A 113,794-nucleotide genomic window follows, 5' to 3' on the forward strand; every position below is an offset into this window, starting at 1 on the left:
GTCCGCGTTCTTCGCCTTCAATAAAGCGCTTCATTTGGGACCCTAGTGATGAGATACTTCCTCAACGTTTACCGGATCGGTTTCGTTTACATCGGCCTACGTTTTTACACAGCCTGGACCCGAAGCGGTCGTTAATTGGGACGGCGTCGAAGATCGCGTTAATACTCGTTATCAGTGTCGTGCTGTTGACGAACCCAAGGACTGCCCACGCTTTCGCGCCAAGCAATCCATCCTGGCGGAAGATCGGCGAGCTGGCTTACCGAGGAATCAAGATCGACTGCATGGCTTAGGCACACCATGAGAGGTTCGGATGGAGGATTCGAGCCATCAAGGAACTGCCATCCATGATCATCTTCATCATGAGAAACAAGAAGAATCGGTTGTCCATCCTGAACGATGGTGCGCGACATGAGTGTCGCGCAGTTTGGCGGTTGATCGAAATTCCACATACTTAACCGTTCGCGATAATTTTATGGGAGTCATCAAACGCCCGCTCTTGGCTGGCAGCAGACGTTCGTAAAGCGATCAGTCTACCCGAGTAATTGCTAGATAGGAAAGTTAGGCAGCTCTCTCGAAACGGATCCGACGTCCGCTTCCGACCAGCCTGGCGTCCTGGGCGCACGCGTATCCCGGATCGGACTTTGGTGCAAGGAAGGTATCGATGATGTACGTGATCCTGGCCTTGAGTTGTTCGCTGCCGCCATCTTGCATATCGTTGTGGCGCGCGCCGTCGATGCGCACCACGCAGGTACCGTAGCGCGCGCGCTCCTCCTCGTTCGGCAGGACACCGGGGTCCGCCGTGGTGTCGCTGGCGCGAATCGTGAGGACGCGGATACCTGGCGCGCGCGGCAATGCGACCCGTCGGCTGTCGAGGCTGATCAGGCCGGCGACGCGGTGCGCGTGGTCAGCCGCGAACTGCGCCGAATTGTCCCCGCCCAGCGAGTGCCCAACGAGGAGCAAGCGTTGCCAATCGAACTGCGGATACCGTTCTGCGGCTGCATCGATTACCGCCGAGAGCGCCTGCGACGCCACCCGGGCCATCCTCTGCACCTGCGGCGCTATCGGGGCTTCCCGGTCCAACTTTGCGCCGCCAGCACTGTCTTGCACGGCAACGACCAGGTAACCCATCGCGTTCAGGTGCCTGGTGACGAAAGCGTAGTCCGACCCCGAAAGTCCGTATCCCGGACTCACGATGGCGACCGGACATCGTTTCGCCTGCGTGCAGGCGGACAGACTGGCTGGCGGGTGGGTATCCACTGGCACTGCGGCCATTGCCATCGGCATGCTGAACAGCAAGGGTAACAGGGCAAGTCCGCGATGCATGAACTCCTTTACTCGCAGCGTGAAGGGCGCCATTGTCACGCTTTTTTTCGGACTACGATGGCGCCGACGACAATCAGGGCGCTACCGACGCTTAAAAAAGCCGGCTGGCGCATCATCCCTGCCACGATGAAAAATGTCGACCCGGAGGCGATCAGCAGGCAGCCTGCGAGTTTGTTACTGACCTGGATTTTCAAGCGCTTCCCCATTGATTGCAAATTATAAATATCGGCAGGCATTTCATCGCAGTTCTCCAGCATTGTCAAAACAATCTTTCAGCGCCTGGCTTGAGCAGGCAGCTAGTCCATTGACAGCAGAGAAATATACCAAGCGCCTGCGCGAACTGTACGACGGCAGATATATAATCGATAACAAATAGCGCGCGCACAGCCGGCGCCCCTTTGCATATCCCACCAATCACGGTCGACACACACAATGGATTCCCCTACCCTTTCGCAGGAAGCCGGGATGGCGCAACGCAGGCAGAGCGAAGCGCGTACCTATGCCAAGGTGACCGCGCGGCTGCTCCCCTTCCTGTTCATCTGTTACGTCGCGGCTTACCTCGACCGCGTCAACGTCGGCTTCGCCAAATTGCAGATGCTCAATGACCTGCAATTCAGCGAAACGGTCTACGGACTCGGCGCCGGTATTTTCTTCATCGGCTATTTCCTGTTCGAAATCCCCAGCAATATCATCCTGCACAAGGTCGGCGCGCGGGTTTGGATCGGCCGCATCATGATCACCTGGGCCATCCTGTCCGCCGCGACGGCCTTCGTCACCACGCCCACCATGTTCTACGTGGTGCGCTTTTTCCTGGGCGTGGCCGAGGCCGGCTTCTTCCCGGGCATCGTGCTGTATCTCACCTACTGGTTCCCGGCGCAGCGCCGCAGCCGCATGAATGCGTTGTTCATGATCGGTATTCCGTTTGCGGGCGTGATCGGTGGACCGCTGTCGGGCTGGATCCTGAACGCCATGGACGGCATGCAGGGCCTGGAGGGCTGGAAATGGCTGTTCCTGGTCGAAGCCGTTCCTTCGCTGATACTGGGTATCGTCACGATCCTCTACCTGCCGAACAGCATCCGCGCCGCGTCGTGGCTGAACCACGACGAGAAACGGCTGCTGGAAGAGAACATCGCGGCCGAGAACACCGGCAAGACGGACCACGCGTTCTCCGGTGTCTTCAAGAATCCACGGGTCTGGCTGATGGCGGCGATCTACTTCTGCTGCATGATGGGCCTGTATGGGGTCGGCTTCTACCTGCCGACGCTGATCAAGGCCGCAGGCGTCAAGGATGCGCTCGACGTCGGCATGCTGACCGCGATTCCCTATGGCTGCGCCGTCGTCGCCATGCTGGCGATCGCGAAAAGCGCGGACCGCACCCGCGAGCGCCGCTGGCATTTCACGGTCGCGAGCGCGCTTGGCGGCCTGGGCCTGCTGCTGGCCACGGTCTATGGCGACAACGTCGTACTGGCCATGGCCGCGCTGTCGCTCGGTACCGCCGGCCTGCTGGCGACCATGCCGGTGTTCTGGACCTATCCGAGCGCCATCCTCGGCGGCACCGCGGCGGCGGCCGGCATTGCCCTGATCAATTCGGTCGGCAACCTGGCCGGTTTCGTCAGCCCATCGATCATCGGCTGGATGAAGGACGTGACGCAAAGCACGAATGCAGGCATGTACGTCGTGTCGGCAGCCTTGCTGCTGGGCGCGGTGCTTGCCTTGTTGCAGCCGCGCAGCCTGGTCAATCGCTAGGCGCGGACGGGAGGCCGGGCGCACGTCCCGGCGGCGCGCCCGCAAGTTCCACCAGGGCGGCAGCCCCAGCGCTCCGAGGAAGCAGCAGCTCCACACAACGCGGGCTGCCGCTCGACATGGCCCACATCAGGGCTGTCCAGCCGTCTCCGTCCTGCGCCCTGGCATCGCTGACCGGCAGCAGCAATTCGACACAGGCCGGATGACCGAAGGAGGCCAGCATCAGGGCCGTTTCGCCGTCGCGGTCACTTGCCTTGGGGTCACTCAGCGGCAGCAACAGCCTGGCCAGGCTTTCGTCACCTTCGACACAGGCCAGCATCAGGGCCGTGCGTCCCCAGCAATCGGTCCTGCGCGCTGCAAGCGGATCACTGTTCAGGATTCGCTTCAGTTCACGCAGGTTCTTTCGTTCCACTGCCGTAAAAATGTCCACTTCGTCCGCCTTTGGCGCCAGCGCAGAGGCCGCCGCCCATTCCAGCATAGGCGAGGCGGCGCGACTTGCAAGGACGACGCAGCTTTTTTTGGTTCGATCCGGCGGCCTCGGAACAAAGCCCGACTGGTATCGGGTCTGCCTTTGCCGCTTACTGCGCGCCGCCCGGCGCGCGCCGCTTGAACAGCGCCTTGCCGTCGATCGTGCACACCGGCTCGCCGCGCTGGTTGGTGGCGACCCAGGTCGAGAACACCACGCCGCGGTCCGGCTTGGAGTTCGACGGTTTTACTTCCTTCGTCACGTAGCGTACCGAGAGCGTGTCGCCGGCGCGCACCGGTTGCAGCCAGCGCACGCCGTCCAGGCCGGGCGAGCCCATGCTGGCTTCCTCGCAGCCCATGCCGTCGAGGACGATGCGCATCATCATCGCGCAGGTATGCCAGCCGCTGGCGATGACGCCGCCGTAGATCGACTGGGCGGCGGCTTCCTTGTCGACGTGGAAGGGCTGCGGATCGAACTGGGTGGCAAAGGCGATGATCTCGTCTTCGGTCACGGTGCGCTGCCCGAGCTCGATTTCCTGGCCCGGCACGAAGTCGTCGAAATACCATTGCTTTCTCATGCGGCCGCCCCTTCCGTGAACCCCGGCTGGGCGATGAAGCGCGCCAGGTGGTGGTCGGCGTCGCCCAGGGTCAGTTCGATCGTCGCCAGGCGCTTGAAGTAGTGCGCGGCCGGCAGCTCGTCGGTCACGCCCATGCCGCCGTGCAGCTGCACGGCTTGCTGGCCGACGAAACGCGCGGCCTGGTTGATGCGGTACTTGGCGGCCGACACGGCGCGGCGGCGTTCGCCCGCATCGTCCGACGCGACTTTTACCGCCGCCAGCAGCGCCATCGAGCGCGCCTGCTCGAGGTGGATGTACATGTCGGCCATGCGGTGCTGCAGCGCCTGGAACTTGCCGATCGGGGCGCCGAACTGCTGGCGCGTCTTCAGGTAGTCCAGGGTCGCGGCAAAAATCGCTTCCATCGCGCCCAAGGCTTCGGCGCACAGCAGGCTGGCGCCGTAGTCGAGGGCGGCGTCGAGGATGCCGGCGCCGGCGCCTTCCGTGCCCAGCAGGCTGGCGCGCGGCGCCTGCACGTTCGTGAAGCGCACGTCGGCGGCGCGCTGGCCGTCGAGGGTGCGGTAGTCGGTGATCGTGACGCCGGCCGTATCGGCGGGCAGCACGAACAGCGCGATGCCGTCCTGGCCGCGCTGGGCGCCGCCGGTGCGTGCCGAGACGACCAGCATGCCGGCCTGGCCGCCGTGCAGCACGACCTTCTTTTCGCCGTTCAGGGTCCAGCCGTCGGCGTTCGCTTCGGCGCGGGTAGCGATGTCGAACATGTCGTGGCGCGACTGGCGCTCGCCGAGGGCGCAGGCCAGTTTCAGTTCGCCGCCGGCGACCCCTTCTAGCAAGTCGCCGCGCCCGCCGGCCAGGCGCAGGAATTCGGCGCCGAGCACGGTGGCGAAATACGGTTCGACGACCAGGCCGCGGCCCAGTTCCTGCATCACGACGAACATGTCGACGGCGTTGCCGTTGAAGCCGCCCGATTCTTCCGGTACTGGCAGCGCCGTCATGCCCAGTTCGGCGAGCGTGGCCCAGGCCGCGCTTGACGTACCCGTTGCGGAATGGATGATCGCGCGGCGCGCCTCGAAACCGTAATCCTTGTCGATCCAGCGCTTGAGCGCGTCCGCAAACTGGCGCTGCTCGGAATTGAAGTTGAAGTCCACGTGTTCGCTCCTTACAGGCCCAGGATCATCTGGGTGATGATGTTGCGTTGGATTTCGTTCGAGCCGCCATAGATGGAGGTCTTGCGATAGTTGAAGTAGTGCGACAGCAGCGGCGCGGCATCGTCGTCGTCGACCAGGCTGTGTTCGGACGCGCCTTCCAGGTACTCCGGATCGAAGGGCAGCGCCAGCGGCCCCACCGCTTCGACCATCAGCTCGGACAGCATCTGCTGGATGTCGGTACCGCGCACCTTCAGGACCGAGGCTTCCGGACCCGGGCCCTTGTCGGCGCGCGACAGCACGCGCAGCACCGTCGTCTCCAGCGCCATCAGTTCGATTTCCAGGCCGGCCAGTTTGGCGGCGAACAGCGGATCTTCGATCAGCGGCTTGCCGTGCTTGGTTTCGCGCGCGGCCAGCGTCTTCAGGAACGCCAGTTCGCGCTTGCTGCGGCCCACCGCCGCGATGCCGGTGCGCTCGTGGCCGAGCAGGTATTTGGCATAGGTCCAGCCGCGGTTTTCCTGGCCGACCAGGTTCGCCGCGGGCACGCGCACGTTGTCGAAGAAGACTTCGTTCACCTCGTGGTCTTCGTCGAGCATGATGATCGGGCGCACCGTGATGCCGGGGGTGTGCATGTCGATCAGCAGGAAGGAGATGCCCTCCTGCTTCCTCACGCCGGTGTCGGTGCGCACCAGGCAGAAGATCATGTCGGCGTGCTGGGCCAGCGTGGTCCAGGTCTTCTGGCCGTTGACGATGTACTCGTCGCCGTCCTTCACCGCCGTGGTTTTCAGCGAAGCGAGGTCGGAGCCGGCGCCCGGTTCCGAATAGCCCTGGCACCACCAGTCCTCGCAGGACAGGATGCGCGGCAGGTAATGGGCTTTTTGTTCGGGGCTGCCGAAGGCCATGATGACCGGGGCGACCATGTTGACGCCGAAGGGCATGATCTGCGGCGTGCCGGCGCGCGCGCATTCCTCGTCGAAGATGTGGCGCTGCACCGGCGTCCAGCCCGGACCGCCGAATTCGACCGGCCAGCCGGGGGCGACCCAGCCTTTGGCGGCCAGGATCTTGTGCCAGCGGACGCTGTCGTCCTTGGTCAGGCGCAGGTGGTGGCGCACCTTGTGCTGCAGGTCGGCGGGTAAGGCTTCAGTCAGGAAGGCGCGCACTTCGTCGCGAAATGCCAGGTCTTCATCCGTGTAGGTCAGGTCCATTCGGTCTCCTCGTTATCGTCGCGCCGGGTGAAAAAGCACGATCGTTCACAGAAGATTCTAACCGAAAAAATGGTGGGTTTTGCAAATAAAAATGTGGAGGCGTAGGGCGGGCATGCCCGCCTGTGGCGCATGCAAGTCGCCACCCTGCGCCGCGGCCACGGACGAAAAAAAAGCTCCCGAAGGAGCTTTTCTTGACCGTGCAAACCCTTACTCCGGCTTGCCGCTCGCCATGTACGGCATCGTGCGCGAGGCCATGCGCGTATCGGTTTTCAGCATGCCGGCTTCGTCGGCCAGGATGTGGGCGGCTTCCTGCAGCAGCACGTCCTTGGCATCCTTGGCCGCCTTTTCCGCGGCGATCTCGGCCGACAGCGCGCGCTCGTCGCCCTGCAAACCGTCGTCGCGCAGCGCATTGCGGGCGGCGACGACCGCCTTGGCCGGACGGGTCGGCTCGGGCACCTTGCTGCGTGCCTCCTTGCCGCCCGGCGCCGCCACCGGTTCGTCGACGCTGCCCTTGGCTGCCGCCAGGCGGGCTTCGCGCAGCTTGGCGCGGGCGTCCTGGGCGTCGCGCTCCTTGCGGCGCACGGCTTCGTTCAGCGAGATCGCGTTTTCCTTACGCAGCTTCATCACTTCGGCGATGTCTTCGCGCAAGTCCTGGAACTCCTTGTCCTTGGCGATGCGCGCCTCGTGGCGCTTCTGCAGCGGCGCCACCAGTTCCTTCAGGTCGCCGCTCGGGATATACGTCGCCGGCTTGATCGACACCCATGGCAAGGCGTTGTCGAACGAGGATTCGCCGAAGCTGTCCGGATCGGTGGTCACCGGCAGCTTGATGTCGGGCGTGACGCCGCGCAGCTGGGTGGTGCCGCCGTTGATGCGGAAAAACTGGGCGATCGTCATCTTCAGTTCGCCGTAGCGCACCTTGTCCGATTGCGAGAAGCGATCGAGGTCGATCAGGGTCTGGACCGTGCCCTTGCCGAAGCTCGGTTCGCCGATCACCAGGCCGCGGCCGTAATCCTGGATCGCGGCGGCGAAGATTTCCGACGCCGAGGCCGAACCGCGGTTGATCAGCACGCCCATCGGGCCGTCCCAGGCCAGGCCGGCCTGGGTGTCGCTCTCGACTTCGACGCGGCCTTCGGCCGTACGCTGCTGCACCACCGGACCCTTGTCGATGAACAGGCCCGTCAGTTCGACCGCTTCGGTCAGCGAACCGCCGCCGTTGTTGCGCAGGTCGATCAGGACGTTGTCGACTTTTTCCTTCTTCAGCTCGCCCAGGATACGGGCGACGTCGCGGGTGGCGCTCTTGAAGTCCTTGTCGCCCTTGCGGCGCGCTTCGAAGTCCTGGTAGAAGGTCGGCAGCGAGATGATGCCGATGCGGCGGTTCACGCCGCCTTCCTTGACCTGGATGATCGACTTCTTGGCGGCCTGCTCTTCCATGCTGATCTTCTTGCGCACCATCGACACGGTGACGTGCTTGGCGTCGACGCCGGCGTCGCCCGGGATCACGTCCAGGCGCACGGTCGACCCCTTCTCGCCGCGCACCAGCTGCACCACGTCGTCGATGCGCCAGCCGAGCACGTCGGTGAACGGACCGGTACCCTGGGCCACGCCGACGATGCGGTCGCCCACCTTCAGCTTGCCGGACTTGTCGGCCGGGCTGCCGGGCACGATTTCGCGGATCACCGTGTAGTCGTCGCGCGTCTGCAGCACGGCGCCGATGCCTTCGAGCGACAGGCGCATGGCGATGTCGAAGTTGTCGGCCGAACGCGGACCGAGGTAGTTGGTGTGCGGCTCGATCGCGGTGGCGTACGCGTTCATGAACATCTGGAACACGTCTTCGTTGTTCAGCTTCTTCATGCGCGAGACGTAGTTCTCGTAGCGCTTGTCGAGCGTCTCGCGGATGCCCTTCTCGTCCTTGCCGGCCAGTTTCAGGCGCAGCCAGTCGTTCTTGACGCGCTTCCTCCACAGGTCGCGCACTTCGTCCTCGGACTTTGCCCACGGGGCTTTTTCGCGGTCGAGCTGCAGCGTTTCGTCGACCGTGAAGTCGAGTTTCGTCTTGAGCAGGCTGCGCGCATAGTTCATGCGGTCGGCAAAGCGCTGCTGGTAGAGGTTGTAGATGGCGAAGGGTTGCGTTAAATCTTCGTTGTTGATGGCGTCGTCGAACTTCGTGCGCATCGGCGCGAAGCGGTCGAGGTCGGCCTGGGTGAAATACAGCTTTTCGCTGTCGAGCGTCTGGAAATAATTGTCGAAGATTTTTTCCGACATGGCATCGTCGAGCGGCGTCGCCTTGTAGTGGTAGCGCCCGAGCACGCGCGAGGCCCACAGCGCGGCTTGCGTCTGTGCGGCAACGGGTTTCATCTGAGTGGACGCGACTTTTTCTGGCTGTGCGGTGACCGCGTGCGTCGACAGGGCGCAGGCGGCGGCCAGGGCGACGATCAACATCTGCTTCTTCATTAGTCGTTCTCCGAACGTGAACTTGGGTATCGTACCGAACGCCGGATACCTATGGTATCGACAGCGTGCGAACTCATTCTACAGGAACGCGGGCCCGCGTCGAGTCGGCTCGCGTTGGGCGGACTGACAAGATTAAGGATGGCTTAAGCCGGCGTGGTCAGGCACGCACCAGCTGCAGCAGCCTCGGTAGCGCATCGTGCCAGAGGTACAGGCTGCCACCCACGGCCAGCACCACGACCCAGGGCCACGAACGCGCGGCAAGGCGCCAGTCGACCGGCGACGGCCAGAACGACAGGAATTGCGGCGCCAGCAATACGGCAAGCGCCAGGTCGAGCGGCGCGAAATGCCAGCCGGGGCTGGTGCGCCAGGCGGCCACCGTCAGCGGCAGCAGCAGGATCAGCAGTGGCGCCAGCGCCGCCGGCGCCGCGTTGTACCAGCGCAGGTTGGCAAAGGTGACCGAACCGAGTTCCCACACCTTGCCCTTACGGCGCGGAAACAGGCTGATGTTGGTCGGCTCGGCATTCGTCAGCAGCCCGACGCCGAAATGCGCCAGCTCGTGGCACAGGGTGCCGGGCGCGGTCAGCAGGAAAAAAGCGGGATGGCGGCCGGCCAGCATCCAGAACAGAAAGGCGACCGCCATCGACGGCACCAGGTAGAGCAGAATGTCGGCGCTGCCGCACAGGAAGCCCGGCAACACAGCCGTGCACGCGGGCAGTACGGTCATCGAAACGTTTTAGCGCGAGTAGAAACAGCGGCCGCAAGCCTGGCGATAGCTTTCGTTGCCGCCGATACTGACCTGCTCGCCCTCATGGATGCGCCGGCCGGCTTCGTCGACGCGGATGTTCATCGTCGCCTTCTTGCCGCAGGTGCAGATATTCTTGATTTCCTCGATATCGTCCGCCAGCGCCAGCAGGTAGGCCGAACCAGGGAACGGGTCGCCGCGGAAATCGCTGCGCAAGCCGTAGCAGATCACCGGCACGCCGCGCACCTGGGCCAGCTGGTGCAGTTGCTGCACCTGTTCCTTGGTGAGGAACTGCGCCTCGTCGACCAGCACGCAGGACACCTTCGGCGCCGCGGCCAGGAAGTTGGTGCCGGCGTCGAAGGTATCGACCTGGCGCTGCGGGCCGAGGCGCGAGGTGATCAGGCCGACGCCGTAGCGATTGTCGATCACGGCCGTGTAGAGCTTGACCTGCTGGCCCTGCTCTTCGTAGTTGTGCGCGACCTGCAGCAGCGCCGTGGATTTGCCGGCGTTCATCGCCGAATACCTGAAATAGAGTTTTGCCACTGCCCTGCCCGTGCGCCAAATGAGAATCGCGAAATTATAGCGTGCGCGCCGGCTGCCGCGCCAGCTCAGCCATTGGCTTTGGAGGGTACGATCCGCGCCGGATTGCCTACGACGGTCGCCCCGGCCGGCACGTCGCGCGTGACCACGCTGCCGGCGCCGACGATGGCGTCGTCGCCGATCGTCACTCCCGGCAGGATGATGGCGCCGCCGCCGATCCAGACATTGCTGCCGATGGTCACCGGAATGCCCGATTCCAGCCCGCTGCGCCGTACTTCCGGGTCGCGCGGGTGGTCGGCGGTGTAGATCTGCACGGCCGGGCCGATGCGGGTGTCGTCGCCGATGGTGACCGCGGCCGTGTCGAGGATGACGCAGTTGAAGTTCATGAAGACATTCGCGCCCAGGCGAATATTGAAACCATAGTCGCAATAGAACGGCGGGCGCAGCATCGCGTTGGCGCCCACTTCATGCAGGCGCTCGCCGAGCAAGTCGCGCCAGACATCGGCCGTTTCTCCCATCGCCGCGTTGTAGCGCGCCAGCCAGGCTGCGCAGGCTTCGAGTTCCACCTGCAGTTCGGGGCTGCTCGGGTGATACAGCTCGCCGGCCAGCATTTTTTCGCGTTCGCTCTTCATTGCTCGGTCTCTCTCTTATTGCCCCGGGTGATATTCGCGTTCCAGCTGCTTGCGAATGTCTTCCTTGTAGAACAGCACATCCTTGAATTCGCCGCGGCTGTACATCTCGGCCTGGTCGGCGAAATGCTTCGAGGCCGGGTTGCCGCTCTGGCCGCCGGCCAGGATGCTCTTCGCCCTGACCTTCGGCCCGAACTCGACGGCGGCCACGAAACTGTTGCCGCGGTCGCCGTAGATGCGTTTGGTCTTTTGCTTGGCCACCATGCCGAACGACGCCAGCGAGCCCCAGGTGGCCGAAGTGAACGCCACCGGCCAGCTCGGCTTGCTGTCGTCGTAGGCCTGATCGACGTCGCCGCTGATGCGCTGGAAGCGGTTGATCTCGCCCCATGGCGTTTTCCAGGTGCCGAAGTCGCGCGTCAGCCTGGCGCTGGCGCGGGTCAAGGCATCGAGGCGCTCGTCCGCAGTCAGGCGGGTGCTGATGAAGTCGACCGTCGGCATGTTGGCCGCCCGTGCGCGCGGCGCGTTGGCGGCCACCATGTCCTGGCCCCAGTAGACGGCCAACGCGGTCGGCACCGAGTTCGCTGCGAAACGCAAGTCCCAGGCGCGCAGGCTGGCCACCTGTTCGGCCAGCTGCGCCTTGCGCGCGTCGCCGGACGGCAGCGCATCGAAGTCCTTGGCCAGCTGCGGCACCAGCGGCTCGAAGGCCGTCAGATAGCTGTCGTAGGCGGCGGCGATCAGGCTGTCGAGCGTGAGCGCCTTAACATTCTTCAGTACGCGCTCGGCGTGGATGCCGCGCGCGTTTTCCGGCAGCGACCACATGTAGTCGGGATAGTCCTTGCGCCTGGGGCTGTTGGCGCCGGACGCGCTGAAGGGCCAGTTGTTCGTGTTCGAGATATAGCCGCTGGCCGGGTTATACAGCGTGATCGTGTCCTTGATATCGTGCAGGCCCTGCCATTCGGTGGCCGGGTTGCTGCCGTCGACCGGCTTGGACCAGTCGAAGCGCGTGTCGCGTTTCGGGATGAAATTCCCGTGGAAGTAGGCGATGTTGCCGTCGGCGTCCGCATACACGGTGTTGTTCGAGGAATTGGTGCGCAATTCCATCGCCCCGTAAAAGGCGGCGTAATTCTTCGCCTTGGTGCGCGAATACGACTGCGTCAGCGCCTTGACCGGCTCGTCCATCATTTTCACGGCGACCCACTTGCCGTTCTCGCTGCGCACGATCGGGCCGTGGTGGCTGAAGTACGCCGTTACGCTGCGGCTGCCCATGCCGCCGTCCGGCTTTTTGAAAGGCAGCGCGATCGGCACGGCGCGCAGCGCCCGCTCTTCCTTGCCGTATTTGTAGAAGAATTGTCCCTCGCGCTCGACCACCGTTTCCAGGTACTCGTCGATGACGTCGCCGCCGCCCGAGGTATGCATCCAGCCGGCGCGCTCGTTGAAGCCTTGGTAGATGAAGAACTGGCCCCAGGTCACCGCGCCATAGGCATTCAGGCCCTGTTCGCTGGCCATGTGGATTTCGGGGCGGAAGTAGAACGAGGTGTGCGGATTGATCAGCAGCAGCGGATGGCCCGAGGCGGACAGTTTCGGGGCGATCGCAAAGCCGTTCGAGCCACGCGGCTCTTCATCTTTGACATGACGGCGGTCGGCCAGCGTCGGTTTCAAGGCTTTGCCGTAAAACGCTTCCAGGTCTTTCAGCTCGATCGATTCGATGTCGCCGCCGATGCTGCCTTCGCTGAACGCCAGCGCCATCCACGGCTCGAAGCGGGTCAGGAGCTTCGGCTTCACTTCCGGATGCGTGTGCAGGTAAAAATTCAGGCCGTCGGCGAAGGCGACCATCAATTCCTGCAGCCAGGCCGGGCTGGCCGCATACTTGGCCTGCATGTCGGCGGGCTGGATGTACAGCTTCATGCGCAGGTCGCGCCAGACTTCCTTTTCTCCCTCGACTTCGGCCAGGCGCCCCATCGCGTTGATGTAATTGAGTTCGACCCGGTTGAAGTCGTCCTCGGCCTGGGCATACAGCATGCCGAAGACGGCGTCGGCATCGGTCTTGCCGAACACGTGCGGGATGCCCCATTTGTCGCGCATGATCGTGACCCGGGCGGCCGTGGTCTGCCAGCGCGCCAGTTCCGTGGCAGCCGGCGCGGTGCGCGCCGTTGCCATAACATTGGCCGGGGCGGCCTTCTGCCCGGCCAGCGCCGGATACGAGGCCGTGGCGACCACCATGCCGGCCAGGGCGATTGCTACGGAACGGGACGGGATCATGCGGAGTTCTCCATGTTGTTATCGTTATCGGTCCCGATCAACTCAGCCGGCGTTGGCGAGCTTCTGTTTCAGGATCTCGTTCTCGGTCAGCAGCGTCGCCATGCGGTCCTTCAGCGCGGCGATCTCGGCTTTCAGCGCCGCCTTTTCGTCGATCGGTTCGCCGTCCGGTCCGAGCTTCTTCGGCTTGGCGCCCGCCTTTTGCTCGCGCACCTGGCGCGCGGCCTGCTGCAGCTCCTTGCGGCCACCGGCAACGGCGGCGATCTGTTCCTCCTGCGGCAGCGAGGCGACGTTGGCGGCAGCGTTGATCGAGATGGTGCCCGAACGCACCGCTTCGACCAGCTGCGGCGTGGCCGCCTTCTGGATGCGTTCGATCTGGCTGATGGTATTGCTCGACACGCGCGCCGCCTTGGCGACTTCCTCGCGCGTGTTCCAGGGTGGCGGCGGACGCGGGTCCATGTCGTCCGGGTTCGGCGCAGGCGGCTCGTCGGCCATCTTCTGCGCCATGCGCGCGGTGACGATCTCTTTCTTCTTCAGGGCCAGCAGGCCGCGCTGGAAGTCGGACACGCTGCGCCGCGCCAGGTGGTTGTCGATCATCCACAGCATGACGTCTTCGATGGTCTCGAAGTTGTTGTTGTGGACGGTACGGAACGGGATGCCGTTGCGGCGGCAGATCTCGTAGCGGTTGTGGCCGTCGATGAGGACGTCGCGCCACAGCACGAGGGCGTCGCGGCAGCCCTCGGCCAGCAGGCTGCGCTCGAGCGCGGCGTATTCGATCTCGCTCAGCGGATCGACAAAGGCGCGCAGTTGGTCGTTAATGATGATATTCGTGGTCAATTCGGGTCCTTGTGCTTCTCGTTCAGGCACGGATCAGAGGCTGGGTTCGCTCCATTCGCGCCGGGGAGCATGCTACACCATTCGATGGCTGGACCATAGGCCCGGCCTTGGCCGCGGCGCCGACAATCTTGCAATTTTGACCCGCCCCTGCACGCCTGTGCTAGAATCCTGCCGCGCTGCCCCGATGGTGAAACTGGTAGACACCCGGGACTTAAAATCCCGTGCTCGCAAGGGCGTGCCGGTTCGATTCCGGCTCGGGGCACCACTGTTTATGCGGTTCTCGCAAAACGAAGCGCGATCCTGTAGTTCCGCAACATTGCCATAGTTCCGCAGAATTTTTCACGCCCCTAATTGCAGGCGTAGTAAATCCTTGACGCTATAATCCCCGTCTCCGTCGACGAGGAACGCGCCATGTCTCTGCTTGACCACCAGCTCGAATTGCTGTCGCCCGCCAAAACCGCCGAGATCGGCCGCGAGGCGATCCTGCATGGCGCTGACGCCGTCTATATCGGCGGTCCCGCCTTCGGCGCGCGCCACAACGCCAGCAATTCGCTGGAGGACATCGCCGCCCTGGCGCAGTTCGCGCACCGCTACCGCGCGCGCATCTTCGTCACCATGAACACGATCATGCACGACGCCGAGCTCGATCTCGCGCGCCGGCAGGTCTGGCAGCTGTACGAAGCCGGCGTCGATGCGCTGATCGTGCAGGACATGGGCCTGCTTGAACTCGACCTGCCGCCGATCCAGCTGCACGCCAGCACGCAGTGCGACATCCGCAGCGTCGAGAAAGCGAAGTTCCTAGGCGACGCCGGCTTTTCCCAGCTGGTGCTGGCGCGCGAGCTGACGATCGAGCAGATCCGCGCCATTCGCGCACAGGTCGACACGCCGCTCGAATACTTCATCCATGGCGCCTTGTGCGTGGCGTTTTCCGGGCAGTGCTACATCTCGCATGCGGACACCGGCCGCAGCGCCAACCGCGGCGACTGTTCGCAGGCTTGCCGGCTGCCCTACACGCTCACCGACGCCAAGGGCGGCGTCGTCGCCTACGACAAGCACCTGCTGTCGATGAAGGACAACGACCAGAGCCGCAACCTGGAAGCGCTGATCGACGCCGGCATCCGCTCGTTCAAGATCGAAGGCCGCTACAAGGACATGGGCTACGTGAAGAACATCACGGCCCACTACCGCCTGCTGCTCGACGAGATCCTGGAACGGCGCGCGGCGGGTCGTTCTGGATTTGTGCGTGCCGCCAGCGGGCATACGCAGATCTTCTTCACGCCTGACGTCGACAAGAACTTCAATCGCGGCCATACCGACTATTTCGCCCAGGGCCGCCAGGAAGACATCGGCGCCTTCGATTCGCCGAAATACCTGGGCGTGGAGATCGGCGCCATTACCAGGGTCGGCCTCGACCACGTCGAGATGATGCTTGATACGCCGCTGGCCAACGGCGACGGCTTGAACTACATGAACAAGCGCACCAGTGTCGGCATCGGCGTCAACACGGTGCAGAAGCTGGGCGAGAGCGACGAGGGCCAGCGCTGGCGCGTGTTTCCGAACGAGCCGATCAGCGCCTTGCCAGGCCTGAAGCCTGGCACCCGCGTGCACCGCAACCGCGACCACGGTTGGGAAGCGGCGCTGGCCAGGCGTTCGGCCGAGCGCAAGGTGGCGCTGCACCTGAGCCTGGCGGACATCGACGGCGGCCTGGCGCTCACCCTGCGCGACGAGGACGGCATCGAGACGGTGACGACCGCGCAGCTGGCGCTGCAAGCGGCGCACAACGCCGGGCAGGCCGACGCCGCGCTGCGCACCAGCCTGACCAAACTCGGCAACACGATGTTCGAAGCCGACGGCATCTCGCTGGCGCTGTCGCAGCCGTGGTTCGTACCGGCCGCCGCCATCAATCGCTTGCGGCGCGATGCCGTGGCGGCGCACGAGGCGGCGCGCCTGGCCGCCTGGGAACGGCCCGAACGCAAGGCGCCGCTCGAACCGCCCGCCGTCTATCCGGCCACCCAGTTGTCCTACCTTGCCAACGTCTACAACGACAAGGCGCGTGCCTTTTATCGCAAACACGGCGTCGGCCTGATCGACGCGGCCTATGAGGCGCACCAGGAGCCGGGCGAGGTGTCGCTGATGATCACCAAGCACTGCCTGCGCTTCTCGTTCAACCTGTGCCCGAAACAGGCCAAGGGCGTGCAGGGCGTGCAAGGCCAGGTGCGCGCCGAACCGATGACCTTGACCTCGGGCGAGGAAATCTACACGCTGCGCTTCGACTGCAAGCCGTGCGAGATGCACGTGGTCGGGGCCATGAAGCCCGGCATCCTGCGCTCGCCGCCGCCGTCGGCCGTGCCCTACAGCCCGCTCGCGTTTCATCGGCGGCGGCCCGCGTAAAAGGGCCGCGCACCGGGGCTGAGCAGACGACGTCTCCACGTCTTGCTGGCCGCTGGCACGAGCAGTTCCTGCACGATTTCGCGGCGCGCCTGGGCCGGACACCGGATGGCTGCCGCGGCGCCGAAAACGGTGCGCCTGGATCGCGCGCCGCACCAATATCGGGCGCGGGCGACACCGGCAGCCCGCTTCGCCCAAGCCCGGTGCGCACCATGCCCACCGCCTGTGCGCCGCGCCTGCAAACCGCATCTGCCTGGCCGTGGCACGGAACGTGCTGTGTCCAGGTCATGCGAGATGAACCGACCGCCCACACACGTTCCCCTGCCCGCTGGCTGGCCAGGCTGGAACTGGACATCGCCTTCGAGGGTGGCGCCAGCATCGTCGGGCGCAACCGCCACCAGGGTCCGCTGCGCGTGCAAAAGCCGCTCTACCCGGAAGGTGCGCAAACCGTCCACGCGATCGTGGTGCATCCGCCGGGCGGCATCCGCGCCGGCGACCGGCTCGAGATCGCCCTCGAGGTCGGGCCGGGGGCGCACGCATTCCTGACTTCTCCTGGCGCCACCAAGTGGTATCGCAGCGATGAGCGCCACGACGACGCCTGCCAATCGGTCACGCTGACGGCCGGCGCCGGCGCGGGGCTCGAATGGATGCCGCAGGAGACCATCTATTTCAACGGCGCGCACGCGCTGCAGCGCCACAGCGTGCACCTCGGCGCCGGGGCGCGCTATATCGGCTGCGAGGTGATGTGCTTCGGCCGCCAGGCCAGCGGCGAGCGTTTCGAACGTGGCCGGCTGCGCCTGCATTCCGAGATCTGGTGCACCGGCCAACTGCTGTGGTACGAACAGGCGCGCATCGACGCCGGTTCTGCAAGCCTCGATGGTCCGTTCGGGCTCGATGGCGCGACCGTGTGCGCCACCCTCACCGCCGTCGGGCCGCCCGTCCCCGCCGCCCTGCAGGCGCAGGTGCGCGCGCTCGACCCGGCGCTCGGCGCCAGCCAGGTCAAGTCGGTCTTCATTGCGCGCCTGCTGTGCGGCGACAGCGAACATGCGCGCGCCGTGATGACGCGCGCATGGCAACTGCTGCGGCCCCACCTGCTGGGGCGTCCCGCCATCCCGCCCCGCATCTGGGCCACCTGAACTTTGCCGCCACCGCCATGGACCTGACACCACGAGAAAAAGACAAGCTGCTGATCTTTACCGCCGCCCTGCTGGCCGAGCGCCGCCGCGCGCGCGGACTGAAGCTGAACTATCCGGAAGCGGTGGCGCTGATCTCGGCCGCCATCATGGAAGGCGCGCGCGACGGCCGCAGCGTCGCCGAGCTGATGTACGAAGGCACGCAGGTGCTGGCGCGCGCCGACGTGATGGCGGGCGTGCCGGAAATGATCCCGGATATCCAGGTCGAAGCGACCTTCCCGGACGGGAGCAAGCTGGTCACCGTCCACCACCCGATCGTATGAGGTGCTGTCCATGATCCCTGGCGAATATATCCTGCGCGAAGACGACATCGTCCTCAATGCCGGCCGTCCGACCTGCACGCTGCGCGTGGCCAACGGCGGCGACCGCCCGGTGCAGGTCGGCTCGCACTTCCACTTCGCCGAGGTCAACGCGGCGCTGCGCTTCGACCGCGCCGCTGCGCTCGGCATGCGCCTGGACATCGCCGCCGGTACGGCGGTGCGCTTCGAACCCGGCCAGCACCGCACAGTGCAACTGGTGGCGCTGGCCGGCGCGCGCGCAGTGTATGGCTTCAATGGCCAGGTGATGGGCGCCCTGCCGCCGCTGGAGGACAACTGATGGCCACCATCGGCCGCCGCGCCTACGCCGAGATGTACGGCCCCACGGTCGGCGACCGCATCCGCCTGGCCGACACCGAGCTGTTCATCGAGATCGAACACGACCACGCCGCCGCCCACTACGGCGAAGAAGTGAAATTCGGCGGCGGCAAGGTGATCCGCGACGGCATGGGCCAGTCGCAGCGGCTGCACGCCGAGGTCATGGACACCGTCATCACGAATGCCGTCATCGTCGACCACTGGGGCATCGTCAAAGCCGACATCGGCCTCAAGGACGGCCGCATCGCCGCCATCGGCAAGGCCGGCAACCCCGACATCCAGCCGGGCGTGACGATGACCATCGGCGTGGCGACCGAAATCATCGCCGGCGAAGGCAACATCGTCACCGCGGGCGGCGTCGATACCCACATCCATTTCATCTGCCCGCAACAGATCAAAGAGGCGCTCACCAGCGGGGTCACCACCATGATCGGTGGCGGCACCGGACCGGCGGTCGGCACGGCGGCCACCACCTGCACGCCGGGGCCCTGGCATATCCATTCGATGCTGATGGCGGCCGAGGCCTTCCCGATGAACCTGGGCTTCCTCGGCAAGGGCAACGTCAGCCTGCCGGGTCCCCTCGAAGAACAGATCATGGCCGGCGTGGTGGGCCTCAAACTGCACGAAGACTGGGGCAGCACGCCGCAGGCAATCGACAACTGCCTGGCGGTGGCCGAGCGCTTCGACGTGCAGGTGGCGCTGCATTCGGATACGCTCAACGAAGCTGGCTTCCTGCAAACGACGCTGGACGCGTTCAAGGGGCGCACCATCCACACCTTCCATACCGAAGGCGCCGGCGGCGGCCATGCGCCCGACATCATCGCGGCGGTCGGCGAGCCGAACGTGCTGCCCTCGTCGACCAACCCGACCCGCCCCTACACCGTCAACACGCTCGACGAACACCTCGACATGCTGATGGTCTGCCACCACCTCGACGCCGCCATCGCCGAGGACGTCGCATTCGCCGAATCGCGCATCCGCCGCGAGACCATCGCCGCCGAAGACATCCTGCACGACCTGGGCGCGATCTCGATGATGTCGTCGGACTCGCAGGCGATGGGCCGCGTGGGCGAGGTCATCATGCGCACCTGGCAGACGGCGCACAAGATGAAGGTGCAGCGCGGCCAACTGGCGGCGCCCGATGGAGCGACCGCCACCCACGACAACTTCCGCGTCAAACGCTACATCGCGAAATACACCATCAACCCGGCCATCACCCACGGCATCGCCCACGTGGTGGGGTCGATCGAAGTCGGCAAGCTGGCCGACCTGGTGGTCTGGAAGCCGGCCTTTTTCGGGGCCAAGCCGTCGATGATCCTGAAATCCGGCATGATCGCGATGGCGCAGATGGGCGACCCGAACGCCTCGATCCCGACGCCGCAGCCGGTGCACTACCGGCCCATGTTCGGCGCCTTTGGCGGCGCCCTGAAAAAATCCGTCACCTTCGTCTCGCAGGCCGCCTTCGACGACGGCATCGCGGCGCGCCTGCAACTGGCGAAAACCGTGCTGCCGATCCGCGCCACGCGCGGCCTGTCCAAGCGCGACATGGTCCACAACGGCGCCACGCCGACGATGCAGGTCGACCCCGAAACTTACGAGGTGCGCGCCGATGGCCAGCTGCTGACCTGCGAACCGGCCAGCGAGCTGCCGCTGGCGCAGCGCTATTTTCTGTTTTGAGGCGTATTTTTGAGGACTAACTGATGATTACCCTGCATACGCGTCTCGATGCGGCCGACCATGTCACCGATGAAGTCGTGCTGGCCTACGACCAGCGCGAACGCTGCCGGCTGCGGCTGACCCTGGCCTCGGGCGCGACGGCGGCGCTGTTCCTGCCGCGCGGCGCGATCCTGCGCGACGGCGACCTGCTGACCGGTCCCGAAGGCGCGGTGGTGCGCGTGCGCGCGGCGCTGGAAGCGACCTACCGCATCGGCGCAGCCGACCCGCAGGCGCTGGTGCGCTGCGCTTTCCACCTAGGCAACCGCCATGGCCAGGTGCAGATCGGCGCCGACCACCTGCGCATCCGCGCCGATCCGGTCCTGCGCGACATGCTGGCCGGCCTGGGCGCCAGCGTGACCGAAGAACAGGCGCCCTTTCATCCGGAACCGGGGGCGTACGGCGGCGGCCATGGGCATAGCCATGACGACGGACCGCGTCACCTGCTGGCCCCCGTGCCGCTGCGCCAGAAAATCCACCGCCCCGGCGACGTGGAGCGTGCGTGAACGCAGCCGCCCTGCTGCACCTGCTGCAGCTGGCCAGCCCCACGCTGCCGGTCGGCGCCTACAGTTATTCGCAAGGGCTGGAAACGGCGATAGAACAGCGCCGCGTGACCTGCCCGGGCAGCGCCGAACGCTACCTGGTGCGCCAACTGGACGACGTGCAGGCGCCCTGGGACGGCGCCGTGTTCTGGCGCCTGCTGGCCGCCTGCGCCGCCGGCGACGGCGCGGCGTTCGCGCTGTGGAATGCGCGTTACCTGGCCTCGCGCGACAGCGCCGAGCTGCGCGCGGAAACGGTGCAGATGGGTTTTTCGCTGACCCGGCTGCTGGTCGAACTGGACCTGCTGGCGCCCGCCGCAGCGGGCAATACTGCGGGCGACACCTGCTTCCCCGCCGCACTGGCGCAGGGGGTGCATGCACTGCGCGTGCCGCATGAAGAAGCGCTGCTGGCGCTGCTGTTCTCGTGGGCCGAGAACCAGGTGCTGGTGTGCGTGAAATCGATCCCGCTCGGCCAGGTGGCCGGGCAGCGCCTGCTGCTGGCGCTGCACCCGGCCATCGAAGGCGCGGCGGTGCAGGCGCGCACGCTGCTTGACGACGAACTATCGAGCTGGGCGCCGGGATTGGCCCGGCTGTCCATGGCCCACGAAGTCCAGAGCGGCCGGCTGTACCGGTCGTGAACAGAGAGAGAAGAAAGGAACCAGCATGCAATCGAATACCTTGCGCGTCGGCATAGGCGGACCGGTCGGATCCGGCAAGACGGCGCTGTGCGAGCAGCTGTGCCGGGCGATGCGCGACGACCACGACATGGCCGTCATCACCAACGACATCTACACCCGCGAAGACATGGAGATCCTGCTGCGCGCCGGTGCGCTGGCGCCCGAGCGCCTGATGGGCGTCGAGACCGGCGGCTGCCCGCACACGGCCATCCGCGAAGACGCCTCGATCAACCTCGAAGCCATCGCCCGCCTGCAGGCCGATTTTCCCCACCTCGAACTGATCCTGGTCGAGTCGGGCGGCGACAACCTGGCGGCCACCTTCAGCCCGGAACTGTCCGATCTCACGCTGTACGTGATCGACGTGGCCGGCGGCGAAAAGATCCCGCGCAAGGGAGGACCGGGCATCACGCGCTCGGACCTCCTCATCATCAACAAGACCGACCTGGCGCCCTATGTGGGCGCCGATCTCGGCGTCATGGCCGCCGACGCGCGCCGCCAGCGCGGCGAGCGGCCCTTCGTGTTTACCAACCTGCGCACGGGCGCCGGCGTGGCGGAAGTGATCGCCTTTATCCGCGAACAGGGACTGCTGGACGCCGCACAACAGGAGCACGCAGCATGAAAACGTCGATCTTCCTGATCATCCTGATATCCACCGGCAGCGCCTGGGCCCACCCCGGCCACGCCGACGGGGGTTTGGCGAACGGCCTGCTGCACCCTTTGCTCGGGCTGGACCACTGGCTGGCAATGCTGGGACTGGGCCTGTGGAGCCGCGCCGCCGGTGTCCCGGGCCAGGCGCTGGCGACGGTGGGCATGGCCCTGGCGGTGGGCGCCTTCGCCCCCCTGATGCTGCCCGCGGTGGAGCCGCTGCTGGCGGCCAGCGTGCTCGTTGCCGGCCTGATGGGGCTTGGCGCCGCGCGCCTGCCTGCGGGCGTCGGCCTGGCGCTGGCCGCGGCATTCAGCCTGGTGCACGGCCACGCGCACGGCCACGAAACGGCCGGCTTCGCGGCCGCCGCCGGCGCGATCTGCATGAGCATGGGCTTGATGGGCCTGGGCTGGCTGGCGGGAAGCAAGCCTGCCCTGCAGCGGGTGGCGCCGGCACTGGTCGCGCTGGCCGGTGCCGGCATGCTGGCGATCGGCTGATCTCGAGTCAGCCGGCAGCCGGCGCCAGCGCGCCCGGCTTGTCCTTCTTCGGCCGCGTGCGGGCGAACAGGACCAGCAGGGCGCCCAGCAGCGAAGCGCTCGCCAGGCCGTACAGGCCGCCCTGGATCGAACCGGTGCGCTGCTCGAGCATGCCGAAGGCGGTCGGTGCCACGAAGCCGCCCAGGTTGCCGAGCGAGTTGATCAGCGCGATCACGCCGGCGGCGATGCGCGCGTCGAGGTAGGACTGCGGGATCGGCCAGAACAGCGAGGATGCCGCCTTGAAGCCGATCGCGGCGAAGCAGACCGACACAAAACCATACACCGGATTGCCGGTCGAGGCCGAGGCGAACATGCCGACGCTGGCGACGACAAAGGCCGACGCCGCCCAGGCCTGCTGGTGCTTGTAGCGCTGCGCCAGCGCGGCGAAGATGTACATGGCGACGATCGAGATAATCCACGGCACCGAATTGAACAGGCCGACCTGGAATTCGCTGAACTGCCCCATCTTCTTGATCATGGTCGGCAGCCAGAAAGTGGCGCCGTAGATGGTCAGCGAGATCATGAAGTAGATCAGGCAGAACAGCACGATCTGCGGATCGCGCAGCAGGCGCAGGGCGCCGCCCTTGGCGCCATTCGCCGCCTGCTCGGCTTCGCGTTCCTTCTGCTCGGCGGCGATCTCGCCGGTCAGCGCGTCGCGTTCCGCATGGGTCAGCCACTTGGCGTCGCGCGGGTCGGAATCGAGCAGGAACCAGACCACGCCGCACAGCAGCACCGAGAACATGCCCTCGATGATGAACATCCACTGCCAGCCGTGCAGGCCCATGCCGCTCAGCTGCAGCAGGCCGCCGGTGATCGGGCCGGACAGGATCGAGGCCGCTGCCGAACCGCTGAGGAAGATGGCCATCGCGCGGCCCCGCTCCGCGCGCGGCAGCCAGCGCGTGAAGTAGTAGACCACGCCGGGGAAGAAGCCGGCTTCGGCCACGCCGAGCAGGAAGCGCAGCGCGTAGAACGAGTTTTCGCCCTGGACGAAGGCCATGGCGGTGGCGGCGAGGCCCCAGGTGAACATGATGCGGGTCAGCCAGGCCTTGGCGCCGAAGCGCTGCAGCATCAGGTTCGACGGCACCTCGAACAAGGCATAGCCGATGAAGAACAGGCCGGCGCCGAAACCGAAGGCGGCCGGACCGATGCCGAGGTCGGCCTCCAGGTGCGGCCGTACGAAACCGATGTTCACCCGGTCGATGTAGTTCGCGATGAACATGACGACGAACAGCGGCAGGATGCGCCATTTGACCTTGCTGACCGCCTGCGCCAGCAAGGGATTGGGCACGCGCCCGGTATTTGCGAGTGTCTTCTGCACGATCTTCCCCTAACTCTCTATATTGTTTACGCTGCTGTTACCCGGCATTCAGAAGGTGTGGCGCATGCCCAGGTTGACGGCGCGGTCGCCGCTGCCGCCGTCGCTGGCATTGCCGAGCGTGTAGCCGGCGCCGTTCTCGTTGCGCATGCGCGCGTAGACCAGGTACACGTCCGTGCGGCGCGACAGATTGTAGCGATAGCCCAGGGCGACCTGGTCGGCATCCCGGTTCGCCGCTTCCTTGTCGTTCTTGTGGATCCACGAGGCCAGCAGCGTGTGCGCGCCCAGCGGGACGGTCACGCCAGCCAGCAGGTCGGTGCTGTCGCGCGTAACCGCGGCGGCCGTCGGCGCCACCGTATAACCATAGGGATTGTTGGCATTGCGCAGGGTCGAGCTGAGCGGCCCCTTGTTGACGCCGTAGGCCAGCGAGAACTTGGCCATTTGCGCGGTGTACGTCGCCGCCAGCAGCGTGTTGCGCGCGCTGGCCAGCGTGGTGCTGGCGGTGTCGTTGCTCTTGTTATGGTAAGCGACGCGCAGCGTCAGCGGACCGGCGCCATAGGCCACGACCAGGCCGCGCGAACGGCCGGCCGACAGGTTGCCCGCGACTTCGCCGGCGGCGTAGGCCAGTTCGGTGCTGAAGCCGCGCCAGGCCGGGCTGGCGTACTTGACGCTGTTGTCCATGCGGCCACCGTTCGAGACCGCGTTGATCAGGTTCTTTTCGTCGGCCGAAGTGCCGCTGCTGAACGGATCGGCAAATACCGCCGCCAGGTAGTGCGGGGCGTACTGGCGCCCGAAGGTGACGGTGCCGAGCGCGCGGCTGGACAGGCCGACAAAGGCCTGGCGTCCGAACAGCACCCCGCCCTGTCCGGAGTTGCCGGTGTCGAGTCCGATGCCGCTCTCGAGCAGGAACAGGGCGCTGTTGCCGCCGCCCAGGTCTTCGCTGCCTTTGAAACCGATGCGCGAACCGGAGGCGATGCCGCCGGTGACCTTGGTGGTCGCGCCCGCCTTGTTGCCGCCTTCGAAAGAGAGGCCGGCGTCGGCCACGCCGTACATCGTCACGCCCGATTGGGCCCAGGCGGATTGGGCGAGCAGGGTCAGCACAGCGGCTGCCAGGTGTTTCGTGTGCAAAGTCGTCTCCTTGATGTCGCAGTAAGGTGCAATGCGGAGGTGCGGGCACTGCGTGCCCTCCCCCGTCTGGTATGGGGATGCGTGGTTCAGCGGCCCATGCTCGGGCGCTTCGGATCGTAGGTCCAGCCGGACACCAGGTAGCGCATCGCCATGGCGTCGTCGCGTGCGCCGCCGGCCACGCGCTTGTACAACGCGTTGGCCGCCATGATGCGGTCCATGTCCGGCTCGATGCCCAGGCCCGGCTGCTGCGGCACCGCCACCTGGCCGCCGACGATCTGCAGCGGCACTTTCGTCAGGCGCTCCTCGCCCTCCTGCCAGATCCAGTGGGTGTCGATGGCGGTGATGTTGCCCGGCGCCGCCGCGGCGCAATGGGTGAACATCGCCAGCGAGACGTCGAAGTGGTTGTTCGAATGCGAACCCCAGGTCAGGCCCCAGTCGTGGCACAGCTGCGCCAGGCGCACCGAACCCTGCATGGTCCAGAAGTGCGGGTCGGCCAGCGGGATGTCGACGGCGCCCAGCAGGTGCGAATGGGCCATCTGGCGCCAGTCGGTGGCAACCATGTTGGTGGCGGTGCGGATGCCGGTGGCGCGCTTGAACTCGGCCATGATCTCGCGGCCCGAGTAACCGTTTTCGGGGCCGCACGGGTCTTCGGCGTAGGCCAGGACGTCGCCCTTGCCTTTGCAGGCGGCGATCGCCTCGGCCAGGGTCCAGGCGCCGTTCGGGTCGAGCGTCGCGCGCGCATCCGGAAAGCGCGCCTTGATCGCCGCCACCGCCGCCACTTCGTCTTCCGGACGCATCACGCCGCCCTTGAGCTTGAAGTCGCGGAAGCCGTACTTGTCGACGCTGGCCGCGGCCAGGTCGGCGATCGCCTCGGGCGTCAGCGCTTCTGCGTGGCGCATGCCGTACCAGCCTGATTTGCCCTCGCCGGAGAGATACGGCAGGTCGGTGCGCGCGCGGTCGCCGATGTAGAACAGGTAAGCCAGCATCGGCACGTGGCTGCGCTGCTGGCCGGCGCCGAGCAGTTCGCACACCGGCACGCCCAGGTGCTGGCCGAGCAAATCGAGCAGCGCGGCCTCGACCGCGGTGACCACGTTTTCCAGGCGCAGGTTGATTTCGTGCGGCTGCCTGAGCACCGCTTCCTCGGCGGCGTTGGTCACCTGGTGGTTGGCCTTGCCGGCGATCGCCTCGCGCATCGCATTCAGGGTGCGGTTGTAGCGCCCGATCTCGGTGCCGGTCACGAGCGGCACCGCGCGCTCCAGGGTGCTCAGGATGCCGGCCGAACCGGGCACTTCGCCCATGCCGGTGTTGCCGGCGCTGTCCTTGAGCAGGACGAGGATGCGGGTGAAGTACGGCGCGTGGGCGCCGCACAGGTTGAGCAGCATGCTGTCGCGGCCCGCGACCGGGATGACTTGCATGTCGACGACGGTGGGAGTGCTTGATTGGCGCATAGTGGTCATGTAAAGTAGCTGGGATCCTAGGTAACGGACCCGAGTGTAAATGAACTTTTGCAATTGCGCTATTGAATTTATCTTGTTCAACAATCGGGGCCTGAGTCTCGCTTTCGCCGTCGCGGGTGCTCTCCGGAGCCGCTTCATTGGCGGCTTTACCCCCTGGGCACCATGCTAGAATCGCCATCCAACCCTAGTGAATTTTCTCTACAACATGAACCTCGAGAGCCTGTCCGCCACCTTCCGCCTCGACCGCTCGCGCAGTGCGGCGTCCCAGGTGTACGAACACTTGCGCGAGCTGATCGTGACGCTGGCGCTGGCGCCGGGCACGCCCTTGTCGCGCACGCAAGTGGCCGAGGCGCTCGACCTGTCGCCGATGCCGGTGCGCGACGCCTTGTCGCGGCTGGAGAAAGAGGGATTGGTCGAGATTTTTCCGCAGCACTTGACGCGCGTGCGCGCCATCGACGTCGATGCGGCGCGCCAGATGCACGTGCTGCGCCTGTCGGTCGAGCTGGAAATCGTGAACGGGCTGGCCAGGGCGGCCAATCCGGAGATCGTGAAATTGCTGCAGGCCGCGCTGACCAAGCAGCGCGCCTGCCTGGAGGCGGACGATCTCGGCGGCTTCATCCTGTTCGACCAGGAATTCCACCGCACCATGTACAGCGCCGCCCAGCTGATGAGCGTCTGGCACATGATCCGCGGCGCCAGCGGCAACCTCGACCGGTTGCGGCGCCTGCACGTGCCGATCAACGGCAAGGCCCAGGCCGTGCTGGAAGAACATACCGGCATCGTGACGGCGATCGGCGCCGGCGACCCGGCCACCGCCCAGGCCTGGGTGCGGCGCCATCTGTCCGGCACCCTGGCCGAGCTCGACAACTTGCGCGCCCGCTATCCGGATTACATGTTGCCGATGGCGGACTTCGTCGACCGCGCCGTGGCTTAAGGGCCGGCTAGCTGCCCTGGTAGATCAGCACCGCGACGGCCGCCGCGCCGACGGCCAGCAAGCCGAACAGGAAATAGCGCATCGCGGTGGCCAGGCCGGTCACCGCCTTGTCGGCATCCTTGCTGAGCATGCCGCGCTTGCGGCCGGAATTCATCAGCATCGCAATGAAGATGAAGCCGAGGAACAGGAGGAGGACGAATTTCATGACGCAGGCTATAAGGTAGAAATCAGGTGCGGGCCAGCACCAGGCCGAGGGCAATGATGGCCAGCACGCCGGCGCCGGCGGCGGTGAAGCCGACCAGGGTCAGGCGTTCGCGCGCGGCTTGCAGTTTCGCCACCAGCTGGGCGTTCTGGTCGGCCAGTTCGGCGATCAGCTTCGACGCTTCGCGCACCTGTCCCTGCAACTGCGCGATGGCGACATCCTGGCGCTCGACCTGGGTCGCGATCAGCGCGATGCCCTCGTCGAGCGGCATGTGCGCCACGGTTTCGTCGAATTCCGTATCCGGCATCGTCACGCCCTTGCGTCCGACGGTATCCCACAGCCGGCGCGCGCTGTTCGCCACTTGCGGCGCCGCCGCCAGGACTTCGCCCCACGGCACGGACTTCAATACTCTCAACCAGGCTCCCGCCATATGCTTTCTCCTTTACTTGTCGTTCATACAGCATAGCACCAGCGCGGTCCTGCTCTGCCTTGCGCATGCGCGCCAATCGTGCGGCGCCTCGTTTGCAGTACCATGGCCCCATGTGTGGACGATTTGACCAAAGCCAAACGGCACGATACTACGCGAGCGTCTTCGGCTGGGCCGACGCCGTGTACGACAGCGAATCGCGGCCGGCCTACAACGTGCCGCCCGGAACGTATCGCCCCGTCATGCATATCCAGGACGGCGAGCGCCGCGTCGACGACGTGTTCTGGAGTTACCGCGCTAAATGGGCGGAAGGCAAGCTGCCGATTTCCATCAACGCCCGCCTCGACAAGCTGACCAACCGCTACTGGAGCCGGCTGCTGAAGAACGGCCGCGCCATCGTGCCCGCCGACGGCTGGTACGAGTGGACCGGCGAAAAAGGGAAAAAGCAGCCCTGGCACATCCACCGCAAGGACCGCGCGCCCCTGTACATGCTGGCGCTGGCCAATTTCGGCACCTTTACCGAGAATCGCGCCGAAGCCGGCTTTGTACTCGTCACCGACGATGCCGCCGAAGGCATGCTCGACATCCACGACCGGCGCCCGGTCGTGCTCGAGGCCGCGGACGCCGCGCTCTGGCTCGACCCCGCCATCAGTCCCGAGCAGGCGCTCGAACTGGCGCGCCAGGCGGCGCTGCCGCCCGATGCGTTCGAGTGGTTCAAGGTCACGCCGCAAGTGAACCGCGCAAATGCCGACAGCCCCGAGATGGCGCTGCCGATGCAGGAATAAGGCCTGCCTTTATTCGAGGATCGACAGCAGCGCCACCAGGCCCAGCGACATGGCGATCAGCACGCCGGCGCGGCTACGCAGGCGCTGGCCGCGTTCGACCACCTGCTTGGCGATGTTGCGGCTCGGACGGACGCCGTTGGTGCCCACGTTGGGCTTCGACTCATGTTGCGCGTTCATCTCTACGATATCCATTAATAAATCCTGAAAGCTCGAAAATGCACGACAGCGGCGCTGTCCTGTGCGGTACTGGATCGGGAGGCTCGGGCACGACGCGCGGCGTCGGCCGAGCTCAGGCAAGCCGGACGGGAGACCCTGGGATCGGGCGACACGCGGTTGGACGGGCAGAAGGGAATGTGGCGCAGGCAGGCGCCGCGCCATCGAGGGGCATGAAACCGGACGACTCGTGATGCGCAGTGCGTAACATTCCAGGTACCGTGTTCAACTGCTGTCGGGAAAGCTTGTTCCTGCCAGGCGTCTTGTGAACGCCGGTCCCGACTCGCAACATAAAAGTTTATTCTACACCAAGCATTCCACTGTTCAGTACGTATTTGCAATGGGTGTTTGCGTTAGATTAAGACACCTAAGTTTTTTCTAAGTTTTGCAGTGCGAATCGTTGCGTGCACGATTCAACATGTAAAAAGCCCCGCGTGCCTTGCGGCAGCGCGGGGTCGATCGAGTCAAGCTCGGAATGTCGCCGATCAGTGCTCGCTTTTAGTGTTGATATGCGCCGATATCGAAACCGGTCGATGCATTACGCGCCTTGCCGTCGATGTCGGTCGGATGCGCATAGGTCGCGATGCCGCGGCCGATCACCGGCGAGCTGGCGCTCGGCTTGAAGTTCGGCATCGCGGCGGTACGCGAGTAGCCGGCCAGCAACGGGTCGGAGCTGATCGTCGCCGTGTGCTTCAGGCCATTGCGCAACTGCCAGTCGTAGGTCGTGTTCTTGAAGACCAGGTTGTTCTTGTAGGTGTTGCCGGTACCGGTCTTGCCCTGCTCCGAGATGCCGTACTTGTTGTCGTACACGATGTTGTTGTGTACGGCCACGTTGTTGGCGCCGGCGCTCGTGAAGTAGAAGTCACCGCCGCCGACGATGATGCCAAACACCGACGAGCTCACCGTGTTGTTGGTGATCTTGACGTTGGTGGCGTCGTGCCAGAGGTGGATCGCTGCCGAACCGACGCGGTAGACCACGTTGTTCTTGATCGAACCCGAGGTCGACACATAGATGCCTTGCACGTAGGTGCAGCCGGCAGGGCCGATATCGTGCACGGTGTTGCCGATGACGTCGGTCATGACGCCCTTGTAGTAGCTGTCGACGCCGATCGCCGAACCGCCGGCGCTGCTGCAGGCGATCGTGTTGGCGGTGTGGTGGACGTGATTACCCTCGATGACGTTGTACGAACCGCCGGTATAGATGCCCAGGGTCCATTTAGTGCCCTTCTGGATCCTGGTGCCGTCGACTTCGAAACCGATGATGCTGACGTAGTTGCCGCGGTTGTCCCAGGCGGTCTTGTTGGCCGAGTTCGCTGGCGGCACGATCCTGGCGCCCCACTTCGTGGTCGAGACCCAGTAGATGCGGCCGGCGGCGGTACCGTTGCCGGTCGTCTTGAAGCCACCTTCGTAGGTGCCGGGAGCAACGAAGACAGTCGTGTTGGCCTTGACGGCGGCTTTCGCTGCGCGCGCCAGGGTCTTGAATGGTGCGGCTTTGGTGCCGGCGGCGGTGTCGGAACCGTTCGGCGCCACGTAGTAATTGTTGGCGGTGGCTGGCAGCGTGGCGGCGGACATCGTGCCTGGGGTGGCGCTCAGGCTGTCGTAACCCGACAGGGTCATCGAAGCGGAGGTTTGTGCGTTGGCGCCGGCGGCGGCGAAGGAAGCGATCAAGAGGATGGCGGCGGTACGGACTGCGTTCGTGGCTTGCATTTTCATTGAGAAATTTCCTGAAATAAAAAGTGAATACGTAGACTTTGAGGGTAGGAAACTTCTTTAGTTCAACTTTTTGGAAAAAAAATTCTTACAAGTAACACTAAAACAAAGAATGTTTCTTCTCATGAATTATCTTTTATGAATGACTCATGCTCAGTCAGCACCGTAATGGACATAAAAAACCCGCGCACCTTGCGGCTGCGCGGGTTTTTTCAGGCCATGGCCTGCAGATGCTTAGTGCTGGTATGCGCCGATATCGAAACCGGTCGATGCATTACGCGCCTTGCCGTCGATGTCGGTCGGATGGGCATAGGTGGCGATACCGCGGCCGATCACCGGCGAGCTGGCGCTCGGCTTGAAATTCGGCGTCGCAGCGGTGCGCGAGTAGCCGGCCAGCAGCGGGTCGGAGCTGATGGTGCCAGTGTGCTTCAGGCCATTGCGCAGCTGCCAGTCATAGGTCGGATTCTTGAAGACCAGGTTGTTCTTGTAGGTATTGCCGGTACCGGTCTTGCCCTGCTCCGAGATGCCGTACTTGTTGTCGTACACGATGTTGTTGTGCACGGCCACGTTGTTGGCGCCAGCCGAGGTGAAGTAATAATCGCCACCGCCGACGATGATACCGAAGACCGACGAGCTCACCGTGTTATTGGTGATTTTCACATTGTTAGCGTCGTGCCACAGGTGGATCGCCGCCGAACCGACGCGATAGACCACGTTGTTCTTGATCGAGCCCGAGGTGCTGTGATAGATGCCCTGGACGTAGGTGCAGCCGGCCGGGCCGATATCGTGCACGACGTTACCGATGACGTCGCCCATCACGCCCTTGTAATAGCTGTCCACGCCGATGGCCGAGCCGCCTGCGCTGCTGCAAGGAATGGTGTTGGCCGTGTGGTGCACGTGGTTGCCTTCGATGACGTTGTACGAACCGCCGGTGTAGATACCCAGGGTCCACTTGGTGCCCTTCTGGATCCTGGTGCCGTCGACTTCGAAACCGATGATGCTGACGTAGTTGCCGCGGTTATCCCAGGCGGTCTTGTTGGCCGAGTTCGCTGGCGGCACGATCTTGGCGCCCCACTTCGTGGTCGAGACCCAGTAGATGCGGCCGGCGGCGGTGCCGTTGCCGGTCGTCTTGAAACCACCGTCGTAGGTGCCCGGTGCCACGAACACGGTCGTGTTGGCTTTGACTGCTGCCTTGGCGGCGCGCGCCAGGGTCTTGAATGGTGCGGATTTGGTGCCGGCGGCGGTGTCGGAACCGTTCGGCGCCACGTAGTAATTGTTGGCGGTGGTCGGGGTAGCGACAGTGCCGCCGCCGGTGTTGGCAACGCGCTTCTGGTACTCGACGCTTTGCTTGAAGCCGGCTTCCACCTGAGCGATGGTCATGCCCGAGGCCATCATGCGCTGCCAGTAGGCCAGGCCGACGGCATCCGGCGCGCGGCCGAGCAGGTCACGGTACAACTCGGTGATCTGTTGGGTGGGGGACGCACCTGCGGTGACCGCGGCGGCGACATTGCCGGCGCTGTAACCTGTGACTGCGAATTGCTCGGCTGCGTTTGCGGCGGAGACGGCGCAAATTGCCACGAGTGCGGCTGCGGTAGCGCGGGTGACTGCATTCAGACGGAAGTTGGTGATGATGGCTTGCTGTTTCATGCGAGAGTTTCCCTAACAAAAAAAATTGAATACGTACCTTTGAGCGCTGGAAACTTCCTAAGTTCAACGTTTTCGCAAAAAAATTTCTTTTGGATATCATTGTCACAAAAGTTGTTTGTATGAAGAAACATTTGTGAACAATCTGGCTCTGCCTGTGCTCACCGTTTCTTCTACTCGGGCAAGGGCTATTCTTTGCAGACGAAAAAAACCCGCGTGCCTTGCGGCAGCGCGGGGTCGCTCGAGTCAAGCTCGGGATGTCGCTGATCAGTGCTCGTTTAGTGTTGATATGCGCCGATATCGAAACCGGTCGATGCATTACGCGCCTTGCCGTCGATGTCGGTCGGGTACGCATAGGTCGCGATGCCGCGGCCGATCACCGGCGAGCTGGCGCTCGGCTTGAAGTTCGGCATCGCGGCAGTACGCGAGTAGCCGGCCAGCAACGGGTCCGAGCTGATCGTCGCCGTGTGCTTCAGGCCATTGCGCAACTGCCAGTCGTAGGTCGTGTTCTTGAAGACCAGGTTGTTCTTGTAGGTGTTGCCGGTACCGGTCTTGCCCTGCTCCGAGATGCCGTACTTGTTGTCGTACACGATGTTGTTGTGTACGGCCACGTTGTTGGCGCCGGCGCTCGTGAAGTAGAAGTCACCGCCGCCGACGATGATGCCGAACACCGACGAGCTCACCGTGTTGTTGGTGATTTTCACATTGTTAGCGTCGTGCCACAGGTGGATCGCTGCCGAACCGACACGGTAGACCACGTTGTTCTTGATCGAACCCGAGGTCGACACATAGATGCCTTGCACGTAGGTGCAGCCGGCAGGGCCGATATCGTGCACGGTGTTGCCGATGACGTCGGTCATGACGCCCTTGTAGTAGCTGTCGACGCCGATCGCCGAACTGCCGGCGCTGCTGCAGGCGATCGTGTTGGCGGTGTGGTGCACGTGATTACCCTCGATGACGTTATACGAACCGCCGGTGCTGAAGCGAAAGTAGGAACATGAGGTGAATACGTAAGCTTTGAGGGCAGGAAACTTCCTTAGTTCAACATTTTCCTAAATAAATTTTCTTGGAGTATCAAACGGTTAAAACAGTTATTTCTCGCGAAATCGAACAGAACCATGATCCATGTCGTGTTTAGCGCAGCAACTAAAGACAAGAGAAGCCGGTCATATCTGTATCTCCAGATACCGACGCGCGAGGACACGATGGGCATCTATATGCAACTACGAGACACGCTGAAAGAAGGCGAACACTACGCCGGCATCATCCTGGGCAAGGGCGGCGATCCCGACCACCACCTGATCCTGCTGCCGGGCGACGCGGCCGATGTAGGCTGGCCCGGCGCCCTCGAATGGACGGCCGCGCAAGGTGGCGAACTGCCGAACCGGCGCGAACTGTCGCTGCTGTTCGCGAACCTGCGCGAGCAGTTCGAGCGCGAGTGGTACTGGTCGTCCGAACCGCACGAAACGCGTTCGCAACTGGTCTGGGGCGAAAACTTCGCCAGCGGCATCCAGACCGTGTACGGGCGGCCTTTCCGCGGGCATGCGCGCGCGGTCAGGCGTGTGCTGATCGAATAAGGGAGTCCGGCGCCTCAGCGGGCCGGCACGACGGCGCGCCCGATCGGCTCCTCGACGTTCGCCAGGAACCAGGCCGTGGCCGCCATCAGCGCCACGTGGCGGCGCAGGTTGTCCGGATCGACCTTGTCGAGCGTGTCGGCTGCCGTGTGGTGATAGTCGAAATAGGTCGAGGTGTCGATCAGCGGCGCGAAGCTCGGCACGCCGGCGCGTTCCAGGCCCGACAGGTCGCCGGTGGAAAGTGCGTCCTGGCGCTGGAACACGCCGGCGCCGATCGGCTGCAAGGCCGCCTGCAGCGGCGCGAACAGGCGCGAAGAGGTCGCCGGCACGCTCGCGCGCAGGCCGAACGGCCGCCCTGCCCCGTTGTCGCTTTCGATCGCGCCGACGTGCCTGGCCGCGTTCGCCGTGTTCGCTTCGAGGTAGGTGCGCGCGCCGCGTGTGCCGTTCTCTTCGTTCATCCAGGCGATCATGCGGATCGTACGGCGCGGGCGGTAGTCGAGCTTTTTCAGGGTGTCGAACACGGCCATGGCGCTGGCCACGCCCGAGGCGTCGTCGTGGGCGCCGGTGGCCAGGTCCCAGGAGTCGAGGTGGCCCGAGACGATCACGACTTCGTCCGCCTTGTCGCTACCCGGCAAGTCGGCGATCACGTTATAACTGTCGGCGTCGGGCAGGATCTGCGGCGTGAGCAGCAAGCGCATGGTGAGCGGGCCGCGCTTGGCCAGGCGCGTCATCAACATGGCATCCTCGACCGTGACGGCCGCGGCCGGGATGCGTGCGCCGTCCTGGAAGTTGGTGTTGCCGGTATGCGGCAGGCGGTAGGCCGCGCCGCCCACCGAGCGCACCAGCGCCGCGGCCGCACCGAGTTCCGCCGCCATGCGCGGGCCGTTGCTGCGGTAGTTCGAGCCATGGCCATAAGCGGGGCCGGCCAGGCCACGGTTCGCCATGTCCTGGTCGAACGGCACGTCGAACAGCACGATGCGTCCCTTGACTTCGGCCGCACGCGCCTTCAGCTCGTCGAAGCTCGATACCACCACGACTTGCGCCGTCAGGCCCTCGGCCGGGGTCGCGCCCGAATTGCCCAGCGCCGTCAGCACCACGCGCTGGCTGATGCCGGCCGGACGGCCGCGGTACTCGACCAGTTCGCCCGTCTCCTGCCCGCGCACCCAATGCGGCACTTTCACCGGCTGCAGGGTCACCCTGGCGCCGAGCTTGCGCATGGCGTCGGCGACCTGGGTCACGGCCGCCGCCGCGCCGGGCGAACCCGACAGGCGCGGGCCGATCAGGTCGGTCATGTCGGCCATGCGTTCCCAGGCGTAGTCGCTACCCAGCGCGGTATCGCGGATCTTCGCCAGCGCGGCCGGGTCGTTGCCGGGACTGGCGGCGTGGGCGGCACCGGAGATGGCGAACAGGGTGGCGGCAAGGAGGCCGAGGGCGGGATGGCGGGGACGGTTCATGCGGTCGATCCTTCGAAGGGAGAGAGGAGCGAAACAATAGCGCATCCGGCAACTTTTTGCTGTCCTTACAAGCCCGGAACCAGCTCGCCGGCCATTACGCGGGCACCAGCCGCACCAGCGTGATTTCCGACGGCGCGCCGAAGCGCTTCGGCGGCCCCCAGTAACCGGTACCGCGGCTGGTGTAGACCCACAACTGGCGCACCCGGTGCAGGCCGGCCACGAAAGGCTGTTGCAGCGGCACGAACAGGTTCCACGGAAAGAACTGGCCGCCGTGCGTGTGGCCCGACAGTTGCAGGTCGAAGCCGGCCTCGGCGGCGGCAGTCGCGCTGCGCGGCTGGTGCGCCAGCAGGATCTTCACCGCCAGGCCGCGCGGTGCGCCGGCGGCCGCCTGCTGCGGGTCGCTGCGGTGGGCCGGATTGAAATGGTGGGCCGAATAATCGGCGACGCCGGCAATCATCAGCGCCGCGCCGCCGCGCTCGCGCACCACGTGCTGGTTCAGCAGCACGGTCAGGCCCAGGCGCCGCAACTCGGCGATCCACTCCTCGGCGCCCGAATAATACTCATGGTTGCCGGTGACAAAAAAGGCGCCGTCCGGCGCCGACAGGCGCGCCAGCGGCTGGGTATGCAGCGCCAGGCGTCCCACGCTGCCGTCGACCAGGTCGCCGGTGACCGCGATCGCATCGGCGCCCAGCGCATTGACGCGGTTGACGATGGCGTTCAAGTAGGGACGCTTGATGGTCGGACCGACGTGGATATCGGAAATCTGCGCGATCGAGTAGCCGTGCAGCGCTTGCGGCAAGCCGTCGATCGGCACCTCGACCCGCACCACGCGCGCCACGCGGCGGGCGTTGACGAAGCCGATGACCGTCACGGCCAGGGCCAGCAGCGGCACCGCCAGCGCGCTGTAGTAATGGAGTGCGTCGCTGCCGAAGCCGGCCACCGCCGCCAGCAACAGCACCAGATCGCGCAGGAAGGTGATCACCAGCAGCGAGGAGAACAGGCCCATTGCCAGCAGCCCGAGCCAGGCCAGCTGTTCCGACCAGCGTCGCCGCCGCAACGAGGACGACAGCAGCCCGACCGGCACCAGCACGGTCGACAGCACCAATAGCGCGCCGCCGGCGAGCATGCCGAGCCAGCCGAGGCCGAGGTCGGGCATCAGGCGCAGGCCGATGTACAGGTGCAGGAGGACCAGCAGGGAAAGGATGACGAACAGGTTGCGGCGTGCGGACATGGTGGCTTGAATGAACAGGTGATTCGGGAAAGATGGGGCGGCCGGCGCCGTCTGCAAGGCTTGTCCAAAGAATGTTACCGAGTGCCGAGCAGATGTAAGAATCTGTATTAGGAGGTGAAGGCCCCGGCAAGCCGGTCTATAGTTCATTCCATGCCCCGGCGTCACAGCGATCATGTCGATCCTCGTTGCGGCAACAAAGGAAAAGCCATGTTGAACAAAAAATGCTTTGGTGCGGTGATCCTGGCCGCTGTCGCCGTCTCGCCCTCGGCATTCGCTGGCGACCGCGGCACCAATACGGCGGTCGGCGCGGTGCTCGGCGCAGCAATCGGCGCCAGTGCGGGTGGCGGTGGCGGCGCCATCGTCGGCGGTGTCCTCGGCGCCGCGGTCGGCAACTCGATCGGTGGCTACGACGGCCGTCGCCATTACGACAACCGCGGCTATGCCTCGGTCGGCTACTACCAGCCGGCCCCGGTCTACGTCCAGCCGCGTCCGGTGTACTACGAGCAGCCGCGCTACTACCGCGAACCGGCGGTCGTGTATGTCGCGCCGCGCGGCGGTCACCGTCACGGCTATGACCGTGGTTACGGCCGCGGCTACGATCGTGGGCACGACCGCGGCTGGGACCGCGACGGCCGCGGCCATGACCGCGACGGCTACCGCGACCGCGACGGCTATCGCCGCTGATCCGGCCCGGCTGGAATACGAACCGCGTCCTTTGAGGCGCGGTTTTTTTCGTCCATCGTTTTCATCTCCCCCCGCTAGTTGTGCGCAGCGGCAGCGTCGCCGCATTGATTCGGGGGAAGCATGCTGCACAGCGGCGACATCGTCACCTTGGGCCTGGGCCACTACCGCTTGCGCGAGCAGCTGGCCGGCTCCAGCTACGGCCTGGTCTGGCGTGCCGAGCGCGATGGCCTCGGCCCGGTGGCGATCAAACTCGTCAACCGCGCGCAGATGGCGCGCGCCGAGCCGTCCCTGCGCGCGCGCTGGACCGAATGCGCGGCGCGCGAAATCGTTTTCCTCTCCAGTCTCGCTCCCTGGGACGCGCGCCACGTCGTGCGCCTGCTCGACCATGGCCTGCACGACGGCTTGCCGGCGCTGGCGCTCGAACTGCACGACGGCGACCTGGCCGCGCACCTGGCGGCGCAGAACGCGGCCGGACGCCGGGTCGGCCTGGCGCAGGCGCTGGCCTGGACCGGCCAGGTCAATGCGGCGCTGGCCACGGTGCACCGGCACGGCTGGCGCTACCTCGACCTGAAACCCGCCAACCTGCTGGTCGATGCCGCCGGCGGCAGCCTGAAACTCGCCGACTTCGGCACCAACCGCAGCCTGCGCGACAGCGGCGCGCACTCCTACGCCGGCACTGCCAGCTGGCAGGCGCCCGAGCAGTTCTTCCCGGCCCTGCCCGGCATGCCCTGCGGCTACGTCACCGATGCCCGCGCCGACTATTTTTCGCTGGGCGCGCTGCTGTACTACCTCGTCACCGACGGCGCCACGCTGCGCTATTGCAGCGCCTGTGGCGATGCTTTCCGCGCTTATGGCAGCACCCATGGCTGCGCCGATGCCACTTTGCGCTTCACCCTGCCGCCGATCCTGGCGGACGACGAAGCGGCGCACTTTCTCGCCTGCGCCGACGGCGACACCGGAGGCGCGGCCGCCTTGACGCTGCTGCGCGCATTGCTGGCGCGCCGTCCGCAAGACCGCCCGCCGCATGCGCTGGCGATCAGCCGCCTGCTCGCCAGCGCCCAGGGCGGTCTTGTCCGGCGCGCTGCATGATGCGCGCATTCGGCATGAAAACCCTGGCCGCGGCGGCGCTGGCGCTGCTGTGCGCGCTGCAGGCGCTGGCCCTGCTGCGCACGCCGCCGGCCTGGCTGCCGGCCGCGATCGAGATCACGCTGGCGCCCGGCGCCGAACTGCTGCTGGGCCGCGCCGAACTGGCCGCGCCCCAGGCCGGCAAGCGCCACCTGCGCCTGCGCCGCGATGCCGGCGGCACCTGGTTCGTCTCGTCGAGCGACGGCGTGCAGGGCGTCGGCATTGAACGCGGCACTGAACGTGCCAGGAGCGGCAGCCGCGTGGTGCGGGCCGGCCAGCACGTCCAGCTCGGCGCCGTGCATTACCGCTTCACGGCGGCAGGCGAGGACATTGTCGCCTTTAGCGACGGCACGCACGGCTGGCACTACGACGGCACGCTGGTGCGGCGCGACGGAGAAGCGCTGGCGGCCTGCCCCGGCAGCGCACCGGGAGCGCGTTTCCTCGGCCTGTGGAACCGCTGGGCGCCGCGCGCACTGGCGCTGGCGCGGCCGCTGCGCTTCGGCGGCAACCTCTCCTGCGGCACCCAGGTCGGCAACGCCGGCGCCGCGCCCGGCAGCGCCCAGCTCGGGTTCGAGGATGGCTTGCCGGTGCTGACGGCCGCCAGCGGTGTCGAGCGGGCGCCGCTGCTGGCCTTCGATGGCGGCGTGGGCCAAGACCTCGCGCTGGCCGAGCAGCCGCTGGCCGATGTCAACGCGCTCACGGTCGGGCGCACGCGTCTGCTTGCGCAGATCGAGAACAACACACTGCGTCTGCAGCCGACCCGGCGCGTCGCCTTGTTCCACGAAGCGCGCACCGAGCTGCCACCCGGTGTGGGCTGGCACTGGCAGCCGCGCGACGCCTGGGCCTGGCCGTCTGGCGGCACCTGGGTCCTGGCCGGCGCCGCGGCGCTCGGCCTGCTGGGCGCCGTGCTGGCGCGCCGCGCGCGGGAGGACCTGGCGGGCGCCGCACAGTTGGGGATGAACCTCACGCTCGCCCTCGCCGGCGTCGGCCTGCTGCTGGCCCAGCGCGGCGGCAGTGCGCCGGGCGTGGGTCCGTCGCTGCTGCTGTGCTGGGCCGCGCTGTGGTGCGCCCTGGCGGGACGGCGCACGGGTGCGCCGCTGGCGCTCGGCGTGCTGCTGCTGGCGGCCGGCCTGCTGCTGCAACTGGAACTGGGCATCGGCGCGCCCGACACGTCCTGGCTGCGCCACTTCCAGAAGACGGCTGCCGCCGCCACCTGCGGCCTCGGGCTGGCCGGCGTCGCCGCGGCCCTGGCGGCGCGCGCCCAGGCGCCGGGCCAGGCCCGCGTCGAGCTGCTCCTGCTGCTACTGGCCGGCGCGGCGCTGGGCGCGCTGCTGCTGCAAGTCGGCTGGGGCAACGAGACCGGCGTGTTCGACCTGCAGCCGGTGGAATTCGCCAAGCTGGCGCTGACGATCCTTACCGCCCACTGCCTCGCCCTCGGCCTGGGCCGTGCCGATGCACGCGGTGGCGCGTTCTTGCGCTGGCTGCGCCTGGCCGCGCCCGCCCTGCTGTTCATCGTGCTGCTGGCGGTGGCGCTGGTGCAGGTCGACGATTATTCGCCGCTGATCCTGCTGCTGGTCTGGGGCGCGGCCATGCTGCTGGCCTGGTCGTGCGCGGCGCGCAAGGCCGGTCCGGCGCTGGCGGTGGCGGCAGGCGCCTGCGCCTGCCTGCTGGGACTTGCGCTGCTGCGCGGCGCTGCGCCGGGCGAGGTCGCCGCATGGAGTTTCTACGGCGAGCGCTTCGGCGTCTGGCTCGACCCCGGCGCGCACCCGCACACCGGCCAGCAACTGCTGCTGGCCGCGCAGGCGATCGCCGACGGCGGCTGGTTCGGCGCCGACGGCCTGTTCGGCCTGGCGGCGCTCGGGCACGGCGCGCCCGACGCCCTCGCCATCCCGGCGGTGCAGGACGATTTCGCGCCCTCGTTCCTGCTGCAGCGCCATGGTCTGGCGAGTGGCCTGCTGCTGTGGACGCTGCAGGCGCTGTTCCTGGGCGCGCTGCTGCAAGCCGCCCGGCGCGCCTGGCAGCATGGCGCCGCCGCGCGCGACTATCGCCAGACCTGGCTCGGGCGCTTTCGCTGCTTCGTGCTGTGCGGCGGCGCCGCCTTCGTGTTCGGCCACTTCCTGCTGTCGTGGGGTACCAACCTCGCCTTCTTTCCGATCATGGGCCAGCCGATGAGTTTCCTGTCCGCCGGCGGCTCGCACCTGCTGTTTTTCATCTTCCCCCTGCTAGCGTTTGGCACTGCTGCAGGCGCCCCAATCATCGAGGAGAATTCATCATGCCGGTCTACGTCCAACACGAAACCCTGAACCGCGTCGGCGACGTATTCAATGCCGAAGCCCTGTGGCAGGCGCCCGGGCTGGCGCTGCTGAATCGCCGCCCTTACCTGCGCGATCTGCTGGAACGCGCGCCGCGCGAGCAGCGCGGGCGCGCCGCCACGCGTTGTTTCGCGCACGTGACCCTGGTGCTGCCGCAGGACGAGGTCGACGACGACCGCCACCTGACCCGCGGCGCGCGCGTGCGCGACCTGGCGCAGACGCTGCAAGCCCTGCACCAGAAAGATTTCGGCGACCTGCTCGGGCTTGAAGACGTGCGCTACCACGTGCTTGGTTCCGACGATCTGGCGCCGGGACAGGTCGAGGTCAAGTTCGGCCACGCCGTCTACCTGCCCGCGCCCAACGAACAAGTGCTGTATACGGTGAGCGTGTCGCGCGACAGCGCCATCTGGCAGCCGGTATGCCCGATTTATCCGAACGGGCGCCTGACGGTGCTTGGGCTCGACGCCGCCCGCGCCACCCACGCGGTGCCGGGCTGGCCGTTCGCGCAGGACGCCAACATCCTCCTCATCAACGACGGGCCGGACACGCCGGTCGAGGTGCAGGTGCGGCCGAAAGACGCCTTCGATTGCAGCTTCGATGCCGCCAGCGGCTACTATACGATCCGCGCCCGTGCCGCCGACGCGAGCGGCATGCCGCCGCGCCTGCTGCTGAAGGTGGCGCCGAGCCAGCCAAAGGCGGCCACGCCGCCGCGGCCGGTGAGCGCGCCGCCTGCCGCCTCGCCGGCCACCCGCGCGCCGGCGGTCTGGAAGGCCCGCGCCCGCACCCTTGACGACGCCGACCTCACCGCGATGCCGGTCTTGCACCGCGCGGCCGCGGCACCAGTCGCTGTCAACCAGGACGCGACCTACGCGCCCGTGATGCGCCAGCGCGTCAGCCTGGCCGCGCTGGCCCTGCCACGCCTGTCGCGCTACCGCGATACCGGCGCCGCCGCGATCGAATTCGGGATCGGGCGCGACCTGGCGGTCGGCCCGCTGCAAGCCGATTCGCTGCTCGGCTTCGCCCTCGATGCGCTCGACGCCGTGTACGCCGTCACGCCCGACGGCCGCCAGCGCGTCGCCGTGCCGAACCGCTTTGCGCCCAGCGACGGCGTCGACGTGCGCCTGCTGATGCCGGCGCCGCAGATGGCCGAGCGCTACAGCGCCATCGTCTGCCTGCCGCAGGCGCAGGGCGTGCCGGTGCTGGGCGGCACGCGCCACGTATTCGGGCGTTCGGCGCCGGCATTGGTGAACCTGCGCGTGCTCGACGGCGCCGGCTGCCTGCGCGGCGCCGATGGAGCGCAGGCCGGCGGCGCCGACCGCCTCGGACTGTCGCGCAATGCCTTTGCCTTCGAAGCCGGTCCTGAGGGCTACCGCATCGTGCGCGAGTCGGCCACCCAGGCGCTGTACCACCTGGACGAGCGCCTCGCTTTCGTCGCCGCGATCGACAGCGCCACGGCCGAGGCGCCATACGTGGTGCCGCTCGGCCATCACATCGTGGCCGGCCATTACGTGCTGCGCGTCGAGGCATAACGATGACACCGGTCGCCCTTGCCCTCGCCTGCGCCGCCGCCGGGTTGCTGGCGACCCTGGTGCTGGCGGCGCGCTGCACGCCGGGCGCGTGGTGGCAGCGTCCGAACGCAAAGGCGCTGGCGGTGCTCCTGCTCGGGACGGGCCTGGTCGGCGGTGCGCTGTGGCGCTGGCTGGCGCCGCCGGCGATGGCGCCCGTCGCGGCCCTGGCGGTCGTGCCGCCGGTCCATGCCGACACGCCGCGCGCCGGAGGCAGTTATGTCGTCGCCGACGCGCTCAACCTGCGTGCCGAACGCGGCGTCGGTGCGCGCCGCGTGCTGGTGATGCCGGCCGGCGCGCAGGTGCGGGCAACCGGCTTACGCGAGGGCGACTGGTGGCAGGTCAGCGCCGAGGCCGGCGGCGGGCGCGTCGAAGGCTGGGCCAGCAGCCTGTGGCTGCGCCGCGCCGACGAACGCCGGCCGTAACTGCGTGGAGCCTGTCTTAGGCGGGCGTGCAGCGCATCGGGTTGAAATACAGGCCCTTGACGCACTGGGTCGGCGCGGTGCGTTCGAAACCGAAGGCTTCGTACACCGGCACGGCGTAGTTGGACGCGTTTACCGTGAACGTGCCCGTCGCACCCCGCTCGAGCGCAGCGGCGCGCGCCACCTCCCACAGGCGCCGCGCCAGTCCCTGGCCATGCCAGCGCTTGTCGATGAACAGGTGGAACACGTGGCTGTTGTCGCGGATGGCGATGAAGCCGGCCAACTCGCCGGCGGCATCCGCTACATGATAGACGTGGCCCGCGGCCACATAGCCGCGGATGCCTTCCTCGTCGTTCTCGCGCAGGAAGGTGCAGGCGCCCTCGCGGCTCGATGCGTGGACGATGAATTCGCTGGCGCTGGCGTGCAGCAGGCGCGCGCAGGCGGCGAGGTCGGAGGCTTCGAAGGGACGAATCAGCATGTCGTGCGCGGCTTTGGCAAAACCATAACTTACCATACGATATGCACCTGAAACCGGCGGCAGATAACGATGAATGCGCATAATGAATGAACGCGGGACCAATATGCTGGCAACGGCGGCAGGCGCGCCTCTGCTCGACCTGGCGGCAGGCAGCAAGGTCGGCGTCGGGCCGGCGCAGCGCCGCGAGAACCAGGACAACCTGCTGGTGATCGACGGCGCCGGCTGCGCCAGCTACCTGGCCGGCGGCCAGCCGGCATCCAGCCAGGTCGCCGGCTGGCCGCCGGGCCACCTGCGCCTGGCCGTGATGGACGGCATGGGCGGCCATGGTCACGGCCGCGAGGCGGCCGAAGCGGTGGCGGCCGGGCTGCTGGCGATTCCCGCCTGCGCCGACCTCGACACCCTGTCGCGCCACCTGGACGGGCTGCACCGCTGGCTGCAGCGCCGCTTTGACAACCTCCACGATGACTTGCACGAAGCCGGGCCCCGGCCCGGCACCACGCTCACCATGCTCGAGATGGCGCCCGCCGGCACGCCGTTGCTGTGGCATGCCGGCGACTCGCGCCTGTACGAAATCACGCCGCAGGCGGTCGTGCCGCTCACGGTCGACCACGTGCCGGCGACCGTGCTGGCCATGGCCGGCCTGCTGGGTGAAGAAGGCTGGTGGCGCCAGGTGCACGGCAGCCACGCGCCGCAGATCGCCCAGGCCTTCATCCTGGGGAACACCCTGCTCGATCCGTCGCACCTCGACGACGGCCTGGTCGCGCTCGATGCCGCCACGCTGCCGCCCTGGCTGGGCGCCTTGCCCGACCGCCGCGTCCTACACTTGCGGCCGGGCGCAAGTTACCTGCTCGCCACCGACGGCTTCTGGTCCTGCAGCGACCCGGCCGAGTTCGTGGCGCGCTGGCCGCGCCTGTTCGCGGCGAACGATGCCGCCGCCTGCCTCGACGCGCTGTTCGCCGAGATGGCCGAGCGGCCGCCAGTCGGGCTGCAACCGGACAACCTGAGCGCGATCGTGCTGCGCCTGCGCGGCCACGGTCACGACGAGACCGCCCTGCCGCAAAACGCGTAAACCTGGCGAAACGTTACAATAGGAAATAATGCGGTAAATCAATCGCAGCCAGACCCTGCCGCGCGCCACGGCTGGGCGAATCCGCGTAAGCTTCCCCGGTCCACCAAGTCCCTCCCATGAACCGTTGCCGCCACCCTGAACATCCGCATTGCACCGTCTGGGTGATGCCTGGCGAACACGCCTGCGCGCATGGCCATGTGCAGCCGGAGGCGCCGTTAACGGTAGCTGACCCGGTAGCTAACCCGGTGGCTGACGCGGAGACGCCGGACGCGTCCGTCGTCGTTCCGATGCCGATCGCTCCAGTTACTACCCTGCGTCCGCACCTCCACGTCAGCGGTTTCGATCCGCGCGCCGCCGGCGGGCGCCAGGTGCTGAAGCTGACCTTGCGCGGCATGCCGTCCGACTGCGCCACGCAGGTGACGCTGCTCGCCAGTTCGCGCCTGCGCCTGGAAAACGGCGAGCGCCACAGTTTCAGCCGCACCGTGCGCGGCGACTGGCTGCCGGTCTTTCTCGAGTTTTCCTCGCGCGGCCTGGAACACGGCCAGTACCGCATCGAACTCGAGCTGCACAGCCGCGCCGATGCGCCCGCTGCCGCCGCCCACAGCTGGATCGCGACGCTGCTGATCCTGGCTCCGCGCGCCGACGCCAGCCTGCACGAGATCCACCAGACCTTCCTCGCCACCCACAAGAACGTGCGCGTGCACGCCGACGACGCCTCGATCGCACGCGTCGGTGCGCGCATGGATGGCCACGGCGGCGGGCGGGTCGACATCGACGTCCATGCCAGCAATGCCGGCATCGCCCATCTCGACTTCGATGCCGGTACCGGCGGCGGCAAGGTCGACCTCGGCTTTTCCAGCATCGCCTGGGATGAAGACCTGCTCGAAATCGACGTGCCCGCGGCAGCGGCCGTCCATCCCTGCCCGGCGAGCGCGGCGTGTTTGGTAAGGGACGGGGCGGCCGGCCCGCAAGGTCCACGGTACCTGCGCCTGTTCGCCCTCGACGAATGCGTGCTCGGGCGCGGCGAAGCGGGCGCCGTCGATGCCGATATTCGCCTGATGCACCACAACGAAGCGGGCCCGGAACCGGAGGGCCTGACGCGGCGCATTTCCGGCCGCCACGCGCTCATCCGGCGCGCACGTGGCGGCTACGAGATCGAGGACGTGTCGCGTTACGGCCTGCTGGTCGACGGCGCCTGGCCCGGCAAGCACGCGCCGGTCGCGTTGCGCCCCGGCATGCGCATCGAACTGACGGCCAGCATTCCCGGCGTGGCGGTGCTGGAAGTGGTGGCGGTGCTGCCGAACGGCATCCTGCTGCAACGGCTCGACGCCGGCATGCAGCACGAAACGTTTTACCTGATGGACCCCGAACGCAGCCTGGGCGCCGCCGCACGCCTGGCGGCGCTGGGCCTGCCGCTGCTGTTCCACCGCGACGGCGGCTTCTGGCACCTGGACCCGGCCAGCGGCGCGGAAACGCCGCTGACGCCGGCCACGGCCGCGCAGGGGCTGGCCCACTGGCCGCAAGGGGCGCGCTTTGCTGACCGTGCGTATCCGGAACGGGGCGACGAGGCGGCGCTGGATGCGCAGGAGCGCAGCGCGGCGTAGGGTGGACTCCTGAGTCCACGCGTTACGGACGCATCCTTTCCCCGACTGCAGTGACTTCATTCGTACGGCATCCATGGACGATGTGCCAGGCTGCCGAGCCACCGAATCAAACACCGCACGAGCGAACAGTCACGGCCGCGTATATGTGAGACGCACGTAACGCCTGGACTCGGGAGTCCACCCTACGGCACTCGACTGAGCGGCATTCACTCAATGCCTGAACGACAGCAAGAGAAACACCAGCGCGCAGCCGGCCAGCAGGGCTCCCTGCAAGCCGAAGACGATGGCCGGAATGCGCAGCTCTTCGGGAATTTTCATGATGCCCTCCTGTGGGCCATAAACGATCCGTGACTGCGGTCAGCCTACGCCAGGCGCGCGCCGGCTTCCACACGCTACGACCGGGAAATCAACTTCAGGAAAGTTCAGGCGCGGCAGCGTCCTCGGGCAGTTCGCGCACGACGCGAAAGCCGACGATATCGTTCGACATCACTGCCGAAAAGCCATTCCTCAGCGCCGAGCGCAGATAGCGCGGGTTGTACAGCCAGGAGCCGCCGCGCAGGATGCGGCGTGCGCGTTCGCCGCCGCTCTCCCAGGCGCTGCCGTCGGCGGGTGCGCCTTCGTAACTGTCGTGCATCACGTCCTGCACCCATTCCCAGACATTGCCGTGCATGTCGTGCAGGCCCCACCCATTCGGCGCGAACGCGTCCACCGGCGTGGTGCCGCGCCGGTAGTCGCCGCGCGGGCCGCCATTCCAGGTGAAGTTGCCGTCGTAGTTGGCGAGCGTGGTGTCGATGGCGTCGCCGAAGCTGAAGGCCGTCCTGGTGCCGGCGCGGCAGGCGTATTCCCATTCGGCTTCGCTCGGCAGGCGGTAGCGCTGGCCGGTGCGCTCGGTCAGCCAGGCCAGGTAGGCCTGGGCATCGTGCCAGGAGACGCCGACCACCGGGTGCATGTCCGTTTGCGCGAAGCCGGGCGCGGCCCAGTCGACCTCGCCTTGCGGCTGCCAGCCGCCGGCTTGGGCAAAGGCGCGCCATTCGCCGACGGTGACCGGATAACGGCCGATGGCGAACGGCCGGGCGATGCCGACCCAGTGCTGCGGCGTTTCGCGCGCCAGCCAGTTCTTCTGGGCGCCGGATGCCATCGCGATCTTGCGTTCGTGTTCCGGGGAGCCCATCTGGAAGCGGCCGGCGCGCAAGACCACCAGTTCGGGGCCGGCGCCCTCGCCTTCCAGAAAGCGGTCGCGCAGCAGCGTGGGCGGTTCGGCAGGTACGGGCACTACGGCCTGCACGGGCGCCGCTTGCTGCGCTTTCGCGCGTTCCTGCTCGGCCAGGTAGGCTGCGGCCGCCTTGACCTGCAGCGCCTTGCGCTGGGCTTCTTCCTGGGCCTGGCGCGCCCTGGCCGCCTCTTCGTCGCGGCGCGCGGCCAGCTGTTCGCGCAGGGCTTCGCGCCGGGCGCGCCGTGCCACCTCGGCTTCGGCACGCTCGCGCCGCTGTTGTTCGCGCAGCTGTTCACGCAGCTGCTGGCGGGCGGCCTGGGCGGCGGCAGCGCTGCGTGCTTGCGCGGCATCTGCAGCTTGTTGTGCGACCGGATCGGGCACGCTCGCAGCTGGAGCAGGAGCCGGTTCGGCCGGCGGCGGGGCCATTTCCTCGGCCGCAGCAGGCGCTTCGACGGATGTCTCGGCCTCTGCACAGAGCCGGTCGAGCAGCTGCGACACACTCTCCGGCCGCGCCGCCGGATCCTGCGCCATGCCGTCCTGCAGCGCCTGCCACTGGTCGTCACGCAGTCCCTCGGGACGCGCCGGCGTGCCGATGACGGGCGTGGCGCTGCCGGACACCATCTGGTGCACCATCGCCGCCACCGCGTACACGTCGAGTGCGCGCGAGGGCACGCTGCCGGGCGCGCCCGCTTCCGGCGCGCGGTAGCCGGGCGTGCCCGACAGCGCCGGCGCATCGAGCGCGCTGCGCCCGCCCGCGCGGGCACGGGCGGCGATGCCGAAGTCGAGCAGCTTGACCTCGCCGCGCGCGGTGACGAACACGTTGCCGGGCTTGATGTCGCGGTGGACCAGCCGGTGCCGTTCCCAGGCATAGTCGAGCGCCTCGGCGACCGGACGCAGCAGCTCAATCGTGCGCGCCAGCGGCAGCGCCCCTTCGCGCGCCAGCAGGCTTTCCAGGTCTTCGCCTTCGAGGCATTCCATGATCACGAAATAGCTGGCCGTTGCCGGGTCCTGCGCCCAGTCGTAGACGCGCACGATGTGTTCGTGCGCCAGGCGCCGCGCGCGCGTGGCTTCCTGCACCAGCAGTTTGGCGTGGCCGGCGCTTTCGGTCAGCTCGGGCGACAGGATCTTCAGCGCGACCTGGGCGCTGTGTCCCAGCTCGGCGTGGGTGGCCAGGTCGGTCGCCTGCCAGACCTGCCCCATGCCGCCGAGCGCGATCAGGCGTTCGAGGCGATAGCGCCGGTTGGCCGGGCCGACCTGCTGGCCCGCCATCAGCCCCAGCTCGGTGCCGCGCGCCGGCGCCGCTGGAGTCGGCGCTGCGGGCGCATGCGCGGCGTCGAGGATGGCGTTCTTGCGCCGGTCGAATTCCTCGCGGCTGAGCAGCCCGTCCTCGTGCAGCGCGCGCAGCTCGCGGATCTTGTCGATGGCGGTTTGCATGCGTGCGGCGTCAGCCCAGCGGTGCGCCGCAGGCGCCGCAGAAGCGGTCGTCGCCGCGCACCGGATGTCCTTGCGGGCAGGCACGCTGGACCGAAGCCGCGGCGGTGACCGCCGCACCGATGCTGCCGGCCACCTGTGCCTGGGCCGCCAGCGCCGTCTTGTTGACGTCGTTCTGCAGCGCCAGCAGATCGAGCTGGTGGCGCCGGTCCTTGTCGACTTCGGCTTCGCGCCGCAGCCGTTCGCGCTCCAGCGTTTCCTGGGCCAGGCGCGCGGCGTCGCTGGCGCTCATGGCGCCGCCGGCAGCCACCACTTGCGCCAATGCGCTCAACTGGCCGGCATCCATGCCCGCGTGCACGCGCGTCTTGAGGTAGTCGGCCAGTACGGCGGCATTCGGCGCGCCGGCCACGGCCAGCTTGGTGGTGTCGTCCAATCCATCGAGCGCTTCGGCGCGCGCGATCTCGAGGCGCGCCTGCGCCAGGCCGTGCTCGAACTGGGCGGCGCGTTCGGCGCGCTCGGCGCCCAGGCGGCGCAGTTCCTGCTGCCAGGCTGCCTCCTGCTCGGCGCGGCGCTGCTGGTGGCGCCGCTCTTCGCCCAGCAGTTCGACTTCTTTCGCCGCGCGCGCCTGGCGGTGCTCGGCCTCGATCGTGCGCAGCAGCTTTTCGTGCTGGGCGACGGCGTCTTGCTGGCCGCCGTCGCGGCGCAGCGCAGCGATCTTCTGCTGCACGGCTTCGGCGTCGAGGTCGGCGCCAAGGGTTTGCTGGCGCGCGCGCGCCAGACCCTGCAGTTCGAGCCATTCTTCCTCGCGCTCGGCCGCGCGCCGGCGCGCGGCATTGGCCAGCACCACCAGCGCGAACTGGGCTCCGTGCTCCTCGGCGTCGAGGTCTTGCGCGCGGCGTGCGGCGGCTTCGTCGGCGGCGCGCAGGCGCGCCAGCTCGGCGCGCTGGCGCGATGCGTCCTCGATCTCTTTCGCCTGCTCGACCTTGTTGCGGATCTGCTGGGTCAGCAACTGCTGCGCGAAGCGCTGGCGCGCCAGCGTGCGCGCCTGCAGCGCTTCCTGCTGCGCGACTTCCAGCGCCGCGCGCATGCGGATCGCGCCCAATGCCTGCACGTGCGCCCACTCGGCCTGTTCGCCGGCGCGCCCGCCGCGTTTCCTGGCCAGGTCGTGTTCGAGTTCGGCCAGGATCTCGCCGGCACCGCGCGCGATCGCTTCGCGCCGGCTGCGTGCTTCGGTCACGCGCGCATACAGGTCGATCTCGCGCGCACGCACGGCCTGGGCGCGTTCGCCATTGGCCAGGCTCAGTTCGGCGCGGTCGAGGGTGTCGTTCTGCTGCAGTTCGAGGCGGCGCAGGCGCTGGCGCGCGGCCTGTTCTTCACGCGCGATACGGTGCCACGCCTGTTCGTCGTAGAGTTCCTCGAGCTGGCGCGCATGCGTCATCTGCACGCGGCGCTCGTCGGCCGCCAGCCACAGCGTGCCGATGCGCGCGCGATTGGCGTCGAACTTGTCGTGGCGCAGGGCCAGGGTATCGACCTGCACCACGCCCAGGCCATAGTCGGCCAGCAGCAGGCGCAGGGCGCCCTGCAGGCGCTCGTCGAATTCGGCGCGCAACGTGTTTTGCGCCGGCGCCTGCGCCGCCATCTCGCGCAGCGAACGCGCGCCGACGAATTCCGCCGCCACCTGGCGCACGGCCGGCAGCAGCAGTTCGCGCAACTGGGCGGCGGTCACGGTGCCGGGCATGGTCATGAAGTGGCGCGCAAAGGCGGGCACGTTTTCGATGCGCAGGCTGACGGTGAAGGCGGCACCCACCGCCAGGTGTTCGGCCGTCTCCAGGTCGTCGAAGGCGAATTCCACCGGCAGCGCATTGGTGCGCGTGACCAGGATCTCGGCGTGGCCGTCGCGCAGCAGGTGGTTCAGGCGCGAGAAGAAACCTTCGATCTCGTATTCGCCCTGCGGCACTTCGGTGGCCTCGTCGCCTTGCAGGATGTAGGCGCGCGCGGCGGCCGGCACGCGCAGGGTCTTCACGAACAGGCCCGACAGCGCGCGCACGCCGAAGAACACGGCCAGTTCGTCGGGGCCGGCGATCCAGCGGTTCTCGACCAGCACCGGGGCGTTATGCGGCGCGCCGAGCGTGATGCCGCAGGCCGCGCAATAGCCGGCGCCGCCCGCATTCCTGTGCTGACACCGCGGGCACTTGCTGCCGCCAAAACCGAACATCTGGACCATGATCCGACTCCTCAATTCTCAAACCACACAGGCGCGCCGATTCTAACAGGCATGCCCTAGATAATGCCGATCCGTTCAACGCACACCAGGCTGGCGCCGCGCGCACGCAGGCTGTCGCGCAGGCCGGGGGGCAGGTCCGGCTCCCAGGCGCGCGGCAGCAGCACGCGGTCGCCCGGTTGCGCAGCGCGTTCGATCAGGGCGCACTTCGGCTCCAGCCCTTCGACCGGCTCCACGAGTCCGGCATGCCAGGCGTTCGAGCGGCCGCTGGCGATGATGCGTCCGCGCGGGACGAATTCGCGGCCGCGCGCCAGGCGGTCGGCCAGCACCAGCGCCAGTTCGTAGGAATCGCCGGAAAACGCTTCCTCACCGAAGCGCACCGTGGTGCGCCAGCGCGCCGTTTTTTCGCCGTCGAAATGGCGCGCGCCCGTCAATACCTGGCGCAATGCCTGCTGGCGTACGCCGTCGACGCCGGGCGCCGCGATGGCTTCTTCGTCGGATGCCTCGCCGGCAGCCAGCGGATAGACGCTGACCTCGACCCAGCCGAGGGCGTCGTGGACGCCGCCGCTATGCAGCGGGAACCAGGCGCGCGCGCTCGACACCGAAGCCGCCACGTCCGGTTGACCGTTCAATGCGCCGAGATGGTGCAAATAGCCGGGGCCGCCCAGCAGCGCGCCCGCCGGTAAGGCCTGCACGGCGTGGCCGTCGATGCGGCCGCGCTCCCAGGCATCGGACCAGCCGTTGGCGACTGTCCCCTCGCCCAGGGTCAGCAAGCCGCGCACGGCGCGGTCGGCCAGCACGACAGCCAATTCCCAATCGCGCTCGCCGTCGGCCGGTGCGCGGTCGATGCTGATCACGACCTGGTCGCGGCTGTCGTAACGCGCCTCCGTATGGCGTGCCAGGCGCGCGACCAGCGCCATGCGCGCGGCCAGGGCGGGCACACCCGGCGCATTGCACTTGACCTCGGCGCGGCCGGCGCGCGGGCGGCGCGTGGCGGTGATGGTGGCGAAGCCGCCGCTGGAGAGCGCGCTGCGCACGGCGACGGTGTCAGGCCGCTTGAGCAATGGCGCGTTCATGCCGCCTCCGCGTTGAAGGCGATCTGCTTGCGTGCGGCGAGCGCCTCCTCGAGATTGGCGGCGATGCGGTCGGCTTCATCGAGCAGCGTGCCCAATCCCTCGTCCTCGGCGCGCTCGAGGCGCGCCAGCAGCGCCCAGGCTTCGTCGAGCGCGGCGGCCGCGCGCAGGCTGTGCGCGGCGCGGCGCTGCTGGACGTCGGGCGCGAGCGGCTGTCCGGGCGCGGCCAGGCCGAGCGCGGGCATGGTCGACGCGGCCAGGCACACCAGGTCGAGCCGCCCGATTAACGCCTGCTGCTGGCGGAACAGGTCCTGCCCCTGCGGCAGCGCCGCCTGGCGTACGCGGCACATCACGCAGGGCAGTTCGAGGAACAGGCGGCGCAGTGCCTGCGCATCCTCCAGCGGCGTAGCGGCGGGCCGTGGCGCGGCCTGCAATGGCGCCGGCATCGCTTGCGGGGCCGGCGCGTCGACAACTGCGCGCGCCGCCAGCGCGCGCGCAAAATCGCGCGTGCCGGCCAGGTCGACCGGCACGCAATCGTCGACGGTGACGCCGAAGCGCGTGTACAGCAGCTGGTTGAAGCCGCCGCGAAAGGCATTCCACTCGTCCAGCGTCGTGCAGGGCGGCAGTTCGAGGTTGCCCTGTGCCAGTTCGCGCTGCAGGGCGGCCTCGATGCGCGCCGCCAGGTCGGCCAGCAGCAGTTCGCCCACTGCTTCGCTGGCCAGGAACAGGTCGAAGCGCTGCTGGTGCACGCGCGGGTCGGGACTGTCGACCGCGAAATGCACGCGCAGGCCGATCTCCGGTGCGGCCGCGAACGGCACCAGGTCGCAGCCGTAGGGACCGGGGTGAAAACACCAGCCGCTCTCGTTGTCGGCCAGGGTGACCCGGCCGCCGGCGCTGACGCGGCGCGTATGGCCGCTCGCGCTGACCACCACACCATGGGTGCCGGGCGGCAGCGCGCAGTCCGCGGCGATCGGCCGCGCGATGACCTCGCTACCGAGTCCGGCGCCGTCGAAAGCGCTCGGACGCGCCATCCATTTGAACAGATCGAACATCATACGAACACTACTCCGTCAATATCGCCGGCTGCACGCTGAAGGCGGCGCCATGGCGTTGGAAGTGGGCGGCCGGCGCCAGCGCGAATGGCCAGGCCGCTTCGCATTCGCCATCAAGGTCGAGGCGCCCGGCCAGCACCTGTGCGCCGGCGCCGTCCAGCACCTGCAAGGACACCGCGTCGCGCAGCAGGCGCGCGGCGAACGGCGCATCCGGCAGCAGTTGCAGGATCACGCGCCGTTCGCCGCCAGTATCGACAAAGTGCAGGCGCCAGAAACCGTCGTCGGTGGCCAGCTGCGCCAGCGCCGCGCCGCTGTCGGCCGCGCGCAGCATGCCGCTGCTGCCGTGCCAGGCGTCGTTGGCGGCGGCGCCGGCGGCGCGTGCCTCGAGCGCCAGGGTGCGCAGGCGGCGCACGGTCAAGGGAGAAGCGCGCAGGACCGCACGTTCTCCCGCCGTCAGGGGCCGGCTGCCGTCGAGCGCGGCGCCCAGCACGGCGTCGTCCAGCATCAGGCGGTCGCCTCCCACCCGCGGCGCCAGCAGCAGGTGTTCGCGCAGCTTGCGCTCCATCTCGCTCGTCCTCTTCATTCGCTTCTCCAGTCGATCGTCATGCGGATTGGTTTGCGGCGTCCAGCCGAGCGATGGCCGCGTCGCGCCGTTTGCGCAGCGTCGGCAATGACACCGCATCGAGCGCGGCCAGTTGCGCCATCGTCGGCAGCGCGTTCGTCGCCGGGTCGCGCCATGCGTCCGGATAGCTGTCGTCCGCGGGGCCGAGGATGTGCAGGTACACGGCAAGGCGCACCGCCAGCGAGTCGCCGGCCAGCATGCGCGCGCTCCAGCTGCCCGGCTCCTGCGCCGCACCCGCCTCAAGCACAAAGCCGGGGGGCAGTGAAACGGACTGTGCGCGCAGCGCGGCCGCCGGAGCGTCCTCGTCGGCATCGTCGCCGGCATCGTCCTCACCCGCGGCAGGCGGCGCCTCCACTGCGTCGAGTTCGTCCTGCAGCGCTTCGAGGATCAGGTCCGGGCCTGGCGTGGCCGCGGCCTCCGCAGCAGCCTGTGACTCGTCCAGCACGCGCCAGTAATCCTCGATCCAGGCGGCCGAGCTGTCAAGGTCGTGCAGCCAGTCGCGGTCGCGGTTCGCCGACAGCGCTTCGTATTCGCCGATCTCGGCCAGCATCTCGCCGATCCGGCCCGCATTGTTCTTCAGGCTGTCGAAGCGCTTCGAGCGCGTATGCAGCGGGCCGGGCGCACCGCTGAATCGTTCGAGCGTCTCGCTCCAGCGCAGGATCCATTCGGGGCGGCAGCCGGCGATCGAACTCAATTGTCGTACCTCGATCGGAATCGTCGTCTCGACTGGCCGGCCGAGGATGGCGCCGACCTGGGCGCGGTGCTCGCGCCAGCCGCCGAACAGGCGCGCGATCTCGCCATAGGCCGTGTCGAGCATGCGGTAGGCGTAAATGCGGTTCGGGCTGCAGGGGCGGCCGCAGGCGGCCTGGTAATTGTCGGCGTCGACCTTGTCGCGCAAGAGCGCGAACATATCGTTGACCTTCTTGCGCAGCAGCGCCTCGCCGCCGGGTTGGCGCCAGAACCCTGGCGCCAGCGCGGTGCGAAAGGCATCCCAATCGTCCGGGCGTGCGGCCAGCTCATAGGCCAGCAGCAGCGCCAGCTCGAACACGCTGTCGCCATAGCTGTTGCCGGCGGCCTGCGCACGCGCGCCGTGGCGCGCCGCGTGCAGGCGTTCGGCCAGCAGGTCGATGTACTCGGCCAGCGCTTCCTCCCGCGCGGCGGGCGGCAACAGCGCGGCCAGGCCGCAGCGGGCAAAGGCCTCGAGCGAACATTGTCCGAGCAGCTTGCGCACCTGCTCCCAGCCCGGCTCCTGGTACCGGGTTCCCGGCAAACGCATACCTTCCTCTTGTGTCGATGGTGTATCCGCCAGATAACGGATTTTGTAAATCATGCCACAGAAACATAGATGCAAGGCGTTTTGGAGTGGGTCAGATCCGTTTCTGTTCGAGGTTTTGGTAACGATGCACTGACCTGTAAGGTGGGCGGCTATACCTGTGCGCGTGCCTATCTGTTGCTAAACGCCGCCCACGCGTTCAACCACAGTCTGATATCTCGCGACGAATCATCCGTTGGCTGAACGCGTGGGCGGCGCACGCAGCACGAGCACACAAACCGAAGAAGTGGAGCCGCCCACCTTACATGTCTGTGCTTAGCCTTCTTTCTGTTTGGCGTTCTGGGCCAGCGTGCGCAGCAGGGCCGCCACCACCGGGGCCGCGTGCTCGCCGCCGGTGGCGTTCGAGCGGCTGACGAAGACCGCGAAGGCCAGGCGCCGGTTTTGTCCGGGGATGCTGCCGGGTTCGAGCCAGCCGGTGAACCAGACACTGGCGAGACCTTCGTCGCCCACCGGCGCGGTGCCGGTCTTGCCGTACAGGCCGGCGCGCAGGCGCTCGAATGCCGGATCACGGAAGACGCTCGCCGCCGTGCCCTGCGTGACGACGCCGTGCAGGCCGGCGCGGATGCGGTCCAGGCGCACGCCCAGCGGCGCGCCCGGCTGCGCGCGCGCTTCACGACCGTCGAGCGCCAGCAGCAGGCGCGGCGCGATCGCCCTGCCCTCGCCGACGGCGCCGGCGGCGAGGGCCATGTGCAGCGGCGTGGCTTGCATGCGCAAGCCGATCGCCATCTGGCGCAGTTCGTGGCGCGCACCGATCGGGTCGAAGCCGGCCACGCTCGACTGCAGCGCATCCCAGCTGCGCCAGTCGTATTCAAGCGGCAGCAGGCCGCCGTCGAGCATCAAGGGCCGCTCGAAGCCGAGGCGGCGCGCCATGTCGGCGATCGGGCGCACGCCGGCGAGCGCGGTGTCGTCGAGCGCGCGCAGGCTGGGCGCTCCGCCCTGCGCCTTGCCGAGCAGGCTGGCATCCGACAGTTCCGCGCCCCAGGAGAACCAGGTATTCAGGCTATAGGTCAGCGCCTGCGCCAGACCCAGCTTGCCTTCGCTGGCGCGGCGGTCGAGGCTGCCGTCGCGGAAGTTGGTGATGCGCGCACCGCTGCCCGCATTCGGGTAACTCGCCGCATCGGTACGGAACGGGAAACCGCGCGCGGCGGCCAGCGCGTTGATCTGCGCCAGCGGCATCCCGCCCAGCAGCGCGTCGAGTTGCGAATTTAACTTTGAATTGCGCTGCGCCGCCAGTTCCAGCCCCAGCGCGCTGACGATCTTGAAGGTCGAGCCGGGACTGCGTTCGGCGCCGCCGTCGTGCTGCAGCGCCGCCTGGCGCAAGGGGCTGCGCGCCGGGTCGACGCGGTCGAAATCGCGCAGCTCGCTCCATTCGTGCTGCGCTGCGGCGGCACCACCGCTGGCGGCGGCGAGGATGTCGCCGCTGCCGGTATCGAGCAGCACCAGCCCGGCCTGGCGGCCCTCGGGCGCGGCCGCACCGCCCTGGCAACGTCTGCCGTCCCATGCGCCGCGGCGCATGCCGACACAGTCCAGCACTGCCGCCGCGAGGAGCTGCAGGTCGAGGTCGAGCGTGAGTGTGGCCGCATGCGCGCGACCGGCGGGCGACGGCAGGCGCGCCAGCATGCCGGCCACGCTGGCGGCGTGCTGCGGGTTCAGGCCCAACAGCGTGGCCAGGCCCGCGTTGCGCGCGCTAGCGGTTGCGCCGCCGGCTTCCCACAGCGGTGCGCCGTGGCGGTCGGCCAGGCTGACCGGAACGGAAGCCGTGCCCGCAACCGGGCCACTGTGCGGCAGCGCCTGCCACGCAAGCCGGCCATTCTTTATCTGCAGATGGCGATAGGCGGCGTCGCCCGTACCGCTCATGGCGGCAAGGCCGAGCGGCGTGGCGCTGACAACGATCTCGCGCGCGCCGCGCTGCGGCGCCAGCAACAGCGTGCGCACGTCGTCGGGCTGGCGGCAGGCGCGGCCGCCGCAGGCCGGCAGCGTAGCGATGGTCGCGGCGCCGGCGATACCCTGCACGCGCCCGGCCAGCATCAATTCGAAGCGCTCGTTGCCGCTGGCCGGTTGCGCCAGCGTCAGCACCAGCCGCGCCGCGCCTTCACCTGTGCCCGCGCCGCCGGGCCAGTCGGCCACGCGCCGCCATGGCGCCCAGCCCTGCGGCAGGCGGTCGAACAGGCGTGCCGACGCGAGCGGCATCGCTTCGCTCGTGGCGGCCGCCGCAGACGCTGCCTGCGCGCGCCAGGCGCCGCCGGTGAAATCCGGGCGCACGCGCCAGGCCAGCAGGCGCCGTTCGCCGTTGAAGACGCGGATCTGTTCGCGCACATAGGCGCCGTCGGCGCGGTGATGCAGGCGTTCGAGCAGGCGCCGGCCGCCGGCGTCGAGCACGACCTTGTCCCACGTGTGCAGGTCGGCGCTGCGCTGGCCGGGCGCGGCCGCGCGCCACTGCGCCAGGTCGCGCGGCGCCACCTCGACCAGGCCGCCCGCCCCGAGGCGCACCAGGCCGCGCGCCAGCAAGTCCCGGAACAGGGCGCCGTCTTCCAGCGCCGCCGGCGCCGCTGCCGGCACGCGGTAGTCGCCGGGCGCCAGGCGCGCGCCATGCACCGGGCCCTGCGCGGGAAAGGCAGCGACAAAGGCCGCGCCCTCGGCGCCGGGTGCCGCCGAATAGCGCGTCAGTACCAGTTCGCCTTGCGGGCAGGCGCCGCCGGCGCGGCGCGCGATGCGCAGCGCATCGTGTTCGCTCCAGACCAGCCAGCCTTCGCGCCCGAGGGTCGCGGCGCCGCGCCCATCGTATCCATTGCGACCGATGGTGCCGCCGCTGGCGTCGCCGATCCAGCGCGCCTGGCCGCGCCAGGCCAGCTGCAGCGGCGCAGCCAGGGAGCCGGTGACGTCGACCAGTGGCATGGCGGCGCCGCTCAGCACGACATTGCGCAAGGTGACGGGACTGGCCGCGGTCTCGTTGCGCGCGGCCCAGCGCGCCACGTCGCGAAAGCGGTAGCCGATGCGCAGCGGCGCCAGCCGCCCGCCGCTGCCGGCCAACACCTGGCTGCACAGGTCGATCGCGACTGGGCGCCCGGCGCGCATGTTCGATACGACCAGCAAGGCGCCGCCGGGCTGCGCCGACAGGCTCACGCCGGACGTTGCGGGAACGTTGAACGAGACGCCCGGCAGCGCCGGCTGGAACGACGCCAGTGTGCGCACCGGGCCGCCGGCGTCCATCCTGCCGGGCGCGGCGGCGCCGAGCGAACGCGCATGGCCGGCGATGAGCAAGGCGCCGCCGAGGACGAAAGCGGTGGCCAGCAGGGCGAGCCAGAAGCCGCTGTTGGGGCGCCAGCCAAAGGCAAGCCGGCCCAGCGCAACAGGCGCAGAGCGGCTGCCGGCGCGCAGGTTGCGCGCGCGCCGCCAGGCCCTGCGCCTTGCACCAAGCCCGGCAAATACCGTCGCAAACATCTCTCCCATCGTTCCTCCACGCGCCCAGGGCGGCCGCTCCTGCAGCCTTTAGCGGGGGGACGCGAAAAGCCGCCCGTTACCGTCGCGATCGCCGACGTTGGCGCCGGCGCGCCGGTCGCGGATTTGTGCAGGCCATCCCGCTTTTCATGCACCTTGTCGCAATCGGATGGCGTTTGGGAGGGGCGATGACTACAGTGGACACATCGAAACCCAACCCACTCGCGTTTGAAAAAAACTCCAGGGCAAGGCGCATCGTCGAAGACAGTACGATAGTACGGCGAGACGAATGCAACGCAGCCATGGAGGATTTTTTCAGACGCTACAAGGAGACACACCGTGAACATCGCCAAGCACATGGAAGCCGTTTTCGTCGTTGCCTTCGCCGCCCTCGGCTCGGCCAGCTTCTTCAGCGCTCCGCTGTCGGAAGCGCAGGCCCAGGCCCGCCCGGCCGCCATCCTGGATTCGAGCATCGCTACCGAAACCAAGATGGCTGTCGTGGTCGTGAAAGGCAAGCGCCCCGGCGCCGAACAGCCGACCGTGCTGGCCGATCGCCGCAGTGGCGGGAGCCGGATTTGAGCGCCGCTGTGCGCCGGTCCGCTCCTTGACGGGCGCCCGGCATCCCGTTCCATCCGCCTTCCCGCTCTACTGTTTTCCGCCTCCCCGCAGCCTGTTGCAGCCCAGCTGCTGCAATCTGTTTCAGTTGTAAGCACTTGCGTCAAATGCCCCATCCCGATCAAGCGATTGATATATTGAATCATCCGCTTTTGGAGATGGAGAACGACATGAAATCCAGCCTGACCCTTGCCACCCTGATCGCCCTCGGCGCCGCCTATGCACCGCTGCCGTCGATGGCGCAAAACGTCGAACTGTACATCGGCTCGGCCCCGCCGGCCCCGATGTACGAGCGTGCTCCCGCCGTGCGCCGCGGCTATGTCTGGTCGCCAGGGTACTGGGACTGGCGCGGCCATCGCCACTACTGGGTGCCGGGCACCTATATCGTCGAGCGCCCCGGCTATATCTACGCGCCGCCGGCCTGGCAGCAGCGCGGCGGCCGCTGGTACATGCAGCAGGGTCATTGGTCCCCGCGTGGCGGCTACGGCGTGCGCGACGGCTACGGGCGCCAGGGCTTCTACGATAATCGGTATAACGGCGGCCACGGCTACCGCGGCGACCGCGATCGCTATGACCACCGTGGCGGCCGTGGCGATACCGACCGCGACGGCATCCCCAACCGCTACGACCGCGACCGCGACAACGACGGCGTGCCGAACCGCTACGACCGCGACCGCGATGGCGACGGCCGCCGCAACGACCGCGACAGCCGGCCGGACAATCCGTACCGCCGCTGATCCGGGCCGGGTGGCCGGCTCCACCGCAGTGGCTGGGCTTTGGTAACGCGTGGGCGGCGTACACGCAGCCGCTGCTCACCCTCTCGGGTGGAGCCGGCCACCCTACGCCAAAAAACGGTTATGCTCACGCCATGACCGAACTCGACCGCCTGCAAGGCGCCGCCAACCGCACCGAATTGTCCGCCAGCCGCAAGCTGGCCCTGCGTGCCAGTCTCCCCCTCGAGGAGGCCTTGCGCGCCACCCTCACTGCCAGCAGCGGCGGCGCCGGCCTGGACGCGCTGCTGCGCGAACGCGCGGCATTGCGCGCGGCCGAGGCGGTGCGGCGTGCCGCACGCGCAGTGGCACGCGAGACCGCCCGGGTAGAACGGCGCGCCCGCCACGACGGCTTGCCCACGGCCTGGCGCGCATGGTTCGATGGCTCTGCCCGTCCTAATCCGGGCCGTTGCGGCATCGGCGCCCGTCTGCTCGGCCCCGCCGGCGAACTGGTCGAACTCTCGCAGCCGGCCGGCTACGGCAACAGCAGCGAAGCCGAATACCTGGCCCTGATCGCCGTGCTCGAAGCGGCGATGGCGCACGGCGCGCGCGAACTCACGGTGTATGGCGACAGCCGGGTCGTGATCGACGACGTCGCCGCCCCCGCAAGCGCCGGCGCGCCCTCGCTGCAGCCCTACCGCGCCCGCGTGCACGCGCTGCTGGCGCGCCTCCCCGGCGCCAGCCTGCGCTGGGTGCCCCGCCACAAGAACCTGGAAGCCGACGTGCTGTCGCAGCGCGCCAGCCTGGCGCCCACCATGGAACACGATGCCCTCCTCCCCTGAACTCGCACACTGGCGCCCACGCCTGGCTGCGCTGGCAGCCGCCCGCAACGACGACGACGGCGCCCACGACGCCAGCCACCTCGAGCGCGTCTGGCGCAGTGCGCAAGCCCTGCTGGCGCACCACCCGGAGGCCGACGCCCTGGTGGTGCTGGCCGCCTGCTACCTGCATGACCTGGTCAACCTGCCGAAAGACGACCCGGACCGCGCCCAGGCCTCGACCCGCTCGGCGCGGCTGGCCTGCGCACAGTTGACAGAGCTCGGCTTTCCGCCCGAACGGCTGGACGCCGTCGCCCACGCCATCGCGGCGCACAGCTTTTCGGCCGCGATCGCGGCGACCACCATCGAAGCGCAGATCGTGCAGGATGCCGACCGGTTGGACGCCCTCGGCGCGGTCGGCCTGGCGCGCATGTTTTACGTGGCCGGCAGCATGGGCCGCGCGCTGGCGCACCCGAGCGATCCGCTGGCCGACGCGCGCCCGCTCGATGACCGTGCCTGGACGCTCGACCACGTCATGGTCAAGCTGGCGCAACTGCCGGGCATGATGGGGACCGAGGCCGGACGCGCGCTCGCCGACGAGCGCCTGGGGCGCCTGCTGGCGTTCCGCCGCGAGTTCGCGGCCGAGTGGCTGGGCGGGTCATCAGGATCGGACGCGTGAACGCACCGGCGCCGACATCCGATCCGCACACAAAGTCCAGCACGGGCAAGCTCAACTTCGTCCTGATCAGCGTCTTCCTCGACATGCTCGGCATCGGCCTGATCGTGCCGGTGATGCCGGTGCTGGTCGGCCAGTTCGTCCCAGGGCGCGACGAGCAGGCGCTGTGGTACGGCATCCTCGCCGCCGTGTTCGGTCTGCTGCAATTCCTGTTCATGCCGATGGTGGGGGCTGTGAGCGACCGTGTCGGACGCCGTCCGGTGCTGCTGTATTCGATGGGCGGCATGAGCCTCAGTTTCCTGGTCACGGCCTGGGCGCCCAGCCTGGGCTGGCTGTTCGTCGGGCGCGCCATTGGCGGCGTGTCGGCGGCCAGCATGTCGGCGGCGATGGCCTATGCCTCGGACGTGTCGACGCCGGAGAATCGCGCCCGGAGCTTCGGCCGGATCGGGGCCGCCTTCGGCGCCGGCTTCATCTGCGGCCCGGTGCTGGGCGGCCTGCTGGGCGAGATCTCGCTGGCGCTGCCGTTCTGGGTGGCGGGCGCGCTGGCCGCGGCCAACCTGGTGTATGGCGCCCTGTTCGTGCCCGAGTCGCTGCCCCCTGGCCCGCGCGCGCCGTTCGAGCGCAGCCGCATCAATCCGCTGCGCGCGCTGCGGCGGCTGCTGGCGCGGCGCGCGATCCGGCCGCTGGTGCTGGTGTTTGCGCTGGCCAGCTTCGCCCAGATGATGACGCAGGGGACATGGGTGCTGTACACCACCTTCCGCTTCGGCTGGACCCCGCGCGACAACGGCATCGCCATGTTTTGCGTGGGGCTCGCCACTGTCGTGGTCCAGGCCTGGCTGCTGGCGATCCTGGTGCGCCGTTTCGGCGAGGCGCGCCTGGCGGTGCTGGGCCTGGCCTCGGGCGCGCTCACCTACCTGCTGTACGGGCTCGCCACCCAGGGCTGGATGATGTATCTCTTCATCTGCTGCAACCTGCTCGCCTTTGCCGCCGGGCCGGCGCTGCAGGCGCTCATCTCGCGTAAAACCGATCCCGCCGAGCAGGGCGAGCTGATGGGTTCACTGCAATCGATCAGCAGCCTGGGCGTGGTCGTGATGCCGCTGCTGGGCGCGGCGATCCTGGGCGAGGTGAGCCACCTGCCGGCGGGCGACTGGCGCATCGGCAGCAGCTTCTACGTCACGGCGGCGATGCAGGCGCTGGCGGTGCTGGCGGCGCTGCGCTACTTCCGGCGCCGCCGCGCCGGAGAATCCAACTGAACGAGCGTCTCTCTTGTCCGATCCCATCATCGCCGCCGTCCTCTGCGCAGCGCTGCTGCACGCCGGCTGGAACACGCTGATCAAGGCCCATGGCGGCGCCGTGGCGACCATCCTGGTGGCCGGCGGCGCCGGTCTGCTGTGCGCGCTCGCCCTGCCCTTCGTGGCCGCGCCCGATCCGGCCAGCTGGCCCTACATCGGCGCCTCGGCGCTGGCGCAGATCGGGTACTACTTCCTGCTCATCGCCACCTACCGCAGCGGTGACCTCAGCCACGCCTATCCGCTGATGCGCGGCTGCGCACCGCTGATTGTCGCCCTGTGCGGCGCCCTTGCTGGCGAAGTCCTGAGCGCCACGCAATGGCTGGCCGTCGCGCTGATCTGCGGCGGCGTGCTGGCGATGTTCGGAAGCGGTCAGGCCGGATCGCGCCGTACCACGCTGCTCGCACTCGGCACCGCCTGCGTGATTGCGCTGTACACGCTGGTCGACGGCGCCGGGGTACGCCGCTCGGGCGCCGCCGCCGGCTACACGATGTAGATCTTCGTGCTGACGGCCATGGGCGTGCTGGCGCTGGGCTGGCGCCGCCATGGCCGCGAACTGCTGCCGTTCGCGCGCCGCAGTCCGAACCTGACGCTGGGCGTGACGCTGGGCGGCGGCCTGATGACGGCAGGCTCCTACGGCATCGCGCTGTGGGCGATGACGGCGGCGCCGGTGGCGGCGGTGGCCGCGCTGCGCGAGACGTCGATCCTGTTTGCGACCTTGATCGCGGCGTTGGTGCTGCGCGAACGGGTCGGCCCCGCGCGCGTGATCGGCGCCGTGCTGATCGCGGCCGGCGCCGCCGCGATGCGACTAGGCTGACTCCTAAAACTTCATCTCCAGCGTCGCGCGCGCGCTCGGTCCGGCCTTGAAGCGCGACTCGCGCAGCACCAGGCCGCGCCCCTCTTCCACGAAGCTGCCGCGGTTGACGAAATCCTGGCCGAGCAGGTTCGACAGCGCCACGCGCAGTGCCTGCTTCCCATTGAACTTGTAGAGCACGTAGGCTTCGAGGTCGCGCCGCGGCGTGATGAAGGACGTCTGGCGTTCGGAGACACGCACCGTGCCACCCTGCTTGTAAGCGAAGCTGGCGCCTGTGGTGATGGCGGCGCGCTTGTAGTCGATACCGAGGTTGCCCGACAGCGGCGTCTGGCCGTCGAGGCGGTTGTCCGGCCCCGGCACGCCATCCACGCGCGACCAGTTGGCCGACAGGCTGGCGCGCAGGTCGATCGCCGGCGCCTCCTTCATGAGGGCTTTCAGCGGGAACTTGGTTTCCAGTTCCAGCCCGCGCGTGGCCGCGCGTCCCGCGTTCATCGGCATCGCCACCCAGCGCGCGCCGTCGAAATCGACCAGGTGGCGGATGTAGCCGTCGATGCGGCGCGTCGAGGCGCTGACCGAGAACAGCGCGCCCTCGGCCCAGTAATGCTCCCAGGAGGCGTCGAAGCCGAGCGCCAGTTCGGGCTGCAGGTCGGGATTGCCGGCGTAGTCGGGATCGGTCGAGCGGTTGTCGACCGAGGTCTGGCGGCGCGGAATCAGCTGCTGGAAGCTCGGCGCTTTATAGGTGCGGGTGACGGCGAAGCGGACCTGGTCGCCCTTCGTTCCCGGGATCTTCCACAGGGTCTGCATGACCGGGCTCCAGACGTTCGAGCTCGAGCGGCCGGTAACGAACGTGTTGCCGGAGGTGGTGGTGCGGATGCCTTCCCAGCGCGCGCCCAGGTAGACCGACCAGCGCGGCGTCAGGTTCCATTCGTCCTGGGCGTACAGGGCCAGGCGCGTGACGCGCGATTCGGAGGTTTCGCCGTCCGCCAGCGCCGGATAGAGCGTGCGGCCGGCCTCGAATTCCTCGCGGCTGTCCTCGCGTACCGACCAGCCGGCATCCCAGCCCATGCCGAGCGCGTGGTCCTTCAGGATCGTCTTGCTGAACTTGCCGACCGTGGTGGCGCCGACTTCGTCCGCTTCCAGATGCACCTGGTTGTCGAGTGCGCGCGGCGATCCCGGCGCCGTCCAGCGCCAGTTGTCGGTCGTGTTCTGGCCGCCGATCAGGCTGGCCTTGACGTCGAGCTTGGCGCCGTCGGCCATCTTGTGCACCCAGTTCAATTCGCTGCGCAGCACGTCGTTGTTCAGGCGCAGCGCCGTATCGAGCTCGGGATAGAGCGGGGCCGCGCCCAAAGTCGTGCGCGTGCTCTCGTGGCTGCGGTTGCGAAAGCGCACCAGGTTGACGAAGGTTTGCGATGTCAGCGTGTCGCCGTTGTCCAGCGTCCAGTTCAGGCGCGGCGCGAGGTTGAAATGGTTGAAACGCGCGTGCTCGTCGCCGTCGCTCCGGCGCACCAGGTTCGGGTCGGCGGCCAGGTCGAAGCCCTGCTCGTCGCTGGCCGTCTCGCGCCTGTACTGTTCGAACATGGCGCTGCCGGCAATCGAGTACGACATCTTGCCCAGTTTGTCGGACAGCTGGATATTCGCCGTCGGGCCGGAAAAGCCGCTGCCGGCGCGCGCGCCGAGCTTGAATTCGCGCTGGCTGCTCCGCACCGCTTTTTTCAGCACGATGTTGACGGTGCCGGCGACCGACTGGGTGGAAAACTCGGCGCTGGCGGCGCGCAGCACTTCGATGCGCTCGATCACGTCGGGCGACAGCGAATCGAGCGTGAAGCCGTTGGGCGCGCGTTCGCCATTGATCAGGATCTGCGTGTAGCCGGCGCCCAAGCCGCGCATGCGGATCTCGGCGCCGCGCCCGTTCGGGCTATTGACGGTGATGCCGGGTACGCGCTTGAGCACGTCGGCCACATTGGTATCGCCGTATTTCAGGAGCTCCTCCTGCCCGACCACGATCCTGGTGGCGGTGTCGTCGCGGCGCGGGTCGTAGCTGTCGGCGCTGCCGCGCACTTCGACTTTCTGCATTTTCTGCTCGGGCGCGGAAGCGGAATCGTCCGCTTTCGACACCGTGGACGTGCTCTGCTGGGCAAAGGCAGGGAAGGCGGAAGCCAGCGCGGCGGCCAGCAGGGTCAGGCGGATCGGTGCGAGGATATACATATCAGAAAGCCAAGTTTATGAGAATGTATTGTCCATGAGTTCACTCCTGAATAGATGCTCAGTGGAATATATTTTCGATATGCATGTCCTCCAGACGCCGGACTGGCGCGCCCGCCGTGGACGATGCGCTACACTGCTGCGCAGGGCTGCCGTTCAAACAAAGATATGCACCGGTACGCCGCTTATTTATAATTCGCCATCATCACAAGTAATAAGGGCTGCCATCGTGTCCGATCGTTTCAAAGTACTGCCGCAATATGTCCTGCCGAAGCAGGCGCTGACCTCGTTCGCCGGCCGCGTTGCCGGCCACCGCGGCGGCAGGATGACGACCCGCCTGATCCGCTGGTTCGTGGCCAAGTACGGCGTCAACATGGACGAGGCGCACAATTCGGACATCGCCAGCTACCCGAGCTTCAACGAGTTCTTCACGCGTCCGCTGAAGGATGGCGTGCGTCCGTTGGCGCAGGCCGATTTCGTCTGCCCGGTCGATGGCGCGATCAGCCAGTTCGGCGCGATCGACGACCACCACATCCTGCAGGCCAAGGGCCACAAGTTCACCACCACCCAGCTCGTCGGCGGCGACGCCACGCTGGGCGCCCAGTTCCAGCACGGTTCCTTCGCCAACCTGTACCTGAGCCCGAAGGATTACCACCGCCTGCACATGCCCTGCGACGGCCGCCTGACGCGCATGATCTACGTGCCGGGCGCGCTGTTCTCGGTGAACCCGACCACCGCGCGCGGCGTGCCGGGCCTGTTCGCACGCAACGAGCGCGTGGTGTGCGTGTTCGAGTCCGATGAATTCGGCACTTTCGTCATGGTGCTGGTCGGCGCCACCATCGTCGGCAGCATGGCGACGCCATGGCATGGCGTGGTCAACCCGCAGCGCACCGGCCGCATCTCGGAATGGACTTATGAGTCGAAGCCGGTCGTGCTGAAAAAGGGCGACGAGATGGGCCGCTTCCTGCTCGGCTCCACGGTCGTGATGCTGTTCAAGGAAAAAACGATTGCCTTCAATGCCGACTGGGCGCCGGAGCGCAAGGTGCGGCTGGGCGAGATGATGGGTAACCGGCCGGTTTAATGTTGTCCTGACAAGGTTTTCGTGGGAGGATGAGCAACCATTCTCCTGCGGAGCCTGTCCATGAGCGCCCTGCCCCAGACCGCCACCGCCATCCCGGCTGCCCTCACCATCGCCGACGCGCAGCGCGACATGCGCCACGCCTACATGGATGGCGCGCCCGGCATCCTCACCTCCGGCACGGTCTGGTTCGTCGCCGGCATGGCGTGCATCCTGCGCTCGCCCGCGCAAGCCGTGTGGGCGCTGTTCATCGGCGGCATGCTGATCCATCCAGTTGCCCTGGTCCTGCTCAAGCTGTCCGGGCGCCCGGCGGCGCATGCGCGCGCCAACCCGCTCGGCACCCTCGCCTTGACGACGACGATCTGGATGATCCTGTGCCTGCCGCTGGCCTATGCGGTGTCGCTGCTGCGCATCGACTGGTTCTTTCCGGCGATGCTGTTCGTGATCGGTGGGCGCTACCTCACCTTTGCGACACTCTACGGCATGCGCATCTACCTGCCGTTCGGCGCGGTGCTGGCGCTGGCCGGCTATGCGCTGGGGTCGCAGGGCGCCGGCGCGGCCACCGGCGCGTTCGCGGGTGCGGCGATCGAAGTGGGCTTTGGTACGTTCATCCTCGCTGCGGCGCGGCGCGGGCGCTGATGACCCGGCGCGCACGCCGAGCCGCTGCGTCGCAAACTACGGCTGGGACAGGACGGTCATCGACAAGGTCAGCGGCACATGTGCGCCATCGACTTTGACGGTGGCCGGTTCGTTCAGGCGTGCGAGCAAGGTCGGCGTGCCGACGAGCCGGCCGTCGTCGAACAGGCGGCCGGTCAACCACACGGCGTCCTGCGCCTCGGCCTGGCGCACCGTCATGTCGACGCGCCACTTACCCGAGGCGACGGCGAACTGCTCGCCGTTCCTTGCCAATACGCGCGGCGTCGATTGTTCGCCGTTCGCGTCGAGCGTCATCTCGATCCGGTACACGGGTCCGGTTGTAGCCTGTTCGGCGCGCGCGCCGATGGTGGCGGCGACAGCAGTGACGGCCAGGCAGGCAAGAACACAACGGCCGATCGCACGGCGAACAGTAGTGGAAGGGCTAAGCTGCAGACTCATGAGACGCTCCTTGGTGGGATGATGGGATTGCCAGTGGCAGTGGATGCCGGCGCGCGTGGCAGGCACACCGGTGTGAAACTTGAGCAGCGCTTCCGCATAGATGCGCCGTTGGCGCGGATACTGCTGCATGACGATTGCATCGCAGGCGATTTCCTGATCCTGGCGCAAGGACCTGACACCGATGTGGGCCAACGGGTTGAACCAGAAAACGCACTGGAAAACGGCCGCCAGCAGGTTGGCGCAGGCATCGCGGCGCAGGATATGCGTGCGTTCGTGGGCGATCACCAGCACCTGCTCCTGCGGCGAATAGCGCCGGCGGAAGTCGTGCGGCACGATGATCCGGGGGCGGAACAGCCCCACCGATGCCGGGCCGACGGCGCCGGCGCCGACGTGGACGTCGCCACTGCGGGTCAGCCGCCCCGCCCTGCGCAGGAATGCGCCATGGGCGGCGACGAACCAGGCCGCGCCGGCGAGCAGGCCGCAAGCCCAGAGCAGGAGCAGCAGGTCGACGTGGGCAGCCGCCAGCGGGGTCGCCCGTGCGGCCAGCGCCTGTACCGGCCGCAAGGCGGGCGCGGCCTGGATGACCGGCGCCAGGCCGGCCGGCAGCATGGCGGCGACAGTGACGGCAGGGACGACCGACCAGGCCTGGTAGGCGCTACTCGCGCCCAGCCATCGCCGCAGCGGCCTGCGCAGGACGAGCAAGGCCACGATCGCGATACTGCTCATGAGTGCGGCGCGCAAGATGAGGGAGGTGAATTCACTTGCCATCGTCGAGCTCATCGATCAGCTTGCGTAATTCCGCGATGTCGTTGGGCGACAGTTTGCGCCGGTTTCCGAAATGCGCAACCAGCGGTGCGATGCGCCCGCCGAACAGGCGTTCGAGCAGGCTGCCGCTTTCCTGGGCCAGCCATTCCTCGCGCTCGAGGACCGGCCGGTACAGGAAGCGGCGTCCGTCCTTTTGCGAGGAAATCGCGCCTTTCCTGAGCAGGCGATTGAGCAGGGTTTTGATGGTGGCGGCCTGCCACTGGCGCTCCCTGGACAATGCCGCAATGATGTCCTCGGCGGCCAGCGCCGCCGGCGCTGCCCACAGCACTTCCATGACATGCGACTCGGCGTCGCTGATCTTCGTACCTGATTCGTCGTTCATGCAGTTATCGTTTACAAGTGTAATCAGCATGGATGATTACACTTGTAAACGGTGCCGTCAATTGTTCTTTGTCCGAATTTGATCGCTTCTGGAGCGGGATGCTTTGCAGCCGTCGCCGCGGGCGCTATCTCGTCTGCCGCGTATTCGCGAGCGCCTTGCGCAAGCCGACGTCGCCGGGATTGTTCGCCAGTGCCGCCGCCAGCGGCGCGGCGAAGTCCGCCGGCAAGGGATTGATACCGGCGAGCGAACAGGCGGCCTGTCCATTGCCATGCCGCGTCGCTTCGTCCGGTAAAGACATGTGGAGAAGCATTGCCCGCGATGATCGCACCCAGCGCTGCGGCCGACACGCCGGCCGGCGCGGGAACGCACGGTGGTGGCGGCGGTGGCGGCGTGAAAGCGCGCCCCGGCAGCGGCGTCGCGGCGGCGAGCAGCGCGGCCGCCAGCAGAAGTACGGGTCCGGATCGCATCGTCATGTGCTCTTTTCAGGTTGGAGATGAAAGGCTAGCCCTCGCCGCAAAACATCTCTTCCATCATATCCAGAAACGCCCGTGTCTTGGCCGGCATCAGCCGGCGCCCCGGAAAGACGGCCCAGCCAACCGCGGGCGGCAAGTCCCATTCCGGCAGCACCCGCACCAGTTCGCCCTTCTTGACCAGCGGCGCGGCGAACAGTTCGGAACTGGCCGCGATGCCGGCGCCGCTGCAGGCGATGCGCGCCAGCAGGTCGGGAGAATTGGCCGTCAGGCGCGCCGGCAGTTCGCGCTGCCAGCGCAGCTTGCCGCGCGTGAGCGTCCACGACAGCGCACCGCCGCCGCGGCTCAGAAGACATAGCAGGTCGTGGCCGAGCAGGTCGTCGGGATGCTCGGGCAGGCCGCGCACGGCCGTGTACGACGGCGCGGCATACAGGCCGAAGCGCTGCAGCGTGACGCGCCGCGCGGCCAGCGTGGCGTCGTCGGGCAGGTCGCCCATGCGGATCGCGATGTCGAAATTTTCCGCCACCAGGTCGACCCGGCGCGGCGACAAATCCAGCTCGACGCTCACCGCCGGATAGCGCGCCAGGAAGCGCCCGATCATGGCGCTCATGCCGAGGTTGGCGAAATCGGCCGGCAGCGAAATGCGCAGGCGCCCGCTGGGCGCGGCCTGGCGGTGCTGGGCCAGGGCGCCGGCCGCTTCCGCTTCTTCCGCCACCTTGCGCGCGTGTTCGAGCAGGCTGGCGCCGAATTCGGTCACCATCAATTTGCGCGTGGTGCGCTGCAGGAGCCGTTCGCCCAGGCGCGCCTCCAGCAGGGCGATGCGGCGCGACACCGTCGATTTGGGCAGGTTCACGCGCAGCGCCGCCGCACTGAAGCTGCCGGCTTCGACGATGCGCGCGAACAGCAGCAGGTCGTTCGGTTCGACTTCCATGACATTGTTCCACTGGCTGAATAATGTTATCCATTCTAGCGTCTTCTGGATTGATTTTGGAACTGCTAAAGTAGCTCCATCGCATCACCGAACCCTCACCCAAAGGAACGACATGAACATCCTGCAGATCACCTCCAGCCTGCGTGGCGCCGACTCCGAATCGAGCCGCGTCACCAACAGCATCGTCGCCCGCCTGCTCGCCGCCAACCCGAACGCGACCGTCGTCACCCGCGACCTGGCGCGCGATCCGCATCCGCAGCTGGACGAAGCGGCGCTCGGCGCCCTGTTCACCCCGGCCGAATCGCGCACGGCCGACCAGGCGGCCCGCGTGGCCCTGGACGACGCCCTGATCGCCCAGGTGCAGGCCGCCGACGTGGTCGTGATCGGCGCGCCGATGTACAACTTCGGCATTCCAGTGCAGCTGAAAAGCTGGTTCGACGCGATCGCCCGTGCCGGCGTGACCTTCCGCTACACCGAGAGCGGTCCGGAAGGCCTCCTGAAGGGCAAGAAGGTGTACGTGGCCACCGCGCGCGGCGGCATCTATCCGGCGGAGGCCGATCCGCAAGTCCCGTTCGTGCGCATGCTGCTGAACTTCCTGGGCATGACCGACCACGTCTTCATCCATTCGCCGGCACAGTCGATGGGTCCGGAAGCGTCGGCCAAGGGCCGTGCCGAAGCGGACGCCACGATCGCAGCCGCAGTGGCCTGATTGCAGGCGGCGGCATTATCGAGGAGAGCAAAATGAATGCAGTGATGACTGAACGCGTGGCGCGGCCGCGCGGCGTGGAACGCGTCATCGGCGGCCAGTTCGTGATGGACGGCGCCGGCGTCAGGATCAACCGCGTCCTCACGCAAACCTTGCAACGCCGCCTCGACCCCTTCCTGATGCTCGATGCCTTCGGCAGCGACAAGGCGGGCGACTACATCGCCGGTTTTCCCGAACATCCGCACCGCGGTTTCGAGACCGTCACCTATATGCTCGCCGGGCGCATGCGCCATCGCGACAGCGCCGGCAACGAGGGATTGATCACCGACGGCGGCGTGCAGTGGATGACGGCCGGGCGTGGCGTGATCCACTCGGAGATGCCCGAGCAGAACGAGGGCCTGATGGAAGGTTTCCAGCTGTGGCTGAACCTGCCGGCGAGCGACAAGATGCGCGCCCCGTGGTACCGCGACATCCCGAATGCCGAGGTGCCGCGTTTTACGACTGAATCCGGCGTCACCGTGCAGGTGATCGCCGGCAGCACCCACGGCGTCGACGGCGCGGTGCAGCGCGCGGGCACCGAGCCGCTGTATCTCGACATCGCGCTGCCGGCGGGTGCGACTTTCGAGCAGCCGCTGGCGGCGGGACACAACGCCTTTTTGTACGTGTTTCGCGGCGAGGCCGTCGTCGGCGGCAAGGGCGTGGCACAGGCGCGCATGGCGATCCTCGACAATGCCGAGGGCGCCGATGGCGTCGTCATCAAAGCTTCCACGCCGACGCGCCTGCTGCTGATCGCGGGCCGGCCGCTGAAGGAGCCGATTGCGCAATACGGCCCGTTCGTGATGAATACGCAGGCCGAGCTGCAGCAGGCGGTCGAGGACTTCAGAAGCGGACGCTTTGCAGCGTAAGTCATCGTTCTACCCGCGCCCGGACCGTCCGGGCGCGCTTGCGTTACACTGCCGGCATGCGCGCTTTTATTTTACCCTCATGCCCCTGATGCCCGTCGTCCTCGACCTGCTCTCGCGCGCCAGCCATGCGCTCGGCTTCGAGACGCTCGACCGCTTCCCGCGCAACCACCTGCACGCGCGCACGCACTGGGACCGGGCCTATTTCGACATCGCCTCCGATTTGAAACCGGAGGCCATCGAGCGTTCGCTATGCGATTCGATCGCCAACACGCCTTCCATCTTCGCCCACATCGCCAACCCGACGCCGGCCATGCAGCGTACCCTGCTCGGCGTGATCGATACGCGCCTGCGCCGTTCCTGCGGCGCGCCGTCCGACCTGGTGCTGCTGCTGATCGAGGCCTACCGCAGTCCGTACACGATGGAAGCGCGCCCGGGCCTGCGCGCGGCGATCGAAGCGAGCGCCGGGCAGGAGCCGCGCGAACGCGTGCACGCCACGCTCGCTTTTCTCGGCGCGATGCCGGCCGCCTTCGACGTCATCGAAGCGCAATAAACTTTGGCTGCACCAGATTGCTCGGCACGTAACGTTCGCGCAGCGCCATGAACGGCGTTTCCACCAGCCGGTAGAGTAACCAGCCCGACAGCACCGACAGCGCCAGCAGCAGCACGATTGCGACCGCCGTCTGTGGGCCGTAGCCGAGCGCCTGCAAGGGTTGATAGGCGACCGCGCAGGCGCCGCGGTGCGTCAGGTAAATGGCGTACGACCAAATGGCCAGGCGCCCGGCGCCGGGAATGCGCAAGTCGCGCAAGAGCGAGCGCTCCGACAGCGCCGCCAGGATCAGCAGGCCGAACGCCAACCCCAGCAGCGGAAAGCCGAACGCGGTCGGCGCGAAACCGTAACGGTCATCGAGGAACAGCCAGAAGGCCAGGCCGGTCAGCACCAGTCCCGCCGCCAGCACGCGGTTGCCGTGGCGCGTCGCGCGTGTCCACAACGCCGGGTGCCGGTTCTTCAGCAGCGCCAGGCCGACACCGGCCACCAGTTCATCGAGCCGGCATAAGCTGGCGTAATAGATGAGCTTGTAATAGAAGTAAGTCCCATAAGTCTGGCCATCGACCTGCGCCGCCCACAACTGCGCGCGCAGCAGCATGCCGCCCACGACCACGCAGGCGATGAAGGTCCAGGCGAAGGCGATGCGCCCGCGCAGCGCGGCGCCCGCCAGGGCCAGCGCCGGCAGCAGCAGGTAGAACTGTTCTTCGATCGCGAGCGACCAGCTGTGCGAAAACGCGGTGCCCGGGGTCAAGCCGAGGTTCTGGGTAAAGCTCAGGTAGCGCCACAGGGGCGCCAGCGGCGCGTTCTCGCCCCAGGCCGGCCACAGGACATACAGCGCCAGCACCACCAGGTAATTCGGCAGCGTGCGCAGCAGGCGGCGCGCGTAAAAAGCCCGTAAGGACAGGCCGGCATCCGTCGCCATCGCCTTGAAGATCTGGTTGCCGATCAGGTAGCCCGACAGCGCGAAGAACAGGTCGACGCCGGCCCAGCCGATGCGCCCGACCCAGCCGAAGGTAGCGTCGTCGTTCGACACGAACAGTGTGTAATGGTGCAGCACGACCAGCGTGACGGCGAGCGCGCGCAGGGTGTCGAGGCCGTTCAGGCGGGCGCTACGGGGATCTTGCATCGGATCGTTCGAAAGGAAGAGTGGCGGATCATGCCATGCCCTTTTCGCATGTGCCAGTGATTCCCGATAAAATGACGGCACCAAAAATTTCCCTGGATCACCGCGCATGGCTTCCGCCCCGAATCTGCAATTCAAGTTTGTCAACTATACCGGCCTGGACGAGGGTCCGAGCGTGATCATCATGGGCGCGACCCATGGCAACGAGATTTGCGGCACTGAGGCGATCCGCCGCGTCATGGCCGAGCTCGACAGCGGCACGCTGCGCATCGCGGCCGGCAGCGTCACCTTCGTGCCGATCGTCAATCCGCTGGCCTACTTCAAGAACCAGCGCAATGGCGAGCGCAACCTGAACCGCAACCTGTTCCCGAAAGACGACCCGCAGGATTTCGAAGACCGCATCGCCAACTGGCTGTGTCCGCTGCTGGCGCAACACGACGTGCTGCTCGACCTGCACTCGTTTAACGCCGCGCACGGCGAACCCTTCGTGATGGTCGGCCCGGTGAACAACGATGGTCCGCTCGAGCCCTTCGCGCATGCGGAAAAGGAACGGGCGCTGGCGCGCCGCCTCGGCGTGCGCCGTTTCGTGACCGGCTGGATGGCGGCCTATGGCGGCGGCGTGCAGCGCCGCTCGCGCGGCAATGCGGCCGAACTGGAAACCGTACTGCGCTACGGCGTCGGTACCACCGAGTACATGCGCAGCACCGGCGGCTATGCGCTGACCCTCGAATGCGGGCAGCACGTCGATCCGCAGGCGCCGGAAGTGGCCTACCGCGCCATCATCAACACGCTGGCGTTTTTAAAACTGATCGAGGCGCCGGAGCCGCAACCGGTGCCCTTCGAAGAGATGGAAGCGCTGCACATGGTCGCCGTGTACGACAAGCTCGACGCCGACGACAGCTTCGTGCGCAGCTGGGCCAGCTTCGACCCGGTGCGCGAGGGCGAACAGATCGGCACGCGCGCCGACGGCACGCCGGTGCTGGCCGAATTCAGCGGCCGCATCCTGTTCCCGGATGCCAAGGCCGGCGCGAATTCGGAGTGGTATTACCTGACGCGGGCCAATCCGGAATTCGGGCGCGGCTGAAACGCACAAGGGCGTAGAGGACGTACTCAGGTGCGGTGCGCCGTTGTCCCCGACTGCGTTCTAGTGGATAATTCGACACCATGACCGATACCGCAACCCTCCCCCCTCTCCCCGACCGGCTCTCGATCGATCCGAGCAGCCCTTTCCACAACCGCGACGTGTTCCAGCATGAGGTCGGCATCCGCTTCAACGACAAGGACCGCTTCGACGTCGAAGAGTATTGCCTGAGCGAAGGCTGGATCAAGGTCGCCGCTGGCAAGACGCTCGACCGCAAGGGCAAGCCGATGCTGATCAAGCTGAAGGGCAAGGTCGAGGCGTTCTACCGCTGAGCGGCCGCGCCGGCAAGCTTGCCGGCCTGTTGACAATTCATCTTTCGAATACGAAAACGGCGCTCCCAGGCGCCGTTTTTCATTGCAATATCCCTTGTACAACGCCTGCCTTGATTGTTAAATAAGAGCTGTCGCCAGGTCACAACGGAACATGTTGCGGAGCGGCAAATTGCTTGCCCACACCAAACATCGTCCATATCATCGGGTCTTCTGATTGCCGCCCGGCAATCCATTTTCCTTTGCCTCTCCGCACCAGCGCCCGCTGGGATATTGGACATCACATGAAATTCCCCACGATTTTTTCGATCGCCCTGCTCTCGCTGGCGACGGTCACCGCGGCCCAGGCCGCCGACATTGCAACAACCGTCGACCTCGGCACGACCGGCCTTGGCCTGCACCTCACCGCACCGGTCGCGCCGAAACTGAATGCCAGAGTGGGCCTGAATTACGCCACCTATTCGTACGATGGCCACACCTCGAGCGTGGACTATGATTTCAAGCTGAAACTGTCCACCGTCGACGCCCTGCTCGACTACCACCCGTTCGACGGCGGCTTGCGCTTCAGCGCCGGCCTGGTCCATAACGGTAACAGCATCGATGCCAGGTCGCGTCCGGACGCCAACGGCAATTACACGATCAACGGGCGCAGCTACGATGCCGCCCTTGCCGGCAACCTGATCGGCAAGGTCGAATTCCGCAAGAATGCGCCTTATCTGGGCATCGGCTGGGGCAATGCCGTCAAGGCGGCGGGCTGGAGCTTCGGCATGGACCTGGGCGTGGCCTTCCAGGGTGGGCCGAAGACGAGCCTGGCGCTGCGCGGCTGCACCGCGCCGGCGCTGATCTGCTCGCGCCTTGCCGACGATGCTGCCGGAGAGAATGCGCGCCTGGCCAAGGAGGTCAAGGATTTCAAGCTGTACCCGGTGCTGCGCGCGGGGATCAGCTACCGCTTCTGAAGCGCAGAGCATGCGTGGAAAAGGAAAGCCGCAGGTCGAATGCTGTTCAGTTAAGCCGCACCCCGAGTCCACGGCCGTGCCGTTGCACTCTTCAACGCCAGGAGAAGCCTGTATGTTCGCGCTCCCAGGCCAGGTGGCGCGTCTCGATAGGCATAAAGAGGGCCGTGGACTCGGGAGTCCACCCTACATATCGCGCAAATCGTATTGCGCGACCGGGCTTGGTACTAGCTGGAAATGCGTAACACGCCCCTTAACTGAACGGCATTAAGACCGCAGCCTGCCTTTTTCGTTTCGGCTTGGCTCAGGCAGGCGTCAGCAATTTCAAACCGGCGATGCCGAGCGCGATCAGGCCGATCGAGCCGATGCGCAGCGCGCCGGCCGGTTCGCCCAGCATCATCATGCCGAAGATCGCGGTACCGATGGTGCCGATGCCGGTCCAGACCGCGTAGGCGGTGCCGAGCGGCAGGTTACGCAGCGCCAGGCCCAGCATGCCGACGCTGAGCAGCATTGCCAGCAAGGTGAATGCCGTCGGGATCGGTTTGGTGAATCCTTCCGTGTATTTCAGTCCGGCGGCCCACGCCACTTCCAGCAGTCCTGCCAGCACGAGGTAAAACCAGCTCATCATCGACCTTTCGCGGGGCGTGCCCGTCTGTAAAAAACGGGCGCAAGTATAACATCGTGATGCGACATCCCCTTGCGCCGAAGTCCGATGGCCGGCGAAATCCAGGCGGGCCCGGCAGGAATTCGCAGTGTCCCGTAAGATGCCCGGATCGATAAAGCGAGGAATGCAAATGACGACACTGTTTGACCCGATCACCATCGGCGCGCTCGCGCTGCCGAACCGCATCATCATGGCGCCGCTGACCCGCGCCCGCGCCATCGGCCCGGACCGCGTGCCGAACGCACTGATGGTCGAATACTATGTCCAGCGCGCCAGCGCCGGCCTGATCCTGTCGGAAGCGACCTCGGTCACGCCGATGGGCGTCGGCTATGCCGACACGCCGGGCATCTGGTCCGAGGAGCAAGTCGCGGGCTGGAAGCGAGTGACCGAGGGCGTGCACGCCGCCGGCGGACGCATTGTCATGCAACTCTGGCACGTGGGCCGCATTTCCGATCCGGTCTTCCTCGATGGCGCCGCACCGGTCGCCCCGAGCGCGGTCAAGCCGGCCGGTACGGTGAGCCTGGTGCGTCCGAAGCGCGAATACGCGACGCCGCGCGCGCTCGAAACGCACGAGATCGCCGGCATCGTCGCCGCCTACCGCCAGGGCGCGGAAAATGCGAAAAAGGCCGGCTTCGACGGCGTCGAGATCCACGGCGCCAACGGTTACCTGCTCGACCAGTTCCTGCAAGACAGCACCAACCTGCGCACCGACGAGTATGGCGGTTCGATCGAGAACCGCGCACGTTTGATGCTGGAAGTGACGGACGCCTGCATCGCCGTCTGGGGCGCGGACCGCGTCGGCATGCACCTGGCGCCGCGCCGCGACGCGCACGACATGGGCGATTCGACCCCGGTCGAGACCTTCGGCTACGTCGCGCGCGAACTCGGCAAGCGCGGCATCGCCTTCATCTTTGCACGCGAAGCGGTCGGCGAGGACAGCCTGGGACCGCTGCTGAAGAAGGAATTCGGCGGCCCCTTCATCGCCAACGAAAAGATGACGGTCGAAACGGCCGAGCGCCTGTTGACGGCCGGCGATGCCGACGCCATCGCCTTTGGCCTGTGGTTCATCGCCAACCCGGACCTGCCGCAGCGCCTGCACAGCGGTGCGCCACTCAACCCGCTGCGTCCGGAAGTGATCTACGGTAGCGGCGCCGAAGGCTATACGGATTACGCGTCGCTGCAGCAAGCTTCATAAATCCGTGGGTGCAAACTGGTCGCGGGACCGGTCTGCGCCCTGTGTTTACATGTATGTATCAGGTATGTACGCCCTGTAGAACGGGGCGTTTTTCCCTGCAGATCCTGTTGCACTCATGATATTCTTGCGCGATTCGCATAGTGCGCCGGTGGCCGGCGCCTGCTCACCAGGAATCCGTCTTGAAGATTTTTGTTCCCCGCGTCATGGCCTTCGCCATCGCCTCCGCACTTGCCTTCTCCGCCGTCCACGCCGCACCCGCCGCCAAAGCCTCCGCTGCTGCCACTACGCCCCGTGCCGAAAACGCTTTCCTGTCGCAAGAAGACGCCGCCGCCCGTTCGGCGCGCGTGTCGAACGTCGATTACGCGCTCGAATTCACGCTGACCGGCAAGCCGACCTTCAGCGGCGTCACCACCGCCACCTTCGACCTGGCCGACAACAGCCAGCCGCTGACGATCGACCTCGACAAGGCGACCGTGAAATCGGTCAGCGTCAACGGGAAGACGGTCGAGACGAAATACAACAACTGGTTCGTGACGATTGCCGCCGCCGACCTCGCCAAGGGCCGTAACACCGTCGTGATCGCCTACGAGCGCCTGCACAGCACCAACGGCGAAGGCTTGCACCGCATGGTCGACCCGGTCGATGGCCGTGTCTACACCTATTCCCATTTCGAGCCGGCCGCCGCGCACCAGATGTTCGCCGTCTTCGACCAGCCCGACCTGAAGGCGACTTATCAAGTTACGGCCACCGCGCCGGCCGACTGGCACGTGGTGTCGACCACGCGCGAGACGCGCATCGAAGAAGCGGGTGCCAACAAGCGCTGGATCTTCCCGAAATCGAAAAAGCTGAGCCCATATAACTTCTCGCTGCACGCCGGTCCTTATAAAGTGTGGGAAGACAAGAGCGGCAAGTACCCGATGCGCCTGTTCGCGCGCCAGTCGGTCGCCGCCCAGGTAACGCCGGAAGACTGGTTCCGCTACACGAAAGACGGCCTGGCATTCTTCGACAATTACTTCGGCATTCCTTACCAGTTCGAGAAATACGACCAGTTGCTGGTGCCTGACTTCCTGTACGGCGCCATGGAAAACGCCGGCGCCATCACCTTTGCCGAAGGCGGCTTCCTGCACAAGGCGAAGATGACGGACGCCCAGCGCCAGTCGCTGGCGTCCGTCATCATGCACGAGATGGCGCACCAGTGGTTCGGCGACCTGGTCACCATGCAGTGGTGGAACGGCCTGTGGCTGAACGAAAGCTTCGCTTCCTTCATGGGTACGCTGGCCACGGCCGAGGCGACCGAGTTCAAGGACGCCTGGCAGCATTTCTATTCGACCGGCAAGCAGGCCGCCTACGTGCAGGACCAGAAATCGAATACCCACCCGATCGAGGTGCCGGTGCCGTCGACCGCGAACGCGTTCGACAACATCGATGCGATCACCTATTCGAAAGGCGCCTCGACCCTGATCCAGCTGCGCCACCTGCTGGGCGCGGAAGTCTTCCGCAAGGGCGTGCACAATTACCTGACCAAGTATTCCTACCAGAACGCCAAGCTCGACGACTTCATCGGCAGCCTGGGCGAAGCGGCGGGACGCGACCTGTCGGGCTGGACCAAACAGTGGCTGTACGAGCCGGGCGTGAACACGATCGCGGCGAACTTCACCTGCAGTAGTGGCAAAGACGGCGGCAAGATCAAGTCGTTCACCTTGCAGCAGACGGCGCCGAGCAAGGCCTTGCCGACGCTGCGCGAACAGCGCGTGCAGGTTGCCACCTTCAAGGTCGAGGGCGGCAAGTTCACCCAGCTGCAGAACGTGCCGGTGACCTACGCCGGCGCCAGCACAAAAGTACCGGCCCTGGTCGGCAGCGCCTGCCCGGACATGGTGTATCCGAACTACCAGGACTGGGGTTTCGTGAAAGTGCAGCTCGACAAGCGTTCGTTCGAAACCGCGCGCGCCAGCCTCGCCGGCGTGGAAGACCCGCTGCTGCGCACGATGCTGTGGCAGAGCCTGTGGGATGGCGTGCGTGACGGCAAGCTGGCGCTGAACGAATTCATCAAGACCGCGCTGGCGAATGCGCCGCTCGAAAAGGATTACACCTTGCTCGGCGACGTGCTCGGCAAGGTCGGCATGGCCAAGTACTATCTGGATGCGATGGGCCTGCACTCGGCCTGGGCGCAGCAGACCCGTGCCGACCTGGAAGCCATGGCGTGGAACGGCGTGCAAGCGAACAAGGGCAACGACAACTTCCAGCGCCGCTGGTTCACGACCTACATCGGGCTGGCCAGCACGCCAGCCGCGCTCGAGCGCCTGGCGGGCATCCTGGCCGGCACGGTGCCGGTGGCAGGCCTGGACCTCAACCAGGACTTGCGCTGGTCCATCGTCGCCCGCCTGAACCGCTACAACCACGCCGGCGCCGCTGCGCTGGTCGAGCAGGAAGCGCAGCGCGACAAGTCGGACAGCGGCCAGGCCGCGGCGCTGGCCGCCACCGTGGTGCGTCCGGATCCGAAGGTCAAGGCCGAATGGCTGGCGACGGTCGAAAACCTGAAGACGGAATTGCCGTTCTCGAAGATCCGCATGGCGATGGGCAGCCTGTATCCGGCCGAGCAGAACGCGCTGGCCGAACAGACGGCGGCCGCGCGCCTGGCCAAACTGCCGGCGATCGACAAGGCGGCCGGCCCGGTCTACATGCGCAGCTACGCCAACACGCTGATTCCGGCCAACTGCACGCCGGCCAGCGTCAAGCGCCTGACCCAGGCCGCCGAAAGCATGAAGGACCTGTCGGCCGGCACCCGCCGCTCGCTGCTCGACACCCAGCAGGAAGACCAGCGCTGCGTGACGATCAAGCAGGCCATGACGGCGCCGAAATAAGTCTTGAGCTACGGCGTTGTGCCAGGCTATGCGGCGTCCCGCTCGTGGACGCCGCTGGCGCTCACGGTCGGGCTGCACCTGCTGCTGGTGCTGGCCTGGCTGACGGGCATGCACGGCCCGGTGCTCCAGCCGGCGCCGACGGAGCGCATCTCGACCCTGGTGCTGGTGCAGCCGCCGGCCCGGCCCCCGCCGGCGCCTGTCGAACCGCTGCAACTTCCCAAACCGCGTACGCGCAGTCCGGCGGCGATTTCGGTGTCGGCGATCGTGTCGCCTGCGCCTGTCGTCCCATCCGCCCCTGTTTTCGAACCGGCCTCCGAGCCGCAAGCCGACCGGGCCCCTGATATCCCCTTGGCGCCAACGCCCGGCGAACTTCTTGCCACGTCGAAGGCGATGGCGGGCAAGGCCGACCGCGCATTGCGCAATGGATCGAGCCCGATCACGGCCGAGCCCGAGCGCAAATGGGAACGCTTCGCTGAAGCCTTTGCCGCCGCGCGCAAGGATGCCCCGCCCGGCGTCACCCTCGAGAGCTACACAGCGCCGGACGGCGTGACCATCTACCGCAAGACAGTGGCCGGCAAGGTCAGGTGCTACCGCAGCGGCAGCGTCGGCGGCCTGACCACGCAGTTCGGCAACGCCGACCTCCACGGCGCCGGCAACACGACCTGCCCCACAAGCGTCAGCTGGACCCGTCACTGATTGTTCGTCAAGCACTCAACCTCCTTTCGTTACAGGTCTGGTACCCGTGCCAGGGACGCACAGCTCGGCCAGGCGGCGCCAGGAACCGTCGGCAAAGCACTCGCCCGCTGGCGGCGTGCGCTCGAACAACTGGCCGAGGCCCTGCGGCGCCACGTCGTTGACTTTCACTTCGCGCTCGATCGGCAGGCACACGGCATCGTGCCAGGCGGCGGCATAAGTGCGCGGCGTCGGCAGCGGTCCGCGCAGGCGGGTGGCGGCCGCCTCGCATTCGGCGCGCGTGAGGTAGGCGCCGCGCAGGCTGCTGCTCTCGAGCGTCACCTCGAGATGCTGCTGCAGGTACAAGAGCAGGACGATCGTAAACACGGCGGCCTCTCGCTAATGGTCTGCCGGTTGGATAGCGGCGCCGGCCGCGCGGTTCGGCGCGCACGGCTGACCTGGATCAGACCGGGGCGGCAGATGTCCTGGTCAGCAGCGCCGCGGCCGAACGGCTAGAATGGGCGCCTTGGCGGCGCTATACGGCCGCGTCGAACGAGGAATGACTTTGACCTGGGATTATCCGCAACCCTTCGTGTTGTCGCTGGCGCCCGGCGCCGCGGACATCGATGGCCTGAACCACACCAACAATGCCGTCTACGTGCGCTGGTGCGAGCAGGCCGGCTGGGCCCACTCCGAGGCACTGGGGCTGGGCATCGACGATTACCGGCGCCTCGACCGGGCAATGGCGATCCGGCGCGCCGAATACGATTACATCCTGCCGACGCTGCTGGGCGAGGCGCTGACGCTGGGCACCTGGCTGGTCGGCGGCGACGGCAAGCTGTCGATGGAACGGCGCTTCCAGCTGGTGCGCGACGGCGACGGCGCGACCGTGCTGCGCGGGCGCTGGGAACTGGTCTGCATCGACATCGGCGGCGGCCGCCCGCGCCGCATGCCGCCCGAATTCCTGGACGCCTACATGCCGCAGGTGGTGAAAAGCGCCTGAACGCACCCGGGCGCGGGCTATGCATGGGTTAGCTTGAGTCACCTTGCGCCTGCTCAAAGGCAAACTTGAGGAAACCGCGCCAGTGGGCGTTCGCGCCGGGCGACACTGCATTGGTGTCCGCCGTCCACGAGGTGTCGCCATGCCCGGTCCAGCCAATCGTCCCGCCAATCCCCTGCTCGCGGTATTGTTCTGCGCCACCCTGCTCGGGCTCGACGGCTGCCGCCTGAGCGAGGGTTCGTCCGAACAACTGGTCGTCCCCGAAGTCGTGCGCACCAACCTGTTCGTCGCCCCCTACGGCTCGGACGCCAACCCCGGCACCCAGTCCGAGCCCTTCCGCACGATCGCGCGCGCCGCCCAGGTGGTGACCGCCGGCACCACCGTGTACGTGGCGCCGGGCCAGTACACGGGCGGCTTTCGCACCAGCGTCAGCGGCACCGCCGAAGCGCGCATCATCTTCGTGTCGTCCGAACGCTGGGGCGCGAAAATCGTCCCGCCGCTCGATTCGCGCACCAGCAGCGCCTGGGACAACCGCGGCAACTACGTCGACATCGTCGGCTTCGACGTCGACGGCTTCCAGTACCAGAGCGGCACCAAGTGGCTCAGCGGCATCTATAACGGCGGTTCGTACAACGGCATCCGCCACAACCACGTGCACCACATCGCCCTCGACGTCCCCTGCGAGGCGGCCGGCGGCGCCGGCATCGGCGTGGACAGCTATTACAAGGGCAAGCATGGCGAGGTCATCGGCAACAACGTGCACGACATCGGCCCGCCGGAGTGCCGCTTCCACCACGGCATCTACGTCAGCACCCAGGCGCGCGTGCGCAGCAACGTGATCTACCGGATTTCCGGCGCCGGTATCCATCTGTGGCACGATGCCCAGCGGGTCGACATCACCGGCAATACGATCTCCACTTCCGGTTCCGGCATCGTCGTCGGCGGCGGCGATTTTTATTATTCGAAGGGGCCGAACGACAATACGGTCGTGGCCAACAACATCGTCTTCGACAACAAGCACGGCATTCTCGAACAGGGCGCCACCGGCAAGAACAACCGCTACGTGCACAACCTGGTGTTCCAGAACAGCGCCGCCGACTGGCGCCTGCCGCCGGGACGCGAGCACGTCGGCACCGTCGCGGCCGAACCGGCCTTCCTCGAGTACAGCCGCACCGGCACGCCGGATTTCCGCCTCAGCAGCCGTTCACCGGCGATCGGGCGCGGCGCGGTGATCGAAGCCCTGGAACCAGATTTCGAGGGCAAGCAGCGCAGCGTCTCCACCGGCTTCGATATCGGCGCCTTCCAGCACGAGCAATTGCCCGACGCCGAACTGTCGCGCAACGAAGACCCCGATGCGGTGCGCTAGCGGCGCACACCTGCGGCAAGGTTCCTAGAGGATCTCGCGCACCGTCTCCGGCGGCCGGCACAGGCGCACGCCCTTCGGCGTGACCACGAACGGCCGGTTCATCAGCCGCGGGTGCGCCAGCATCGCATCGATCAGCGCATCTTCGCTCGTGCCCTCCGCATCGAGCCCGAGTTCCGTGTACAGGCTTTCCTTGGTGCGCATCGCCGCGCGTGCGGACAGGCCGGCGGCGGCCAGCATGCGCACCAGTTCGTCGCGCGCGGGCGGCGTAGCCAGGTAGTCGACGACGCGCGGCTCGAAGCCTGCTGCGCGGATCGCGGCCAGCGCGCCACGCGAATTGCTGCACTGCGGATTGTGGTAGATCGTGATGTCCATGATGATCAAACTGACAAAGAGGCGGCCATGATACGGCCCGCCCCCGCACCCGGCCAGCTTTTTTGCTTGTCGCTCTTGCCCTTGCCCTATAAAATCCCCCGCTCGTTTTCCGCAAGGTAATGTCCCCGGCCCGGGCGCTGCCTTGTGCGAGTCACAACACACAGAACAAGATGGCCGCTGTCAAGCGCGGCACGACGGAGAAATGATGAGCGACACCCTGATGCATCCAGCCGCCCTGCCCACCTGGCGCCAGCGCACCGCGCTGCGCCTCCTGAACCTGTTCGGCTGGAAGCTGCGCTACCGGCCGCTGCCCGGCCCGCACGGCATCGCCGTCGTCTACCCGCATACCTCGAACTGGGATTTCCCGATCGGCCTGCTGAGCAAGTGGGCGCTCGGCCTGCCGTTCCGCTGGCTGGCCAAGGACTCGCTGTTTCGCGGTCCGTTCGGCCCGCTGATGCGCTATTGGGGCGGGATTCCCGTCGACCGCCGCGCGCCGATGGGGGCGACGCGCATGCTGGCGGACAACATGCTGGCTGAAAAGTGGTGCTGGGTCGGCATCACGCCGGAAGGCACGCGCAGCTACCGTCCGCACTGGAAGAGCGGTTTCTACCACCTGGCGATGGCCGCCAGGGTGCCGCTGGTGCTGGTCTACATCGACTACGGCAAGAAGGAACTGGGCCTGGTCGATTTCATCCACCTGAGCGGCGACCAGGATGCCGATATGGCGGCGATCGCCGCCGTGTACCAGGACCGCCAGGCGCTCAACCCGCAGGATGCGGCGCCGATCAAGCTGGCGCCGCCGCATATCGGGCCGGACCGGCGCAAGGGCTGATCGCTCGGCGCGTTGATTCGGACGCACGTCGACGCGTGGACGGCGGAGCCGTCCACCCTACGGCGCCGGTCCCGGTAGAGGTTGTGAAAAAATCGTCAGGGCAAGGGATACGGCCGCCCGGCGCCGAGTCGAAGACAGTACGAGTGTACGGCGAGACGAGGCAACGCAGCCATGGCGATTTTTTCACAACCTCGTAGGGTGGACCGGGCCACGAGAGGCGAGTTCCCCGTCCACGCGTTCAGCCGGCGCTCACATCTGCCGCGCACCCTGGCGCTCGCGCACGAACAGGGTCTTGTACCAGATCGCCGTGGCGCGCCAGGCGCCGCCCGGGGTGGCGCAGTATTCGGGCAGTTCGCCCACCCGCGTATAGCCGAGCCGGGCATACAGCGCTTCGGCATCCGAGCCGGCCTCGGTATCGAGGAACAGCAGGCCGCGCCGCAGCGCCAGCGCCTGCATCTCGGCGGCCGCCATCAATGCCGTGGCGGCGCCGCCGCGGCGCGCGCCGCTGTGTACCAGCAGCTTTTGCACTTCGGCGCGGTTGGCGCCGTTGGGCTTCATGCACAGGTCGAGCTGCACCGTCCCCACCAGCACGTGGTCGCGCCAGGCGGCCAGCAGGATGCGCGAACCGCCCGCGACCGCCTCGGCCACGTCGCGCCAGTAGGCGTCGACCGCCTCCTGGGCCAATGGCATGACGAAGCCGACCGAGGCGCCATGCGCCACCGCATCCTGCAACAGCGCGCGCAATTGCGGCGCGTGCGCCCTGGCGCCGGCCGCGTCGAGCATTCTTACCTGCATGTCGTGTCCTCCCTGTCGATACGCCAGAGTGTGCAGGATTCGTGCCCGCTTTCCAAGCCGATTGAGCGCCTCACGTGCACCATGCTGGTGCATAAAGTGTGATCGTGCACCGGAAGCGACACCGGCAGCGTGCCTTAGTGCGAACCGTGCGCCTCTCCCGCCGACAAGGCGTCCCAGGCCATCGCCGTACTGAGGAACAGCCTGCCGTTGAGCGCGCCGAGCAGTTCGCTGTGCTTGAGGCGGTCCATGACCGGCCCCTTCACCTCGCTCAGGTGCAGGCCGATGCCGCGCGTGCGCAGCATCGCGTTCAATTCGGCGAGGGCGAACAGCGCCGAGGTATCGATCGCATTCACCGCCGACAGCACCAAGACCAGGTGGCGCGTGCAGGGACGGGCCGCGATCTCATCCTCGATGCGCTCGTTGACCGCCTCGACATTCCCGAAAAACAGGCCGGCATCGACCCGCAGCAGGAGCAGTCCGGGCGCGGTGTCGGCCGTGTAGCGGTCGATGTTGCGGAAGTGTTCGGTGCCCGGAATGCGCCCCAGCACCGCGATGTGCGGCCGGCTGGCGCGCCAGATCAGCGCCCCCATCGACAGCGCCACGCCCACCACCACGCCGGCCTCGACGCCCAGCGCCAGCACCCCGGCGGCGGTGGCGATCAGGGCCAGCGCATCGGCGCGGTCGTAGCGCCAGGCGGTGCGCAGGGTCGAGGTGTCGAACATGCCGAGCACGGCGACGATGATGGTGGCGGCCAGCGCCGGCAGCGGCAGCAGCGCCAGCCAGCCGGTCGGCACGCACAGGGCCAGCGCCAGCAGGCTGGCCGTGATCAGGCTGGCGAGCTGGGTATTCGCCCCGGCCGCGAAGTTCACCGCCGAGCGCGAAATGCTGCCGGTGACGGGAAAGCCGCCCGTCAGCGCGCTGCCGACGTTGGCGGCGCCCAGGCCGATCAGTTCGTAATTGCTGTGCAGTTTCTCGGCGCGTTTCAGGGCCAGGGTCTGGGCGCCGGACATGCTGATCAGGAAGACCATGAAGCCGATCAGGAGCGCCGGCTGCAACAGCGCCTGCCAATGGTCGTTCGAGGCCGCCAGGTGCAGCAACGGCAGCCCGGCCGGGACGGTGCCGGTGGTGCGCAAGCCGAGCGCTTCCAGCCCGAGGGCGGGCACCAGCGCGGTCGCACCCAGCACCACGGCCATCGGCGCGAGCTTGGCGCCGATGTCGGCCACGGTCGGGCTTAACCCCAAGTGGCGCAGCAGCGGCGCCAAGTGGCTGCGCGCCGCCAGCAGGAGCAGCAGCGCGCCGATGCCAAGGAGCGCGCTCGGCGGGTGAATGTCTGGAAGCCAGGTGCCCGCCCGGCCGGCGCCGAGCAGCGCCGGCAACTGGCCAAGCGCGATCACCACCGAGGAACCAATGGTGAAGCCGCTCATCACCGGCCGCGAAAAGAAGTTGGCGATGAAACCGATGCGCAGCAGGCCACAGGCCAGCAGCACCAGGCCGGACAGCAGCGCCAGCTGGGCGGCCAGGGTCGCATACAAGGGGCTGCCGGCGGCGGCCAGCGGCGCCAGGGTCGACGCCGTCATCAGCGAGATGATTGCCATCGGCCCGACCGACTGGGTGCTGCTGGTGCCGAACAAGGCATACAGGACCGGCGGGATGATGCTGGCGTAGATGCCGACCACCGGCGGCAGCCCGGCCACCAGGGCGTAGGCCATGCCTTGCGGGATCATCATCATCGCCACCACTACGCCGGCGCTGATATCGCCGGGCAGCATGGCGCGCCGGTAGTGCCTCAACCAGTGCAGCATTGCTCGTCCATTTCAAAAGGCGCAAGGGTAGCACGCGGCGGGGTGGCGAGAACGTAACCGCCGCGAGCGTTCGTGATATGCAGGATTCACACGCGGGCATGCCCGCCCTACACAAGCGTGGCAGCGGCGTACGTAGGGTGGGCATGCCCACGCGTGTTGGTGGGACCGCCGGCGAACTACCCCATCGCCAGTTCCACGCAATTGCGCCCCGCCCGCTTCGCCCGCGCCAGCGCCGCATTCACGCGCACGGTCAGCGAATCGGCGCTCTCGTGCTCTCCGAGCTGCGCCACGCCAAGACTGATGGTCACCTGATCGACGCCCGGCATTTCGGTGGCTTCGATCGCCGTGCGCAGCTTCTCGGCCACTTTCAGACCGTCGATGGCGCTGGTGTGCGGTGCGATCACCTGGAACTCTTCGCCGCCGGAACGTACCAGCACGTCGCTGGCGCGTACCAGCTTCCCGGCGGCGTCGGCCACGGCGCGCAGCACCATGTCGCCGACCGGATGGCCGTAACGGTCGTTGACGCCCTTGAAACGGTCGATGTCGAACGCGATCAGGGCCAGCGGATGCTTGTAGCGGCGCGCGCGCTTGATCTCCTGCTCGAGCAGGGTTTCGCCATGGCGCCGGTTGGCGATGCCGGTGAGGGCGTCGAGCGTGGACAGGTGCGTCACCCGCACCAGCATCGCTTCGCCCTCGCGGTTCATGTCGGCCAGGCGCAGGCCGACCGCGGCCAGGTCGCACAGTTCTGCCAGGGCGGCGAGTTCGTCGCGCGAAAAGGCGCGTGCATCGCGAAACAGCAGGCACAGCGAACCGCGCGGCGCGCCCGGGCCATCCGATGGGATCGGCAGCGCCAGCACCATCCCGACCCCGTGCTCGCGCAAGGCTTCGGCCAGCGCCGGTTCGCCCGGCTTGTCGAGGTCATCGAGCAGCGCGATCGTGTTGCCGGCGGCCGCGACCAGGCCCGGGAAGGCATGCCGCAGCGGCGACTGCAGCAGGCGCTCGGCACGGCCCAGCACTTTCGCCAGGTTCAGGTTACGCTCGCCCTGCTGGGCCTGCAGCTGCAGGTCGCCGCCCGGCTGCAGGTAGAACAGCGCGGCGTGCAGCACGCCGGGCCAGCCGCACAGGGCCTGGCACAGCCGTTCGGCCAGGGCGTCGAGTTCCTCGCCTTCGGCCAGGGCCTGGCGCACGCGCCCGCGCAAGGCTTGCAAGGCGTCGAGTTCCTGTTCGCGCGGCGTCGGCGCCGCCGCCACGGTCGGCCCGGCGGCGAGACGTGCACCGATCGCCGCGCGCAGCGCCTCCTCGCCCAGCGGCGCGATCGCGTACTCGACCGGGCCGCAGGCCATCAGGGCCGGCAGCCAGCGTGCATTCGCGAACGGGCACAGGACAAACGTGGGCGCCCCCGCGCGCGCCGCCACCAGGCGCGCCAGGCCCGCATGGTCGAGTTCCGGGTCGAAGCGCTCGAGGTCGATGACGAGCAGGTCGATCGGCTTGAGGTCGACCTCGGCCAGCGCGGCGTCGGCGCTGTCGACCGAGGTCAGTTGCGCGAACTGCGCGCCGCAGGCGGCCTCGAAATCGGCACGGCGCCCGGCCGCCGGGTTGACGAACAGCCCGGTGTATTGGCCTTGCGGCGTGACCTGCTGGGACATGGTGCTCTCCTCCACATGCATATTTGTTACATAACAGTGGAGATTTTGACATAAACGGGGTCCCCCGAACAGGCAAAACCGCTGGCAAAGTGGCCGCCTGTGTGTGGGAGCGCACCGTCGCGCCCAATTGTGCGGCCGATACTGGGCCGGTCTCGAACAATGCAGAGGGAAGGAAGCGCAATGGCCAACCAGGACGATGTAGCAAACCACCAGAAGGCAATCCAGAATCGCCAGGACCAGATCGACGCCAGCGGCAAGGAAGAAGAAGGACAAAAGCCGGTGCAGATCGGCGCCGAACAGCCGGTGCCGCCGATGCCCGAACAGCACCTGGCCAAACCCGGCCTGGAAGCGCAGATGGAAGTACGGCCGCGGTTCATGGCCGAGAATTACAAAGGCAGCGGCAAGCTCGAAGGCCAGGTCGCGATCGTCACCGGCGGCGACTCCGGCATCGGCCGGGCGGTTGCCGTGCTGTTCGCGCGCGAAGGCGCCGACGTCGCCATCCTCTACCTGAACGAACACGAAGACGCCGCCGAAACCCAGCGCTGCATCGAAGCCGAGGGCCGGCGCTGCGTAACGATCGCCGGCGACGTCAAGGACATGGACTTCTGCCAGCAGGCGGTCGATGCCGTGGTTGGCCAGTGGGGCCGCCTGGACGTGCTGGTGAACAACGCCGCCTTCCAGATGCACGCCAACTCGCTGCTGGACATCACCGAAGAGCGCTTCGACGAAACGATGCGCACGAATATCTACGGTTACTTCCACATGGCGAAAGCCGCCCTGCCCTATCTGAAACGCGGCGCGGCCATCATCAATACCGGCTCGGTGACGGGCCTGAAGGGTTCCAAGCTGCTGCTCGACTATTCGAGCACGAAAGGCGCGATCCACGCGTTCACCATGTCGCTGGCGGCCAACCTGTTAGAGCAGGGCATCCGCGTCAACTGCGTCGCGCCCGGCCCGGTATGGACGCCGCTGAACCCGGCCGACCAGTCGCCGGACAAGATCGTCCACTTCGGCGAGAGCACGACCTATGGCCGCGCGGCCCAGCCGGAAGAGCTGTCGCCGGCCTATGTATTCCTGGCCTCGAACGCCTGCTCGAGCTACATCACGGGCATCGTGCTGCCGGTGACGGGCAGCGTGGGCGAATAACGACGACTAGAACAAGGAGAATCGTATGGCACGCAGCTTGTGGAAAGGTGCGATCAGCTTCGGGCTGGTGCACATCCCGGTCGACATGTATCCGGCAACCAGCAACAAGGGGCTCGACCTGCACATGCTGGACCGCCGCGATTTCTCCCCGATCGGGTTCAAGCGCTACAACAAGAACACCGAGAAGGAAGTCGGCTGGGACGACATCATCAAGGGCTACGAATACAGCGACGGCGAATACGTGGTGCTGTCCGACGAAGACCTGCGCCGCGCCAATCCGGAAGCGACCCAGACCATCGACATCCTGGCATTCGTCGATGCCGGCGACGTGCCGCTGCTGTACTACGACCAGCCTTACTACCTGGCGCCCGGCAAGGGCGGCGACAAGGTGTATGCGCTCTTGCGCGACACCCTGAAAAAGGTCGGCAAGATCGGTATCGCCACCGTCGTCATCCGCGTCAAGCAGCACCTGGCGGCGCTGCACTGCGTCGGCAACACGATCGTCATGAACACGCTGCGCTACGCCGACGAGATCCGCGACCCGGGCGAACTCAAGATCCCGACGAAGAATGCGAAAGGCGCCGCCATCACCGACAAGGAACTCAAGATGGCGACTGCCCTGGTCGAGGGCATGAGCGAGGAGTGGGAGCCGGAGCAGTACCACGACACCTACCGCGAAGACGTGCTGGCCCTGATCGAACGGAAAATCAAGGCCAAGCAGACCAAGACCATCACCATGCCGGACAAGGATGAGAAGCCGGCCAAGGCCACCAACGTGATCGACCTGGTCGCGCTGCTGCAGGCCAGCCTCGGCAAGAAGCCCGGCAAGGGGGCCGCCGCGGACGACGACGATGACGACGAACCGCCGCCACCGAAGCGCGCGCGCAAGCCGGAAGCGGACGACGAGGACGACGAGCCGGCGCCGCGCTCGCGCAAGACGGCGGCGAGCAGCCGCGAGGCGGTCGCCGCCAAGGCGGCGCCGAAACGGACGACCGCGGCGAAGAAGCCGGCTGCAAAGAAGGCCACGGCCACCGCCGCAACCAAGGCGCCCGCGCGCCGCAAGAAGGCAGCCTGAAGGATGGATGGATTCCTCGACTTCCTTCAATGGCCCGCGATGGCGGTCAGCCTGTTCGCCGCCTTCATGATCGGTTCGAAAAAAGCAGGCAAGCGTGTATTCGGGTTCTGGATGTTCATCCTCAGTAACGTCTTGTGGATCATCTGGGGCGTGCACGACGAAGCGTGGGCGCTGATTTCGCTGCAGGTGGCGCTGATGGCGATGAATATCCGCGGCATTTTCAAGAACGGATCGCCGGGGTAACAGATCCGGCGGCCAGGAGCAGCAACCCATTCAACCGGACGGCATGTCGCCGTCCACCAACAAGGAGGTTTTCCATGCGTAAGATGATCATGATGGCAATCGCGGGTTTCATCTGGAAGAAAATCCAGGCCAAGATGAACAAGCAAACCTATAACGGCACCACGAGCGGGCGCCGCTATTGATGTTCCCCGCGCCGCGATGCCCTGTCGCGGCGTTTCCCTCTTGCCTGATCTTTAGGTAATTCCTATCGGTCTAATCGAATCAATCAAATTTATCTTTCGCTCGGCCATACGTAGAATCTTCTCATCAATTTCATCAATTGCAATGAGGAGTACGTATGAATCAGCCACGCATGACCACCGCTTCCGGCATCCCGGTCGCCGACAACCAGAATTCGCTCAGCGCCGGCCCGCGTGGCCCGCTCCTGCTGCAAGACTTCCACCTGATCGAAAAGCTGCAGCACTTCAACCGCGAGCGCATTCCCGAGCGCGTGGTGCACGCCAAGGGGTCGGGCGCCTACGGCAGCTTTACCGTCACCCACGACATCCGCCATCTCACCACCGCCAAGCTGTTCGGCGAAGTCGGCAAGAAAACCGACACCTTCCTGCGCTTCTCGACCGTCGGCGGCGAAAAAGGCAGCGCCGATACCGAACGCGATCCGCGCGGCTTCGCCCTGCGCTTCTATACCGAGGAAGGCAACTGGGACCTGGTCGGCAACAACACGCCGGTGTTCTTCATCAAGGACCCGATCAAGTTCCCCGACTTCATCCACACCCAGAAGCGCCTGCCCGACAGCAACCTGAAATCGGCCAACATGATGTTCGATTTCTGGAGCCGGGCCCCGGAAAGCCTGCACCAGGTGACGATCCTGTTCTCCAGCCGCGGCACGCCCGACGGCTACCGCCATATGGACGGCTTCGGCAGCCACACCTATAGCCTGATCAACGAAGCGGGCGAACGGGTCTACGTGAAATGGCATTTCAAGACGCGCCAGGGCATCAAGAATCTGAGCAACGACGAGGCGGTGCGCCTCGGCGGCGCCGACCCCGACCACGCCCAGCGCGACCTGTTCGATGCGATCGCGGCCGGCGACTTCCCGCAGTGGGACGTCAAGGTGCAGGTGGCGACGCCGCAGCAACTGGCGGACTGGGAAGCGCGCACCGGCTGGAATCCGTTCGACCTGACCAAGGTCTGGCCGCACGGCGACTTCCCCTTGCAGCCGGTCGGCGTGCTGGAACTGAACCGCAATCCACTGAACTACCACGCCGAGGTCGAGCAGGCCGCATTCTCGCCGGCGAACGTCCCGCCCGGCATGGGCTACTCGCCGGACAAGATGCTGCAGGGCCGCCTGTTCGCCTACCACGACGCCCAGCTGTACCGGGTCGGTACCAACCACCAGCACCTGCCGGTGAACGCGCCACGCTGCCCGTTCCACAACCAGCAGCGCGACGGCGCGATGGCGTTCCATAACGGCGGCAATGCGCCGAACTACGCCACGGTCGACGCCGTCGGCCGCGGCGCCACCGGGATGGGGCATGGCGAACAGGAATTGCCACTGTCGGGCAATGCGGGGCGCTTCGATTTCCGCGGCCAGGAAGACGACTACACCCAGCCTGGCAACCTGTTCCGTCTGATGACGGACGAGGAAAAGCGGAAGCTGTGCGATAACCTGGCCGGGCCCCTGTCGCAGGTGACGGACGAGATCCTGGCGCGCCAGCTGGCGCAGTTCCACCGGGCCGACCCGGCGTACGGTAACGGCGTGCGCGCCAGCCTCGAGCGCCTGGGCCGCGCAGTCGCGTAAGTCTTCCCCCTGCCGGCAAATGGCGCCATGGCTTCGGCCTGGCGCCATTTTTTTCGTTGCCGTTGCCAGTCGGCGAAGTTAACCTTTCGAAAAGAATGCGCGGACCCGTAAGGTGGGCGGCTCGCCTCGTCAGTTCGCGTGCCAGCGACGTGTCAGCCGCCCACGCGTTCAACCAGCAGGAAATTCGTCGCGAAGTTTTCCGGGTGTGGCTGGCCGCGTGGGCGGCCTTCAGGCAGCGGCAGGCACGCCCCTGGGTACAGCCGCCCACCTTACAGGTCTGCGCATCGCTGTCGCTACGGTCCTTGCCTCGCCATCGGGATCGGTATCACAGCCCGGCAGTGGTTGCTGGTGCAAGTGGCCTGGACGCAAAAAAGCCACGGCGGGTTGACACCCTGCCGCGGCTGTTGCGGATTGCGGCCAGGGGCCGCCGGTGAGGCTTACTCCTCCAGCTGCGCCGCCAGCGCGGCGATCTTGCCGGCATCGGCGCCGACGGCCTTGACCAGGCGCTTGCCGTAGTCGGCGTCGGCCTTCCAGAAGTGCGACAGCATGGTGTTGCGGCTGTCGTCGTTCCTGACGTTCTTCAGGTCGCCCGACAGGTTGGCGATCAGGTCGTCGCGGTCCTGGGCGCCCAGCGAGCGGTAGAACTCGCCCGCCTGGCGGAAGTTCAGTGTTTTCGCGATGCGCGCCTGCTGGGTGGTGCCGGCCAGCGGCAGCTGGCTGCTGCGCGCGTTGGCGTCTTCCTGCAGCGGCGCCAGGCGGCTCGGCTCGTAGTTGACGTTCCCCTTGCGGTTGCCGATGTTGCCGGCGCCGTCGATGTGGTTGTTGTTCACGGCGACCAGCGGACGGTTGATCGGCAACGACTGGAAGTTGGCGCCCAGGCGGTGGTGCTGGGTGTCGATGTACGAGAACAGGCGGCCCTGCAGCATGCGGTCTTCCGACGCTTCGATACCCGGCACAAGGTTACCCGGGGCCATGGCGACCTGCTCGGTCGCTTCGAAGAAATTCTCCGGAACCTTGTTGAGCACCATGGTGCCGACCTTGCGCTCCGGGATGCCCGGCCAGATCTTGGTCGCGTCCAGCGGGTCGAAGTCGAACTTGTCCAGGTCTTGCGGCTTCAATACCTGCACCGTCAGGTCCCACTGCGGGAACCTGCCGGCATTGATGGCGCCGTACAGGTCGACCGTGGCGTGGCTGGTGCTGCGGCCCTGCACGGCGGGGATCTCCTGCGGACGCAGGTTGCGCTCGCCCTGGCGCGATTTCCAGGCGAACTTCGCATACACGTACTCGCCGCGCGCGTTGACCAGCTTCAGTGCGTGCACGCTGCTGCCGTTCATTTCGCGGTAGGTTGCCGGCGTACCGTAGTTCGAATACACGCGGGTGAGCATGTGCGTCGCTTCCGGCACGTGCGAGAAGAAGTCGAATACGCGCTCCGGCTCCTGCACGTTCGAGATCGGCGACGGCTTGAGCGCATGGATCATGTCCGGGAACTTGATGGCGTCGCGGATGAAGAAGACCGGCAGGTTGTTGCCGACCAGGTCCCAGTTGCCTTCCTGGGTATAGAACTTGGTGGCAAAGCCGCGCGGGTCGCGCGTCGTCTCGGCGCCCGAACGGCTCGGGATCACGGTGGAGAAGCGCACGAAGACCGGTGTCTTGGTGTTCTTCGCGAACAGCCTGGCCTTGGTCAGGTCCGAGAGGTCGTCGGTGGTGATGAATTCGCCATGGGCGCCGGTGCCGGTCGCGTGCACGACGCGCTCGGGAATGCGTTCGCGGTCAAAGCGCTGCAGCTTTTGCACGAGGTGCACGTCCTGCAGCAGGGTCGGGCCGCCGGGTCCGGCGGTCTGGCTGTTCTGGTTGTCGCCGACCGGAGCGCCATTATCCTTGGTCAGGGTCTGGGCCTGCACGTCCTGGGACAGGGCGATAACGCCGGAAGCAAGCGTCAGGACACACAGGGCGGCGCGCCCGACAGACGAGGAAGACAATTTCATAGTTACGACCTATCAAAGTTTCGATTTGGATAGTTATCCTAACCGCAACGTATGCATAGATGAAATTAATTATTCCTATGCCATTGATAGGTAATGCACTATTTATTGCCTTCGCTGCCCGAGGTCGCGCCTATTTTTCCGCCTTATAGCCCAAGGCTTTCATCGCCGCCGTCAGCGTCTTGGCCGCCTTGTCATACCCTTCCCACGGATCGTTGCCCTGGTCGAGGCGCGTGTGCGCATTCTTGACGTTCCACTGGTCGCTTGATTTCATGCCCGGCAACTCGTCCCAGGACAACGGCACCGAGATGCCCAGTCCCGGACGGGCGCGTACCGACCAGGCGCTGACGGTGGTGGCGCCCTGCCCGTTGCGCAGGTAGTCGATGAAGATCTTGCCGACCCGGTTCTTTGCGCCGCTCTTGGCCGAGAAGCGGTCGGGGAAGGTTTTCGCAAGATGGGTCACGATGGCCTGCGAAAAGCCCTTGACCGTGTCCCAGTCCTTGCCGCCCTTGATCGGCACCACCACGTGCAAGCCCTTGCCGCCGCTGGTTTTCAGGAATGCCGGCAAGCCCAGTTCCTCGAGGAAGGCGCGCATCACGAAGCCGGCTTCCTGCATCGCCAGCCATTCGGCGCCCTCGCCCGGGTCGAGGTCGAACACCATGCGGTCGGGTTTGTCGTAGGACTTGCCGTAGGCATTTTGCGTGTGGAACTCGAGCGCGTTCCATTGCGCCGCCGACAGGATGCCGGCGATGTTGTCGACCGTGAGCATTTGCGGATGATCCGGGTCGAGCGCCTGGGGCAGCTGCTTCATGCCGGGCAGCTTCTTGATGTCGGCATGCTTCTGGAACACCAGGTCGCCCTTGATGCCGGACGGCGCCCGCACCAGCGATACCGGGCGGCCCTTCAGGTGTTCCATCATCAGGTTGCCGACCAGGGCGTAATAGCGGACCACGTCCATCTTGGTGGCGCCGCTTTGCGGATCGACGATGCGGTCGCCGTTGGTGATTTTCAGGGTAGCCGGCAGCGTGCCCTCGACCATGCCTGGCGCCTCGTGCGTGCTGGCGCCTGCGTCTTCATCGCTCATTTCTATCTCCTCTACGGGTGTCGGCAATTCGCGCGTGATGCCGGCCGCCGGCTTGTCGCTGCGCAGGCCCTGGAAGACCGGGTGGCGCACGGCGCCGGCTTCGGTCCATTCGGAAAAGCTGACTTCGGCGATCAGTTCCGGTTTTACCCAGTGATGCTTGCGGCCCGGCACCGTACGCGGCGGGAAGGGGCTGACGTCGGTGTCGAGCGCCTCCAGTTTTGCCCTGATATCGCGCAGGCTCTCGGCATTGAAACCGCTGCCGACGTTACCCGCGTAGCGCAGCACGCCTTCCTTGTCGTGGGTAGCGAGCAGCAGCGCGCCCACGCCCTTGCGCGAGCCCTTGGGGTCGGTGTAGCCGACGATCACGAACTCCTGGCGCAGCCCGCATTTCAGCTTGATCCAGTCCGGCGAGCGGCGCGAAACGTAATGCGAATCGCGCCGCTTGCCGATCACGCCTTCCAGGCCGATCTTGCAGGCGGCCACCACCAGCCCTTCCGGATCGGTGCCGAACTCGGACGAGAAGCGCACGATCTCCGATGCCTTCGCCTGGTTGAGTGCGCCTTCGAGCAGCGCGCGGCGCTCGATCAGCGCCACCTTGCGCAGGTCATAGCCGCCCAGATAGGGCGCGTCGAAAATGAAGTACATGATCCGGGCCCGGTTGCTGCCGTCGAAGGCGAGCTGCAGCAAGCCGAAATTCGGCCGCCCGTTGGCGTCGTGCACGACGATCTCGCCGTCGTACCAGCCGTCCGGCAGCCCCATGCGTGCGATTTCCTGCTGCAGCGGACGCAACTTGTCGGTCCAGTCGTTGTTGTTGCGGGTGATGAGGCTGACCTCGCCGTTCTCGATGCGCGCGAGCATGCGGTAGCCGTCGAACTTGACTTCGAACACCCACTCTTCCGGGTTGGCCGGCGGCCCATCGACCAGGGTCGCCAGCTCGGGGGCGAATTCCTTGGGCGGCGGCGCTTCGACCACGCCTTCGGGAAGGCTGATGTCGCGCGCCTTGTCGGCCGCTTTCGCGGCGGCGGCATCGGCTTTGGCTTTGGTGGTGCGACCTTTCGTGGCCCGCCCCTTCTTCGGCGCCTCGGCGCCCGCCTGAGCCTCATCCTTGCTTTTCACCTTGGCCGGCACCTTCTCTGCCGTGCCCGGCATCGGCAGCGCCTTGACGCTGTCGGGCATCTCGTCGACCACCGAGAACTCCTCGGCCGGACGCACGTACTCGTCCTTTTCCTTGATCAAGAGCCAGGGTTCCTGCTTGTCGTCGCCACGTCCCTTCATGCGCACCAGCACCCAGTTGCCGTGCATCTTGTGCCCGTGCAGGCGGAATTTCAGGTTGCCCTTGCGGTAGCCCTCGTGCGGGTCGCTTTCGGGTTCCCACGTGCCCTTGTCCCAGATAATGACCTTGCCGGCGCCATACTGCTTCTCGGGAATCGTGCCCTCGAAATCCGAATAGGAGATCGGGTGATCCTCCACGTGCACGGCCATGCGTTTGTCGTGCGTGTCGTAGCTGGGCCCCTTCGGCACGGCCCAGCTTTTCATGGTGCCGTCGAGTTCGAGCCGGAAGTCGTAGTGCAGGCGGCTGGCCCAATGTTTCTGGATCACGAACGTGAGCGCATCCTTCCCCGGTTCGCCGCCTTCGGCCGGCTCGGAGGTGATCGAAAAATCGCGCTTGGATTTGTAGAGCTTGAGGGCATCGGGCATGGCGAACTCCTGCGTTTTCCGTTCATGCCAGTGTAGGCAGGAGGCGCCGGGGCGACTGTACGGCAGCTAACGGTCGTGCTGTGCGCACATGAAGGCGCTGTTTGTAACGGGATGTAATCGCGTCAACCTTGTTCGTCCAGCCCGCGTTATCGGAGGCAGCAGCAGCGGGAACGCCGACCTGGTTCCCACCTTTCCACTCCTTGAAGGAATGACCACCATGAGCAAAATCGTCGCTACCCTAATCGCCGGCCTGTTCGCCACCTCGGCATTTGCCCAGAGTACCGCTACCCAGACGACTACCCCGGCCACCAAGGCGGAAGCGAAGGAAGCGAAGGAAGTTGCAAAGGCCGATGCCAAGGTAGAAAAGGCCTCCGCCGAAGCCAAGGCCGACGTCGCCGAAGCGAAAGCCGACGCCGCGAAGGACAAGGCCAAGGCCAAGGCCACCAAGAAAGCCGCCAAGCAAAAGGCCGAAGCCAAGGCCGATGCTGCCGAAGCGAAAGCCGAACACAAGGCCGACACCCACGCTGCGCACACGACCACCACCACGAATACAGCCAGATAATTACAGGCCGCTCGAGCCCCCACCATAGCCCAAAAAGGACAGGGTTCGCCCTGTCCTTTTTTCGTTCCAAAGCCTTCACAAAGGCCTGTTTCCATTTCGCCCCGGCGCATGCTCTACAATATGCGCACCCCTTCCTGGAGCGCGCCATGCACAAGATCGTCTTCCTCGACCGCGACAGCCTGCTTGCCAAAGTACGGCGTCCCGTTTTCGACCACGACTGGCAAGACCATCCCGCCACCGCCCCCGATCAGGTGGTCGAGCGCCTGCGCGGCGCGACGATCGCCGTCAGCAACAAGGTGCCGCTGCGTGCCGAGGCGCTCGCGCAGTTGCCGGACCTGCGCATGGTGGCGGTCGCCGCCACCGGCACCGACAACGTCGACCTCGCCACCTGCCGTGCGCGCGGCATCGCGGTCGCCAACATCCGCAATTATTCCGGCGTCTCGGTGCCCGAGCACTGCTTCACCCTGATGCTGGCGCTGCGCCGCAACCTGCGCGCCTACGTCGCCGACGTCGAAGCGGGCCGCTGGGAGCGCTCGAACCGCTTCTGCCTGCTCGACCACCCGATCGGCGACCTGGCCGGCAGCCGGCTCGGCATCGTCGGCTACGGCGCGCTGGGCCGGCGCGTGGCGCAGATCGGCCAGGCCTTCGGCATGACGGTCGCCACCACCTCGCGCTCGCCGGTGAACGAGCAGGGCGTGACGCAACTGGACCTGGACGAACTGCTGGCAACCTCCGACGTGGTCAGCCTGCACCTGCCCCTGAACGAAGCCACCCGCCACCTGATCGGCGCGCGCGAGCTGGGCCTCATGAAACCGACCGCGCTCCTGATCAATACCGCGCGCGGCGGCCTGGTCGACGAGGACGCGCTGGCCGAGGCGCTGATGCGGCGCACGATCGGCGGCGCCGGCTTCGACGTGCTCAGCAAGGAGCCGCCGTCGCAGGACAACCCGCTGCTGGGCCTGCGTCTGCCGAATTTCATCCTCACCCCGCACGTGGCCTGGGCCAGCGGCGGCGCGATGCAGACGCTGGCCGATATGCTGGTCGATAACATCGAGGCGTGGGAAGCGGGACGGGCGACGAACTTGGTGTAAGCGGCCCGGGCTCGTAGGGTGGGCACTTGTGCCCACGCGGTCGCACGCGTGCGTGCCGCACGGCCACCATGGATCGGTTATTGCAACCGAATCGTCATATCGAAAATCCACGTACGGCGAATTTCAACTACGTCGTACTGGCGCGCCAGCCCCGGCGGGAACGGGCCGTAGGGCGCCTGCCCCGCCACCACCTGCCGGATCGCTTCGTCGATGGCGGGCACGCCGCTCGAAACCACGAAGGTCACCTTTTCCACCGAGCCGTCGGCGCGCACCGCCACCGTCACCACCGGCTGGGTGTGCGGCTGCTTCACCAAGTCGCGCACGGTGTCGAAGGCCATGTTCATCTCGATCTTGCGGCTCATGGATTGCGCGTACTGGACCAGGTCGGCGTTGGCGTCGGCACGGCCGAACAGCCAGCCGCGGCGCAGGCTGCTGGTCGTCGGCGTGCGCGCGGCGTCGCGCTGGACGGCTTCCTGGTTGAGTTGCCTGCCGATCGCGCGCAGGCGCTCTTCGCGCTCGGCCTCCTGCGCGGCACGCTCGCGTTGCGCCTGATCCTGGCGTGCCCGTTCCTGGCGGGCGGCTTCCTGCCTGGCCGCGTCTTCGCGTGCCGCGGCCTGCTTCGCTGCTTCCTGCCGGGTGGCTTCTTGACGTGCTGCTTCCTGACGTGCCGCTTCCTGACGTGCCGCTTCCTGCCGTGCTGCTTCCTGTCGTGCTGCTTCCTGTCGTGCCGCTTCCTGACGTGCCGCTTCCTGACGTGCCGCTTCCTGACGTGCGGCTTCCTGACGTGCAGCCTCCTGACGTGCTGCTTCCTGACGTGCTGCTTCCTGCTTAGCCGTCTCTTGTCGCGTCGCTTCCTGCTTCGCCGCCTCTTGTCGCGTCGCTTCCTGGCGTGCCGCTTCCTGCCTGAGCGCGTCCTGGCGGCCCGCCTCCTGCCGCGCCAGCTCGTTCAGCCGGGCCTGTTCCTCCGCAGCAGCCGCCAGCTGCGCCGCTTCGTTCCTGGCTGCCTCCTCGGCACGCGCGGCTTGCTCGCGCTGCTGGGCCTGGGCCAACAGCTCGGCCTGCCGTAGCGCCTGCGCGCGCTGTTCTTGCTGCGCCTCCGCGAGCGGATCGCGCGCCTCGACCGGCAGGTCCGGCGCCGTGTCGTCGGCGGCCGCCCGCACCTGCGGCGCCTCCGGCGCGAGCGGCAGGTTCACTGCAGGCCGCTTTGCCGGCGCCGGTTCCGCCACCGGTGGCGCAGGCGGGGTTGCCGGTGCGGGTCCGGGCGCGCTGACCGGCAATGGGATCGACACCAGGGCGGGCACGTTGTCGACGGCGGCGGGCGGCCCCATGGCCAGCGCCGTCGCGCCGGGCGCAGGAACGCGTTCGTCCCTGGCGGCCGGCGCAGGCGCTGGCACGGGAGCAGGCGCTGGAGCAGGTGCAAGCGCTGGATCAGGCGCAGGCGCCAGCACGATACGCAAATCGTCGGCGCCGAGGCGCCTCTCCTTCCACGGCAAGTTCAGGCCGGGCAGCCCCAAGGCATCGCCGCCCAGCGCGATGCTGAGCAGCAGCGCGTGCGCCAGCAAGGACACCGACAGTGCCGTGCCCAGGCGCCCGCGGCCGCGCGCCGCCATGAACGCCGGCGGCAGCTCGAAACCGGCCGGCGGCCCGTCAGGCTCCTCGAGCGGCGCGGCGGTGTGGTCTTGGACGAGCTGGAGCGGTTTGGCCATGGGAACAGGTGCGGAGATGCCGGCGAGGCAACGAACTCAGCGATGCTATCACAGGCCCGGTGTCATACCGACATCAAACGGCAGCCGACGCCGGCGCCCGTGCCTCCGCCACCCGCAAGGGCAGTTCCAGGATGAAGACGGTGCCGCCGCCGGGCGCGCCCTCGACCCGGATCGCGCCCTTCATCAGCGAGGTGGCGATGGTGTGGGCGATGTTCAGTCCGAGACCGGTACCGCCCTGCCCCATGCGCGTGGTGAAGAAGGGATCGAACACGCGCGGCAAGTGCTCGCGCGCGATGCCGCGGCCGTCGTCGGCGAACACGATGCGCACCCAGTGCCGGTCGATGGGCTCGGCCGACAGGCGCATGTTGCCGCCCGGTCCATCGAAGGCGTGCAGCAGCGCGTTGTTGACGAAATTGATCAGCACCTGGCCCAGCGGCCCCGGATAGCTGTCCATGACGATCCCGGCCGGCACCTCCAGCGTCAGGGTATGGCCGGCCAGGCGCACCTTGTTCATCAGGGTGGCAAGGATTTCCTGGCAGGCCTGGGCCAGGTCGAAGCGGCGCCGCTGGGCGCTGGCCTGGTCGACCGAGACCTGGCGGAAGCTGTTCACCAGGTCGGCGGCCTGGTGCAGGCTGCGCACGATCAGCTGCGAGGCTTCGCCGGCGGCGTCCATGTAGCCTTGCAGCTCCGAACGGCGCAGCGCCGCGCTGTCGAGCGCCTGCATGATGTGCAGCGTCTTTTCATGCAGGGTGCTGGCCATCAGCAGGCTGTTGCCGATCGGGGTGTTCAGTTCGTGCGCGACGCCGGCCACGAGCGAGCCGAGCGAGGCGAGCTTTTCCTGCGCCGCAAGCTGGCCCTGCACGTCCTTCAACTGGCGGTAGGCCTGGGCATTGTCGAGCGCGACGGCGACGTAGGCCGCCAGCGTGCGCAGCATGTCCAGGTGCACGCGCTGGTAGGCGCGCGGCGCGAAGCTCTGCACGCCGAGCGCGCCCAGCACGCGCTGGCCGACCGCGACCGGGACGTACAGGAAAGACTGCGGCAGGCGAATGTCGAACCCTGGCTCGGGCGCGCACGGCAGCGCATGCGCCGCCACTTCCTGCGGATCGGCGCCCGGCAGGTAGCGCGCGGCATCCTGCGCCAGCTCGTTGATGAACACTTCGCGCCCGTGTTCGATGCACCACGCGGCCAGCTGGCGCTGTTCGACTTCCCCTATGCGCCGGCCGCCCTGCACGCTGGGGCAGCGGCGCCCGTCGACCACCGCATACGCGAAGTCGAACAGCGCGCCGTCCGGCCGCGCCACCGCCACCGCGAACACGGGCGCCTCCATCAGCACCTGCACGTGTTCGTAGAGCGTGGCCATGATCGCCTCGGTGTCGAGGTTGGCGGTCAGGCGCCGGCCGATGTCGGACAGCAGCGCGATGTTGCGGCGCGCGCTGTCGGCCGCCAGTTCCTGTTCCTCGGCCTCGCGCTTGCGCAGTTCGGCCGCGTCCTTCTGCAGCATCAATTCGCCCGTGCGCGCCGTCACTTCGCGCTCGAGCATCTCCTTTTGCTGGGTCAGCGCGCGGATGCGCATGCGGTAGCCGGCGGCCAGCAGCGCGGCGCCAAGCGCCAGCGCCAGCAGGCGGAACCACCAGCTCTCCCACCAGGGCGGCGTGATCGTCACCGTCACGGCCGCCGGCACGTCGCTCCAGACGCCGTCCTTGTTGCTGGCCCGGACCCGGAACACGTAGGTGCCCGGATCGAGGTTGGTATAGGTGGCGAAGCGCCGGGCGGCGTCGGTGTCGACCCAACCCTTGTCGAAACCCTCGAGCCGGTAGGCATAGCGGTTGCTGCCGGGCGCGGCGTAGTGCAGGCCGGCGAACTCGAACGAGAACACCGATTCGCGCTGGGTCAGCGTGATCTCGCGGGTGCGGTCGATCGCCGTGCTCAAGCGCTGCGACTTGTTAAAGACCAGGAAATCGGTGAGCTGCACCACCGGCGGATAGGGGTTGTCGCGGATCGCATCGGGCATGAACGAGACCAGTCCGTTGACGCCGCCGAAATGCAGCTGGCCGTCCGGCCCGCGCGCGCTCGAGCCGACGTAGAAGGTGCCTTCGTTCAGGCCATCCTTGGCCGTGTAGTGCTTGTACTGGCCCCTGGCCGGGTCGTAGCGGCTGATGCCGTCGGTCATGCTGGCCCACAGGCGACCGCGGGCGTCTTCGAGCACGGCGCCGATCGGCAACGGCTCGGGCGCGTCGCGCAGCCGCACCAGGCGGAAGACGGCCCGGCCCGCGCCGTCGCGCTCGATCAGGTGCAGGCCGCCGGCGGTGCCGACCCAGACCTGGCCGCTCCCGGTCACGGTGACGGCGTAGACGCGGTTGTGGCGCAGGCTGCCGGGGTCGCGCGGGTCGTGGCGGTAGTGGGTGAAGACGCCGCTGCGGCGGTCGAAGCGGTCGAGGCCATTGTCGGTGCCGATCCAGAGCATGCCTTGCGCATCCTCGACCATCTGGAACAGGGTGTTGTCGCCGATGCCGGCCGGATTGCGCGGGTCATGGCGCCAGCTCTGCAGCACGCGCAAGTCGTCACCCAGCTGGTACAGGCCGGCGCGCGTCACCGCCCACAGGGTGCCGTCGCGCGTGCGCTGCACGTCCTGCACCGTGGCCGTGCCGAGGTTCGGCAGCACGACCGGGTGGAAGGGCCCGCCGTGCACGTCGCTCCAGGCCAGCGCCCCGGCGCTGCCGACATACAGGCGCTCGCCGACGATCGACAGGCTGTGCACGACGTCGCTCGGAAGGGAATCGGCGCGTCCGGGCTGGTGGCGCAGCTGCGCGGTGGCCCCGCTTTCCGGGTCGAGCAGCACCAGGCCGCCGCCGGTGGTGCCGATCCAGACCTTGCCGTCGGCGCGCACGGCGACGTCGCGCGCCTTTTCGAATCCGATCCGGTAGCCGCCGTCGGGACGGAAGCTGAAATTCGAGAAGCCGCCGCTGGCCAGGTCGGTGCGCGACACGCCGCGCACCCGCGTGCCGACCCAGAGCGTGCCGCTGCGGTCGATCCGGATCGCGCTCACCTGGTTATCGGACAGGCTGTGCGGATCGAGCGGCCGGTTGCGGTAGGAGACGAACCGGCCGCCGTCGCGATCGCGCCGCTTTACGCCATCGAGGTCGGTACCGACCCAGAGCGCGCCGCCGGCATCGTGATAGAGCGCCGCCACGCGCGTGTCGCCGACGCCCTCGTGCGCGGCGAGCGCGCGCCGCTGCGGGGTGGCCTGCGCGAGGTCCCAGGCTTCCAGTCCGGCGTCGGTGCCGACCCAGAGCGTGTCGCTCGAACCCGCCCCGTGCGGCCCCACCGAGAGCGCATTGACGCGCGCGCGGCGCGGGTCGGCATCGAGCGGCGCGAAGTGTTCCATCTGGGCGGCGCCGGGCGCGAGGCGGCCCACCCCGCGCGCCGTGCCGATCCAGAGCGCACCGTCCCGGTCGAAGGCGAGCGCGCTGACCACGTCGCCTCCGAGGACGCCGTCGTGGCCACGATGGCGGATCGTGGTAAAGGCGCCGCTGTCCGGATCGAAGCGTTTCAGGCCGTCGCTGGTGCCCAGCCACAGCGAGCCCTTGCGGTCGGCGGCGATGGCGTTGACGCTGCGGTTGCCGCTGGCGGGCGTGCCGGCGTCGGCCAGCGCATAGCGCACGAACTTGCCGGCCGCCGCGTCGAAACGCGCCAGGCCGCCCTTGGTGCCGAACCACAGGCGCCCTTCGGCATCCTCGAAAGAGGCGTTGATGAAGCCGTCGGGAAGCGAATCGGGGTCTTGCGGGTCGGTGCGGTAGACGGTCATCTTGTAGCCGTCGTAGCGGTTCAGGCCGGACTGGGTACCGAACCACATGAAACCCTGGCGGTCCTGCAGGATGTTCAGGACCGATTCCTGCGACAGGCCGTGTTCGACCGATACGCGTTCGAAGCGCAGGTTGCGCCCGCTGCCCTGTTGCGGGTCGAACCCGGCGGCGCCGGCGCTGCCCGCCAACGCCAGCGCGAGCAACAAACCCGCGCGCAAGATATTGCCCAGCATAGTCTCCAAGGTATCGGATTCGGAATGGGTAATCTACCAGAGCTTCCCAAAGAGTTGAAATAAATTAAGACTTCCGCAATGCCGACGCCGCTGCTATAATGCGTCTCACGGGCGGCTGTAGCTCAGCTGGATAGAGTACTTGGCTACGAACCAAGGGGTCGTGGGTTCGATTCCTGCCAGCCGCACCACGAAATACGAAGGCCAGATCGCGAGATCTGGCCTTTTTCGTTTGCGCCGCCGGTTCGTGCAGGAAGCGCGCAAGTGCCCATGCCACGTTTTTGCAAACGCCAAGCCGGCCCTTCCCATTTTGCCGATGCGCCGCTATAATGCGTGCTTCGGGCGGCTGTAGCTCAGCTGGATAGAGTACTTGGCTACGAACCAAGGGGTCGTGGGTTCGATTCCTGCCAGCCGCACCACGAATACGAAGGCCAGATCGCGAGATCTGGCCTTTTTCGTTTGCGCGTCCGGTTTGCACCTGCCGGATGACCGTAGAGGTTGTGAAAAATTCGTCAGGGCAAGGGATACGGCCGCCCGGCGCGCCGCCGAAGACAGTACGTGGGTACGGCAAGGCGGCGCAACGCCGCCATGGCGATTTTTTCACAACCTCGTAGGGTGGGCGGCTCCATGTTGCTGCATGACTCACGTAGACACTTGCGCCGCCCACCCTACAGGTTTCTTTGCAAGCGCCAAGCGAGCCCTTCCCATTTCGCGGATGCCCCGCTATAATGCGTGCCTCGGGCGGCTGTAGCTCAGCTGGATAGAGTACTTGGCTACGAACCAAGGGGTCGTGGGTTCGATTCCTGCCAGCCGCACCACGAATATGAAGGCCAGATCACGAGATCTGGCCTTTTTCGTTTGTGCGGTCGGTTTGAACGCGTGGCGGCGCAGGCGATAACGAAGTGCACGTAGCGGGCCGGGCCGCCCACCTTGGCGGTCTTTTGCAAGCGCCAAGAGGACACTTCCCATTTTGCCAATGTCCCGCTATAATGCGTGCTTCGGGCGGCTGTAGCTCAGCTGGATAGAGTACTTGGCTACGAACCAAGGGGTCGTGGGTTCGATTCCTGCCAGCCGCACCACAGTTTCAAGGAAATGGCTCAGAAGAGATTCTGAGCCATTTGTCTTTTCCGCTTCGCTTTTCCACACTCCCCTTCTTGCCAGCGTACCCAACCGGCACGCGCATCTTCCGAGTCTTAAACGAGGCTTAGCTCAGCACAGGAAGATCACCCCGCTCGATGTAGGACCAGGCCCACGTTACCTGAGCAACGTCGCTGCGTTTTCCACTCAACAATTGCCTCAAAATTCGCCTCCTATGAGAAACAGGGGTTTCGGGAGCGCCAGCGTGCAGATTTCCAAACGGAATCGACTGTCGCCGTAGCGTCACACCTCTTGCAAACGGCATGCGTTACCTCTTCCCTTTGCTAGCATGAAGTCCCCGATTGCCATAACCCGGCCGCAGGACGCGGCTGATTTCGCGAGAGGACGTTATGAAAACATCGTTAATTGCTGCAACGGTATTGGCGAGCGCGTCGTTCGCTGCCCCGGCCGCATGGGCGCAGACGGACATCAGCAGCCCGCCACAAGCCCTCGAACTGATCGACGGTTCGGCCTTTTTCGGCGACAGCTTCGACGCCGGCAACAGCGGCAACACCTTCGCCGACCGCTTCACCTTCAGCGTGACCGGCACCGTCGGCCAGAACCTCGATGCCATCGTCGCTTCGGTCAGCCGGACGGCCGACGCCGGCCTCGACATCACCGGCATCTGGCTGTTCGACGGCACCGACACCTTGCTGAGCGAAGGGACGTCGCTGGAGAGCGGCGCGACCGACGTGTGGACGGTCGCCGGGGGCAACCTGAGTGCGGGGGATTACTACCTGCGCGTCAACGGTACGGTGGTGTCCGACGACGGCGCCTCCTTCGGCGGGGCGATGATGCTCATGCCGGTGCCGGAGCCCGGCGCCTACGGCATGATGCTGGGCGGCCTGGGCATCCTGGGCTTCCTGGCACGGCGCCGCAAGGCCAGACGCGACTGAGCGTCAGGGAGTGCGGTGTGCGGTACGGCGCAGCGCAAGCTGCGCCGTACCTTTTCGTCCTGTTACGTACGCAGCTTCTTGATGATGCTGCGGTTGCCGAGAATTTCCTCGATCTGCTCGAAGCGCACCGGTTTCACCATATGGTGGTCGAAACCGGCCTCGAAGGCGAGCTGGCGGTCCTTTTCCTGGCCCCAGCCGGTCACTGCGATCAGGGTCGTCATCGGGCCGCAGGTCAGCTTGCGGATGCCGCGCGCCAGGTCGTAGCCCGACATCTGCGGCAGGCCGATGTCGAGGAAGGCATAGTCCGGGCAGAAGCGCGCCGCCGCCGCCAGCGCGTCGGCGCCGTTGTGGGTGATGACGACGCTGTGGCCCATGGCGGTCAGCAGCGCGCCGATGCTGTTGACGAAGTCGACGTTGTCGTCGGCCAGCAGGATGCGGTAGGTCTCGGTGCTGATGAAAGCGGCCGGGGTCGGCTTGGTCGGCAGTTCCGGCTCAACCACGATCGGCAGGCGCACGGTGAAGCGGCTGCCGCGGCCCAGGCCCTCGCTGCTGGCGGCGATCGTGCCGCCGTGCAGTTCGACCAGCTTGCGCGCCAGCGACAGGCCCACGCCGAGGCCGGCGTTGGTGCGCTCGAGCGTCGAATCGACCTGCACGAACATGTCGAACACCGAATCGAGCATGTCGGGCGCGAGGCCGATGCCGGTGTCGGCCACTTCCAGCACCAGCGTCTTGTCCTCGACGTGGCCCGACAGCGTCACGCGTCCGCCGCGGTTGGTGTACTTGGCCGCGTTGTTGAGCAGGTTCGACAGGATCTGCGCCAGGCGCGTGGCGTCGCCGTGCAGGAACACGGGACGGTCCGGCAGGTCGAGCGCCAGTTCGTGGCCGTGCAGCTCGATGTACGAACGCACCACCTCCAGCGCGTCGTTGACGACCGCCTTCAGTTCGACGCGGCCCATCTTGATCGCGAACTTGCCGGTATTGATGCGCGAGACGTCGAGCAGGTCGTCCACCAGGCGCACCATCTGGCGCAGCTGGCGTTCCATGATGTCGGTCGCGCGCTGGGTGGCCTGGGCGTCGCCGCTGCGGATACGCAGGATGTCGAGGCCGGTGCGGATCGGCGCCAGCGGATTGCGCAGCTCGTGCGCCAAGGTCGCCAGGAATTCGTCCTTGCGGCGGTCGGCCACGATCAGGGCGTCCTCGGCCTTCTGGCGCACGTCCATTTCGTGTTCGAGCGTGCGATTCGCCGCCTGCAGTGCGTCGGCGCGGCGCCCGATCTCGGCCAGCATGTCGTTGAAGGCTTCGACCAGGACGCCGATCTCGCCGCTGTTATTGCCGGGCACGCGCAGCGTGAAGTCGCGCTGTTGCATCACCTGGCGCGCCACGTTGGTCACCGCTTCGAGCGGACGGGTAATCGCCGCCTGCAGGCGCGAAGCGACCAGGGCAGCGATCACCAGCGCGCCCAGCATCACGCCGCCGAGGATGGCGCCATAGTTGAGCAGGCGCTCGACCAGGCCGTAGCGCGAGCGCAGGAACAGCGTGCCGACCGGCTCGCCGTTCTCGACGATGTTGTGCCAGACCTCGAGTTCGCCGCGTTCGATGCGGTAGCCGGCCGCCTGCGGGCGCGGCGGCAGCGCCTGCGCACTGCCCGCCTTGGCATAGGTGGCGAAGCGCGCGCCGGTATTCGCGTACACCGCGCCGGCCAGGATTTGCGGACGCGCACGCAGCACCGACAGCTGCTGCTGGGCCGTCGCGGCGTCGTTGAAGGCGAGCGCCGGCGCCGTGACGCTGGCCATGATGTCGGCTTGCGTGGTCAGGTCGTCGACCCAGAGGCGCTGGAAGGTGCGCAGGTCGAGCAGCAGCATGGCGATCGAGGCCGACAGCAATGCCGCCAGCGTGGTGAAAACCGCCATCTTGATCAGTTTGCTGCGGACGGAACCGGCGCCGTGCGAATACTGGCTCGATTGCATCAGCTGTTTCCCTTGACGACGCGGTTGGCGACCGTAAGCAGGCGCGAACTGAGTTTCACGTTATTCCTCTCTGCCGAGTCGAGCGAGACGTCGAACCGCACCCGCTCCTCGATAATCCTGAAATTGATGACGCTGCCGCTCTGCAGTCCGAGATCGCACTCGGTGACCGTCAGCAGGGCCGCCGGTGCCGCCCCTGCGCCCCCTGCCCCGCGCAGCACCCGCGCGGCGCGCGCATTGTCGGCGCCGCCTACGAACAGCAGGTGGACCGGAGCCGGCTCGTTTTCGCGCAGCGTGCGCACCACGATCGCGCGGCCGCGCACCTGGCGCCCGGCCACCACGCGCGCCAGCTCGGCCGCCATGTCGTCGGAACCGATCACGCCGATCGTCAAGGGCGAACCGCTGTCGGCGAACGCGGCGGCGGGAAAGTCGGCATAGCCGAGAAACTTGTAGAGAAAGGCGGCCTTGACGCGGCGCTCGAGCGCCTCGCTGCTCCCGCCCTGGGCGACGGCCGGCATCATCGGCAGCACGCCACCCGCGAACACGGCCGCGGCGCAAGCCAACGCCCAGCCGACGACACGCCGGCGCGAGCGCGCGGAGGAAGACTGCTGCGAGGTGCGGAAAAAGCGGTGTCGGGTCATTGGCCGGGGTTAAATGTGCAGGTCGCGCTCATGCGGGATGGGCCATGAATTGTGTCGTGACATCCCGCATGGTAAAACATTTTCTCAAATGCACCAAGCGAGCGCGAACACCTCGTGCACATTTACATCGCATAGGCAGCTGGCCTATACAAGTCAGGCTCGTGCAGCAAACCGGCAAGGCTCATTAGGATTGTTAATCACGCTCATCAGGAATCTCAATTGGCTTTCGTTATTGCATTGCAGCATAATTCTTCTGTCTCCTCTATTTTCTTCCTAGGGAATAGATTCAGCCCGCTCCCAGAGCGGGCTTTTTTTTTGCACTGCCGCGACGGTAGCCTTGCCATCATGGGATGGCTCGGCGTCCGCGCATCACGAGAAACTATTGTGACACCCACCGCAGCGAGTCCCCGTTCCATCGAATTCTGGTGCGAGTTCGGCAGCAACTACAGTTACCTGGCGGCGCTACGGTTCGAGGCGCTGGCGCGGGACGCCGGCGTCACCGTACTGTGGCGCCCTTTCCTGCTGGGCCCGATCTTTCGCGAACTCGGCTGGAACACTTCTCCTTTCGTGCTGCAGGCCGCCAAAGGACGTTACATGTGGCGCTGTATGGAACTTCAAGCGGAACGCCAGGCGGCCAAATACGGCCTGCCCTGGCGCCGCCCGAGCGCTTTTCCGCGCAGCGCGATCTTGCCGATGCGCGTGGCCACCGTGGGAATCGACACAGCCTGGATCGGCGAATTCTGCCGCCGCGTGATGCACCAGAACTGGGTGCAGGACCACGAGATCGACGATCCGGCGCCCGTGCGCGAAGCGTTGGCCGGGCTGGTGGCCGATCCCGAGGCCGTGCTGGCCGCGGCGCTCGCACCCGCGAACAAGGGGCGCCTGCGCGCGCATACCGAGGCGGCCGCCGCGCGCGGCATCTTTGGCGCGCCCACTTTCTTCGTCGACGACGAGATGTTTTGAGGAAACGACCGCCTTGAGGATGCGCTTGCCTGCGCGACAGCCGGCGGCGCCTGAGGATGCGGGCGCGCGCTTTGCATGCCGCGCTTCACCATGCCGACAAGTAGCGACCATTTAGTGTACGATTCGGCCATGTTTTTGAATATACAACAGGCCGTCTCCCATGTCCGCTTCCGGTAACCCGGCGTCGTTCGCCGCTAGTATCGACCCTCGCATCGCTTCTTCCTACGACTGGAGCGCCAGTGCGCTCGGCGATCCCGCGCATTGGCCGCAGCCACTGCGCACGGCCGCCGACCTGATGTTCAACACGCCGCTGCCGATGCTGCTGGCCTGGGGCGAGCGGCAAGTGGTGCTGTGCAACGAAGCCTATGGAGCGCTGGCCGGTCCCGGTCAGGCGCGCGTGCCGGGCGGCGCGGTGCCGGTGGTGCTGCCGCCGCCGTTCGCGGCGGCAGGCGAGGCGCTGGCGGCGGCGCGGCGCGGCGAACCGGCCTGCGTGCGCGCGGCGCAGCTGGACTTCGGCGGCGAGGCGGCGCGCTTCGACCTTTACCTCACGCCATTGGGCGGCGGCGTGCTGTGCGCCCTCGTCCCAGCAACCGAGGCCACCGAGGCGGCGCAGGCGCAACCGGCCGAGGAGCCGGGCACCTTGAGCATCCTGGTGGTCGAGGACAATCTCGATTCGCAATACCTGGTGTGCGAGATGCTCAAGGCCTTCGGTTACGAAGCCGACGGCGTGGCGCATCCGGACGACGCACTGGCGCACCTGGCCGTGCGCCATTACCACGTGCTGTTTACCGACGTCAGCCTGCCCGGCATGTCCGGCGTCGACCTGGCGCGCCTGGCGCTGCAGCGCTATCCGCACCTGAAAGTGATCTTTGCGTCCGGCTATGGCGACATGCTGCTGCGCCACCTGGACTTCCCTTACCAGTCGCTGCAAAAGCCCTACGAACTCGATCAGCTGCAAGATGCGCTCGGGCAAGCGAGCAGTGCATTACGGGCGGGCGCCTGAGTGGCGCCCAGGCGTGTGCAGGCAAACCGCCCGGCCGGGCTAAAATGGCCGGAAGCGGCGCCGCGTTACGTACATACGTACGCCCACACCTGCGCCCGCAGAACCCGCACCGCCGTCCAGCCGAATACCCGTTCCAGCCGAATCCTTGCTCTCTTCATGCCTGCCACTAGAACCTTCCCTTGCCGTTCCCGCCGCGCCGTTGCCGCGGGCATGCCGGTTGCCGGAGGCAGCGCATGAGCGACCGCGACGACCTCGAACTGATGCGCGCGGCGGCGCTGCGCAACGCCACGACCGTGCTCGCCGCGCGCCAGCAGGCCGAGGCCGAGCTGGCGGCCGCGAAGGAAGCGCTGCGCCAGGCCAACGAGCGCACCGAAAACATGCTGGAGAGCCTGACCGACGCCTTTTGCGCGGTCGACTTCGAGTGGCGCATCACCTACGTCAACGGGCGCGCCCTGCAACTGCTGGCGCCGCTGAACAAGTCGCGCGAAGGCCTGGTCGGCAAGCGCCTGTGGGAAGAATTCGAGGAACTCGGCGGCACCAACCTGGCCATCGAACTGGAACGCGCGATGCGTTCGCGCCAGACCGGCAGCCGCGAATTCTTCTATCCGCGCCTGGCGATCTGGCTGGAAGCGCGCATGTACCCGTCGCCGGATGGGCTGACCCTGTATTTCCACGACATCACGCGGCGCCGCGCCGACCAGCAAGCGCTGATCGACGGCAACAGCCGGTTGCAGGTGGCGCTGGCCGCCGGGCGCCTCGGCGACTGGCGCTGGGACGCCGCCAGCGACCGCGTCAGCCTGGGCGAACGCGCCGCCGGCATCCTCGGGCTCGATCCTGAAACGCCGCACGCCTGGGCCGAACTGCGCGCGCGCCTGGACGAGCCGGACCGCGAAGTCGTGCGCCGCGAAGTCATGCACGCCTTTGCCACCCAGACCGACCTGAACATCGAATGCCGGCTGTTGCCCGACGGCGGCCCGGCGCGCTGGATCGCCCTGGTCGGCCGCGCCGACGTGGCCAACCCCGCCCTGCCCGGCAGCGTCACCGGCATGACCGGCGTGGTGCAGGACATCACCTCGCGCAAGAGCGCCGAAGACAGCCTGCGCCAGAGCGAAGAGGTCTTGCGGGCGCTGGCCAACACGATTCCGCAACTGGCCTGGATGGCGCGCGCCGACGGCGCCATCGTCTGGTTCAACGAGCGCTGGTACGAGTACAGCGGCACCACCCCGGAAAACGCCACAGGCTGGGGCTGGCAAGACACGATCGAACCCGACGCCCTGCCCGCCATGCTGGAACACTGGCGCGCCTCCATCCGGAGCGGCGAGCCGTTCGAGATGGAATACCCGATCCGCGGCGCCGACGGCCACTACCGCTGGTTCCTCACGCGCGTCAACGCCGTGCGCGACCGCCACGGCAAGGTGGTGCGCTGGTTCGGCACGAATACCGACGTCGACCAGGTCAAGCGCGTCGAGCAGGCGCTGCGCGAAGAATCGAAAGTGCTCGAACTGCTCAACAACACCGGCAGCGCGCTCGCTTCCACGCGCGACCTGCGCTCGCTGCTGCAGGTGGCCACCGACGCCGCCAGCGGCATCGCCGGCGCCCGCTTCGGCGCCTTCTTTTATCATGACAAGGAAAGCGAAGGGCCCAAGTTCTCCCTGTACACGCTCTCCGGCGGCACCGCCAACGAATTCCGGAGCTTCGGCGAACCGCAGGCCAGCGCCCTGTTCGGACCGAGTTTCCGCGGCGCCGGCCTGGTGCGCCTGGACGACATCATGGACGATCCGCGCTTCGGCCCCAGCCCGACGCAGTTCAGCCTGCTGTCGGGCCAGCCGACGGTGCGCAGCTACCTGGCCGTGCCGGTCACGGCCGGCTCGGGCGAAGTGCTGGGGACGATGTTCTTCGGCCACCCGGAACCGGCCATTTTTACCGAACGCACCGAACGCATCGTGCGCGGCATCGCGGCCCAGGCCGCGGTCGCGCTCGACAACACCCGGCTCTACGAAGCGGCCCAGCAGGCCGCCGAAGAACGCAAGGTCTTGCTGGAAAGCGAACGCGAGGCGCGCGCCGAGGCCGAACGTTCGAGCCAGATGAAGGACGAGTTCCTGGCCACGCTCTCGCACGAACTGCGTACCC

Annotated in this window: 101 protein-coding genes and 5 tRNA genes (1 of these 106 cut by a window edge); 56 read left to right on the plus strand and 50 right to left on the minus strand. The window is 67.1% G+C overall.

All coding sequences use genetic code 11. The features are described from left to right. Positions 1-158: 158 nt before the first annotated feature. The 3 genes from AC56LG_RS20800 to AC56LG_RS20810 all read right to left on the minus strand — a co-directional run bounded on the left by AC56LG_RS20800 (position 159) and on the right by AC56LG_RS20810 (position 1,559). On the minus strand, positions 159-410 hold the full coding sequence (locus AC56LG_RS20800; RefSeq protein ID WP_497167946.1) for a hypothetical protein: 252 nt from the start codon (positions 408-410) through the stop codon (positions 159-161). A 148-nt stretch (positions 411-558) separates the two neighbouring features. After that, entirely contained in the window at positions 559-1,356 is a 798-nt protein-coding gene (locus tag AC56LG_RS20805; protein ID WP_497167947.1) for an alpha/beta hydrolase, read from the minus strand. 2 nt (positions 1,357-1,358) lie between these two features. Continuing rightward, positions 1,359-1,559 (minus strand): hypothetical protein, encoded by a 201-nt coding sequence (locus AC56LG_RS20810; protein ID WP_497167948.1) that lies wholly within the window; start codon positions 1,557-1,559, stop codon positions 1,359-1,361. 196 nt (positions 1,560-1,755) lie between these two features. Here AC56LG_RS20810 and AC56LG_RS20815 point away from each other — a divergent pair, with 196 nt between their 5' ends. Next, positions 1,756-3,069: an MFS transporter gene (locus AC56LG_RS20815; RefSeq protein ID WP_497167949.1), complete on the plus strand. Its 1,314-nt coding sequence runs from the start codon at positions 1,756-1,758 to the stop codon at positions 3,067-3,069. On the opposite strand, the gene AC56LG_RS20820 is transcribed toward AC56LG_RS20815, so the two are convergent. From AC56LG_RS20820 to AC56LG_RS20865, 10 genes are all read right to left on the minus strand, one after another. Beyond that, positions 3,059-3,544 carry an ankyrin repeat domain-containing protein gene (locus tag AC56LG_RS20820; protein WP_497167950.1) on the minus strand — a complete coding sequence of 162 codons (486 nt, stop codon included), beginning with the start codon at positions 3,542-3,544 and terminating at the stop codon, positions 3,059-3,061. The genes AC56LG_RS20815 and AC56LG_RS20820 overlap by 11 nt on opposite strands. Positions 3,545-3,644: 100 nt before the next feature. Then, complete coding sequence (locus AC56LG_RS20825) at positions 3,645-4,109, minus strand: MaoC family dehydratase (RefSeq protein WP_497167951.1); 465 nt, start codon at positions 4,107-4,109, stop codon at positions 3,645-3,647. Continuing rightward, positions 4,106-5,251: an acyl-CoA dehydrogenase family protein gene (locus AC56LG_RS20830; protein WP_497167952.1), complete on the minus strand. Its 1,146-nt coding sequence runs from the start codon at positions 5,249-5,251 to the stop codon at positions 4,106-4,108. Before AC56LG_RS20830 ends, AC56LG_RS20825 begins: the two co-directional genes overlap by 4 nt. Before the next feature lie 11 nt (positions 5,252-5,262). Continuing rightward, positions 5,263-6,453, minus strand: a complete 1,191-nt coding sequence (locus AC56LG_RS20835; RefSeq protein ID WP_497167953.1) for an acyl-CoA dehydrogenase family protein — start codon at positions 6,451-6,453, stop codon at positions 5,263-5,265. Positions 6,454-6,660: 207 nt separating this feature from the next. Next, positions 6,661-8,901: a carboxy terminal-processing peptidase gene (locus AC56LG_RS20840; RefSeq protein ID WP_497167954.1), complete on the minus strand. Its 2,241-nt coding sequence runs from the start codon at positions 8,899-8,901 to the stop codon at positions 6,661-6,663. Positions 8,902-9,058: 157 nt separating this feature from the next. Further along, positions 9,059-9,625, minus strand: a complete 567-nt coding sequence (locus AC56LG_RS20845; protein WP_497167955.1) for a hypothetical protein — start codon at positions 9,623-9,625, stop codon at positions 9,059-9,061. Positions 9,626-9,634: 9 nt separating this feature from the next. Then, positions 9,635-10,186, minus strand: coding sequence for a thymidine kinase (locus tag AC56LG_RS20850; protein ID WP_192051736.1), 552 nt, complete (start codon positions 10,184-10,186; stop codon positions 9,635-9,637). Positions 10,187-10,251: 65 nt separating this feature from the next. After that, complete coding sequence (locus AC56LG_RS20855; protein WP_497167956.1) at positions 10,252-10,815, minus strand: sugar O-acetyltransferase; 564 nt, start codon at positions 10,813-10,815, stop codon at positions 10,252-10,254. 15 nt (positions 10,816-10,830) lie between these two features. Beyond that, on the minus strand, positions 10,831-13,071 hold the full coding sequence (locus tag AC56LG_RS20860; RefSeq protein WP_497167957.1) for a penicillin acylase family protein: 2,241 nt from the start codon (positions 13,069-13,071) through the stop codon (positions 10,831-10,833). A 42-nt stretch (positions 13,072-13,113) separates the two neighbouring features. Next, on the minus strand, positions 13,114-13,905 hold the full coding sequence (locus AC56LG_RS20865; RefSeq protein ID WP_497167958.1) for a hypothetical protein: 792 nt from the start codon (positions 13,903-13,905) through the stop codon (positions 13,114-13,116). A gap of 178 nt (positions 13,906-14,083) precedes the next feature. Between AC56LG_RS20865 and AC56LG_RS20870 the strand changes: the two genes are divergently transcribed. The 10 genes from AC56LG_RS20870 (at position 14,084) to AC56LG_RS20915 (ending at position 22,190) form a co-directional block, all read left to right on the plus strand. Beyond that, positions 14,084-14,170, plus strand: a tRNA-Leu gene (locus AC56LG_RS20870). 146 nt (positions 14,171-14,316) lie between these two features. Continuing rightward, a complete protein-coding gene (locus AC56LG_RS20875) occupies positions 14,317-16,296 on the plus strand; it encodes a peptidase U32 family protein (protein WP_497167959.1) in 1,980 nt (659 codons plus the stop codon). A gap of 284 nt (positions 16,297-16,580) precedes the next feature. Beyond that, entirely contained in the window at positions 16,581-17,429 is an 849-nt protein-coding gene (locus tag AC56LG_RS20880; RefSeq protein WP_497167960.1) for an urease accessory protein UreD, read from the plus strand. A 17-nt stretch (positions 17,430-17,446) separates the two neighbouring features. Continuing rightward, on the plus strand, positions 17,447-17,749 hold the full coding sequence (locus AC56LG_RS20885) for an urease subunit gamma (protein WP_497167961.1): 303 nt from the start codon (positions 17,447-17,449) through the stop codon (positions 17,747-17,749). Positions 17,750-17,759: 10 nt separating this feature from the next. Next, entirely contained in the window at positions 17,760-18,083 is a 324-nt protein-coding gene (locus AC56LG_RS20890; protein WP_497167962.1) for an urease subunit beta, read from the plus strand. Next, positions 18,083-19,798 (plus strand): urease subunit alpha, encoded by a 1,716-nt coding sequence (ureC, locus tag AC56LG_RS20895; protein ID WP_497167963.1) that lies wholly within the window; start codon positions 18,083-18,085, stop codon positions 19,796-19,798. Before AC56LG_RS20890 ends, ureC begins: the two co-directional genes overlap by 1 nt. A gap of 23 nt (positions 19,799-19,821) precedes the next feature. Beyond that, on the plus strand, positions 19,822-20,340 hold the full coding sequence (gene ureE, locus AC56LG_RS20900) for an urease accessory protein UreE (protein ID WP_497167964.1): 519 nt from the start codon (positions 19,822-19,824) through the stop codon (positions 20,338-20,340). Beyond that, positions 20,337-21,011, plus strand: a complete 675-nt coding sequence (locus AC56LG_RS20905; RefSeq protein WP_497167965.1) for an urease accessory protein UreF — start codon at positions 20,337-20,339, stop codon at positions 21,009-21,011. The genes ureE and AC56LG_RS20905 overlap by 4 nt, the downstream gene beginning before the upstream one ends. Before the next feature lie 25 nt (positions 21,012-21,036). Next, positions 21,037-21,669: an urease accessory protein UreG gene (ureG, locus tag AC56LG_RS20910; protein WP_497167966.1), complete on the plus strand. Its 633-nt coding sequence runs from the start codon at positions 21,037-21,039 to the stop codon at positions 21,667-21,669. Beyond that, positions 21,666-22,190 (plus strand): HupE/UreJ family protein, encoded by a 525-nt coding sequence (locus AC56LG_RS20915; protein WP_497167967.1) that lies wholly within the window; start codon positions 21,666-21,668, stop codon positions 22,188-22,190. The genes ureG and AC56LG_RS20915 overlap by 4 nt, the downstream gene beginning before the upstream one ends. Before the next feature lie 7 nt (positions 22,191-22,197). Here the strand turns inward: AC56LG_RS20915 and AC56LG_RS20920 are convergent, their stop codons facing one another. From AC56LG_RS20920 to AC56LG_RS20930, 3 genes are all read right to left on the minus strand, one after another. Beyond that, a complete protein-coding gene (locus AC56LG_RS20920; RefSeq protein ID WP_497167968.1) occupies positions 22,198-23,547 on the minus strand; it encodes an MFS transporter in 1,350 nt (449 codons plus the stop codon). A gap of 48 nt (positions 23,548-23,595) precedes the next feature. Further along, positions 23,596-24,672, minus strand: coding sequence for a porin (locus tag AC56LG_RS20925; RefSeq protein WP_497167969.1), 1,077 nt, complete (start codon positions 24,670-24,672; stop codon positions 23,596-23,598). A gap of 86 nt (positions 24,673-24,758) precedes the next feature. After that, positions 24,759-26,129, minus strand: a complete 1,371-nt coding sequence (locus tag AC56LG_RS20930; protein ID WP_497167970.1) for an enolase C-terminal domain-like protein — start codon at positions 26,127-26,129, stop codon at positions 24,759-24,761. 205 nt (positions 26,130-26,334) lie between these two features. Here AC56LG_RS20930 and AC56LG_RS20935 point away from each other — a divergent pair, with 205 nt between their 5' ends. Continuing rightward, positions 26,335-27,063: a GntR family transcriptional regulator gene (locus tag AC56LG_RS20935; protein ID WP_497167971.1), complete on the plus strand. Its 729-nt coding sequence runs from the start codon at positions 26,335-26,337 to the stop codon at positions 27,061-27,063. Between the two features lie 7 nt (positions 27,064-27,070). Here AC56LG_RS20935 and AC56LG_RS20940 read toward each other — a convergent pair whose 3' ends face one another. Both AC56LG_RS20940 and AC56LG_RS20945 read right to left on the minus strand, forming a co-directional pair. Next, positions 27,071-27,268 carry a hypothetical protein gene (locus tag AC56LG_RS20940; RefSeq protein ID WP_497167972.1) on the minus strand — a complete coding sequence of 66 codons (198 nt, stop codon included), beginning with the start codon at positions 27,266-27,268 and terminating at the stop codon, positions 27,071-27,073. A 22-nt stretch (positions 27,269-27,290) separates the two neighbouring features. Next, a complete protein-coding gene (locus AC56LG_RS20945; RefSeq protein WP_497167973.1) occupies positions 27,291-27,680 on the minus strand; it encodes a hypothetical protein in 390 nt (129 codons plus the stop codon). A gap of 125 nt (positions 27,681-27,805) precedes the next feature. On the opposite strand from AC56LG_RS20945, the gene AC56LG_RS20950 reads away from it, so the two are divergent. Continuing rightward, positions 27,806-28,477 carry an SOS response-associated peptidase gene (locus AC56LG_RS20950; RefSeq protein ID WP_497167974.1) on the plus strand — a complete coding sequence of 224 codons (672 nt, stop codon included), beginning with the start codon at positions 27,806-27,808 and terminating at the stop codon, positions 28,475-28,477. A 9-nt stretch (positions 28,478-28,486) separates the two neighbouring features. Here AC56LG_RS20950 and AC56LG_RS20955 read toward each other — a convergent pair whose 3' ends face one another. The 4 genes from AC56LG_RS20955 to AC56LG_RS20970 form a co-directional block, all read right to left on the minus strand. Beyond that, on the minus strand, positions 28,487-28,654 hold the full coding sequence (locus AC56LG_RS20955; protein ID WP_497167975.1) for a hypothetical protein: 168 nt from the start codon (positions 28,652-28,654) through the stop codon (positions 28,487-28,489). A gap of 534 nt (positions 28,655-29,188) precedes the next feature. Further along, positions 29,189-30,403, minus strand: coding sequence for a right-handed parallel beta-helix repeat-containing protein (locus tag AC56LG_RS20960; RefSeq protein ID WP_497167976.1), 1,215 nt, complete (start codon positions 30,401-30,403; stop codon positions 29,189-29,191). 231 nt (positions 30,404-30,634) lie between these two features. Further along, positions 30,635-32,047, minus strand: coding sequence for a right-handed parallel beta-helix repeat-containing protein (locus AC56LG_RS20965; protein WP_497167977.1), 1,413 nt, complete (start codon positions 32,045-32,047; stop codon positions 30,635-30,637). 275 nt (positions 32,048-32,322) lie between these two features. Then, on the minus strand, positions 32,323-32,985 hold the full coding sequence (locus tag AC56LG_RS20970) for a choice-of-anchor Q domain-containing protein (protein WP_497167978.1): 663 nt from the start codon (positions 32,983-32,985) through the stop codon (positions 32,323-32,325). Between the two features lie 276 nt (positions 32,986-33,261). Here AC56LG_RS20970 and AC56LG_RS20975 point away from each other — a divergent pair, with 276 nt between their 5' ends. After that, positions 33,262-33,621, plus strand: a complete 360-nt coding sequence (locus AC56LG_RS20975; protein WP_229510779.1) for an Lcl C-terminal domain-containing protein — start codon at positions 33,262-33,264, stop codon at positions 33,619-33,621. Between the two features lie 14 nt (positions 33,622-33,635). Here the strand turns inward: AC56LG_RS20975 and AC56LG_RS20980 are convergent, their stop codons facing one another. Both AC56LG_RS20980 and AC56LG_RS20985 read right to left on the minus strand, forming a co-directional pair. Beyond that, on the minus strand, positions 33,636-35,072 hold the full coding sequence (locus AC56LG_RS20980) for a M20/M25/M40 family metallo-hydrolase (RefSeq protein WP_497167979.1): 1,437 nt from the start codon (positions 35,070-35,072) through the stop codon (positions 33,636-33,638). A gap of 94 nt (positions 35,073-35,166) precedes the next feature. Next, on the minus strand, positions 35,167-36,303 hold the full coding sequence (locus AC56LG_RS20985; protein ID WP_497167980.1) for a metallophosphoesterase: 1,137 nt from the start codon (positions 36,301-36,303) through the stop codon (positions 35,167-35,169). Between the two features lie 207 nt (positions 36,304-36,510). Here AC56LG_RS20985 and AC56LG_RS20990 point away from each other — a divergent pair, with 207 nt between their 5' ends. The 5 genes from AC56LG_RS20990 (at position 36,511) to AC56LG_RS21010 (ending at position 42,414) form a co-directional block, all read left to right on the plus strand. Further along, positions 36,511-36,987 (plus strand): hypothetical protein, encoded by a 477-nt coding sequence (locus AC56LG_RS20990; RefSeq protein ID WP_497167981.1) that lies wholly within the window; start codon positions 36,511-36,513, stop codon positions 36,985-36,987. A gap of 120 nt (positions 36,988-37,107) precedes the next feature. Beyond that, a complete protein-coding gene (locus AC56LG_RS20995; protein ID WP_497167982.1) occupies positions 37,108-38,076 on the plus strand; it encodes a protein kinase domain-containing protein in 969 nt (322 codons plus the stop codon). Further along, a complete protein-coding gene (locus AC56LG_RS21000) occupies positions 38,073-40,415 on the plus strand; it encodes an FtsW/RodA/SpoVE family cell cycle protein (RefSeq protein WP_497167983.1) in 2,343 nt (780 codons plus the stop codon). The genes AC56LG_RS20995 and AC56LG_RS21000 overlap by 4 nt, the downstream gene beginning before the upstream one ends. Next, complete coding sequence (locus AC56LG_RS21005) at positions 40,385-41,953, plus strand: hypothetical protein (protein ID WP_497167984.1); 1,569 nt, start codon at positions 40,385-40,387, stop codon at positions 41,951-41,953. Before AC56LG_RS21000 ends, AC56LG_RS21005 begins: the two co-directional genes overlap by 31 nt. A gap of 2 nt (positions 41,954-41,955) precedes the next feature. Beyond that, on the plus strand, positions 41,956-42,414 hold the full coding sequence (locus tag AC56LG_RS21010) for an SH3 domain-containing protein (protein ID WP_497167985.1): 459 nt from the start codon (positions 41,956-41,958) through the stop codon (positions 42,412-42,414). Positions 42,415-42,430: 16 nt separating this feature from the next. Here AC56LG_RS21010 and AC56LG_RS21015 read toward each other — a convergent pair whose 3' ends face one another. Then, positions 42,431-42,889: a GNAT family N-acetyltransferase gene (locus AC56LG_RS21015; protein WP_497167986.1), complete on the minus strand. Its 459-nt coding sequence runs from the start codon at positions 42,887-42,889 to the stop codon at positions 42,431-42,433. An 82-nt stretch (positions 42,890-42,971) separates the two neighbouring features. Here AC56LG_RS21015 and AC56LG_RS21020 point away from each other — a divergent pair, with 82 nt between their 5' ends. Continuing rightward, a complete protein-coding gene (locus tag AC56LG_RS21020) occupies positions 42,972-43,958 on the plus strand; it encodes a PP2C family protein-serine/threonine phosphatase (protein WP_497167987.1) in 987 nt (328 codons plus the stop codon). Between the two features lie 116 nt (positions 43,959-44,074). Continuing rightward, on the plus strand, positions 44,075-45,562 hold the full coding sequence (locus AC56LG_RS21025; protein ID WP_497167988.1) for an FHA domain-containing protein: 1,488 nt from the start codon (positions 44,075-44,077) through the stop codon (positions 45,560-45,562). 412 nt (positions 45,563-45,974) lie between these two features. Here AC56LG_RS21025 and AC56LG_RS21030 read toward each other — a convergent pair whose 3' ends face one another. From AC56LG_RS21030 to AC56LG_RS21060, 7 genes are all read right to left on the minus strand, one after another. Then, the gene (locus AC56LG_RS21030) at positions 45,975-48,209 is read right to left on the minus strand and encodes an SUMF1/EgtB/PvdO family nonheme iron enzyme (RefSeq protein WP_497167989.1); all 2,235 of its coding nucleotides are present in this window, start codon (positions 48,207-48,209) and stop codon (positions 45,975-45,977) included. 10 nt (positions 48,210-48,219) lie between these two features. Further along, a complete protein-coding gene (locus AC56LG_RS21035) occupies positions 48,220-50,430 on the minus strand; it encodes a hypothetical protein (protein WP_497167990.1) in 2,211 nt (736 codons plus the stop codon). Between the two features lie 56 nt (positions 50,431-50,486). Continuing rightward, a complete protein-coding gene (locus AC56LG_RS21040; protein ID WP_497167991.1) occupies positions 50,487-51,503 on the minus strand; it encodes a hypothetical protein in 1,017 nt (338 codons plus the stop codon). Then, positions 51,500-52,555: a hypothetical protein gene (locus tag AC56LG_RS21045; RefSeq protein ID WP_497167992.1), complete on the minus strand. Its 1,056-nt coding sequence runs from the start codon at positions 52,553-52,555 to the stop codon at positions 51,500-51,502. Before AC56LG_RS21045 ends, AC56LG_RS21040 begins: the two co-directional genes overlap by 4 nt. A gap of 7 nt (positions 52,556-52,562) precedes the next feature. Beyond that, on the minus strand, positions 52,563-53,135 hold the full coding sequence (locus AC56LG_RS21050) for a hypothetical protein (RefSeq protein ID WP_497167993.1): 573 nt from the start codon (positions 53,133-53,135) through the stop codon (positions 52,563-52,565). A gap of 19 nt (positions 53,136-53,154) precedes the next feature. After that, positions 53,155-54,450: a hypothetical protein gene (locus AC56LG_RS21055; protein ID WP_497167994.1), complete on the minus strand. Its 1,296-nt coding sequence runs from the start codon at positions 54,448-54,450 to the stop codon at positions 53,155-53,157. 312 nt (positions 54,451-54,762) lie between these two features. Then, positions 54,763-57,957, minus strand: coding sequence for a penicillin-binding transpeptidase domain-containing protein (locus AC56LG_RS21060; RefSeq protein ID WP_497167995.1), 3,195 nt, complete (start codon positions 57,955-57,957; stop codon positions 54,763-54,765). 327 nt (positions 57,958-58,284) lie between these two features. On the opposite strand from AC56LG_RS21060, the gene AC56LG_RS21065 reads away from it, so the two are divergent. The 7 genes from AC56LG_RS21065 to AC56LG_RS21095 all read left to right on the plus strand — a co-directional run bounded on the left by AC56LG_RS21065 (position 58,285) and on the right by AC56LG_RS21095 (position 62,870). Next, entirely contained in the window at positions 58,285-58,524 is a 240-nt protein-coding gene (locus AC56LG_RS21065; RefSeq protein WP_497167996.1) for a hypothetical protein, read from the plus strand. Between the two features lie 206 nt (positions 58,525-58,730). Beyond that, positions 58,731-59,297 (plus strand): YXWGXW repeat-containing protein, encoded by a 567-nt coding sequence (locus tag AC56LG_RS21070; protein WP_497167997.1) that lies wholly within the window; start codon positions 58,731-58,733, stop codon positions 59,295-59,297. Positions 59,298-59,428: 131 nt separating this feature from the next. Next, positions 59,429-60,112, plus strand: a complete 684-nt coding sequence (locus tag AC56LG_RS21075; protein ID WP_497167998.1) for a ribonuclease HI family protein — start codon at positions 59,429-59,431, stop codon at positions 60,110-60,112. After that, positions 60,096-60,767, plus strand: a complete 672-nt coding sequence (locus AC56LG_RS21080; RefSeq protein WP_497167999.1) for an HD domain-containing protein — start codon at positions 60,096-60,098, stop codon at positions 60,765-60,767. The genes AC56LG_RS21075 and AC56LG_RS21080 overlap by 17 nt, the downstream gene beginning before the upstream one ends. After that, positions 60,755-62,017, plus strand: a complete 1,263-nt coding sequence (locus AC56LG_RS21085; protein ID WP_497168155.1) for an MFS transporter — start codon at positions 60,755-60,757, stop codon at positions 62,015-62,017. The genes AC56LG_RS21080 and AC56LG_RS21085 overlap by 13 nt, the downstream gene beginning before the upstream one ends. Before the next feature lie 13 nt (positions 62,018-62,030). Next, positions 62,031-62,549 carry an EamA family transporter gene (locus tag AC56LG_RS21090; protein WP_497168000.1) on the plus strand — a complete coding sequence of 173 codons (519 nt, stop codon included), beginning with the start codon at positions 62,031-62,033 and terminating at the stop codon, positions 62,547-62,549. 6 nt (positions 62,550-62,555) lie between these two features. Continuing rightward, on the plus strand, positions 62,556-62,870 hold the full coding sequence (locus AC56LG_RS21095; RefSeq protein ID WP_497168001.1) for an EamA family transporter: 315 nt from the start codon (positions 62,556-62,558) through the stop codon (positions 62,868-62,870). A 3-nt stretch (positions 62,871-62,873) separates the two neighbouring features. On the opposite strand, the gene AC56LG_RS21100 is transcribed toward AC56LG_RS21095, so the two are convergent. Beyond that, on the minus strand, positions 62,874-65,072 hold the full coding sequence (locus AC56LG_RS21100; RefSeq protein WP_497168002.1) for a TonB-dependent receptor plug domain-containing protein: 2,199 nt from the start codon (positions 65,070-65,072) through the stop codon (positions 62,874-62,876). 226 nt (positions 65,073-65,298) lie between these two features. Here AC56LG_RS21100 and asd point away from each other — a divergent pair, with 226 nt between their 5' ends. Together asd and AC56LG_RS21110 are read left to right on the plus strand one after the other, a co-directional pair. Then, positions 65,299-66,150 (plus strand): archaetidylserine decarboxylase, encoded by an 852-nt coding sequence (asd, locus tag AC56LG_RS21105; RefSeq protein WP_497168003.1) that lies wholly within the window; start codon positions 65,299-65,301, stop codon positions 66,148-66,150. Positions 66,151-66,210: 60 nt separating this feature from the next. Further along, positions 66,211-66,786 carry a DUF7010 family protein gene (locus AC56LG_RS21110; protein ID WP_497168004.1) on the plus strand — a complete coding sequence of 192 codons (576 nt, stop codon included), beginning with the start codon at positions 66,211-66,213 and terminating at the stop codon, positions 66,784-66,786. Between the two features lie 36 nt (positions 66,787-66,822). Here the strand turns inward: AC56LG_RS21110 and AC56LG_RS21115 are convergent, their stop codons facing one another. The 4 genes from AC56LG_RS21115 to AC56LG_RS21130 all read right to left on the minus strand — a co-directional run bounded on the left by AC56LG_RS21115 (position 66,823) and on the right by AC56LG_RS21130 (position 69,790). Beyond that, positions 66,823-68,010 carry a M56 family metallopeptidase gene (locus tag AC56LG_RS21115; protein ID WP_497168005.1) on the minus strand — a complete coding sequence of 396 codons (1,188 nt, stop codon included), beginning with the start codon at positions 68,008-68,010 and terminating at the stop codon, positions 66,823-66,825. Continuing rightward, a complete protein-coding gene (locus AC56LG_RS21120; RefSeq protein WP_497168006.1) occupies positions 68,000-68,389 on the minus strand; it encodes a BlaI/MecI/CopY family transcriptional regulator in 390 nt (129 codons plus the stop codon). Before AC56LG_RS21120 ends, AC56LG_RS21115 begins: the two co-directional genes overlap by 11 nt. Positions 68,390-68,513: 124 nt before the next feature. Further along, positions 68,514-68,687, minus strand: coding sequence for a hypothetical protein (locus AC56LG_RS21125; protein ID WP_497168007.1), 174 nt, complete (start codon positions 68,685-68,687; stop codon positions 68,514-68,516). Between the two features lie 203 nt (positions 68,688-68,890). Continuing rightward, positions 68,891-69,790, minus strand: a complete 900-nt coding sequence (locus tag AC56LG_RS21130; RefSeq protein WP_497168008.1) for a LysR family transcriptional regulator — start codon at positions 69,788-69,790, stop codon at positions 68,891-68,893. 112 nt (positions 69,791-69,902) lie between these two features. Here AC56LG_RS21130 and AC56LG_RS21135 point away from each other — a divergent pair, with 112 nt between their 5' ends. The 3 genes from AC56LG_RS21135 to AC56LG_RS21145 all read left to right on the plus strand — a co-directional run bounded on the left by AC56LG_RS21135 (position 69,903) and on the right by AC56LG_RS21145 (position 71,951). After that, positions 69,903-70,499 carry an FMN-dependent NADH-azoreductase gene (locus AC56LG_RS21135; protein WP_497168009.1) on the plus strand — a complete coding sequence of 199 codons (597 nt, stop codon included), beginning with the start codon at positions 69,903-69,905 and terminating at the stop codon, positions 70,497-70,499. A gap of 32 nt (positions 70,500-70,531) precedes the next feature. Beyond that, positions 70,532-71,401 (plus strand): pirin family protein, encoded by an 870-nt coding sequence (locus AC56LG_RS21140; RefSeq protein WP_497168010.1) that lies wholly within the window; start codon positions 70,532-70,534, stop codon positions 71,399-71,401. Positions 71,402-71,480: 79 nt separating this feature from the next. Continuing rightward, complete coding sequence (locus AC56LG_RS21145; RefSeq protein ID WP_497168011.1) at positions 71,481-71,951, plus strand: hypothetical protein; 471 nt, start codon at positions 71,481-71,483, stop codon at positions 71,949-71,951. Here the strand turns inward: AC56LG_RS21145 and AC56LG_RS21150 are convergent. Further along, positions 71,935-73,074 carry an acyltransferase family protein gene (locus AC56LG_RS21150; RefSeq protein WP_497168012.1) on the minus strand — a complete coding sequence of 380 codons (1,140 nt, stop codon included), beginning with the start codon at positions 73,072-73,074 and terminating at the stop codon, positions 71,935-71,937. The two genes, AC56LG_RS21145 and AC56LG_RS21150, sit on opposite strands and share 17 nt — an antisense overlap. Positions 73,075-73,180: 106 nt before the next feature. Between AC56LG_RS21150 and AC56LG_RS21155 the strand changes: the two genes are divergently transcribed. The 3 genes from AC56LG_RS21155 (at position 73,181) to AC56LG_RS21165 (ending at position 75,437) form a co-directional block, all read left to right on the plus strand. After that, complete coding sequence (locus AC56LG_RS21155) at positions 73,181-74,155, plus strand: succinylglutamate desuccinylase/aspartoacylase family protein (RefSeq protein WP_497168013.1); 975 nt, start codon at positions 73,181-73,183, stop codon at positions 74,153-74,155. Between the two features lie 80 nt (positions 74,156-74,235). Then, positions 74,236-74,484, plus strand: a complete 249-nt coding sequence (locus AC56LG_RS21160; RefSeq protein WP_497168014.1) for a DUF3297 family protein — start codon at positions 74,236-74,238, stop codon at positions 74,482-74,484. Positions 74,485-74,765: 281 nt separating this feature from the next. Beyond that, complete coding sequence (locus AC56LG_RS21165) at positions 74,766-75,437, plus strand: hypothetical protein (RefSeq protein WP_497168015.1); 672 nt, start codon at positions 74,766-74,768, stop codon at positions 75,435-75,437. 301 nt (positions 75,438-75,738) lie between these two features. Here the strand turns inward: AC56LG_RS21165 and sugE are convergent, their stop codons facing one another. Continuing rightward, positions 75,739-76,059 carry a quaternary ammonium compound efflux SMR transporter SugE gene (gene sugE, locus AC56LG_RS21170; RefSeq protein WP_192051966.1) on the minus strand — a complete coding sequence of 107 codons (321 nt, stop codon included), beginning with the start codon at positions 76,057-76,059 and terminating at the stop codon, positions 75,739-75,741. A gap of 169 nt (positions 76,060-76,228) precedes the next feature. Between sugE and AC56LG_RS21175 the strand changes: the two genes are divergently transcribed. The 3 genes from AC56LG_RS21175 (at position 76,229) to AC56LG_RS21185 (ending at position 80,850) form a co-directional block, all read left to right on the plus strand. Then, a complete protein-coding gene (locus tag AC56LG_RS21175; RefSeq protein ID WP_497168016.1) occupies positions 76,229-77,293 on the plus strand; it encodes an alkene reductase in 1,065 nt (354 codons plus the stop codon). Positions 77,294-77,496: 203 nt separating this feature from the next. Continuing rightward, positions 77,497-80,154 carry an aminopeptidase N gene (pepN, locus tag AC56LG_RS21180; RefSeq protein WP_497168156.1) on the plus strand — a complete coding sequence of 886 codons (2,658 nt, stop codon included), beginning with the start codon at positions 77,497-77,499 and terminating at the stop codon, positions 80,152-80,154. Positions 80,155-80,157: 3 nt separating this feature from the next. Continuing rightward, complete coding sequence (locus AC56LG_RS21185; RefSeq protein WP_497168017.1) at positions 80,158-80,850, plus strand: hypothetical protein; 693 nt, start codon at positions 80,158-80,160, stop codon at positions 80,848-80,850. A gap of 15 nt (positions 80,851-80,865) precedes the next feature. On the opposite strand, the gene AC56LG_RS21190 is transcribed toward AC56LG_RS21185, so the two are convergent. Then, on the minus strand, positions 80,866-81,213 hold the full coding sequence (locus AC56LG_RS21190; protein WP_497168018.1) for a hypothetical protein: 348 nt from the start codon (positions 81,211-81,213) through the stop codon (positions 80,866-80,868). A gap of 172 nt (positions 81,214-81,385) precedes the next feature. On the opposite strand from AC56LG_RS21190, the gene AC56LG_RS21195 reads away from it, so the two are divergent. After that, on the plus strand, positions 81,386-81,829 hold the full coding sequence (locus AC56LG_RS21195; protein ID WP_497168019.1) for an acyl-CoA thioesterase: 444 nt from the start codon (positions 81,386-81,388) through the stop codon (positions 81,827-81,829). A gap of 139 nt (positions 81,830-81,968) precedes the next feature. After that, positions 81,969-83,192 (plus strand): right-handed parallel beta-helix repeat-containing protein, encoded by a 1,224-nt coding sequence (locus AC56LG_RS21200; protein WP_497168020.1) that lies wholly within the window; start codon positions 81,969-81,971, stop codon positions 83,190-83,192. A 24-nt stretch (positions 83,193-83,216) separates the two neighbouring features. Here the strand turns inward: AC56LG_RS21200 and arsC are convergent, their stop codons facing one another. Beyond that, positions 83,217-83,564, minus strand: a complete 348-nt coding sequence (arsC, locus tag AC56LG_RS21205; protein WP_497168021.1) for an arsenate reductase (glutaredoxin) — start codon at positions 83,562-83,564, stop codon at positions 83,217-83,219. Between the two features lie 202 nt (positions 83,565-83,766). On the opposite strand from arsC, the gene AC56LG_RS21210 reads away from it, so the two are divergent. Beyond that, a complete protein-coding gene (locus tag AC56LG_RS21210; RefSeq protein ID WP_497168022.1) occupies positions 83,767-84,396 on the plus strand; it encodes a 1-acyl-sn-glycerol-3-phosphate acyltransferase in 630 nt (209 codons plus the stop codon). A 249-nt stretch (positions 84,397-84,645) separates the two neighbouring features. On the opposite strand, the gene AC56LG_RS21215 is transcribed toward AC56LG_RS21210, so the two are convergent. The 3 genes from AC56LG_RS21215 to AC56LG_RS21225 form a co-directional block, all read right to left on the minus strand. Next, positions 84,646-85,191, minus strand: a complete 546-nt coding sequence (locus AC56LG_RS21215) for a GNAT family N-acetyltransferase (RefSeq protein WP_497168023.1) — start codon at positions 85,189-85,191, stop codon at positions 84,646-84,648. A 134-nt stretch (positions 85,192-85,325) separates the two neighbouring features. Then, positions 85,326-86,993: a SulP family inorganic anion transporter gene (locus tag AC56LG_RS21220; protein ID WP_497168024.1), complete on the minus strand. Its 1,668-nt coding sequence runs from the start codon at positions 86,991-86,993 to the stop codon at positions 85,326-85,328. 176 nt (positions 86,994-87,169) lie between these two features. Beyond that, positions 87,170-88,639 (minus strand): GGDEF domain-containing protein, encoded by a 1,470-nt coding sequence (locus AC56LG_RS21225; protein WP_497168025.1) that lies wholly within the window; start codon positions 88,637-88,639, stop codon positions 87,170-87,172. Between the two features lie 180 nt (positions 88,640-88,819). Here AC56LG_RS21225 and AC56LG_RS21230 point away from each other — a divergent pair, with 180 nt between their 5' ends. The 4 genes from AC56LG_RS21230 to AC56LG_RS21245 all read left to right on the plus strand — a co-directional run bounded on the left by AC56LG_RS21230 (position 88,820) and on the right by AC56LG_RS21245 (position 92,904). Then, positions 88,820-89,785 (plus strand): SDR family oxidoreductase, encoded by a 966-nt coding sequence (locus tag AC56LG_RS21230; protein WP_497168026.1) that lies wholly within the window; start codon positions 88,820-88,822, stop codon positions 89,783-89,785. A gap of 25 nt (positions 89,786-89,810) precedes the next feature. Further along, positions 89,811-90,860 (plus strand): non-homologous end joining protein Ku, encoded by a 1,050-nt coding sequence (gene ku, locus AC56LG_RS21235; protein WP_497168027.1) that lies wholly within the window; start codon positions 89,811-89,813, stop codon positions 90,858-90,860. 3 nt (positions 90,861-90,863) lie between these two features. Next, the gene (locus tag AC56LG_RS21240; protein ID WP_497168028.1) at positions 90,864-91,103 is read left to right on the plus strand and encodes a hypothetical protein; all 240 of its coding nucleotides are present in this window, start codon (positions 90,864-90,866) and stop codon (positions 91,101-91,103) included. Between the two features lie 337 nt (positions 91,104-91,440). Then, the gene (locus AC56LG_RS21245; RefSeq protein ID WP_497168029.1) at positions 91,441-92,904 is read left to right on the plus strand and encodes a catalase; all 1,464 of its coding nucleotides are present in this window, start codon (positions 91,441-91,443) and stop codon (positions 92,902-92,904) included. Between the two features lie 437 nt (positions 92,905-93,341). On the opposite strand, the gene AC56LG_RS21250 is transcribed toward AC56LG_RS21245, so the two are convergent. Continuing rightward, positions 93,342-94,889 (minus strand): catalase, encoded by a 1,548-nt coding sequence (locus tag AC56LG_RS21250; protein WP_497168030.1) that lies wholly within the window; start codon positions 94,887-94,889, stop codon positions 93,342-93,344. Between the two features lie 130 nt (positions 94,890-95,019). Beyond that, complete coding sequence (gene ligD / locus AC56LG_RS21255) at positions 95,020-97,668, minus strand: DNA ligase D (protein ID WP_497168031.1); 2,649 nt, start codon at positions 97,666-97,668, stop codon at positions 95,020-95,022. 217 nt (positions 97,669-97,885) lie between these two features. On the opposite strand from ligD, the gene AC56LG_RS21260 reads away from it, so the two are divergent. Together AC56LG_RS21260 and AC56LG_RS21265 are read left to right on the plus strand one after the other, a co-directional pair. Beyond that, positions 97,886-98,230 (plus strand): hypothetical protein, encoded by a 345-nt coding sequence (locus AC56LG_RS21260; RefSeq protein ID WP_497168032.1) that lies wholly within the window; start codon positions 97,886-97,888, stop codon positions 98,228-98,230. Between the two features lie 146 nt (positions 98,231-98,376). Further along, positions 98,377-99,321: a D-2-hydroxyacid dehydrogenase gene (locus AC56LG_RS21265; RefSeq protein WP_497168033.1), complete on the plus strand. Its 945-nt coding sequence runs from the start codon at positions 98,377-98,379 to the stop codon at positions 99,319-99,321. 77 nt (positions 99,322-99,398) lie between these two features. On the opposite strand, the gene AC56LG_RS21270 is transcribed toward AC56LG_RS21265, so the two are convergent. Together AC56LG_RS21270 and AC56LG_RS21275 are read right to left on the minus strand one after the other, a co-directional pair. Beyond that, complete coding sequence (locus AC56LG_RS21270; protein WP_497168034.1) at positions 99,399-101,027, minus strand: TonB C-terminal domain-containing protein; 1,629 nt, start codon at positions 101,025-101,027, stop codon at positions 99,399-99,401. A 73-nt stretch (positions 101,028-101,100) separates the two neighbouring features. Further along, on the minus strand, positions 101,101-105,063 hold the full coding sequence (locus AC56LG_RS21275) for a sensor histidine kinase (protein ID WP_497168035.1): 3,963 nt from the start codon (positions 105,061-105,063) through the stop codon (positions 101,101-101,103). Between the two features lie 111 nt (positions 105,064-105,174). On the opposite strand from AC56LG_RS21275, the gene AC56LG_RS21280 reads away from it, so the two are divergent. From AC56LG_RS21280 to AC56LG_RS21300, 5 genes are all read left to right on the plus strand, one after another. Next, positions 105,175-105,251, plus strand: a tRNA-Arg gene (locus AC56LG_RS21280). A 151-nt stretch (positions 105,252-105,402) separates the two neighbouring features. Next, positions 105,403-105,479, plus strand: a tRNA-Arg gene (locus AC56LG_RS21285). A 322-nt stretch (positions 105,480-105,801) separates the two neighbouring features. Further along, a tRNA-Arg gene (locus tag AC56LG_RS21290) sits at positions 105,802-105,878 on the plus strand. 184 nt (positions 105,879-106,062) lie between these two features. Further along, positions 106,063-106,139 (plus strand) — tRNA-Arg (locus tag AC56LG_RS21295). A 408-nt stretch (positions 106,140-106,547) separates the two neighbouring features. Further along, a complete protein-coding gene (locus AC56LG_RS21300) occupies positions 106,548-107,093 on the plus strand; it encodes an FxDxF family PEP-CTERM protein (protein ID WP_497168036.1) in 546 nt (181 codons plus the stop codon). Positions 107,094-107,155: 62 nt separating this feature from the next. Here AC56LG_RS21300 and AC56LG_RS21305 read toward each other — a convergent pair whose 3' ends face one another. Beyond that, positions 107,156-109,060 carry a sensor histidine kinase, YfiR-like protein-associated gene (locus tag AC56LG_RS21305; RefSeq protein WP_497168037.1) on the minus strand — a complete coding sequence of 635 codons (1,905 nt, stop codon included), beginning with the start codon at positions 109,058-109,060 and terminating at the stop codon, positions 107,156-107,158. Then, positions 109,060-109,698 (minus strand): TOL_0243 family YfiR-like periplasmic protein, encoded by a 639-nt coding sequence (locus tag AC56LG_RS21310; RefSeq protein ID WP_497168038.1) that lies wholly within the window; start codon positions 109,696-109,698, stop codon positions 109,060-109,062. The genes AC56LG_RS21305 and AC56LG_RS21310 overlap by 1 nt, the downstream gene beginning before the upstream one ends. A gap of 384 nt (positions 109,699-110,082) precedes the next feature. On the opposite strand from AC56LG_RS21310, the gene AC56LG_RS21315 reads away from it, so the two are divergent. The 3 genes from AC56LG_RS21315 to AC56LG_RS21325 form a co-directional block, all read left to right on the plus strand. Then, the gene (locus AC56LG_RS21315) at positions 110,083-110,661 is read left to right on the plus strand and encodes a 2-hydroxychromene-2-carboxylate isomerase (protein WP_497168039.1); all 579 of its coding nucleotides are present in this window, start codon (positions 110,083-110,085) and stop codon (positions 110,659-110,661) included. A 160-nt stretch (positions 110,662-110,821) separates the two neighbouring features. Further along, entirely contained in the window at positions 110,822-111,664 is an 843-nt protein-coding gene (locus AC56LG_RS21320; protein ID WP_497168040.1) for a response regulator, read from the plus strand. Positions 111,665-111,897: 233 nt separating this feature from the next. Next, positions 111,898-113,794 carry the 5' portion of a PAS domain-containing hybrid sensor histidine kinase/response regulator gene (locus AC56LG_RS21325; RefSeq protein ID WP_497168041.1) on the plus strand. 1,109 nt of this gene lie beyond the right edge of the window, so 1,897 of the gene's 3,006 nt are visible here — the first part of the coding sequence; its start codon is at positions 111,898-111,900; its stop codon lies beyond the right edge, outside the window.

The sequence above is a fragment of the Telluria sp. ZB2R32 genome, assembly GCF_059685715.1.

Bases quoted from the DNA above. Each gene is read 5' to 3' on its own strand.
- AC56LG_RS20800 (WP_497167946.1), bottom strand. From the start codon at position 410: ATGTCGCGCACCATCGTTCAGGATGGACAACCGATTCTTCTTGTTTCT.
- AC56LG_RS20805 (WP_497167947.1), bottom strand. From the start codon at position 1,356: ATGGCGCCCTTCACGCTGCGAGTAAAGGAGTTCATGCATCGCGGACTT.
- AC56LG_RS20810 (WP_497167948.1), bottom strand. From the start codon at position 1,559: ATGCCTGCCGATATTTATAATTTGCAATCAATGGGGAAGCGCTTGAAA.
- AC56LG_RS20815 (WP_497167949.1), top strand. From the start codon at position 1,756: ATGGATTCCCCTACCCTTTCGCAGGAAGCCGGGATGGCGCAACGCAGG.
- AC56LG_RS20820 (WP_497167950.1), bottom strand. From the start codon at position 3,544: ATGCTGGAATGGGCGGCGGCCTCTGCGCTGGCGCCAAAGGCGGACGAA.
- AC56LG_RS20825 (WP_497167951.1), bottom strand. From the start codon at position 4,109: ATGAGAAAGCAATGGTATTTCGACGACTTCGTGCCGGGCCAGGAAATC.
- AC56LG_RS20835 (WP_497167953.1), bottom strand. From the start codon at position 6,453: ATGGACCTGACCTACACGGATGAAGACCTGGCATTTCGCGACGAAGTG.
- AC56LG_RS20840 (WP_497167954.1), bottom strand. From the start codon at position 8,901: ATGAAGAAGCAGATGTTGATCGTCGCCCTGGCCGCCGCCTGCGCCCTG.
- AC56LG_RS20845 (WP_497167955.1), bottom strand. From the start codon at position 9,625: ATGACCGTACTGCCCGCGTGCACGGCTGTGTTGCCGGGCTTCCTGTGC.
- AC56LG_RS20855 (WP_497167956.1), bottom strand. From the start codon at position 10,815: ATGAAGAGCGAACGCGAAAAAATGCTGGCCGGCGAGCTGTATCACCCG.
- AC56LG_RS20860 (WP_497167957.1), bottom strand. From the start codon at position 13,071: ATGATCCCGTCCCGTTCCGTAGCAATCGCCCTGGCCGGCATGGTGGTC.
- AC56LG_RS20875 (WP_497167959.1), top strand. From the start codon at position 14,317: ATGTCTCTGCTTGACCACCAGCTCGAATTGCTGTCGCCCGCCAAAACC.
- AC56LG_RS20880 (WP_497167960.1), top strand. From the start codon at position 16,581: ATGCGAGATGAACCGACCGCCCACACACGTTCCCCTGCCCGCTGGCTG.
- AC56LG_RS20885 (WP_497167961.1), top strand. From the start codon at position 17,447: ATGGACCTGACACCACGAGAAAAAGACAAGCTGCTGATCTTTACCGCC.
- AC56LG_RS20890 (WP_497167962.1), top strand. From the start codon at position 17,760: ATGATCCCTGGCGAATATATCCTGCGCGAAGACGACATCGTCCTCAAT.
- ureC (WP_497167963.1), top strand. From the start codon at position 18,083: ATGGCCACCATCGGCCGCCGCGCCTACGCCGAGATGTACGGCCCCACG.
- ureE (WP_497167964.1), top strand. From the start codon at position 19,822: ATGATTACCCTGCATACGCGTCTCGATGCGGCCGACCATGTCACCGAT.
- ureG (WP_497167966.1), top strand. From the start codon at position 21,037: ATGCAATCGAATACCTTGCGCGTCGGCATAGGCGGACCGGTCGGATCC.
- AC56LG_RS20915 (WP_497167967.1), top strand. From the start codon at position 21,666: ATGAAAACGTCGATCTTCCTGATCATCCTGATATCCACCGGCAGCGCC.
- AC56LG_RS20930 (WP_497167970.1), bottom strand. From the start codon at position 26,129: ATGACCACTATGCGCCAATCAAGCACTCCCACCGTCGTCGACATGCAA.
- AC56LG_RS20935 (WP_497167971.1), top strand. From the start codon at position 26,335: ATGAACCTCGAGAGCCTGTCCGCCACCTTCCGCCTCGACCGCTCGCGC.
- AC56LG_RS20940 (WP_497167972.1), bottom strand. From the start codon at position 27,268: ATGAAATTCGTCCTCCTCCTGTTCCTCGGCTTCATCTTCATTGCGATG.
- AC56LG_RS20950 (WP_497167974.1), top strand. From the start codon at position 27,806: ATGTGTGGACGATTTGACCAAAGCCAAACGGCACGATACTACGCGAGC.
- AC56LG_RS20955 (WP_497167975.1), bottom strand. From the start codon at position 28,654: ATGAACGCGCAACATGAGTCGAAGCCCAACGTGGGCACCAACGGCGTC.
- AC56LG_RS20960 (WP_497167976.1), bottom strand. From the start codon at position 30,403: ATGAAAATGCAAGCCACGAACGCAGTCCGTACCGCCGCCATCCTCTTG.
- AC56LG_RS20965 (WP_497167977.1), bottom strand. From the start codon at position 32,047: ATGAAACAGCAAGCCATCATCACCAACTTCCGTCTGAATGCAGTCACC.
- AC56LG_RS20975 (WP_229510779.1), top strand. From the start codon at position 33,262: ATGCAACTACGAGACACGCTGAAAGAAGGCGAACACTACGCCGGCATC.
- AC56LG_RS20980 (WP_497167979.1), bottom strand. From the start codon at position 35,072: ATGAACCGTCCCCGCCATCCCGCCCTCGGCCTCCTTGCCGCCACCCTG.
- AC56LG_RS20985 (WP_497167980.1), bottom strand. From the start codon at position 36,303: ATGTCCGCACGCCGCAACCTGTTCGTCATCCTTTCCCTGCTGGTCCTC.
- AC56LG_RS20990 (WP_497167981.1), top strand. From the start codon at position 36,511: ATGTTGAACAAAAAATGCTTTGGTGCGGTGATCCTGGCCGCTGTCGCC.
- AC56LG_RS20995 (WP_497167982.1), top strand. From the start codon at position 37,108: ATGCTGCACAGCGGCGACATCGTCACCTTGGGCCTGGGCCACTACCGC.
- AC56LG_RS21000 (WP_497167983.1), top strand. From the start codon at position 38,073: ATGATGCGCGCATTCGGCATGAAAACCCTGGCCGCGGCGGCGCTGGCG.
- AC56LG_RS21005 (WP_497167984.1), top strand. From the start codon at position 40,385: ATGCCGGTCTACGTCCAACACGAAACCCTGAACCGCGTCGGCGACGTA.
- AC56LG_RS21010 (WP_497167985.1), top strand. From the start codon at position 41,956: ATGACACCGGTCGCCCTTGCCCTCGCCTGCGCCGCCGCCGGGTTGCTG.
- AC56LG_RS21015 (WP_497167986.1), bottom strand. From the start codon at position 42,889: ATGCTGATTCGTCCCTTCGAAGCCTCCGACCTCGCCGCCTGCGCGCGC.
- AC56LG_RS21020 (WP_497167987.1), top strand. From the start codon at position 42,972: ATGAATGAACGCGGGACCAATATGCTGGCAACGGCGGCAGGCGCGCCT.
- AC56LG_RS21025 (WP_497167988.1), top strand. From the start codon at position 44,075: ATGAACCGTTGCCGCCACCCTGAACATCCGCATTGCACCGTCTGGGTG.
- AC56LG_RS21030 (WP_497167989.1), bottom strand. From the start codon at position 48,209: ATGCAAACCGCCATCGACAAGATCCGCGAGCTGCGCGCGCTGCACGAG.
- AC56LG_RS21035 (WP_497167990.1), bottom strand. From the start codon at position 50,430: ATGGTCCAGATGTTCGGTTTTGGCGGCAGCAAGTGCCCGCGGTGTCAG.
- AC56LG_RS21040 (WP_497167991.1), bottom strand. From the start codon at position 51,503: ATGAACGCGCCATTGCTCAAGCGGCCTGACACCGTCGCCGTGCGCAGC.
- AC56LG_RS21045 (WP_497167992.1), bottom strand. From the start codon at position 52,555: ATGATGTTCGATCTGTTCAAATGGATGGCGCGTCCGAGCGCTTTCGAC.
- AC56LG_RS21050 (WP_497167993.1), bottom strand. From the start codon at position 53,135: ATGAAGAGGACGAGCGAGATGGAGCGCAAGCTGCGCGAACACCTGCTG.
- AC56LG_RS21055 (WP_497167994.1), bottom strand. From the start codon at position 54,450: ATGCGTTTGCCGGGAACCCGGTACCAGGAGCCGGGCTGGGAGCAGGTG.
- AC56LG_RS21060 (WP_497167995.1), bottom strand. From the start codon at position 57,957: ATGGGAGAGATGTTTGCGACGGTATTTGCCGGGCTTGGTGCAAGGCGC.
- AC56LG_RS21070 (WP_497167997.1), top strand. From the start codon at position 58,731: ATGAAATCCAGCCTGACCCTTGCCACCCTGATCGCCCTCGGCGCCGCC.
- AC56LG_RS21075 (WP_497167998.1), top strand. From the start codon at position 59,429: ATGACCGAACTCGACCGCCTGCAAGGCGCCGCCAACCGCACCGAATTG.
- AC56LG_RS21080 (WP_497167999.1), top strand. From the start codon at position 60,096: ATGCCCTCCTCCCCTGAACTCGCACACTGGCGCCCACGCCTGGCTGCG.
- AC56LG_RS21100 (WP_497168002.1), bottom strand. From the start codon at position 65,072: ATGTATATCCTCGCACCGATCCGCCTGACCCTGCTGGCCGCCGCGCTG.
- AC56LG_RS21110 (WP_497168004.1), top strand. From the start codon at position 66,211: ATGAGCGCCCTGCCCCAGACCGCCACCGCCATCCCGGCTGCCCTCACC.
- AC56LG_RS21115 (WP_497168005.1), bottom strand. From the start codon at position 68,010: ATGGCAAGTGAATTCACCTCCCTCATCTTGCGCGCCGCACTCATGAGC.
- AC56LG_RS21120 (WP_497168006.1), bottom strand. From the start codon at position 68,389: ATGAACGACGAATCAGGTACGAAGATCAGCGACGCCGAGTCGCATGTC.
- AC56LG_RS21125 (WP_497168007.1), bottom strand. From the start codon at position 68,687: ATGTCTTTACCGGACGAAGCGACGCGGCATGGCAATGGACAGGCCGCC.
- AC56LG_RS21130 (WP_497168008.1), bottom strand. From the start codon at position 69,790: ATGGAAGTCGAACCGAACGACCTGCTGCTGTTCGCGCGCATCGTCGAA.
- AC56LG_RS21135 (WP_497168009.1), top strand. From the start codon at position 69,903: ATGAACATCCTGCAGATCACCTCCAGCCTGCGTGGCGCCGACTCCGAA.
- AC56LG_RS21140 (WP_497168010.1), top strand. From the start codon at position 70,532: ATGAATGCAGTGATGACTGAACGCGTGGCGCGGCCGCGCGGCGTGGAA.
- AC56LG_RS21145 (WP_497168011.1), top strand. From the start codon at position 71,481: ATGCCCCTGATGCCCGTCGTCCTCGACCTGCTCTCGCGCGCCAGCCAT.
- AC56LG_RS21150 (WP_497168012.1), bottom strand. From the start codon at position 73,074: ATGCAAGATCCCCGTAGCGCCCGCCTGAACGGCCTCGACACCCTGCGC.
- AC56LG_RS21155 (WP_497168013.1), top strand. From the start codon at position 73,181: ATGGCTTCCGCCCCGAATCTGCAATTCAAGTTTGTCAACTATACCGGC.
- AC56LG_RS21160 (WP_497168014.1), top strand. From the start codon at position 74,236: ATGACCGATACCGCAACCCTCCCCCCTCTCCCCGACCGGCTCTCGATC.
- AC56LG_RS21165 (WP_497168015.1), top strand. From the start codon at position 74,766: ATGAAATTCCCCACGATTTTTTCGATCGCCCTGCTCTCGCTGGCGACG.
- sugE (WP_192051966.1), bottom strand. From the start codon at position 76,059: ATGAGCTGGTTTTACCTCGTGCTGGCAGGACTGCTGGAAGTGGCGTGG.
- AC56LG_RS21175 (WP_497168016.1), top strand. From the start codon at position 76,229: ATGACGACACTGTTTGACCCGATCACCATCGGCGCGCTCGCGCTGCCG.
- pepN (WP_497168156.1), top strand. From the start codon at position 77,497: ATGGCCTTCGCCATCGCCTCCGCACTTGCCTTCTCCGCCGTCCACGCC.
- AC56LG_RS21195 (WP_497168019.1), top strand. From the start codon at position 81,386: ATGACTTTGACCTGGGATTATCCGCAACCCTTCGTGTTGTCGCTGGCG.
- AC56LG_RS21200 (WP_497168020.1), top strand. From the start codon at position 81,969: ATGCCCGGTCCAGCCAATCGTCCCGCCAATCCCCTGCTCGCGGTATTG.
- arsC (WP_497168021.1), bottom strand. From the start codon at position 83,564: ATGGACATCACGATCTACCACAATCCGCAGTGCAGCAATTCGCGTGGC.
- AC56LG_RS21210 (WP_497168022.1), top strand. From the start codon at position 83,767: ATGATGAGCGACACCCTGATGCATCCAGCCGCCCTGCCCACCTGGCGC.
- AC56LG_RS21215 (WP_497168023.1), bottom strand. From the start codon at position 85,191: ATGCAGGTAAGAATGCTCGACGCGGCCGGCGCCAGGGCGCACGCGCCG.
- AC56LG_RS21220 (WP_497168024.1), bottom strand. From the start codon at position 86,993: ATGCTGCACTGGTTGAGGCACTACCGGCGCGCCATGCTGCCCGGCGAT.
- AC56LG_RS21225 (WP_497168025.1), bottom strand. From the start codon at position 88,639: ATGTCCCAGCAGGTCACGCCGCAAGGCCAATACACCGGGCTGTTCGTC.
- AC56LG_RS21230 (WP_497168026.1), top strand. From the start codon at position 88,820: ATGGCCAACCAGGACGATGTAGCAAACCACCAGAAGGCAATCCAGAAT.
- ku (WP_497168027.1), top strand. From the start codon at position 89,811: ATGGCACGCAGCTTGTGGAAAGGTGCGATCAGCTTCGGGCTGGTGCAC.
- AC56LG_RS21240 (WP_497168028.1), top strand. From the start codon at position 90,864: ATGGATGGATTCCTCGACTTCCTTCAATGGCCCGCGATGGCGGTCAGC.
- AC56LG_RS21245 (WP_497168029.1), top strand. From the start codon at position 91,441: ATGAATCAGCCACGCATGACCACCGCTTCCGGCATCCCGGTCGCCGAC.
- AC56LG_RS21250 (WP_497168030.1), bottom strand. From the start codon at position 94,889: ATGAAATTGTCTTCCTCGTCTGTCGGGCGCGCCGCCCTGTGTGTCCTG.
- ligD (WP_497168031.1), bottom strand. From the start codon at position 97,668: ATGCCCGATGCCCTCAAGCTCTACAAATCCAAGCGCGATTTTTCGATC.
- AC56LG_RS21260 (WP_497168032.1), top strand. From the start codon at position 97,886: ATGAGCAAAATCGTCGCTACCCTAATCGCCGGCCTGTTCGCCACCTCG.
- AC56LG_RS21265 (WP_497168033.1), top strand. From the start codon at position 98,377: ATGCACAAGATCGTCTTCCTCGACCGCGACAGCCTGCTTGCCAAAGTA.
- AC56LG_RS21270 (WP_497168034.1), bottom strand. From the start codon at position 101,027: ATGGCCAAACCGCTCCAGCTCGTCCAAGACCACACCGCCGCGCCGCTC.
- AC56LG_RS21275 (WP_497168035.1), bottom strand. From the start codon at position 105,063: ATGCTGGGCAATATCTTGCGCGCGGGTTTGTTGCTCGCGCTGGCGTTG.
- AC56LG_RS21300 (WP_497168036.1), top strand. From the start codon at position 106,548: ATGAAAACATCGTTAATTGCTGCAACGGTATTGGCGAGCGCGTCGTTC.
- AC56LG_RS21305 (WP_497168037.1), bottom strand. From the start codon at position 109,060: ATGCAATCGAGCCAGTATTCGCACGGCGCCGGTTCCGTCCGCAGCAAA.
- AC56LG_RS21310 (WP_497168038.1), bottom strand. From the start codon at position 109,698: ATGACCCGACACCGCTTTTTCCGCACCTCGCAGCAGTCTTCCTCCGCG.
- AC56LG_RS21320 (WP_497168040.1), top strand. From the start codon at position 110,822: ATGTCCGCTTCCGGTAACCCGGCGTCGTTCGCCGCTAGTATCGACCCT.